113 protein-coding genes, 1 tRNA gene, 1 pseudogene, 1 riboswitch and 1 other annotated feature (2 of these 117 running past the window's edge) are annotated in these 115,343 nt (G+C 50.6%); of the genes and pseudogenes, 40 read left to right on the forward strand and 75 right to left on the reverse strand.

The genetic code is table 11. The features are described from left to right. From mtfA to OOJ59_RS05305, 5 genes are all read left to right on the forward strand, one after another. A protein-coding gene (gene mtfA / locus OOJ59_RS05285) for a DgsA anti-repressor MtfA (RefSeq protein WP_038641617.1) crosses the window boundary here: on the forward strand, positions 1-778 show its 3' portion. It extends 20 nt beyond the left edge of the window; the window shows 778 of its 798 coding nt (coding positions 21-798); its start codon lies beyond the left edge, outside the window; its stop codon occupies positions 776-778. Positions 779-877: 99 nt separating this feature from the next. Then, positions 878-953 (forward strand) — tRNA-Asn (locus OOJ59_RS05290). A 262-nt stretch (positions 954-1,215) separates the two neighbouring features. Next, complete coding sequence (locus OOJ59_RS05295; RefSeq protein WP_038641620.1) at positions 1,216-2,253, forward strand: extracellular solute-binding protein; 1,038 nt, start codon at positions 1,216-1,218, stop codon at positions 2,251-2,253. Beyond that, positions 2,237-3,925: an ABC transporter permease gene (locus OOJ59_RS05300; RefSeq protein ID WP_137347773.1), complete on the forward strand. Its 1,689-nt coding sequence runs from the start codon at positions 2,237-2,239 to the stop codon at positions 3,923-3,925. Before OOJ59_RS05295 ends, OOJ59_RS05300 begins: the two co-directional genes overlap by 17 nt. Positions 3,926-3,935: 10 nt before the next feature. Beyond that, entirely contained in the window at positions 3,936-4,619 is a 684-nt protein-coding gene (locus OOJ59_RS05305) for an ABC transporter ATP-binding protein (protein ID WP_038641624.1), read from the forward strand. 24 nt (positions 4,620-4,643) lie between these two features. Here OOJ59_RS05305 and ldtA read toward each other — a convergent pair whose 3' ends face one another. The 23 genes from ldtA to pduF form a co-directional block, all read right to left on the reverse strand. Continuing rightward, on the reverse strand, positions 4,644-5,573 hold the full coding sequence (gene ldtA / locus OOJ59_RS05310; protein WP_160955441.1) for a L,D-transpeptidase: 930 nt from the start codon (positions 5,571-5,573) through the stop codon (positions 4,644-4,646). Positions 5,574-5,699: 126 nt separating this feature from the next. After that, complete coding sequence (gene cobT / locus OOJ59_RS05315; protein ID WP_160955440.1) at positions 5,700-6,764, reverse strand: nicotinate-nucleotide--dimethylbenzimidazole phosphoribosyltransferase; 1,065 nt, start codon at positions 6,762-6,764, stop codon at positions 5,700-5,702. Positions 6,765-6,788: 24 nt separating this feature from the next. Further along, the gene (cobS, locus tag OOJ59_RS05320; RefSeq protein WP_038641631.1) at positions 6,789-7,532 is read right to left on the reverse strand and encodes an adenosylcobinamide-GDP ribazoletransferase; all 744 of its coding nucleotides are present in this window, start codon (positions 7,530-7,532) and stop codon (positions 6,789-6,791) included. Further along, positions 7,529-8,074 (reverse strand): bifunctional adenosylcobinamide kinase/adenosylcobinamide-phosphate guanylyltransferase, encoded by a 546-nt coding sequence (gene cobU / locus OOJ59_RS05325; RefSeq protein WP_087856003.1) that lies wholly within the window; start codon positions 8,072-8,074, stop codon positions 7,529-7,531. The genes cobS and cobU overlap by 4 nt, the downstream gene beginning before the upstream one ends. Further along, positions 8,071-9,591, reverse strand: coding sequence for a cobyric acid synthase (locus tag OOJ59_RS05330; protein WP_160955439.1), 1,521 nt, complete (start codon positions 9,589-9,591; stop codon positions 8,071-8,073). The genes cobU and OOJ59_RS05330 overlap by 4 nt, the downstream gene beginning before the upstream one ends. After that, positions 9,588-10,403, reverse strand: a complete 816-nt coding sequence (locus tag OOJ59_RS05335) for an energy-coupling factor ABC transporter ATP-binding protein (RefSeq protein WP_038641638.1) — start codon at positions 10,401-10,403, stop codon at positions 9,588-9,590. The genes OOJ59_RS05330 and OOJ59_RS05335 overlap by 4 nt, the downstream gene beginning before the upstream one ends. Positions 10,404-10,411: 8 nt before the next feature. Next, positions 10,412-11,089: an energy-coupling factor ABC transporter transmembrane protein gene (locus tag OOJ59_RS05340; RefSeq protein WP_016156861.1), complete on the reverse strand. Its 678-nt coding sequence runs from the start codon at positions 11,087-11,089 to the stop codon at positions 10,412-10,414. Beyond that, positions 11,076-11,357, reverse strand: coding sequence for an energy-coupling factor ABC transporter substrate-binding protein (locus tag OOJ59_RS05345; protein ID WP_038641640.1), 282 nt, complete (start codon positions 11,355-11,357; stop codon positions 11,076-11,078). Before OOJ59_RS05345 ends, OOJ59_RS05340 begins: the two co-directional genes overlap by 14 nt. Before the next feature lie 2 nt (positions 11,358-11,359). Then, positions 11,360-12,097: a cobalt ECF transporter S component CbiM gene (gene cbiM / locus OOJ59_RS05350; RefSeq protein ID WP_038641642.1), complete on the reverse strand. Its 738-nt coding sequence runs from the start codon at positions 12,095-12,097 to the stop codon at positions 11,360-11,362. Then, positions 12,094-12,807: a cobalt-factor II C(20)-methyltransferase gene (locus OOJ59_RS05355; RefSeq protein WP_160955438.1), complete on the reverse strand. Its 714-nt coding sequence runs from the start codon at positions 12,805-12,807 to the stop codon at positions 12,094-12,096. Before OOJ59_RS05355 ends, cbiM begins: the two co-directional genes overlap by 4 nt. Continuing rightward, positions 12,804-13,598 carry a sirohydrochlorin cobaltochelatase gene (gene cbiK, locus OOJ59_RS05360; RefSeq protein WP_160955437.1) on the reverse strand — a complete coding sequence of 265 codons (795 nt, stop codon included), beginning with the start codon at positions 13,596-13,598 and terminating at the stop codon, positions 12,804-12,806. The genes OOJ59_RS05355 and cbiK overlap by 4 nt, the downstream gene beginning before the upstream one ends. Before the next feature lie 10 nt (positions 13,599-13,608). Continuing rightward, a complete protein-coding gene (locus tag OOJ59_RS05365) occupies positions 13,609-14,394 on the reverse strand; it encodes a cobalt-precorrin-6A reductase (RefSeq protein ID WP_038641647.1) in 786 nt (261 codons plus the stop codon). Further along, entirely contained in the window at positions 14,391-15,116 is a 726-nt protein-coding gene (locus OOJ59_RS05370; protein WP_003030278.1) for a precorrin-3B C(17)-methyltransferase, read from the reverse strand. Before OOJ59_RS05370 ends, OOJ59_RS05365 begins: the two co-directional genes overlap by 4 nt. Then, positions 15,116-16,171 (reverse strand): cobalt-precorrin 5A hydrolase, encoded by a 1,056-nt coding sequence (cbiG, locus tag OOJ59_RS05375; protein ID WP_038641649.1) that lies wholly within the window; start codon positions 16,169-16,171, stop codon positions 15,116-15,118. The genes OOJ59_RS05370 and cbiG overlap by 1 nt, the downstream gene beginning before the upstream one ends. Beyond that, positions 16,152-16,925 carry a cobalt-precorrin-4 methyltransferase gene (locus tag OOJ59_RS05380; protein ID WP_085047979.1) on the reverse strand — a complete coding sequence of 258 codons (774 nt, stop codon included), beginning with the start codon at positions 16,923-16,925 and terminating at the stop codon, positions 16,152-16,154. Before OOJ59_RS05380 ends, cbiG begins: the two co-directional genes overlap by 20 nt. After that, complete coding sequence (locus OOJ59_RS05385) at positions 16,918-17,487, reverse strand: decarboxylating cobalt-precorrin-6B (C(15))-methyltransferase (RefSeq protein WP_038641653.1); 570 nt, start codon at positions 17,485-17,487, stop codon at positions 16,918-16,920. The genes OOJ59_RS05380 and OOJ59_RS05385 overlap by 8 nt, the downstream gene beginning before the upstream one ends. Then, positions 17,477-18,082: a cobalt-precorrin-7 (C(5))-methyltransferase gene (locus OOJ59_RS05390; RefSeq protein ID WP_061381971.1), complete on the reverse strand. Its 606-nt coding sequence runs from the start codon at positions 18,080-18,082 to the stop codon at positions 17,477-17,479. The genes OOJ59_RS05385 and OOJ59_RS05390 overlap by 11 nt, the downstream gene beginning before the upstream one ends. After that, entirely contained in the window at positions 18,076-19,212 is a 1,137-nt protein-coding gene (gene cbiD, locus OOJ59_RS05395; RefSeq protein ID WP_038641657.1) for a cobalt-precorrin-5B (C(1))-methyltransferase CbiD, read from the reverse strand. The genes OOJ59_RS05390 and cbiD overlap by 7 nt, the downstream gene beginning before the upstream one ends. Beyond that, positions 19,209-19,841 carry a cobalt-precorrin-8 methylmutase gene (locus OOJ59_RS05400; protein WP_008785140.1) on the reverse strand — a complete coding sequence of 211 codons (633 nt, stop codon included), beginning with the start codon at positions 19,839-19,841 and terminating at the stop codon, positions 19,209-19,211. Before OOJ59_RS05400 ends, cbiD begins: the two co-directional genes overlap by 4 nt. 10 nt (positions 19,842-19,851) lie before the next feature. Further along, positions 19,852-20,811: an adenosylcobinamide-phosphate synthase CbiB gene (gene cbiB, locus OOJ59_RS05405; protein WP_087855995.1), complete on the reverse strand. Its 960-nt coding sequence runs from the start codon at positions 20,809-20,811 to the stop codon at positions 19,852-19,854. Next, positions 20,808-22,187, reverse strand: coding sequence for a cobyrinate a,c-diamide synthase (locus OOJ59_RS05410; RefSeq protein ID WP_160955436.1), 1,380 nt, complete (start codon positions 22,185-22,187; stop codon positions 20,808-20,810). The genes cbiB and OOJ59_RS05410 overlap by 4 nt, the downstream gene beginning before the upstream one ends. Positions 22,188-22,275: 88 nt before the next feature. Beyond that, positions 22,276-22,450, reverse strand: a riboswitch (cobalamin riboswitch). A 329-nt stretch (positions 22,451-22,779) separates the two neighbouring features. Continuing rightward, the gene (gene pocR, locus OOJ59_RS05415; RefSeq protein ID WP_268063355.1) at positions 22,780-23,691 is read right to left on the reverse strand and encodes a transcriptional regulator PocR; all 912 of its coding nucleotides are present in this window, start codon (positions 23,689-23,691) and stop codon (positions 22,780-22,782) included. Between the two features lie 203 nt (positions 23,692-23,894). After that, positions 23,895-24,704, reverse strand: a complete 810-nt coding sequence (pduF, locus tag OOJ59_RS05420) for a propanediol diffusion facilitator PduF (protein ID WP_160955435.1) — start codon at positions 24,702-24,704, stop codon at positions 23,895-23,897. Between the two features lie 524 nt (positions 24,705-25,228). Here pduF and pduA point away from each other — a divergent pair. From pduA to OOJ59_RS05525, 21 genes are all read left to right on the forward strand, one after another. Next, entirely contained in the window at positions 25,229-25,510 is a 282-nt protein-coding gene (gene pduA, locus OOJ59_RS05425) for a propanediol utilization microcompartment protein PduA (protein WP_003030255.1), read from the forward strand. Beyond that, positions 25,510-26,322: a propanediol utilization microcompartment protein PduB gene (gene pduB / locus OOJ59_RS05430; RefSeq protein ID WP_003030252.1), complete on the forward strand. Its 813-nt coding sequence runs from the start codon at positions 25,510-25,512 to the stop codon at positions 26,320-26,322. The genes pduA and pduB overlap by 1 nt, the downstream gene beginning before the upstream one ends. Positions 26,323-26,340: 18 nt before the next feature. Further along, positions 26,341-28,005: a propanediol dehydratase large subunit PduC gene (gene pduC, locus OOJ59_RS05435; protein ID WP_038641668.1), complete on the forward strand. Its 1,665-nt coding sequence runs from the start codon at positions 26,341-26,343 to the stop codon at positions 28,003-28,005. A gap of 10 nt (positions 28,006-28,015) precedes the next feature. Beyond that, positions 28,016-28,690: a propanediol dehydratase medium subunit PduD gene (gene pduD, locus OOJ59_RS05440; RefSeq protein ID WP_087855992.1), complete on the forward strand. Its 675-nt coding sequence runs from the start codon at positions 28,016-28,018 to the stop codon at positions 28,688-28,690. A 14-nt stretch (positions 28,691-28,704) separates the two neighbouring features. Continuing rightward, positions 28,705-29,223 carry a propanediol dehydratase small subunit PduE gene (gene pduE / locus OOJ59_RS05445; protein WP_016153529.1) on the forward strand — a complete coding sequence of 173 codons (519 nt, stop codon included), beginning with the start codon at positions 28,705-28,707 and terminating at the stop codon, positions 29,221-29,223. Between the two features lie 15 nt (positions 29,224-29,238). Further along, the gene (locus OOJ59_RS05450) at positions 29,239-31,071 is read left to right on the forward strand and encodes a diol dehydratase reactivase subunit alpha (RefSeq protein WP_160955434.1); all 1,833 of its coding nucleotides are present in this window, start codon (positions 29,239-29,241) and stop codon (positions 31,069-31,071) included. Continuing rightward, positions 31,061-31,411 (forward strand): glycerol dehydratase reactivase beta/small subunit family protein, encoded by a 351-nt coding sequence (locus OOJ59_RS05455; protein WP_038641675.1) that lies wholly within the window; start codon positions 31,061-31,063, stop codon positions 31,409-31,411. The genes OOJ59_RS05450 and OOJ59_RS05455 overlap by 11 nt, the downstream gene beginning before the upstream one ends. A 19-nt stretch (positions 31,412-31,430) precedes the next feature. Next, positions 31,431-31,706, forward strand: a complete 276-nt coding sequence (gene pduJ / locus OOJ59_RS05460; protein ID WP_001057752.1) for a propanediol utilization microcompartment protein PduJ — start codon at positions 31,431-31,433, stop codon at positions 31,704-31,706. A gap of 24 nt (positions 31,707-31,730) precedes the next feature. After that, a complete protein-coding gene (locus OOJ59_RS05465; protein ID WP_038641678.1) occupies positions 31,731-32,195 on the forward strand; it encodes a BMC domain-containing protein in 465 nt (154 codons plus the stop codon). After that, positions 32,195-32,827, forward strand: coding sequence for a phosphate propanoyltransferase (locus OOJ59_RS05470; protein ID WP_038641680.1), 633 nt, complete (start codon positions 32,195-32,197; stop codon positions 32,825-32,827). The genes OOJ59_RS05465 and OOJ59_RS05470 overlap by 1 nt, the downstream gene beginning before the upstream one ends. Further along, a complete protein-coding gene (pduM, locus tag OOJ59_RS05475) occupies positions 32,824-33,315 on the forward strand; it encodes a microcompartment protein PduM (protein ID WP_160955433.1) in 492 nt (163 codons plus the stop codon). Before OOJ59_RS05470 ends, pduM begins: the two co-directional genes overlap by 4 nt. A gap of 3 nt (positions 33,316-33,318) precedes the next feature. Next, a complete protein-coding gene (locus OOJ59_RS05480) occupies positions 33,319-33,594 on the forward strand; it encodes a EutN/CcmL family microcompartment protein (RefSeq protein WP_042307565.1) in 276 nt (91 codons plus the stop codon). Between the two features lie 8 nt (positions 33,595-33,602). Continuing rightward, on the forward strand, positions 33,603-34,610 hold the full coding sequence (pduO, locus tag OOJ59_RS05485; RefSeq protein WP_137349970.1) for a two-domain cob(I)yrinic acid a,c-diamide adenosyltransferase PduO: 1,008 nt from the start codon (positions 33,603-33,605) through the stop codon (positions 34,608-34,610). Next, entirely contained in the window at positions 34,607-35,992 is a 1,386-nt protein-coding gene (gene pduP, locus OOJ59_RS05490; protein ID WP_121529220.1) for a CoA-acylating propionaldehyde dehydrogenase PduP, read from the forward strand. The genes pduO and pduP overlap by 4 nt, the downstream gene beginning before the upstream one ends. 10 nt (positions 35,993-36,002) lie before the next feature. Then, a complete protein-coding gene (locus OOJ59_RS05495) occupies positions 36,003-37,115 on the forward strand; it encodes a 1-propanol dehydrogenase PduQ (protein ID WP_069323533.1) in 1,113 nt (370 codons plus the stop codon). Further along, the gene (gene pduS, locus OOJ59_RS05500) at positions 37,112-38,467 is read left to right on the forward strand and encodes a cobalamin reductase PduS (protein ID WP_160955432.1); all 1,356 of its coding nucleotides are present in this window, start codon (positions 37,112-37,114) and stop codon (positions 38,465-38,467) included. The genes OOJ59_RS05495 and pduS overlap by 4 nt, the downstream gene beginning before the upstream one ends. Before the next feature lie 2 nt (positions 38,468-38,469). Next, complete coding sequence (pduT, locus tag OOJ59_RS05505; RefSeq protein ID WP_003030201.1) at positions 38,470-39,024, forward strand: propanediol utilization microcompartment protein PduT; 555 nt, start codon at positions 38,470-38,472, stop codon at positions 39,022-39,024. Next, the gene (pduU, locus tag OOJ59_RS05510; RefSeq protein ID WP_032939586.1) at positions 39,024-39,374 is read left to right on the forward strand and encodes a propanediol utilization microcompartment protein PduU; all 351 of its coding nucleotides are present in this window, start codon (positions 39,024-39,026) and stop codon (positions 39,372-39,374) included. The genes pduT and pduU overlap by 1 nt, the downstream gene beginning before the upstream one ends. A gap of 4 nt (positions 39,375-39,378) precedes the next feature. Then, positions 39,379-39,831, forward strand: a complete 453-nt coding sequence (gene pduV, locus OOJ59_RS05515) for a propanediol utilization protein PduV (RefSeq protein ID WP_160955431.1) — start codon at positions 39,379-39,381, stop codon at positions 39,829-39,831. Next, positions 39,816-41,030: an acetate/propionate family kinase gene (locus tag OOJ59_RS05520; RefSeq protein WP_085047967.1), complete on the forward strand. Its 1,215-nt coding sequence runs from the start codon at positions 39,816-39,818 to the stop codon at positions 41,028-41,030. The genes pduV and OOJ59_RS05520 overlap by 16 nt, the downstream gene beginning before the upstream one ends. 92 nt (positions 41,031-41,122) lie before the next feature. Beyond that, positions 41,123-41,989 carry an L-threonine kinase gene (locus OOJ59_RS05525; RefSeq protein ID WP_160955430.1) on the forward strand — a complete coding sequence of 289 codons (867 nt, stop codon included), beginning with the start codon at positions 41,123-41,125 and terminating at the stop codon, positions 41,987-41,989. 39 nt (positions 41,990-42,028) lie between these two features. Here the strand turns inward: OOJ59_RS05525 and OOJ59_RS05530 are convergent, their stop codons facing one another. From OOJ59_RS05530 to phsA, 7 genes are all read right to left on the reverse strand, one after another. Continuing rightward, entirely contained in the window at positions 42,029-42,364 is a 336-nt protein-coding gene (locus tag OOJ59_RS05530) for a DUF496 family protein (RefSeq protein WP_032939582.1), read from the reverse strand. A 238-nt stretch (positions 42,365-42,602) separates the two neighbouring features. Further along, positions 42,603-43,661, reverse strand: a complete 1,059-nt coding sequence (locus OOJ59_RS05535) for an FUSC family protein (RefSeq protein WP_038641701.1) — start codon at positions 43,659-43,661, stop codon at positions 42,603-42,605. Between the two features lie 86 nt (positions 43,662-43,747). Then, positions 43,748-44,215, reverse strand: coding sequence for a DNA gyrase inhibitor SbmC (gene sbmC / locus OOJ59_RS05540; RefSeq protein WP_159120934.1), 468 nt, complete (start codon positions 44,213-44,215; stop codon positions 43,748-43,750). 124 nt (positions 44,216-44,339) lie between these two features. Then, positions 44,340-45,512, reverse strand: a complete 1,173-nt coding sequence (gene dacD, locus OOJ59_RS05545; protein WP_069323527.1) for a serine-type D-Ala-D-Ala carboxypeptidase DacD — start codon at positions 45,510-45,512, stop codon at positions 44,340-44,342. Positions 45,513-45,651: 139 nt separating this feature from the next. Continuing rightward, the gene (gene phsC, locus OOJ59_RS05550) at positions 45,652-46,419 is read right to left on the reverse strand and encodes a thiosulfate reductase cytochrome B subunit (RefSeq protein WP_085047964.1); all 768 of its coding nucleotides are present in this window, start codon (positions 46,417-46,419) and stop codon (positions 45,652-45,654) included. Then, the gene (gene phsB / locus OOJ59_RS05555) at positions 46,416-46,994 is read right to left on the reverse strand and encodes a thiosulfate reductase electron transport protein PhsB (RefSeq protein ID WP_069323525.1); all 579 of its coding nucleotides are present in this window, start codon (positions 46,992-46,994) and stop codon (positions 46,416-46,418) included. The genes phsC and phsB overlap by 4 nt, the downstream gene beginning before the upstream one ends. 14 nt (positions 46,995-47,008) lie before the next feature. Then, entirely contained in the window at positions 47,009-49,282 is a 2,274-nt protein-coding gene (gene phsA / locus OOJ59_RS05560) for a thiosulfate reductase PhsA (RefSeq protein ID WP_159120935.1), read from the reverse strand. Positions 49,283-49,674: 392 nt separating this feature from the next. On the opposite strand from phsA, the gene sbcB reads away from it, so the two are divergent. Next, positions 49,675-51,099 (forward strand): exodeoxyribonuclease I, encoded by a 1,425-nt coding sequence (gene sbcB / locus OOJ59_RS05565; RefSeq protein WP_160956361.1) that lies wholly within the window; start codon positions 49,675-49,677, stop codon positions 51,097-51,099. A 59-nt stretch (positions 51,100-51,158) separates the two neighbouring features. On the opposite strand, the gene plaP is transcribed toward sbcB, so the two are convergent. From plaP to OOJ59_RS05580, 4 genes and pseudogenes are all read right to left on the reverse strand, one after another. After that, positions 51,159-52,520 (reverse strand): putrescine/proton symporter PlaP, encoded by a 1,362-nt coding sequence (gene plaP / locus OOJ59_RS05570; protein WP_003030167.1) that lies wholly within the window; start codon positions 52,518-52,520, stop codon positions 51,159-51,161. After that, positions 52,510-52,572, reverse strand: a complete 63-nt coding sequence (gene yoeI / locus OOJ59_RS28170) for a membrane protein YoeI (protein ID WP_110498811.1) — start codon at positions 52,570-52,572, stop codon at positions 52,510-52,512. Before yoeI ends, plaP begins: the two co-directional genes overlap by 11 nt. Positions 52,573-52,734: 162 nt before the next feature. Next, positions 52,735-53,719: pseudogene (locus OOJ59_RS05575) on the reverse strand (LysR substrate-binding domain-containing protein). 41 nt (positions 53,720-53,760) lie between these two features. Then, positions 53,761-54,585, reverse strand: a complete 825-nt coding sequence (locus OOJ59_RS05580) for an SDR family oxidoreductase (RefSeq protein WP_038641716.1) — start codon at positions 54,583-54,585, stop codon at positions 53,761-53,763. 174 nt (positions 54,586-54,759) lie between these two features. Between OOJ59_RS05580 and hisL the strand changes: the two genes are divergently transcribed. The 9 genes from hisL (at position 54,760) to hisIE (ending at position 61,990) form a co-directional block, all read left to right on the forward strand. After that, a complete protein-coding gene (gene hisL, locus OOJ59_RS05585) occupies positions 54,760-54,807 on the forward strand; it encodes a his operon leader peptide (protein WP_100250077.1) in 48 nt (15 codons plus the stop codon). Beyond that, positions 54,783-54,905 (forward strand) — a sequence feature (His leader region). Its footprint overlaps the gene before it by 25 nt. A gap of 45 nt (positions 54,906-54,950) precedes the next feature. Beyond that, positions 54,951-55,850: an ATP phosphoribosyltransferase gene (gene hisG, locus OOJ59_RS05590; RefSeq protein WP_038641718.1), complete on the forward strand. Its 900-nt coding sequence runs from the start codon at positions 54,951-54,953 to the stop codon at positions 55,848-55,850. Between the two features lie 5 nt (positions 55,851-55,855). After that, the gene (hisD, locus tag OOJ59_RS05595; RefSeq protein WP_160956362.1) at positions 55,856-57,160 is read left to right on the forward strand and encodes a histidinol dehydrogenase; all 1,305 of its coding nucleotides are present in this window, start codon (positions 55,856-55,858) and stop codon (positions 57,158-57,160) included. Beyond that, complete coding sequence (hisC, locus tag OOJ59_RS05600; protein ID WP_110497533.1) at positions 57,157-58,236, forward strand: histidinol-phosphate transaminase; 1,080 nt, start codon at positions 57,157-57,159, stop codon at positions 58,234-58,236. The genes hisD and hisC overlap by 4 nt, the downstream gene beginning before the upstream one ends. Then, positions 58,233-59,300, forward strand: a complete 1,068-nt coding sequence (gene hisB, locus OOJ59_RS05605) for a bifunctional histidinol-phosphatase/imidazoleglycerol-phosphate dehydratase HisB (RefSeq protein WP_069323520.1) — start codon at positions 58,233-58,235, stop codon at positions 59,298-59,300. Before hisC ends, hisB begins: the two co-directional genes overlap by 4 nt. Beyond that, complete coding sequence (gene hisH, locus OOJ59_RS05610; RefSeq protein ID WP_038641727.1) at positions 59,300-59,890, forward strand: imidazole glycerol phosphate synthase subunit HisH; 591 nt, start codon at positions 59,300-59,302, stop codon at positions 59,888-59,890. Before hisB ends, hisH begins: the two co-directional genes overlap by 1 nt. After that, positions 59,890-60,627, forward strand: coding sequence for a 1-(5-phosphoribosyl)-5-[(5-phosphoribosylamino)methylideneamino]imidazole-4-carboxamide isomerase (gene hisA / locus OOJ59_RS05615; protein ID WP_085047955.1), 738 nt, complete (start codon positions 59,890-59,892; stop codon positions 60,625-60,627). Before hisH ends, hisA begins: the two co-directional genes overlap by 1 nt. Then, positions 60,609-61,385: an imidazole glycerol phosphate synthase subunit HisF gene (gene hisF / locus OOJ59_RS05620; protein ID WP_038641731.1), complete on the forward strand. Its 777-nt coding sequence runs from the start codon at positions 60,609-60,611 to the stop codon at positions 61,383-61,385. The genes hisA and hisF overlap by 19 nt, the downstream gene beginning before the upstream one ends. Continuing rightward, positions 61,379-61,990, forward strand: a complete 612-nt coding sequence (gene hisIE / locus OOJ59_RS05625; RefSeq protein ID WP_069323517.1) for a bifunctional phosphoribosyl-AMP cyclohydrolase/phosphoribosyl-ATP diphosphatase HisIE — start codon at positions 61,379-61,381, stop codon at positions 61,988-61,990. The genes hisF and hisIE overlap by 7 nt, the downstream gene beginning before the upstream one ends. Before the next feature lie 76 nt (positions 61,991-62,066). Here the strand turns inward: hisIE and wzzB are convergent, their stop codons facing one another. Beyond that, positions 62,067-63,047 (reverse strand): LPS O-antigen chain length determinant protein WzzB, encoded by a 981-nt coding sequence (gene wzzB, locus OOJ59_RS05630; protein ID WP_160956363.1) that lies wholly within the window; start codon positions 63,045-63,047, stop codon positions 62,067-62,069. 401 nt (positions 63,048-63,448) lie between these two features. Between wzzB and OOJ59_RS05635 the strand changes: the two genes are divergently transcribed. Further along, on the forward strand, positions 63,449-64,453 hold the full coding sequence (locus OOJ59_RS05635; RefSeq protein WP_160956364.1) for an NAD-dependent epimerase: 1,005 nt from the start codon (positions 63,449-63,451) through the stop codon (positions 64,451-64,453). A gap of 59 nt (positions 64,454-64,512) precedes the next feature. Here the strand turns inward: OOJ59_RS05635 and ugd are convergent, their stop codons facing one another. The 36 genes from ugd to OOJ59_RS05810 form a co-directional block, all read right to left on the reverse strand. Continuing rightward, positions 64,513-65,679 carry a UDP-glucose 6-dehydrogenase gene (ugd, locus tag OOJ59_RS05640; RefSeq protein WP_121529235.1) on the reverse strand — a complete coding sequence of 389 codons (1,167 nt, stop codon included), beginning with the start codon at positions 65,677-65,679 and terminating at the stop codon, positions 64,513-64,515. 197 nt (positions 65,680-65,876) lie between these two features. Next, entirely contained in the window at positions 65,877-67,283 is a 1,407-nt protein-coding gene (gene gndA, locus OOJ59_RS05645) for an NADP-dependent phosphogluconate dehydrogenase (protein WP_110497522.1), read from the reverse strand. 107 nt (positions 67,284-67,390) lie between these two features. Beyond that, a complete protein-coding gene (locus OOJ59_RS05650) occupies positions 67,391-69,307 on the reverse strand; it encodes a polysaccharide biosynthesis protein (RefSeq protein ID WP_193157079.1) in 1,917 nt (638 codons plus the stop codon). An 85-nt stretch (positions 69,308-69,392) separates the two neighbouring features. After that, complete coding sequence (locus tag OOJ59_RS05655; RefSeq protein ID WP_159120943.1) at positions 69,393-70,568, reverse strand: DegT/DnrJ/EryC1/StrS family aminotransferase; 1,176 nt, start codon at positions 70,566-70,568, stop codon at positions 69,393-69,395. Beyond that, complete coding sequence (locus tag OOJ59_RS05660) at positions 70,562-71,233, reverse strand: HAD family hydrolase (RefSeq protein ID WP_159120944.1); 672 nt, start codon at positions 71,231-71,233, stop codon at positions 70,562-70,564. The genes OOJ59_RS05655 and OOJ59_RS05660 overlap by 7 nt, the downstream gene beginning before the upstream one ends. Further along, complete coding sequence (locus tag OOJ59_RS05665) at positions 71,214-72,182, reverse strand: ATP-grasp domain-containing protein (protein WP_199963948.1); 969 nt, start codon at positions 72,180-72,182, stop codon at positions 71,214-71,216. Before OOJ59_RS05665 ends, OOJ59_RS05660 begins: the two co-directional genes overlap by 20 nt. Beyond that, positions 72,175-72,777 (reverse strand): sugar transferase, encoded by a 603-nt coding sequence (locus tag OOJ59_RS05670; RefSeq protein WP_193157080.1) that lies wholly within the window; start codon positions 72,775-72,777, stop codon positions 72,175-72,177. The genes OOJ59_RS05665 and OOJ59_RS05670 overlap by 8 nt, the downstream gene beginning before the upstream one ends. Before the next feature lies 1 nt (position 72,778). Further along, positions 72,779-73,975: a glycosyltransferase family 4 protein gene (locus OOJ59_RS05675; RefSeq protein WP_199963947.1), complete on the reverse strand. Its 1,197-nt coding sequence runs from the start codon at positions 73,973-73,975 to the stop codon at positions 72,779-72,781. Between the two features lie 66 nt (positions 73,976-74,041). Further along, positions 74,042-75,172, reverse strand: coding sequence for a non-hydrolyzing UDP-N-acetylglucosamine 2-epimerase (gene wecB, locus OOJ59_RS05680; RefSeq protein WP_159120946.1), 1,131 nt, complete (start codon positions 75,170-75,172; stop codon positions 74,042-74,044). A gap of 3 nt (positions 75,173-75,175) precedes the next feature. Beyond that, positions 75,176-76,288 (reverse strand): UDP-2-acetamido-2,6-beta-L-arabino-hexul-4-ose reductase, encoded by a 1,113-nt coding sequence (gene wbjC, locus OOJ59_RS05685; RefSeq protein WP_159120947.1) that lies wholly within the window; start codon positions 76,286-76,288, stop codon positions 75,176-75,178. A 1-nt stretch (position 76,289) separates the two neighbouring features. Then, the gene (gene fnlA / locus OOJ59_RS05690; protein ID WP_159120948.1) at positions 76,290-77,324 is read right to left on the reverse strand and encodes a UDP-N-acetylglucosamine 4,6-dehydratase/5-epimerase; all 1,035 of its coding nucleotides are present in this window, start codon (positions 77,322-77,324) and stop codon (positions 76,290-76,292) included. Positions 77,325-77,430: 106 nt separating this feature from the next. Further along, the gene (locus OOJ59_RS05695; protein ID WP_226809228.1) at positions 77,431-78,705 is read right to left on the reverse strand and encodes an O-antigen translocase; all 1,275 of its coding nucleotides are present in this window, start codon (positions 78,703-78,705) and stop codon (positions 77,431-77,433) included. Positions 78,706-78,758: 53 nt separating this feature from the next. Beyond that, positions 78,759-79,982 (reverse strand): glycosyltransferase, encoded by a 1,224-nt coding sequence (locus OOJ59_RS05700; RefSeq protein WP_193157082.1) that lies wholly within the window; start codon positions 79,980-79,982, stop codon positions 78,759-78,761. Positions 79,983-79,996: 14 nt separating this feature from the next. Then, on the reverse strand, positions 79,997-80,974 hold the full coding sequence (locus OOJ59_RS28175) for an EpsG family protein (RefSeq protein ID WP_159120950.1): 978 nt from the start codon (positions 80,972-80,974) through the stop codon (positions 79,997-79,999). Next, a complete protein-coding gene (locus OOJ59_RS05705; protein ID WP_159120951.1) occupies positions 80,971-81,969 on the reverse strand; it encodes a glycosyltransferase family 2 protein in 999 nt (332 codons plus the stop codon). The genes OOJ59_RS28175 and OOJ59_RS05705 overlap by 4 nt, the downstream gene beginning before the upstream one ends. 363 nt (positions 81,970-82,332) lie before the next feature. Next, a complete protein-coding gene (gene galF / locus OOJ59_RS05710) occupies positions 82,333-83,226 on the reverse strand; it encodes a UTP--glucose-1-phosphate uridylyltransferase GalF (protein ID WP_087855963.1) in 894 nt (297 codons plus the stop codon). A 165-nt stretch (positions 83,227-83,391) separates the two neighbouring features. After that, positions 83,392-84,786, reverse strand: a complete 1,395-nt coding sequence (gene wcaM, locus OOJ59_RS05715; RefSeq protein ID WP_193157083.1) for a colanic acid biosynthesis protein WcaM — start codon at positions 84,784-84,786, stop codon at positions 83,392-83,394. An 11-nt stretch (positions 84,787-84,797) separates the two neighbouring features. Beyond that, positions 84,798-86,018 carry a colanic acid biosynthesis glycosyltransferase WcaL gene (gene wcaL / locus OOJ59_RS05720; RefSeq protein WP_193157084.1) on the reverse strand — a complete coding sequence of 407 codons (1,221 nt, stop codon included), beginning with the start codon at positions 86,016-86,018 and terminating at the stop codon, positions 84,798-84,800. Then, positions 86,015-87,295, reverse strand: a complete 1,281-nt coding sequence (wcaK, locus tag OOJ59_RS05725) for a colanic acid biosynthesis pyruvyl transferase WcaK (protein ID WP_069323499.1) — start codon at positions 87,293-87,295, stop codon at positions 86,015-86,017. Before wcaK ends, wcaL begins: the two co-directional genes overlap by 4 nt. Before the next feature lie 23 nt (positions 87,296-87,318). Then, positions 87,319-88,797: an MOP flippase family protein gene (locus OOJ59_RS05730; protein ID WP_160956066.1), complete on the reverse strand. Its 1,479-nt coding sequence runs from the start codon at positions 88,795-88,797 to the stop codon at positions 87,319-87,321. Position 88,798: 1 nt separating this feature from the next. Beyond that, complete coding sequence (wcaJ, locus tag OOJ59_RS05735) at positions 88,799-90,193, reverse strand: undecaprenyl-phosphate glucose phosphotransferase (protein WP_038641768.1); 1,395 nt, start codon at positions 90,191-90,193, stop codon at positions 88,799-88,801. A 54-nt stretch (positions 90,194-90,247) separates the two neighbouring features. Beyond that, on the reverse strand, positions 90,248-91,618 hold the full coding sequence (gene cpsG / locus OOJ59_RS05740) for a colanic acid biosynthesis phosphomannomutase CpsG (RefSeq protein WP_160956065.1): 1,371 nt from the start codon (positions 91,616-91,618) through the stop codon (positions 90,248-90,250). A gap of 130 nt (positions 91,619-91,748) precedes the next feature. Further along, on the reverse strand, positions 91,749-93,185 hold the full coding sequence (gene cpsB, locus OOJ59_RS05745) for a mannose-1-phosphate guanyltransferase (protein ID WP_038641772.1): 1,437 nt from the start codon (positions 93,183-93,185) through the stop codon (positions 91,749-91,751). Further along, positions 93,185-94,411: a colanic acid biosynthesis fucosyltransferase WcaI gene (gene wcaI, locus OOJ59_RS05750; RefSeq protein WP_087855958.1), complete on the reverse strand. Its 1,227-nt coding sequence runs from the start codon at positions 94,409-94,411 to the stop codon at positions 93,185-93,187. The genes cpsB and wcaI overlap by 1 nt, the downstream gene beginning before the upstream one ends. Then, positions 94,408-94,887 carry a GDP-mannose mannosyl hydrolase gene (locus OOJ59_RS05755; RefSeq protein WP_038641775.1) on the reverse strand — a complete coding sequence of 160 codons (480 nt, stop codon included), beginning with the start codon at positions 94,885-94,887 and terminating at the stop codon, positions 94,408-94,410. The genes wcaI and OOJ59_RS05755 overlap by 4 nt, the downstream gene beginning before the upstream one ends. A gap of 2 nt (positions 94,888-94,889) precedes the next feature. Continuing rightward, positions 94,890-95,855, reverse strand: coding sequence for a GDP-L-fucose synthase (gene fcl / locus OOJ59_RS05760; protein ID WP_038641777.1), 966 nt, complete (start codon positions 95,853-95,855; stop codon positions 94,890-94,892). A gap of 2 nt (positions 95,856-95,857) precedes the next feature. Then, complete coding sequence (gmd, locus tag OOJ59_RS05765) at positions 95,858-96,979, reverse strand: GDP-mannose 4,6-dehydratase (RefSeq protein WP_038641779.1); 1,122 nt, start codon at positions 96,977-96,979, stop codon at positions 95,858-95,860. A gap of 24 nt (positions 96,980-97,003) precedes the next feature. After that, positions 97,004-97,558, reverse strand: coding sequence for a colanic acid biosynthesis acetyltransferase WcaF (wcaF, locus tag OOJ59_RS05770; protein ID WP_160956064.1), 555 nt, complete (start codon positions 97,556-97,558; stop codon positions 97,004-97,006). Positions 97,559-97,567: 9 nt separating this feature from the next. Next, positions 97,568-98,314 carry a colanic acid biosynthesis glycosyltransferase WcaE gene (gene wcaE, locus OOJ59_RS05775; protein ID WP_268063357.1) on the reverse strand — a complete coding sequence of 249 codons (747 nt, stop codon included), beginning with the start codon at positions 98,312-98,314 and terminating at the stop codon, positions 97,568-97,570. Between the two features lie 5 nt (positions 98,315-98,319). Further along, complete coding sequence (wcaD, locus tag OOJ59_RS05780; protein ID WP_038641784.1) at positions 98,320-99,537, reverse strand: colanic acid polymerase WcaD; 1,218 nt, start codon at positions 99,535-99,537, stop codon at positions 98,320-98,322. Beyond that, positions 99,512-100,729 (reverse strand): colanic acid biosynthesis glycosyltransferase WcaC, encoded by a 1,218-nt coding sequence (gene wcaC, locus OOJ59_RS05785; RefSeq protein WP_160956063.1) that lies wholly within the window; start codon positions 100,727-100,729, stop codon positions 99,512-99,514. Before wcaC ends, wcaD begins: the two co-directional genes overlap by 26 nt. After that, positions 100,726-101,214, reverse strand: coding sequence for a colanic acid biosynthesis acetyltransferase WcaB (gene wcaB, locus OOJ59_RS05790; protein ID WP_038641791.1), 489 nt, complete (start codon positions 101,212-101,214; stop codon positions 100,726-100,728). The genes wcaC and wcaB overlap by 4 nt, the downstream gene beginning before the upstream one ends. Before the next feature lie 2 nt (positions 101,215-101,216). Next, on the reverse strand, positions 101,217-102,059 hold the full coding sequence (gene wcaA, locus OOJ59_RS05795; RefSeq protein ID WP_069323489.1) for a colanic acid biosynthesis glycosyltransferase WcaA: 843 nt from the start codon (positions 102,057-102,059) through the stop codon (positions 101,217-101,219). A gap of 77 nt (positions 102,060-102,136) precedes the next feature. Then, complete coding sequence (gene wzc / locus OOJ59_RS05800) at positions 102,137-104,299, reverse strand: tyrosine-protein kinase Wzc (protein WP_160956062.1); 2,163 nt, start codon at positions 104,297-104,299, stop codon at positions 102,137-102,139. Then, the gene (gene wzb, locus OOJ59_RS05805; RefSeq protein ID WP_038641798.1) at positions 104,296-104,745 is read right to left on the reverse strand and encodes a low molecular weight protein-tyrosine-phosphatase Wzb; all 450 of its coding nucleotides are present in this window, start codon (positions 104,743-104,745) and stop codon (positions 104,296-104,298) included. The genes wzc and wzb overlap by 4 nt, the downstream gene beginning before the upstream one ends. Before the next feature lie 5 nt (positions 104,746-104,750). Continuing rightward, a complete protein-coding gene (locus OOJ59_RS05810; RefSeq protein WP_038641800.1) occupies positions 104,751-105,890 on the reverse strand; it encodes a polysaccharide export protein in 1,140 nt (379 codons plus the stop codon). 655 nt (positions 105,891-106,545) lie between these two features. On the opposite strand from OOJ59_RS05810, the gene OOJ59_RS05815 reads away from it, so the two are divergent. Continuing rightward, complete coding sequence (locus OOJ59_RS05815; RefSeq protein WP_069323487.1) at positions 106,546-108,129, forward strand: TerC family protein; 1,584 nt, start codon at positions 106,546-106,548, stop codon at positions 108,127-108,129. 44 nt (positions 108,130-108,173) lie between these two features. Here the strand turns inward: OOJ59_RS05815 and asmA are convergent, their stop codons facing one another. The 3 genes from asmA to udk all read right to left on the reverse strand — a co-directional run bounded on the left by asmA (position 108,174) and on the right by udk (position 111,367). Further along, entirely contained in the window at positions 108,174-110,027 is a 1,854-nt protein-coding gene (gene asmA / locus OOJ59_RS05820; RefSeq protein WP_137347113.1) for an outer membrane assembly protein AsmA, read from the reverse strand. A 25-nt stretch (positions 110,028-110,052) separates the two neighbouring features. Continuing rightward, the gene (gene dcd / locus OOJ59_RS05825) at positions 110,053-110,634 is read right to left on the reverse strand and encodes a dCTP deaminase (protein ID WP_003834269.1); all 582 of its coding nucleotides are present in this window, start codon (positions 110,632-110,634) and stop codon (positions 110,053-110,055) included. A gap of 91 nt (positions 110,635-110,725) precedes the next feature. Further along, entirely contained in the window at positions 110,726-111,367 is a 642-nt protein-coding gene (udk, locus tag OOJ59_RS05830) for a uridine kinase (RefSeq protein ID WP_003036776.1), read from the reverse strand. Between udk and OOJ59_RS05835 the strand changes: the two genes are divergently transcribed. After that, the gene (locus tag OOJ59_RS05835; RefSeq protein ID WP_038641809.1) at positions 111,350-111,544 is read left to right on the forward strand and encodes a hypothetical protein; all 195 of its coding nucleotides are present in this window, start codon (positions 111,350-111,352) and stop codon (positions 111,542-111,544) included. The two genes, udk and OOJ59_RS05835, sit on opposite strands and share 18 nt — an antisense overlap. A 139-nt stretch (positions 111,545-111,683) precedes the next feature. Beyond that, positions 111,684-115,013, forward strand: a complete 3,330-nt coding sequence (locus OOJ59_RS05840) for a diguanylate cyclase (RefSeq protein ID WP_137347114.1) — start codon at positions 111,684-111,686, stop codon at positions 115,011-115,013. Here the strand turns inward: OOJ59_RS05840 and alkA are convergent. After that, positions 114,981-115,343 carry the final stretch of a DNA-3-methyladenine glycosylase 2 gene (gene alkA / locus OOJ59_RS05845; protein WP_137347136.1) on the reverse strand. 507 nt of this gene lie beyond the right edge of the window, so 363 of the gene's 870 nt are visible here — the last part of the coding sequence; the start codon falls outside the window, past its right edge — the gene reads right to left on this strand; it ends in the stop codon at positions 114,981-114,983. The two genes, OOJ59_RS05840 and alkA, sit on opposite strands and share 33 nt — an antisense overlap.

Raw genomic sequence — 115,343 nt, forward strand, 5'->3', positions numbered from 1 at the left:
AGAGCAAGAAACAGCCCGAAATGACGACTGGCCCTGGGATAACGCCCTGGCTATTCCGCTTCTGGTGAATCTCACCGAGCAAGAACAAGCCAGACTAATCGCCCTGGCCGAGCGTTTTTTACAGCAAAAAAGATTGGTAGCACTTCAGGGGTTTGAGCTGGACCCGCTAAAAAGTGCGCGCATTGCTCTGCTCTTCTGTTTACCTGTTCTGGAATTGGGGATCGAGTGGCTCGATGGGTTTCATGAAGTTCTCATCTACCCTGCCCCATTTGTTGTCGACGACGAATGGGAAGACGAAATTGGTCTGGTACACAATCAACGTGTCGTTCAGTCCGGGCAGAGCTGGCAGCAAGGTCCGATAATTCTCAACTGGCTTGATATTCAGGATTCCTTTGATGCCTCAGGCTTTAATCTGATCATTCATGAAGTCGCGCATAAGCTGGATATGCGTAATGGCGATCGCGCCAGCGGAATTCCGGCGATTCCTCTGCGAGACATTGCCGGCTGGGAGCACGACCTGCATGCCGCAATGAACAATATTCAGGATGAAATCGATCTGGTAGGGGAAACCGCATGCAGTATAGATGCCTACGCTGCAACCGATCCGGCCGAATGCTTTGCCGTATTATCCGAGTATTTTTTCAGCGCACCTGAATTATTTGCTCCACGGTTCCCGGCTTTATGGCAGCGTTTCATCCTGTTTTACCGCCAAAACCCAATGCAACGGTTACGTGATAACCCCGAAGATGACCATTATCGCTCATCAAATGTGCATTAACACTGAATTTGAAGATTAATTAACCAATTGAAATGACGTGCTAATTTTACTGTTGACACCTCAGGGTGAGGTCAGTAATATGCGCCTCGTTCACACGATTCCTCTGTAGTTCAGTCGGTAGAACGGCGGACTGTTAATCCGTATGTCACTGGTTCGAGTCCAGTCAGAGGAGCCAAATTTAAGAAGCCTGCTTAAGGAAACTTGAGCGGGCTTTTTGCTTTTCAGGCTTACATAAAAGCATCCTGCATAAGCGTTCTGCCTGTTGTACCGCCCCTATTCCATGTCGCATCACACCATTGATTAAAGTTATGTAAATGTAAATCGTTTAAACTTTGCAATTATTGTAACTGCTAGTGATTATCATTTATTGTACGCGAGCCAAAAGAACGAGCCCTGCTCGGTTCACTGTACGTTCCAATTACTCTGGGATATAAACGATGAATGCTCTGCCTCGCACCGGACTGCGCCGTATCACGCTTGCCTCTGCCCTGGTCTTCGCTGTTAGCCTGCCGGCTTTCGCCCAGGAAACATTAACGCTTTACACCACCCGTGAACCAGGTCTGATTCAGCCGTTACTTGATAGCTGGACAAAAACCAGCGGCATCAAAGTCAGTACGGTTTATATCAAGGATGGCATGCTTGAGCGCGTTAAAGCGGAAGGCAAAAACTCCCCTGCCGACCTGCTGATGACCGTTGATGCAGGCAATCTCCTCGATCTCGTGGAAGCCGGAGTGACCCAACCGGTAGAGTCAGAAGCGTTGAAAACCGCGATTCCAGCCAACCTGCGCGGTGCGGATAATCAGTGGTTTGCACTTTCTATGCGCGCTCGTGTGCTGTATGCCGAAAAATCAATGCCCATTGATAACTGGCATTACGAACAACTCGCCAGCCCGGAGTATAAAGGTAAAGTCTGTATCCGCTCCGGGCAGCATCCGTATAACACGGCGCTGATCGCTGCGATGATTGCCCATCACGGTGAAGCTAAAACCGAAGACTGGCTGCGCGGCGTGAAGGCTAACCTGGCCCGTAAAGCCACCGGCGGCGACCGCGACGTTGCCCGCGATATCCTCGGTGGAATTTGTGATATCGGTCTGGCTAACTCCTATTACGTCGGCCATATGAAAAATGCCAAAGAAGGCAGCGATGCTCGCCAATGGGGCGATGCCATCAAAGTCGTAAAACCAACCTTTGAGAATGGCGGTACGCACGTCAATATCAGCGGCGCTGCCGTTGCCCGCTATGCGCCAAATAAAGCCGATGCCGTTAAGCTGATGGAGTATCTGGTTTCCGCGCCTGCCCAGCAGCAGTATGCGAAAGCGAACTTTGAATATCCGGTATTGAAAGGCGTAACGCTTGATCCGGTTATCAGCGCCACCATCGGTGAAATTGATGTCGATAAGACACCGTTAACTGAAATCGTGAAGTATCGTAAACAAGCTAGCCTGCTGGTAGATAAAGTTGGATTCGATCAATAAACCTTTGCAGTTTCCAGCGTTACGCGGCCTGGTTTCCGGGCCGCAGTCATTATTAACGCCGTTGCATCTTGGCGCGCTGTGCGTGGCGCTTGGCGTCCTGACCCCCGTCATTGCGCTGATCTGGCAGGCTACCCAGGCCGATTTATCTCACTGGGATAATCTCCTGACGTGGGTGTTGCCTGCCGCGTTAAAAAATACCGTACTGTTGTTAGCGGGTGTCGCCGTGATGGTCGGCGTCATTGGCGTAGGTAGCGCATGGGCGGTGACGGCATGGGATTTTCCTGGACGCAAAATTCTCAGTTGGGCGCTACTGTTGCCGCTGGCGATGCCGACCTACATCGTCGCCTTTGCCTGGCTCGATCTGCTGCATCCGATTGGTCCCCTGCAAACCTTTATTCGTTTCTTACTGGGCTTTGACAGCCCACGACAGTTCCGCCTACCAGATTTACGCTCTCTTTCCGGTGCAATAATTCTGCTCGGCTTAGTACTTTATCCTTACGTGTACCTGACCACCCGCGCCATGTTTATCAGCCAGCCGGCTCATTTACTGGAAGCCGCACGTACGCTGGGATGCAGCGCGACCGGAACTTTTTTTCGCGTTGCCCTCCCCATGGCACGTCCGGCCCTGGCCGTTGGCATCAGTCTGGCATTGCTGGAAACGCTTAACGACATCGGCGCGTCAGAATTCCTTGGGGTGCAGACGTTAACTGTTACCGTGTACACCACGTGGATCTCGCGCTCCGATTTATCTTCAGCGGCGCAAATCGCCTGCATGATGCTGATGTTTATCTTCTTTATTCTGACGCTGGAATTTTATGGCCGCAGAAAACAGGGGTTCAGCAGCCGCAGTCTGCGGGAAATTCAACCCACGCGCGTGCAGGGTTGGCGCGGCTGGCTGCTTGGTGCCGTTATTTCGCTGCCGGTTGTGCTGGGTTTTCTGGCCCCGGTGCTGTTTTTAATGTGGGAAAGCGCCAAACGTATCGGCGATGGCAATCTTCTCTCCCCCTCGTTACTGTCAGCATTACAAAATACGCTCTTGCTCGCGGCGGGAACCACGCTGGTGGTGGTTTGCGTCAGTATGTTGGTAGCCTGGAGCGCACGCCATAGCGCTGCAGACAACGCGATGCCGGGGTTTCGCCGTGGCGTGATGCGTCTGGCCTCTTTAGGCTACGCGGTTCCCGGCACAATCCTGGCGATTGGTTTTTTAACGCCGGCCATGGCGGTTGACCGTTGGCTGGCTGACTTGCTGGATGTGCGTGGCCTGCCGCTGATGTCAGCCGGGATCCTGCTGGTCATTTGTTGCGCCATGCGTTTCCAGGCGATTGCTATCGGCGCGCTGGATTCCGGTCTGGGACGCATTCCACCTTCGCTGGAGCAGGCTTCCCGGCTGTTGGGCGAGAATGGCGCGGGCACGTTTGCACGGGTTCATTTCCCTCTACTGCGCCCGGCGCTGGTAAGCAGCGCCCTGCTGGTTTTTGCCGACGCGATGAAAGAGCTACCCACAACATTACTTTTGCGTCCGGTTAACTTCGAAACGCTGGCAACATTACTGTATGCGGAAGCCGCTCGTGGAACTTATGAAGAAGGTGCAATCGCCGCGCTAATGATTGTTTTAGCTGGCACGCTACCGGTTATTTTATTGGTGCGTCACCAAATGACTCGCCGGGGTTAAGAGAGTAACAATGTCAGAAATTGCATTACGCCTCCAGGATGTGCACGTTGCCTATGGCAACAGCCAGCAATCGGTACTGAATGGATTTTCAATGTCGGTACGCAAAGGGGAAATCGCCTGTCTGTTAGGGGCTTCAGGCTGCGGGAAAACCACGGTTCTACGCGCCGTTGCGGGGTTTGAACGACTGCGAAGCGGAGAGATCTATGTGTCTCAGCATCGTGTTGCCGCTCCCGGTGTTCATCTCCCGCCTGAAAAGCGTCATGTCGGCATGGTTTTTCAGGAATATGCGTTATTTCCGCATCTGACCGCGCACCAAAATGTCGCCTTTGGATTACGCCGTATGCCGCGTGAAGAACAGCAGGCCCGGGTGGCGGAGCTGTTAAAAATGGTGGAATTACATAGCCATGCCAACCGCTATCCCCATGAACTTTCCGGCGGTCAACAGCAGCGCATCGCGCTCGCGCGTGCGCTGGCACCGCATCCGGAAATTCTGTTGCTGGATGAACCCTTTTCCAGCCTTGATAAGCGCACGCGCGAGCGTCTTGGCAACGAGGTACGGGATATTTTGCGCGCTGCCGGGCAAACGGCACTGCTGGTTACCCACAGCGAACACGAAGCGCAGCTAATGGCAGACCATATCGGCGTGGTAAAAATGGGGCAGTATCAAATTAAAAAAGCGCCCCACCTTATCTGACGATAAACCTGGGCCGCTTTAATATTAAAAATGCTGCTGAACCTGGCTGATGTTCACCGGCATACCGGAGCGTCTTTCCAGGGCCTGATTCCCGCGGCTCACATCCACGCCACTCCCGCTGATAAATGTGCGCAAAGCGGGAGTGATCGGCAAGGGAACCTTTCTGTCAGACTCGTACTCAGAACGATTTCGTGACAGCGGCTCATGCACTTCTACCCAGCGGCTGCCGTCTGGTTCCTCGCTGTATTTCACCGGGCGGTCAATCAGTTGCACACGCGTCCCAACCGGCACCGTGTCAAACAAGTACTTAATATCGTCATTACGCAAACGGATGCAGCCCTGGCTCACCCGCAGACCAATACCGAAGTTAGCATTAGTGCCGTGAATGGCATAAAGCCTGCCGATATAAATCGCATACAGGCCCATCGGGTTATCTGGTCCGGCAGGCACAAACGCGGGCAAGGTTTCCCCACGTGCGGCATATTCCCGTCGGGTATTCGGCGTCGGCGTCCAGCTCGGCGCTTCCTGCTTACGCTCGACCGCCGTCACCCAGTTACGCGGCGTTTCTCTCCCCGCCTGTCCAATGCCAATCGGCAAAACTTCAACCGTGTTTGTGCCCGGAGGATAGTAATAAAGACGCATTTCGGCGACGTTGATAACAATGCCTTCACGCACGGTATCCGGCAAGATCAGTTGCTGCGGTACGACCAGCGTTGAGCCAGACTTAGGCAGAAAAACGTCTACGCCGGGATTGGCCTCGAGCATATTGCTCAACCCCTGCCCGTACTGCGCGGCAAATGCCTCCAGCGGCTGGGTGTTTCCGGGCGGGACCGTAATCGTCAGCGGGCTACCTACCAGACGACTACCTTCTGGCGGTAGCGGATAACTCACCGCTTGAGCTACCTGACTCGCAAGCAGCATGATGAGTGAACAAAGCAGTTTTACACGACGCATCTTTTTCCTTTCCGTTGCCGCAGCAGATATCCGGTAATTATAGCTTTTATTATCTGTTTTAGTGGGTTACGAATTCAATGCGCAAAAATAAACCTCGCCATACGGCGAGGTTCTGGGGGCACGTAACTATGCTTCTTTACCATCCGGTAGCACAATGTTGCTGGCCGCTAACTGCCCCATGTTGTGGTACATCGCGCAGGCTGCCTCAATAATTGGCATCGCCAGCGCGGCCCCGCTGCCTTCACCTAAACGCATCCCCATATTCAGATACGGATCCAGCTCCAGATGCGCCAACGCAGTGCGGGCCCCCTTCTCAGCAGAGAAATGTGACGGGATCAGATAGGGTTTAATCTGCGGTGCGATCTGGCAGGCCGCCAGCGCAGCAGAGTATGAAAGAAAACCATCCAGCACGACCGGCAGCCCACAAGAGGCCGCGCCCAGAATCACACCCGCCATGCCAACCAGATCAAATCCGCCCACTTTTGCCAGTACATCGATACCGTCATTGCGATCCGGTTGATTGACGGCAATGGCTCGCCGCACAACCTCTACTTTATTACCTACTCTGGAAAGCGGCAGGTTAGCGCCGATGCCCACCACATCTTCGGCATCGCTGCCGGTCAGCACGCTGACGATAGCCGCCGCGGGCGTGGTATTTGCCATACCGAGTTCACCCACGCCAAACAGCGTTACGCCCTCTTTCGCCAGTTCATGGGTATAGCGGATAACTTCCAGCAGCAGTTCCTCTGCCTGCGAACGGCTCATTGCCGGGCCCTGGGCAATATTGCCGCAGCCGCGCGCGACGCGCATATTCACCACGCCGGGGATAAGCTCCGCGTCAATTCCCACGTCAATGACATGCACCTTTGCCCCAGCCTGAGCGGCCAGAACGCAAACGCCGGTCGTCCCACGCGTCATATTGGCGGCCTGAATAGCCGTGACCACTTTAGGCGAAACGGCAACCCCTTCATCCCAGACGCCATGATCGGCGCACATCACCAGCATCGCTTTGTCCTTCACATGCGGCACACCTTTCAGGCCAGGCATACCAGCCAGTTGCACAGCAAGAGATTCGAGCCGACCCAGACTTCCCGGCGGCTTTAATAAGCCATCAATATGCTGCTGAGCACGCAGCATCGCGGCACTGTCAGGTGAAGGGATCGCGTGGAGTAAAGAGGTTAAAGTCTGCATAAGGGTTCCAGTATGTTGGCTGACTCAAAGCAGAGCCAGCAAGAATATCAACTCGCCAAGTTCAATGGCTGCGCCCAACGTATCGCCGGTTTGCCCACCCAACGTACGTTTTAATAACTGCCCAAGAATGAAAATCGCCACCATCGTGACAGCCATCGCTGCTACGCCGCGCATGCCCGGAAGCAGCACGGCGGCCAGGATTGCCGCCAACCCCAGTGTGACGCAGGTTTGACGCCCGGTAACTTTGCCGATAAAGACATTGCCCAGCCCTTCTTCGCGGGCGTAGCGATGTCGATACATCAGCAAAACAGCGCTACCCCGCCCGGCGACACATGCCGCAGCCAGCGCCGCCAGCATTGGCGTGCCACGTAAAGCCAGTTCGCTCACTACCAGCACTTTGGCCAGCAAAACGAAAATTAACGCCAGTCCGCCATGGGTTCCCAGGCGACTGTCGCGCATGATTTCCAGCATCCGTTCGCGTCGACGGGCAGAAAAAATACCGTCACAGGTATCCGCCAGACCGTCCAGATGAAAACCGCCGGTCAACAACGCCAGCGTCAATACGGCAAATAAGGCTGCCAGTGGAGTACCACACCAGGGCTGCAGCGCCATAAAGACCAGCCCCGTCAGCCCGCCCAGCACCACGCCTATCAGGGGAAACATCACGATACCGCGCGAATAGTGCTCGAAATCCAGTCCTTGCGACCAGCGAGCAGGAACGGGCAAGCGGCTGATAAAAGAAAGCATTGCCCAGAACAACTTACTCATTTAATTTTGACTCCAATTCCTGATACCACCAGCCACACCTCATCAGCTGCCGTCGCCAGTCTCTGGTTCACACGTCCGGCAATATCGCGAAAATGCCGGGCCAGACGGTTCTCCGGAACAATCCCCATTCCGACTTCGTTAGTCACCAGGACCACCGTTGCCGGGCAACGGTGACAGGCAGCAATCAGCAAACGGATCTCATCCTCGATGGACCGCTCCATCGCCGCGTAATCCCAGCTATCCGGGTCGCTGTCACCGCCCAGAGCGAACAGCAGATTGGTCACCATGGTGGTGATGCACTCCAGCAAAATGGCTTCCTGAGGATCGTTTGTTGCCGTAATCAGTTCATCGAGATGTTGCCAGCGCTCGGCAGTACGCCAGTGCGCAGGGCGTCCATCGCGATGGTGCTGAATGCGCGCCGCCATCTCCTCATCAAAAATCTGCGAAGTCGCGATATACAGAACGTTCGGGGAATCAGCGATTAGCGCTTCCGCATGTCGACTCTTGCCGCTTCGTGCGCCGCCCGTAACCAGAATCATCATACGGGCTCCCGGTGTTGCTTCATGATGGTATAAATTTTCTCAATATCGATGTGTTGCCGCATCGCATCCGCCAGCAGATCAAACTGCTGCGATTTATATTGCGCGTAATGGAAGGTGGAATCCAGCGGTGCTAATCCTTTGCGTACGCGCAGGCCATTCACCAATGCACGAGTAAATTCATCGCTGTCGAACAGACCGTGAAGATAGGTGCCGAACGCCAGGCCATCCGGTGTTACCGCGCCGTCAGCCACATGTCTGCCTTCTTTGCGCAGCGTCATCACCGAATGGCATGCTTCGGATAATGCCGTTTCGCCCATATGGATTTCATAACCGCGAACGGATAAGTCTGCCGCGCCCGCCAGCCAGTCGGGCAGCGAAGAAGACATTTTCCCCTCAACCAGGGTCGTGGTTTTATGCTGGGCAAAATGGGTCACCGTATTAAGCAAGCCCAGACCCGGCAGCGTACCGAGCCCTGATTCCACCTCATCAATGATGGTATCGCCGAGCATTTGGTAGCCACCGCAAATTCCCACCACCGGAACGTTATTACGATGCAATTGCACGACGCCATGCGCCATTCCGCTTTCACGCAGCCACACCAGATCGCCCAGCGTGTTTTTGCTGCCTGGCAGAATCACCAGATCGGCCCCTGCCAGTTCTTCAGGCTGGCGAACATAGCGCACGCGCACATCCGGTTGTGCCGCAAGCGCATTGAAATCAGTAAAATTAGAAATGTGCGGAAGTTGAACAACGGCAATGTCGATGTCGCGTTTGTCAGTACGCAGATACTTGCCCTTTTGCAGCGCCACACCGTCTTCATCTTCCAGATCAACATCCAGCCATGGCATGACGCCCAGCACCGGAACGCCGGTCAGCGCTTCAATTTGCTCGATACCGGAGTACAGCAACGCCACATCACCGCGAAACTTATTGATGATCACCCCTTTTACCCTGGCGCGTTCATGGTCATGCAGTAGCGCCAGCGTGCCGTAAATAGAGGCAAACACGCCGCCGCGATCGATATCAGCCACCAGAACGACCGGGCATTGCGCCATCTCAGCCATGCCCATATTGACGATATCGCGATCGCGCAGGTTAATCTCAGCGGGGCTTCCCGCGCCTTCCAGCACCAGCACATCGAACTCCTGCGCCAGACTGTTATACACTGACAGGATCTGCTCCCGCAGGCGCGGCTTATACTCGTGGTAACTCACCGCATCCATATCGGTCGCCACTTTGCCCATCAGCACAACCTGCGCTTTACGATCGCTGGTCGGCTTAAGCAGCACCGGATTCATACGCACATCCGGCGTAATGCCGGCCGCCTCAGCCTGAAAAATTTGCGCGCGGCCCATCTCTTTCCCCTCTGGCGTAATGCCCGAGTTCAGCGCCATATTCTGCGATTTGAACGGCGCGGTACGCAGTCCGTCCTGGTAAAAAATTCGACACAGCCCGGCGACCAACACGCTTTTACCCACATCAGATGCCGTTCCCTGCAACATTATTGCCTGCGTCATGACGCCTCCTTCAGTGCGTTCTCTCGCATACGACTAAAAAATTCAGCCTCTGTTTTACACAGCGGGAAACCCAGCTCAGTATGCAGCTTCACCAGCCAGGGCTGGGTCAATCCAGCTTGTTCAATAAGATCCGTCCGGGCGAAAACCTCACCCGGCGTGCCGTGCGTCAGCACTTCGCCCCGGCGTAAAACGTAAACTGCATCGCTGACCTCATAGATAAGATCGATATCATGGCTGGAGATAACCACGTGGTTTCCTTGCGCTACGATGCGTTTGATTATCTCAATCATCTGCGTGCGGCCTGATGGGTCAAGGCCTGCAGTAGGTTCATCCAGTAGCAGATATTGCGCCTGCAACACCAGCGCACCGGCAATCGCCACGCGTTTTTTTTGCCCGTGGCTTAAACACTGAATAGGCTGATGGCGAAAATGCTGGGCATCAACCAGCGTGAGCGCATCTTCCACCCGACGTGAGATTTCAGCTTCATCCACCCCGAGGTTGCGCAGACTGAACGCAATATCGCTGTCGATATCGGTATAAAAGATTTGCTGATCGGGATCCTGAAATACGGTTGCCACCTGCTGGCGCAGCGCCAGCAGGCCGCGCTTGCTGTAATCCAGCGGTTTGCCCTGCCACATCACCGCGCCTTGCTGCGGTCGCAATAACCCGCTCAGATTCATAAACAGCGTGGATTTCCCGCAGCCATTGGCCCCTACCAGACCGGTGACGGCATGCGTAGAAAAGTCCAGCGTTAGCCCTTTGAGGATCGGGTCATCCTGATAGCGAAACCAAAGCGCTGAAGTGGCAAGCATACTTTTCCTTACAGGTGAAAATCACCTTGATACAGTTTGATATCCAGTGTGGTGGTCATTTGCTGGTAGCGGATCAACACCCGGGTAAATAACAATCCCACCAGCATCGCCAGCGAGCGGTAGCCCAACGGCAAGCTACGATAACCAAAACGCAGCGTTTGCGCGCGATGAATAGCCAGCGCCTCGTCTAACAGGATAAAAATAAACCGCCAGGTCAGCAGGATCTGTTCAGTCAGCAGGCGAGGAACGTGTGCGCGTTTGAGTAAAATAATCAACTGCGGAAACGGCAGATTCAGCACTAACCAGAAGGTTGCCGCCAGCGCCGCAAGGCTGCGCCAGAAGGTTTCATTGGCAGTGACCAGGCCTGGCGCGCTCACGCCTAACCAATAGCTTCCTACGGGGATACTGGCCAGCAGGGTTTGCGGATCGCGGCTAAAACTAAACAGGATGGTCACAACACCAACCGTCAGAAAACCAAACGGCAATGCCATCCAGCGGCACCAGCGCCAGAAGGAAATGCGCAGCAGCCAGCAGCTCAGCGCGGCAATCAGTAACAGCTCGATACCCTGCCCCAACGGGGGCAGGGTAAACGCCAGAATCATCATCATCAGCCAAAGCAGAAATTTCCGCACCGGCGAGACATGAAACCAGCGGCTTTGATAGCTAAGCCTGTCAAGCCCGGTCATCACGGCGTTGTCTGCCCTTGGTGTAACCCAGAATGTAGAAAATTACGGCTGCGCCCAGCGACCCCTGGAGCGTAAACAGCAGGCTTTCAATTTCGCCACTTGCCGGTTCGTACAACGGCTGGAACCACGGCTCATAATGCGGAGCGATAGCCTGAATCTGGCTTTCCGCCTCACCGTCTGAACCGCCGTACTCTCCACCGTGGTTGATAAAGAACGGCAGGATCACCAGCGCCACCACCATGCATAACAAAATCAGCGTCTTTTTCATCGTTAATGTCCTTGTGCGGTTATCAACTGGCGTTTGGTTAGCTGGTCATAAATCATTACGGTGAGCAGACCTTCCGCAATCGCGATGGGGATCTGCGTCAGGCAGAAAATGCCCATGAATTTCACAATCGACCCCATTGCGCCTGCGGACGGATCCGGGAACGCAACGCCCAGTTGCACCGAGGTAACAAAATAGGTGACGAGATCCGCCAGCATGGCGCACAGGAAGACGCAGACATCCCGGCGTAGCCCCGCGCGGCAGGCCATTTTCCACACCATGTAACCTACTACCGGGCCAATCACCGCCATCGACATACCGTTGGCGCCGAGCGTCGTTAAACCACCGTGCGCCAGCAGCAAGGCCTGGAACAGCAGGACGATTGCACCGAGAATAGCGACCACACCCGGTCCGAACAGGATAACCGCCAGCCCGACACCAGTCGGATGCGAGCAGCTTCCGGTAACGGAAGGAATTTTCAGCGCCGACAGCACAAAAATAAACGCGCCGCAGAGGGCCAGTAACACTTTTTGGTGGCTGTCTTCCTGGACGATTTGACGCAAGCGCACTAATCCGTACCACAGGCAAGGTAAAAACAGCAGCCACCAGGCCAGCGCCCACATTGGCGGCAAGAAGCCTTCCATAATGTGCATGGCGAACGCTTGCTCAGGGACAATCATCAGTAATAGCGCCGCAGCCAACCCGCTGAAAGACAGCTGTTTAAGCTGTTGTTCAAGCTTCATTGTGCATACTCCCACTGTTTATTAACCAGAATGGTCGAGAAATAAGGCAGCGGCTGGTCGTCGCTGACTTCGTTGAGATGACGCCAGCACTGCTCACCCGGCAGCGTGGCTTCAGACATCATCAATGCGCAATTCAACAAGCCCTCTTGTTGCAGCAACGCTTTGATGCGCGCAAAACGACCGTACACTTTCATCAGCACCAGGCTGTCATGCTGCTTTAACGCCTGCTGGATTTCCGCTTCCGGCGCGGTACATGAGACCACCGCCAGCGACTGTTGCTCCATGGCGAGCGGCGTTTTCGAACGCGCGGCAATCGCGGCAAAAGAGGTTACACCCGGAACGATTTCCAACCAGTCAGGACAGCCAATACGCTGGAGTAAAAAGACCCATGTACTGAACAGCATGGCGTCGCCGAGAGTGATAAAACCTACCTGCTTGCCCGCTTCGACTTCCTGCACCACCGCGGCGGCAACCTCATCCCAGACAGCCTCTTTTTCAGCGCTGTCGGCACTCATAGGAAAATGGCAGCAGCGGACTTCGGTCTGCTTGCCGATATACTCCCGCACGATCGACAGCGCCAGGCTGTCGCCGCCTTTACGCCCGGCAGGCGCATAGAGAATATCGAGCTGACCCAGCGTGCGTGCGGCGCGTACGGTGATGAGATCGGAAGCGCCTGGCCCGGTGCTTAACGCGTACAGTTTTCCGCTCATGCCGCTTCCTCCAGCGCCACATTCAGCGCCTGCTGCAAATGCGCCACAAACATGGCGCGCACCGACGGATTCTCACCCAACCCACTGAGCCACGGCGTAGCCCGTATCCCGGCCGCATTAAACAATGTCTTCCACGAATCGTCTTCGTCGGAGGCCATATCATTGATGGCATGGTCGCCAGCAACTAACATCAGCGGCATCAGATGCACCGCCGTCACCCCTTCCTGAGACAGACTATCAATTAACACATCCACTTCCGGGTAGCTTTCCACCGCCCCGACCCGCGCCGGGTAGCGCTGCGCCGTCATCATATGATCGAGACAGGCATAAGCGGCAAAGGCATGATGGCTGGCTCCGTGCCCCATAAAGACCACTTTTTCCTTTTCGCCAAGCGGCGGCATCTGCTGTTGCAGCGCCAGCATCAGCTGCGCGTAATCTTCATGGCTGCTCAGCAGCGGTACGCCGAGCGTCAGGCGAGAAAACAGCTGACGCATACTTTGTACTTCGCGGACAATTTTTTCGTATTCGTCGCCGTTGATGATGTGCAGCGACTGAATAGCCACATCCTGATACCCCTGCTCTGCCAGCTTTTGCAGCGCCTGCAACGGCGTGTCGATATCAATGCCGTCACGCTGCTTGAGCTTGCGGATAATCATCCCGGAGGTAAACGCACGGAACAGGTCACGATCCGGGCAACTGGCCGCGAGATCGCGCTCGCAGGCCACAATATTTTTCTCACAGGTGTCGTGATAGCTGGTGCCAAAGCTGACCACCAGAAGCGCCTTTTTCATCTCTAACTCCTTAAGCAGCGGCCAGCCAGCGCGTTAAACGCGCCCCAAATGCGGCCTGACTTTCCAGTAACTCTTCTCCCGTCACCAACGGTGCAGGACGTGTAATCACGATGCAGGGGATACCGGCATCCAGACAGGGTTGAACTTTTTCCTGATAACCACCTTCCGCACCAGATGCTTTGGTGATCACCACATCAGCCTGACACTGACGGTAAAACGCGGCGTTGAACTCGGCGCTAAACGGCCCGCACAACGCAAAAATCTCACCGACGCCAAAGCCCAGATCCGCGCATTGCTGAATGACCTCAGGTACAGGCAGAACACGCGCCAGCAGCGTTTTTTCCGCTAATCTTTCACGCCAGATGGCTAAATCTTTACTGCCGGTGGTGAGCAACACGCGTTTACCGAAGCGTCGCGCCACCTCGCAGGCTTGCTGAATACTCTGTACGGTAAACAGATGCGGGTGGGTTAAACCACTCAACTGCTCAGGACGTTGGTAGCGGCTCAGCAGCACGCCCGCCGCTTCGCAAGCGCTCACGATATTGCGGCTCACCACCTCGGCATACGGATGCGAGGCATCAATCACCCAGCGCGTCCGATTTTCCTGCAGCCAGGCAATCATTTGCTCACGCTCCAGACGTCCGCAACGCACCTGGCCTTTGATGTCTCCCGCCAGCTGCTTCCCCGTTGGGGTCGCCACTGACAGGGTGTAGGCCACGTTTGCCGCATCCAGTTGCTGGCACAGCATGCGCGCATCGCTGGTACCGCCCATGACCAACACGTCACCGTAATTCACAGCACATAACCTCGTGGCGTGATCATCAGGCCGTCCTGCACGTAGGTTGTTTTGTTGCCAACGATCACCAGACTGGTCATATCAACCGGCTCAAAGTCCATTTCACCGAGAGTGGTCAGCCATTTTTCCTGCTTTTTACGTCCGGCTGATTTCACAATACCCACCGGCGTTTGCGCGCTCTTGCTGGCGGAAAGCAGCTCAAATGCGCGCGCCAGATGTCCTTCGCGACCCCGGCTGCGCGGGTTGTAGAAACAGATAACAAAGTCGGCTTCGCCAGCGGCAACGATGCGTTTTTCGATAACCGGCCATGGCGTCAGCAGATCGCTTAAGCTGATGTGGCAGAAGTCGTGCATCAACGGCGCGCCCAGTAAGGAGGCGGCGGCGATGCTGGCAGTCATGCCTGGGATCAGTCTGACCTCAACATCCAGCTTTTGCTTACTGACCAGCTCCAGCACCAGCCCGGCCATCCCGTAAATCCCCGCATCACCGCTACTGATGAGTGCCACATTGTGACCCGCCTGCGCCAGTTCGATCGCCGCCTGACAGCGTTCAATCTCCTTGCACATCCCGGTTTTGATCACCTGTTTGTCGCCAGTAAAGGCCTTTACCAGATGGGTGTAGGTTTTATAGCCAACGATGATTTCCGCTGCCTGCAGTGCTTCAACAGCTTCCATGGTCATCATTGCCTGCGAGCCAGGGCCAATTCCAATTACGCTTAACATCAGTGTGAAACTCCCAAAGTGATAGTGACGCCCTGTTCTCGCAGGGTCTCGCCTAACAGTTGTCCGTGGCTCAGCAGCCAGGCTGCAGGACCAGAAACGCTTCCTGTACCCACCGTTTTACGAACAAACGATGAGGCCGGAAAACGGTGTTCATGCTCACGCAGCGCGTCAGCGGAAAAGGTTTCGAAAGGCACGCGGCAGCACGAAGCCAACTGGATGAGCCCCTGTTCATCTTTTTTCAGCGTGATACTGCCAATGGCTTTGAGCGCCAGCGGGTCGAGTTGCTGGGCTTCAAGTTGACGGGCAAGCAGCGCGGCCAGCAGTGGAAACGGTGTGTCGCGGCGACAACCAATTCCGGCCACGACCCGCTGCGGCACCAGCTTCCAGTGCGGAACAGGCAGTTCGGGTAAGTTGGTGCGTAAGGTGATACACACCAGCGCATCCAGTTCGGGAAGCTGATTGAGATCGGTTACCGTAATAAAACCGCGCCGATCGCAATGGCTGATATCCTGGGTCAGTTCGTCATCCCACCACAGGCCAACCCGCTTGTTGCTGACCAGCATTTGATTCACGATCTTCACCGCCGAACGGAAATCGCTCATCCGAGCATTCAACTGGAATGCCAGCGTATCCAGGGCCGCCATATCGTTGACATCCGTCGCCGTGGTGATAACCGGGTCGGCGCCCAACATGCCTGCAAGATAACGCGCCAGCGCATTCGCCCCCCCTGCGTGGCCGGAGAGCAGGCTGATGACATGCTGGGCACGTTCATCAATGACCACCACCGCCGGATCGCAAAATTTATCGTTGACCAGCGGGGCCAGTACGCGCACCGCAATGCCGGTCGCCCCGATAAAAATCAGCGCCGAATAATTCATAAACGCTTCGCGGGCGGTATTGGCAAAGCCGTTTTCAAAGGGAATAAACCCCTCCTCCAGCAGCTTTTCACTGGTAAAACAGGTGACCGGCAGCATAGCCGCCAGACGTTTCGCCAGCACAACGCCGCCTGGCGTCAGGCAAAAAAGCGCAATTGACTCAGGCTTTACGGTATTCATGGCTAAAGTCCGCCGCATAGAGTTTGGAGTAGTGATACTCCGAGCCCAGGAAATCACCGACCAGAATCAGGGCCGTTTTGCGGATGCCCGCATCGCGAACCTTGTCGCCAATATCCGCCAGAGTACCGCGCACGGTCTGGCTTTCTGGCCAGGTTGCCTTGTAGATCACCGCCACTGGCGTGGTCGCCGGATAACCGCCTTCAATCAAACGCTCGGCCACCCGATGAATACGCTGGACGGAAAGATAAATCGCCATAGATGTCTGGTGACTGGCAAACGACTCCAGTTGTTCGCGCTCGGGGACCGGCGTGCGTCCTTCCAGACGGGTAATGATCAGGCTTTGGGAGACTTCAGGCACGGTATACTCCACGCCGAGTTCCGCCGCCGCACCGAGGAATGCGCTGACGCCGGGCACCACCTGCCAGTCGATCCCGCGTTTGGTCAGTTCCTCGCCCTGCTCGCGGACGGAACCGTACAGTGAGACATCGCCAGTTTGCAGACGCACCACGGTCTTGCCAGCCTTCACGCCAGCTTCCATCAGATCGAGGATCTGTTCCAGATGCAGTTCAGCGCTGTCGTGGCATTCAGCACCGGCGGGGCAATATTCCAGCAGTTCGGTGTTAATCAGCGATCCAGCGTAGATAACCACCTGCGCCTGCTGTAGCAAACGGTAACCTTTGAGGGTAATCAGCTCGCGATCGCCAGGACCTGCGCCAACGAACCACACGCTACGGGGATCAAAAATCTCAGACATGGTTTCCTTCCTTCTGACAGGCGATAACAAATACGGGGTTATTCGGTTTGAAATAATGACCACTGCCAAGCGTGGTAAGCGAGGAAACCTGTAGCTGCAGGCAATCCACTCCCTGTACGCCAAGATGGTCCAGATGAGCCAGCGCGGTATTGAGGTTTTCCTGGAGGATAAACGTCATTACCAGCCGCCCGGCGGGATGCAGTTGACGCATCGACCAGTCAATGAGATCGGTCAGATGCCCACCGCTGCCGCCCATAAAAATGGCATCGGCTTTTTCGGCGATGGTCATTGGCGCAACGCCGGGAAAAATGTCGATATTTGCGCAGGCAAAATGCTGGCGATTTTCATCCAGCAACCTGAGCGCCGCCGGGTTACGTTCGATTGCCGTCACGCGCAATCCAGGATATTGCAGCGCCGCTTCTATCGACACGCTGCCTGTTCCCGCACCAATATCAATCAGGTGACTGGCGCGGTGTAATTCAAGTTTTGAGAGGGCAAGTGCGCGTACCGCTTCTTTGGTCATCGGCACCTTCTCTCCACGCAGAAACAGCTCATCTTTCATCAAGGATCACCACTGCATTCATGTCATAGTCGGCATTAATTTCACTCACAGGCAGGACATGGATCCGCTCGTTTTCCATCGCCAGGTTTTCGCCAATAACCATCCAGCGATGTCCCTTGCCTCGAGTGATTAGCTGCTGCGCGATTTCACGTGGGCCGCACAACGCATCTGTAACCATCCCAACCTTGTTATGTCGGGCCAGTTCATCGAAACAGACGCTGCGCCCGTGGCTACTGGTCAGCCACATATCGTTCATATCGATACCGGACTGCGCGCACAGATACTGCACCGCGCTAATACCGGGAATAATGCGTACCTGCCCGATGCCAAAATGCGCCACCATGCGCGTCCCAATGCCGTAGAACAGCGGATCGCCAGACGCCAGCACCACGACATGCTTATCCTTGTGCGCAGTTACCCAGTTCAGGAGCTCCGCGATATTGGCGCCAAGAGCAAACCGTTCACCGGTGAAATCCGGGAATTGCTGCAAATGCCGTTTTCCGCCGACCAGCACGTCAGCCGTTGCGACCGCTTCACGCGCCGCAGGCGTCATCAAATGCAAACCCGCGGGTCCCATTCCCACAACGGTTAACATTGCATCTCCTCAGCAATTTCTGCGATCGGGCGATTACTGCCAAGCACCTGATTGTCAAACGAGAACATGATGGCGTCGCAGGTCGGGGGATTTTTGGTAAAGCGCAACGTTTGCAGAACGCGCATACAGATACGCTCCGCCAGATGGTTATAAATATGCTGAAAGCCGTACGCGTCGATGTGTTCCATCGCCGCTTCGGTAGTATCGCAGTCGCTGACCAGCCTCAGCAGTTCCAGAGGCGCGCCAAGCAACGCGAGATGGGCCACCAGCGTTTCCATACGCGCATCGGCAATATGGCTGTGGGTATGGAAGATCCCCGCCGCGATTTTGATAAGTTTACCGGGATGTCCCACCAGCACGATTTGCCGAAATCCCAGACGGACGGCTTCTTCAATCATGTAGCCGACAAAGTTGCTCATGGTGACCACAACCTGGGTGTCGATGCCCATCTGTTCGCGCACAAAACGTTCACCGTGGTTTCCCGGCACCAGAACCACGCGATCCAGACCCGCCGCGCGTTTAATTTCCAGCTCCAGCGACAGCGAACGCTTCCAGCTCTCTTCCGACATTGGCGTGACGATACCCGTGGTGCCAATAATCGAAATACCGCCCAGAATGCCAAGCCGCGAGTTGTAAGTTTTTTGCGCCCGCTCTTCGCCTTCCGGCGCGAAGATTTCAATCTGCGCCCCACGATTTGGACCAATCGCTTCACGTACCGCCGACTCAATGGTCTGGCGAGGTGTGCGGTTAATCGCCGAACTCCCCACCGGTAGACCGATCCCTTTGCGGGTAACCGTACCGACCCCTTCACCGCCCTGTAAGGCGATCACGCCACTATCATCTAACGTCACGCGGGCAAAAATCAGCATGCCATGCGTGGCATCGACATCATCGCCACCGTCTTTACGGATCGCGGCTATCGCCTGCTGCCCTTCGATATGCGGCGATTCGACGTTCAGGCACAGCGTCACCCCGGAAGGCGTCACGATGGAAACCTGATGGATCAGGTGCTGGCGCAATACCATCAGCGCCGCCACTTTTGCAGCCGCCGTCGCGCACGATCCCGTGGTATATCCTTTACGCAGCGCTTTGCCGTTGTGCCACACCGGCGTATCGAAGGCCTCGCTCATCGCGCCCCCTGCATGTGATAAAGCATGGCATTGACGATAGCAGCGGCGACGTTACTCCCCCCTTTACGTCCTAACGCAGCAATGGCCGGCAGATTGCTTTGGGTCAGGGCATCTTTCGACTCTTCAGCACCAACGAACCCGACCGGTACACCAACCACACCGCTAACCGCAACATCATGCTCAAGCAGGCGGAACAGCGCTGTCGGCGCGTTGCCAAAAACAAACAGCTTTTCCCCCTCTTCTTTCACCGCAATATCGACAGCCGCCATTGAGCGGGTGATCCCCTGCTCTTTTGCCGTACGTACGACTCGTGGATCGCTGATATAGCAGCGGCACTCGCCGCCAAATTTTGCCAGCAGCGTTTTATTGATCCCGGAAAGGGCCATGGTGGTATCGGTATAAATCACGCTCGAACGGCTAAGCGCCGCGCAGAACTGCTCCAGCACATCACTGGAAAACCACAGAATGTCCAGCCAGTCGAAATCCGCCGTGGTGTGAATGACCCGCTTGATAATGGCTTCATGCAACGGACTGGCAAACTGATAGTCCGGACGGGTTTCACGGATAATCTCGCCAATAATGTCGAAACTTTTGGCCTCAATAGCCTGGGGTTGCTGGATATATTGCATAGTGTTGTCCTCAGGCTACACCGACCAGCAGCCACCGCAGCGCGATAAACAGCGCCAGTGCCAGCGTCGATGCCACCCACATCAATCGAATCGTATGGGAAATGTCGTCTACCGAAATGTCGCGTTGCGCATCACCAATCCACGGTTTTTCAACGCGCTCGCCAAAGTAGTCATTAGGGCCACCCAGACGAATACCTAATGCCCCGGCAACGGAGGCCTCCGACCACGCGCAGTTTGGGCTACTGTGGTTGTAGCGATCGCGCCAGCCGATCTGCAAAGCACGCGAGCCGTCCTGACGGCATAAAAATGCAGCCACGCCCAGCAGCAGCCAGCTCAGTCTCGCAGGAATATAATTTGCGACATCATCCAGGCGCGCGCTGACCATACCGATAGCGCGGTATTTTTCATGTTTGTAACCCACCATGGAGTCAAGGGTATTTACCGCTTTGTAGGCCATCGCCAAAGGCGCGCCGCCGAGAAGAAGGAAAAACAGCGGCGCGATGATGCCATCAACGGTGTTTTCGGCCACGGTTTCCACCACGGCACGATTGATCTGCTGAGGTTGTAATTGCGAGGTATCGCGGCCTACGATCCAAGATAACTTTTCCCGACTTGCGGCAAGGTTACCGGCACGCAACGGACGTTCAACATCCTGCGCGGCGTTCGCCAGACAGCGCCCCGCCAGCACGGTAAAGATCATCCAAACCTCTACCACCCAACCAAGCCAGGGATGAATAGAGTGCGCCAGCGCCAGTACGCCCCAGGACACAGCCCAGGTCAGGCCAACCACCACTACCCACATCGCCGCGCCACCAATGCGCAACGCACGATCGCTATGGCAGTAGCGCCGCACGACTCGCTGCATGGCAGAAATCAGATTGCCAATCCAGCGCACCGGATGCGGCCAGTTCTGCGGATCGCCGATAATAAAATCAAGCAGCCAGGCAACACACCACGCAAGGATCGTCATAGCGCGCTCCTCGCGGCTGCCAACCAATGGTTAAGCATCTGCGGACGTTGAGCAAAATGAACGTGTAGATAGCTGGCGAAAGTGTTACCCACCTGCCAGCCGCCGGACCAGGTCTGCAACGTTTTGCCATCGCGCACTTTGCGACAGTGCATCACCGCGGGAGTTTCAGGAATAAAATCTGAGTAGTGAAATTCATGCCCGCGCAGCACTTCGCCTTCTGCAGCTAACAAGGTTTGCTGCGCTGCCTGCGCCTCGCAGTAGCCAAATCGGGTCAGACGTTTCCCCATTTTACTGTGACCGGGAATGATATCCGCCATCAACCAGCTATCACCGTGGCTGTCCTCCAGCGAACTGCCGAGATACATCAGCCCACCGCACTCGGCGTAAATCGCCACGCCGCGGTGATGTGCGGCTCGCAATTGCTTAAGCATCGGGACATTGCGGGCCAGAGCCGCAGCATGTAACTCAGGGTATCCGCCACCCAGCCAGATCATCTGACAATCAGGTAAACAGGTGTCGTGCAACGGGCTAAAACGAACAATCTTCAGCCCCGTGCGTTCAAGCAAAGTAATATTGTCCGGGTAATAAAAGTTGAACGCTTCGTCATCAGCGATAGCAAGCGTTAGCCCCTCTCCGGCATCAGTATCGGGAAGCGTAGGCCATTCACCCGCAGGGAGGGTGTTTAGCTGGCTTAATTTCAGTAGAGCATCGATATCCAGCGTCTGCTCCAGCGTCGCGGCAAAGGCCTGCCACGGCTGCTGATTGATAACAGATTCACGCGCGGTAACCAGCCCCAGATGACGCTCCGGAAGCGCAACGCCTTCCATACGGGGAACGTAGCCTAATACAGGAACGGAACAGTAACGCTCAATCGCCACCTTCAGCAGCTGATAATGCGTTTCGCTGTTGACCCGATTAACGATCACCCCGGCGATGTTCAGCGTGGGATCAAAATGCTGAAAACCCATTACCGTTGCGGCTATCGAGGTAGAAACAGCTTTACCATCAACCAGTAAGATGACCGGGCAACCTAACTGTTTGGCCATCGCGGCGGTACTGCAGTACTTCGGGTCGGTACCATAACCGTCATACAACCCCATCACGCCTTCAATCACGGCGATATCGGCATGTTGCATCTGCTCGCGGAATAAAGCATTGAGAGTGGAAGCGGGAAGCATGAAGCTATCAAGATTGCGGGAAGCGGTACCGCATACCGCTGTATGCCAGCCGGTATCAAGGTAATCAGGCCCCACTTTGCAAGGCTGGACGCGTAAACCGCGTTTTTTCAACAAGCTCAACAAGCCCAGCGTCACCGTGGTTTTACCACAGCCGCTTCCGGTACCTGCAAGAACAAATGCGTGAAAATTGGCCGCCATACCCTGATCCTGTTCAGGGTGGTAGGGGTGTAGAGATACCCAGTCTCTCGACTGTATGCATCTGAACCACCCACTTCCCACCGAAGTTGTTGGTAGTCACTGACAGGCAGGTCTTCTGGCTTAGCGTCATCCTCACCCGTCCTTCCCAATCTTGCGATCAGTGGTCCATACGGGGTCGTCAGCATCACAGCAGCGGGGGCTGCGGGGGATTCTCACCCCCTTCCCTACCACAAATGTGGCAAACCTGTCAGTTCAGGAGCCGTAATTAAGCTCCCTGTTATGAGGTAAATTCACGACCTCATGACAATAATTCAATTTAATATCTTTCCGGGTTCATTCAGCCAATTATCTGGCATAAACCCACTTATTCACATGTTCACATTTTGAATGAAAGTGTCAGCAAAGAATAAAGAAAGTCAGGCATACAGACACTGTATCTCATCACAAAAATAAAAACTGGTGCAGTTTATCCCTCTAATACTATTATTTTGTTGCGCTATGACAATTTATTGACTGCTGTTGTTACTTTTCATTTTATAATTACTGACATAGCGCCCGATATCAAAAATCGGCAATAGCAAAATATTGCTATTTAAGCGGACTCACCGCGTGAAATGACATTTATTTGCTGGCGAAATGCCTGCGGCGTAACCTGATACGTCTGGCGGAATACTTTGCAGAAATAGCTGGTTTGTGAAAAGCCTAAATTACGCGCAATGCTGGCTATGCTCCAGTCACTATGACAGAGCAACTCTTTGGCACTCGCCATTCGCTGTTGATTTACCCAGGCGTTAAACCCGATACCCTGATATTTTTTGAACAATTTACTGAAATAGTAAGGGCTAAGGTAAACATGAGACGCAACATCTTCCAGGCGTAACTCATCTGACAAATGCGCATCAATATAGCGCAGCGCTTTTTTCATTTTGCTGTCGTGAGGATTCGGCGTTCGGTTGGCGCGTACTGGCTCTGCCTGCTGCGGGTTGTCTTTGATAACCACAAAATTTAGTTGTTTTTTAAGGCAATTTTCCACGATGAGCTTTAGCAGATCCGCCGAGGCGATAACGCGCGAATAGTCCATCTCCGGCACATTACGAAATTCACTGAGCAGTTCGGGATCGGCTTGCCAGCGGTCATCGACGTTCAGGATATCCACCAGGCCGACATCGTTACTTAAACGCACCTGACCACACAATACGAACCCAACCAGGTGACCCGCAATTACCAGCGGAATTGAAAAGTCGGTAAGCCCCGCGTGGCAGCGATAGATGCAGGGTTGATCGGATTTTGAAGCTTCCAGCCCGCCACAGCGATCGCTCATACGACAACGGGTACTGTGCTGAGGATGCTGGCGCATCAACTGACAAAAAGGGGTGAAATTAAAAAGCTCAGAAATTTCATCACCGTGAATATTGACAACCACAACAGCCAGACTGGTGGCCTGCGCAAAATCCTGTGCGATTTTATTAATGAGTTCTGAGTTCAGGGCACTCGCCAAAATCATGATAAAACCTCTCAGTTAATTTATTGTTATAAATAAAACATACTATTTACACATCCAGTTTCATCTCGCTTTCCTGGGCGCTGATGAAAGTCATCATCGAACATAACAAAAGTCTCCCATTGTGGGGAGACTTTTTCAGCGGTTCAGGAAACCGGATCACGAAAACAGTTTTTACGCTTTAAAAATAAACATCTTCCGTGAAGCTAGCTCTCATTTTCCTCCAGTTTACACGTATTACACGGTAAATTTTTGCCAATAAAATAACGATAAATTGCTGCGCCCGCGCACGCACCGATGATGGGGGCCACAATCGGTACGATGAAATAAGGGATATCACGCCCGCCAGTCATCGCCACATCTCCCCACCCGACCATCCATGCAAATAATTTTGGACCGAAATCACGTGCCGGGTTCATCGCAAATCCGGTGAGCGGCCCGGTAGATGCACCGAGAACAGCCACCAGAATGCCAATCAATAAAGGCGCCAATGGCCCTCTGGGGACGCCATTACCGTCATCGGTAAGTGCCATGATCATGCCCATCAGAATGGAAGTGATCACTACTTCAACCAGCGCAGCCTGCCAGACGCTGAGCGCCGCCGCTGGATAAGTACTAAAAATACTGGCCAGTTGCAGGCTTTCAAGGCTGCCACGCACCATTTGATGAGCAGACTCATACTCGGTAAATAGACTTCCGTACAGCAGATAGGCTAGCAACGCGCCGCCAAAGGCACCCGCAACCTGCGCTACGGTGTATGGCACAACTTTGCGCCCCGGAAAACAGGCAAATAACCACAGGGCGATGGTGATTGCAGGATTGAGATGCGCGCCAGAAATCCCCGCTGTCAGGTAAACGGCAAGCGAGATCCCCAACCCCCATATGATGCAGATCTCCCATAATCCCAAACTGGCGCCCGCGACTTTAAGTGCGCTCAGGCATCCGATGCCAAAAAACAAAAACAGCCCGGTACCCAAAAACTCAGCAATGCATTGCGCTTTTAGTGAATCGTTCATTGTGACACCTTCTAAGCAGAGTTCGTGTCTTTACCAGCGGACTCCTTGCTGGTACGTAGAATACTTCAAGGCTTACTATAAAAAGCCGTATCGGCAAAATGTTGGCAATCTGAAGGCGGCATGCCCCTCAAAATCGTGCTGAGATAGCAAATTCTTGCTATCACTTTTATTAAAACAGGCGAGAACACAGGAAAATCCACTATTAGTGGTACATTTGTGAAACGATAAAATATTGCTATTGGCAGAATTATGTTTTCAGACAATCATCACATTTTCATTTTTCCGCATAGCAAATGCTATTTTTAATGTCACTAACAAAAGTGTAAATATGGAATTAACATAACCAAATATTCATATTATAAAAACAAAAAATAGCCATTAAAAACAAAAAGATAAAATAAAATACAGCAATTTTATATCACCATAACCTCACTATTTTTTCATTCATACTTTCAACTCAGCCATTCTTTTTCCTCGCTTCTTTTTATAGTCATGAATATCGGGACAACCCAGGCGAGGTCTTTATGCAACAAGAAGCGTTAGGAATGGTAGAAACCAAAGGCTTAACTGCAGCCATAGAGGCCGCAGATGCAATGGTGAAGTCAGCCAATGTAATGCTGGTCGGCTACGAAAAAATTGGTTCGGGGCTGGTAACCGTTATTGTCCGCGGCGATGTCGGCGCAGTCAAAGCAGCAACAGATGCCGGCGCCGCCGCAGCCCGTAATGTGGGAGAAGTGAAAGCCGTACACGTTATCCCGCGCCCTCACACCGATGTAGAAAAAATCTTACCGAAGGGAATTAGCTAATGAGCAGCAATGAGCTGGTTGAACAGATCATGGCGCAGGTGATTGCTCGCGTGGCAACCCCAGAACAGCAGGCTATCCCTGAAAATAATCACCCAACACGAGAAACGGCTATGGCAGAGAAAAGCTGCAGTTTAACGGAGTTTGTCGGTACCGCGATTGGCGACACCGTCGGTCTGGTAATCGCCAACGTAGACAGCGCCTTACTGGACGCGATGAAACTTGAAAAACGTTATCGCTCCATTGGCATCCTTGGCGCCCGTACTGGCGCGGGTCCGCACATTATGGCCGCCGATGAAGCGGTAAAAGCAACAAATACGGAAGTCGTCAGTATTGAATTACCACGAGATACCAAAGGCGGCGCGGGCCACGGCTCGCTGATTATCCTCGGCGGCAACGATGTTTCCGACGTGAAACGCGGAATTGAGGTTGCGCTGAAAGAGCTGGATCGCACCTTTGGCGATGTTTATGCCAACGAAGCCGGTCACATCGAGATGCAATACACCGCCCGCGCCAGCTACGCGCTGGAAAAAGCCTTTGGCGCGCCGATTGGCCGTGCCTGTGGCGTGATTGTCGGCGCACCAGCCTCCGTGGGTGTCCTGATGGCTGATACTGCGCTGAAATCCGCCAATGTAGAAGTTGTAGCCTACAGCTCCCCGGCCCATGGCACCAGCTTCAGCAACGAAGCCATTCTGGTCATCTCTGGTGATTCCGGCGCAGTTCGTCAGGCTGTTATCTCCGCCCGTGAAATCGGTAAAACCGTACTCGGGACCCTCGGCTCAGAGCCGAAAAACGATCGTCCGTCCTATATCTGATATCAGTGAGGCTGATTCATGAGATCGAAAAGATTTGAAGCACTGGCGAAACGCCCTGTGAATCAGGATGGTTTCGTTAAGGAGTGGATCGAAGAAGGCTTCATTGCGATGGAAAGCCCGAACGACCCTAAACCATCGATTAAAATCGTCAACGGTACTGTGACTGAACTGGACGGCAAATCCGCCAGTGAATTTGACTTAATTGACCATTTCATTGCCCGCTACGGCATTAACCTGGCGCGCGCTGAAGAAGTCATGGCAATGGACTCGGTCAAACTGGCCAATATGCTTTGCGACCCTAACGTGAAGCGCAAAGATATCGTGCCGCTGACCACCGCCATGACACCAGCAAAAATTGTCGAAGTGGTGTCCCATATGAACGTCGTCGAGATGATGATGGCCATGCAGAAAATGCGTGCTCGTCGAACTCCGTCTCAACAGGCGCACGTCACTAACGTCAAAGATAACCCGGTACAGATTGCCGCTGACGCCGCAGAAGGCGCATGGCGCGGATTTGACGAACAGGAAACGACCGTTGCCGTCGCACGCTACGCGCCATTTAACGCCATTGCCTTGTTAGTCGGTTCACAGGTTGGACGCCCTGGCGTGTTAACTCAGTGCTCTCTGGAAGAAGCAACCGAACTTAAGCTCGGCATGCTGGGCCACACATGCTACGCGGAAACTATCTCCGTCTATGGTACAGAACCCGTCTTTACCGACGGCGACGACACACCATGGTCGAAAGGCTTCCTCGCCTCTTCCTACGCCTCTCGCGGCCTGAAAATGCGCTTTACTTCCGGCTCTGGCTCTGAAGTACAGATGGGTTATGCCGAAGGTAAATCGATGCTTTATCTGGAAGCCCGCTGCATTTACATCACCAAAGCCGCTGGCGTGCAGGGTTTGCAAAACGGCTCAGTAAGCTGCATCGGCGTACCTTCTGCCGTGCCGTCCGGTATTCGTGCGGTTCTGGCCGAAAACCTGATCTGTTCTTCTCTGGATCTGGAATGCGCCTCCAGCAACGATCAGACCTTTACCCACTCGGATATGCGTCGTACCGCGCGTCTGCTGATGCAGTTCCTGCCAGGTACTGACTTCATCTCTTCCGGTTATTCCGCGGTGCCGAACTACGACAACATGTTCGCCGGTTCCAACGAAGATGCTGAAGACTTTGACGACTACAACGTTATCCAGCGCGACCTGAAAGTGGACGGCGGCCTGCGTCCGGTTCGAGAAGAAGATGTTATCGCCATTCGTAACAAAGCGGCCCGCGCGCTGCAGGCTGTGTTTGCCGGGATGGGATTACCGCCAATCACTGATGAAGAAGTGGAAGCTGCGACTTACGCTCACGGATCGAAAGATATGCCAGAGCGCAACATCGTTGAAGACATCAAATTTGCACAAGAGATCATCAGTAAAAATCGCAACGGTCTTGAAGTGGTAAAAGCGCTTGCTCAGGGCGGGTTTACCGATGTTGCGCAGGACATGCTCAACATCCAGAAAGCCAAGTTAACCGGGGATTATCTGCATACCTCCGCCATTATCGTTGGCGACGGACAGGTGCTATCCGCAGTAAATGACGTCAATGACTATGCCGGTCCGGCAACAGGTTATCGCCTGCAAGGCGAACGCTGGGAAGAGATCAAAAACATCCCTGGCGCACTTGATCCCAACGAACTTGGCTAAGGGGTGAAAAATGGAAATTAATGAAAAGCTGCTGCGCCAGATAATTGAAGACGTGCTGTCTGAAATGCAGACCAGCGACAAACCCGTCTCATTCCACGCATCGACAGCGGCAAGCGCGCCGCAGGCCGCAGCGATACAGGGCGAAAGTTTTCTGACTGAGATTGGCGAAGCTAAACAAGGTCAGCAGCAAGACGAAGTGATTATTGCCGTAGGTCCAGCGTTCGGGCTCTCACAAACCGTCAATATCGTCGGGCTCCCGCATAAGAATATCTTGCGCGAAGTGATTGCCGGGATTGAAGAGGAAGGCATTAAAGCACGCGTTATCCGCTGCTTTAAATCCTCTGATGTCGCGTTTGTCGCCGTGGAAGGCAACCGTCTGAGCGGTTCCGGGATCTCTATCGGCATCCAGTCAAAAGGCACCACGGTTATCCACCAGCAGGGGTTACCGCCGCTTTCTAATCTGGAACTGTTCCCTCAGGCGCCGCTTCTGACGCTGGAAACCTATCGTCAGATCGGTAAAAACGCCGCGCGTTATGCCAAGCGTGAATCTCCGCAACCGGTCCCTACTCTGAATGACCAGATGGCCCGACCTAAGTACCAGGCGAAATCGGCCATTCTGCACATTAAAGAGACCAAATATGTCGTGACGGGCAAAAACCCGCAGGAACTGCGCGTGGCGCTTTGATAAAGGATAACTCCATGAATACCGACGCAATTGAATCGATGGTTCGGGATGTGCTGAGCCGGATGAACAGCCTGCAAGGCGAGTCCGCAACTCCGGTTGCGGCAAGTTCATCAGCACATACCGCGAAAGTCACGGATTACCCTCTTGCGAATAAACATCCTGAGTGGGTAAAAACCGCGACCAACAAAACCCTGGATGACTTCACACTCGAAAATGTTCTGAGCAACAAGGTGACGGCACAGGACATGCGCATCACCCCCGAAACGCTGCGCCTGCAGGCGGAAATCGCCAAAGATGCCGGGCGTGACAGGCTGGCGATGAACTTTGAGCGCGCCGCAGAGCTAACCGCTGTACCTGACGATCGCATCCTGGAGATCTACAACGCGCTACGCCCGTATCGCTCGACTAAAGATGAGCTGATGGCTATCGCTGACGATCTCGAAAATCGTTATCAGGCAAAGATCTGTGCGGCTTTCGTTCGTGAAGCGGCTGCGCTGTATGTTGAGCGTAAAAAGCTCAAAGGCGACGACTAACTCAGGGACAGGATCATGCGATATATAGCTGGCATTGACATAGGTAACTCATCAACGGAAGTCGCTCTGGCTACCCTGGATGAGTCTGGCGTGCTGTGTATTACCAACAGCGCCCTGGCAGAAACCACCGGGATAAAAGGCACATTGCGTAATGTGTTTGGCATTCAGGAGGCACTTACGCTGGCAGCAAAAAACGCCGGCATCAATGTCAGCAATATTTCGCTCATCCGTATTAACGAAGCCACTCCGGTCATTGGCGACGTGGCGATGGAAACAATCACCGAAACCATCATCACTGAATCCACCATGATCGGCCATAACCCTAAAACGCCGGGCGGTGTCGGGCTGGGTGTTGGCATTACTATTACGCCGGAAGAGCTGCTCAGCCGTCCGGCGGATACACCTTATATTCTGGTGGTGTCATCAGCATTTGATTTCGCCGATGTCGCCACGATGATTAATGCCTCGGTACGCGCCGGATACCAGTTAACTGGCGTAATTTTGCAGCAAGACGATGGCGTGTTGGTCAGCAATCGTCTGACTCACCCCCTGCCCATCGTGGATGAAGTGCTTCATATCGACCGTATCCCATTGGGTATGTTAGCTGCTATTGAGGTCGCGGTTCCCGGAAAGGTCATTGAAACGCTTTCTAACCCCTACGGGATTGCAACTGTCTTTGGTCTCAATGCCGACGAGACTAAAAACATTGTCCCGATGGCGCGCGCGCTGATCGGCAACCGCTCTGCCGTGGTGGTGAAAACGCCGTCAGGCGATGTGAAAGCACGAGCCATTCCCGCCGGGAATCTGGAGCTACAGTCACAAGGGCGTACCGTACGCGTCGACGTTGCAGCAGGCGCTGACGCGATTATGAAAGCCGTTGGCGAGTGCCCGAAACTGGATAACGTTACCGGCGAAGCGGGGACCAATATTGGCGGCATGCTGGAACATGTACGCCAGACAATGGCTGAATTAACTAACAAACCCAGTCAGGAAATCTTTATTCAGGATCTACTGGCGGTTGATACCTCGGTTCCCGTCAGCGTGACCGGTGGACTTGCCGGTGAGTTTTCGCTGGAACAGGCTGTCGGTATTGCCTCAATGGTGAAATCAGATCGCCTGCAAATGGCAATGATTGCCCAGGAGATCACGCAAAAGCTCAACATTGATGTCCAGGTTGGCGGGGCTGAAGCCGAAGCGGCCATTCTCGGGGCCTTAACCACTCCGGGTACGACGCGACCACTGGCTATTCTGGATCTCGGTGCGGGATCGACAGACGCCTCCATCATCAACCCGAAAGGCGAAATTATTGCCACACACCTGGCGGGTGCGGGCGATATGGTCACGATGATTATTGCCCGTGAACTGGGGCTGGATGACCGTTATCTGGCCGAAGAGATCAAAAAGTACCCGCTGGCGAAAGTTGAGAGCTTGTTCCATCTTCGCCACGAAGATGGCAGCGTTCAGTTCTTCCCTGAGCCTCTTCCGCCAACGGTTTTTGCCCGCGTGTGCGTAGTAAAACCTGATGAGCTGGTGCCCCTGCCAGGCGAACTGGCGCTGGAGAAAGTACGGGCCATTCGCCGCAGCGCCAAGGAGCGCGTTTTTGTCACCAACGCGCTCAGAGCGTTACGTCAGGTGAGTCCGACCGGGAACATTCGGGATATTCCCTTTGTGGTGCTGGTTGGTGGCTCGTCCCTGGATTTCGAAGTACCGCAACTGGTAACCGATGCGCTGGCGCATTATCGCCTGGTTGCCGGGCGCGGCAACATTCGTGGCACCGAGGGTCCGCGCAATGCGGTCGCGACCGGGCTGATTCTCTCCTGGCACAAGGCGTTCGCTCATGGAAAGTAATCTCAACACGCCCGCTATCGTTATCTTCACCACCGGTGACTGTGCTGACACCTGGAACGACGTGCTGCTGGGTATTGAAGAAGAAGGGATCCCGTTTGTGATTCAGGAGAACCATTCAGCCGACGTTATCCACAACGCATGGCTCGCGGCATGCCAGTCGCCGCTGCTGGTTGGCATTGGCTGCAGTCGCGAAAAACTGGTCGTGCACTACAAAAATCTACCCGCGTCAGCGCCGCTTTTTACGCTGATGTATCAACAAGATAACCACGCTCGTCGCAGCATCGGTAATAACGCTGCGCGGCTGGTTAAAGGCATTCCATTCCGGGAATGCCACTCATAACCCACAGGAGACAAGCAGTATGAATAACGCACTGGGACTGGTTGAAACAAAAGGGCTTGTCGGCGCTATTGAAGCCGCTGATGCCATGGTGAAATCCGCAAACGTGCAGTTGGTCGGTTACGAAAAAATCGGCTCAGGCCTGATCACCGTTATGGTTCGCGGCGATGTCGGCGCGGTGAAAGCCGCAGTAGATGCAGGAAGCGCAGCTGCAAGCGCCGTTGGCGAGGTGAAATCCTGCCACGTTATCCCGCGTCCGCACAGCGACGTTGAAGCCATTTTACCTAAATCCGCATAAGTCGTTGCAACCAAGGAGCACAGCGTGAAGCAATCACTGGGATTACTCGAAGTTAGTGGTCTGGCATTAGCCATCAGTTGCGCGGACGTCATGGCGAAAGCCGCCTCCATCACGCTGGTGGGCCTCGAAAAAACCAACGGTTCAGGCTGGACGGTGATCAAGATAATCGGGGATGTGGCCTCCGTGCAGGCGGCCATTTCTACCGGTGTCAGTTTCGCGGACCAACGCGATGGGCTGGTGGCTCACAAAGTCATTTCCAGACCAGGGGACGGAATCCTGTCACATAGCGTTACACCGGAACCCGAGCCAACACCCGCCCCCATCCAGGTCGAGCCGCAAGAAGAGATGTTGGTGGACAGCACAGCGTCCGAAGCGCCGCAAAATGCGGAGTTGATTAGCTGCAATCTGTGCCTTGACCCAGCCTGTACCCGCCAGAAAGGTGAGCCCCGCTCTCTTTGTCTGCACTCTGGCAAACGAGGTAAAGCGTGATGGATAAACAGCAACTCAAGTCAACGGTCGCCAAAGTTCTGGATGAAATGCGCGAGCGCCCTATTCCGCTGGGGATCTCTAATCGTCATATCCATCTTTGTACTGAAGATTACGTCCGTTTGTTTCCCAATCAGCCTATCAGCAAGAAAAAAGGGCTATTGCAGCCCGGACAATACGCTGCAGAGCAGACCGTCACGCTGGTTGGACCTAAAGGACAGTTAAAAAATGTGCGTTTACTCGGCCCGCTACGTAGCGCCAGTCAGGTTGAAATTTCACGCACCGATGCCCGTACGCTAGGTATTGCTGCCCCGCTGCGTATGTCGGGCAATATTCAGGGCACGCCGGGTATTCGCCTTGTCAGTCCATTTGCTGAACTGGACTTAACATCCGGCGTCATCGTTGCTCAACGGCATATCCATATGTCGCCGCTCGATGCCCTGATTCTGCGGGTTTCCCATGGTGATAAAGTCTCGGTCGCCATTAATGGCGATGAACGCCGGCTGATTTTCGATAACGTCGCCGTACGCGTTTCGCCGGATATGCGCCTTGAGATGCATATTGATACCGACGAAGCCAATGCCGCAGGGGCGGATAATCCGCAGGCATTCGCCACACTGGTGACTTCACAATGAACAACGAACTGCTGCAACGCATTATCGAGGAGGTTGTTTCCCGACTAAAAAAACGCGCGGCAAGCACGATCTCCCTCAGCGTCGCGCAGTTACGGGAAGTAGACCCACGGATATTATGCTGCCAATACTCGTCACTGCACATTTTGCAGGCTGACCTGCTCCTGCTGGAGCAAATTGTCGAAAGCAGCCCTGCCAATATGTCGGTAGTCACGATCCACGAAGCGCTGGCATGCGGAGTCCGCGTGAAAATTTCACTACATCACCAATTGTTATCCGCAGTACCCGTGAAAAAACTCGCGCGTCTGCCGCTGGAGTTTGGTGACGAACTGGGGCGAGCCATCGTTCTGCATCCTGACAAACTTCTCAGTTACGCCGACGTCGCCCAATTGCACGATGCGGTTCTAGTGCTACGCCGTCGATGTGTCGTCACTGCGCTGGCTCAGGAAACTGTCAGTACGCGAAATGTCCAATTAATTAAGCAGGAGTGAGCTATGCATCTGGCACGGGTTACAGGCGTTGTTGTCTCTACGCAAAAGTCCCCCTCCCTGGTCGGGAAAAAGCTGTTGCTGGTACGTCGGGTGAGTGCTGACGGAGAGCTGCCAGCCTCCCCGACGACCGGGGACGAAGTCGCCGTTGATTCTGTCGGCGCGGGAACCGGCGAACTGGTTTTACTCAGCAGCGGCTCCAGTGCCCGGCACGTTTTCTCCGGCCCAAATGAGGCCATCGATCTGGCTATTGTCGGCATTGTCGACACGCTTTCTCGTTAGGAGGAACTATGGCGATTTATACCCGCACTGGCGATGCCGGCACAACGGCCCTCTTTACCGGGCAACGCGTAAGCAAAACGCATCCGCGCGTCGAGGCTTACGGGACGCTGGACGAACTCAATGCGGCGCTTAGCCTGTGTATTTGTGCGGCGAAAAGCCCACAGCACCGCCAGTTACTTGAAAACATTCAACTGCAGCTTTTTTGGTTCAGCGCCGAACTCGCCAGCGAGAGCGAACAACCAAACCCAGAGCAGCGCTACATCAGTTCAGAAGAAATTGCAGCGCTGGAAACCGCCATCGATACCGCGATGGGGAGAGTACCGCCGCTGCGCAGCTTTATTTTACCGGGCCGCAGCGAAGCGGCCAGCCGTCTGCATTTTGCCCGTACGCTGGCTCGCCGCGCAGAGAGGCGACTGGTCGAGCTTTCTGCCGATATTGCTGTCAGACATGTGCTGATGCGTTACATCAATCGTCTGTCCGACTGCTTATATGCGCTCGCACGGGCAGAAGATCATGACGCCCATCAAAACGACATTATTCAGAAAGTGGCTGAGCGTTATCTCGCCGCCATCCGTACATCAGCCATAAAGGAGCCGACTATGTCTCTGTCTTTTCAGGAGCTCCATCAACTGACTCGCGCTGCGGTGACGAGAGCAGAAGAACTTCAGGTTCCGGTCGTCATCAGCATTGTTGATGCGAACGGGACCCAAACGGTGACCTGGCGTATGCCTGACGCATTGCTCGTCAGTAGCGAACTGGCACCCAAAAAAGCCTGGACCGCCGTGGCGATGAAAACCGCCACGCATGAATTAACGTCAGCGGTGCAACCAGGCGCGGCGCTTTACGGTCTGGAAAGCCATATGCAGGGAAAAGTCGTCACTTTTGGTGGCGGATACGCATTATGGCGAGAGGGTCTACTCCTTGGGGGTCTTGGCATCAGCGGGGGAAGCGTTGACCAGGATATGGACATTGCAGAAACGGCCATTGCGGCGATTAACGTGAGAACACATCAATGAATACTTCAGAACTTGAAACCCTCATCCGTAACATTTTGAGTGAACAACTCGCCCCGGCAAAAACAGAAACCAAAGGAAACGGAATTTTTCCGTCCGTGGGTGAAGCTATCGAAGCCGCGCATCAGGCTTTTTTACGTTACCAGCAATCGCCATTAAAAACCCGCAGTGCCATCATTCACGCCCTGCGAGAAGAACTGACCCCTCATCTTGCTTCCCTGGCCGCTGAGAGCGCAGCTGAAACAGGAATGGGCAACAAAGAGGATAAATTCCTCAAGAATAAAGCTGCGCTGGACAATACTCCAGGGATCGAAGATCTCACCACCACAGCACTGACCGGTGATGGCGGCATGGTGTTATTCGAGTATTCACCGTTTGGCGTGATTGGCTCCGTCGCCCCCAGCACCAACCCGACGGAAACCATAATTAACAACAGCATCAGTATGCTGGCTGCGGGGAACAGCGTTTATTTTAGCCCGCATCCGGGCGCTAAAGTGGTCTCACTGAAACTGATTGCCATGATTGAGGATATTGTTTTCCGCTGCTGCGGGATCCGGAATCTTGTCGTCACGGTCACAGAACCCACCTTTGAGGCTACCCAGCAGATGATGGCACACCCTAAAATCGCAGTTCTGGCGATTACCGGTGGCCCAGGCATTGTTGCTATGGGTATGAAAAGCGGGAAAAAAGTCATTGGCGCAGGCGCAGGCAACCCTCCCTGTATTGTCGATGAAACAGCCGACCTGGTTAAGGCGGCGGAAGATATCATCAACGGCGCATCTTTTGATTACAACCTCCCCTGCATTGCTGAGAAGAGCCTGATTGTTGTTAGTGCCGTTGCCGAACGCCTGGTTCAACAAATGCAGTCTTTTGGCGCACTGCTTCTCACGAGCGAAGAGGTAGACAAACTGCGGGCAGTCTGTTTGCCCGAAGGCATGGCCAATAAAAAGCTGGTAGGAAAAAGCCCGGCCACCTTACTTGAAGCCGCAGGAATACCTGTTCCGGCAAAAGCGCCTCGATTACTGATAGGTATCGTCAAGGCTGACGACCCGTGGGTTACCAGCGAGCAGCTAATGCCAATGCTCCCCATCGTCACGGTGAGCGATTTTGACAGTGCGTTAACGTTGGCTCTGAAAGTTGAAGAGGGATTGCATCACACCGCCATTATGCATTCACAGAATGTGTCGCGTTTGAATCTTGCCGCACGCACGCTTCAGACCTCCATTTTTGTGAAAAATGGCCCCTCTTACGCCGGGATTGGCGTGGGTGGTGAAGGCTTTACCACTTTCACAATTGCGACGCCGACCGGTGAAGGAACAACATCGGCACGTACTTTCGCACGTTCTCGTCGTTGCGTGCTGACAAACGGTTTTTCTATTCGCTAATGGGGCCGTTATGAAAAGCTTTTCACTGCAAACTCGATTATTCAGCGGTCAGGGAAGCCTGGATGTGCTCAAGCGTTTCACGAATAAGCATATCTGGATTATCTGCGATGGTTTTCTGGCGCGTTCTCCTGTGATTGAAAAGCTGCGCAACACGCTTCCTGCGGATAATCGCATCAGCATTTTCAGCGATATTACCCCCGACCCAACCATTAGCACGGTGGTGCAAGGGATTGCGCAAATGCAGTCCCTGCGACCGGATGTTGTCATTGGTTTTGGCGGGGGCTCAGCGCTGGATGCCGCGAAAGCCATCGTTTGGTTCAGCCGACAGTTCGGTATTGAAATCGAAACCTGTGTTGCTATTCCCACCACCAGCGGCACAGGCTCGGAAGTGACCAGCGCCTGCGTGATTAGCGATCCGGATAAAGGCATTAAATATCCCTTGTTTGATAATGCGCTTTACCCGGATATGGCCATCCTCGATCCAACGCTGGTTGTCAGCGTACCTCCTGCCATCACCGCGAATACCGGCATGGACGTCCTGACGCATGCGTTGGAGGCTTACGTGTCCACGAAGGCCAGCGACTTTACCGACGCGCTGGCGGAAAAAGCGGCACAAATCGTCTTCCAGTACCTTCCCGTCGCCGTCAGCAAAGGCGAGTGTCTGGCAACCAGGGGGAAAATGCACAACGCGTCAACGCTCGCAGGAATGGCATTTAGCCAGGCGGGGTTGGGTATAAACCATGCGATTGCCCATCAGTTGGGCGGCCAGTTTCATCTGCCCCACGGACTTGCCAATGCACTGCTGCTGACCCCTGTTATTCATTTTAATGCCCGCGACCCCAGGGCCGCGAAGCGCTATGCCCGTTTCGCTAAAGCCTGCCATTTATGCCCGGATAACGCGAACGATACGGCTGCGCTGAATGCGCTCATTCATCACATTGAGCTTCTCAAAAAACAGTGTGCGTTACCTTCTTTCGTTGACGCACTCAAAGACGGAAAGCAAAACTGGTCACAGCGTATACCGTCGATGGTTCAGGCAGCGCTGGCTGATGTCACGCTGCAAACCAATCCTCGTGTTGCCGACGCCAGTGCCATGCAGGAACTGCTTGAGGAATTATTATGAATACAGCCATGACGGCAGAGTCCACGCTTTATGATGCGCAGACGATACGCGAACGCGTTCGGGCTGCTGGCGTTGTTGGAGCCGGCGGTGCTGGCTTTCCTGCGCACGTAAAATTACAGGCGCAGGTCGATACATTTCTGGTGAATGCCGCCGAATGTGAACCGATGTTAAAAGTTGACCAGCAATTGATGAGCGCCCAGGCAGGTCGACTTATTCGCGGCGTTAAATATGCCATGACGGCTACCGGAGCCAGTGCCGGTATTATTGCGCTCAAAGAAAAATACCTGAAGGCTATCAATGCGTTAGCTCCTCTGCTACCTGCCGATATCCGGTTACACATTTTACCTGATGTCTACCCGGCCGGTGACGAGGTGCTGACCATCTGGATGGCAACAGGCCGGAGGGTCCCACCTGCCGCACTGCCGGTCAGCGTCAGCGTGGTGGTTAATAACGTCCAGACCGTGCTCAACATCGCCAGAGCGGTTGAACAGCAATATCCCGTTACCCGTCGTACGTTGACCGTCAACGGCGCAGTAGCCAACCCCATCACACTCACTGTCCCTATCGGGATGTCACTTCGCGAGGTGCTGGCGCTGGCGGGAGGCGCAACCGTTGACGATCCAGGATTTATTAATGGCGGCCCGATGATGGGCGGTCTGATTACCTCCCTGGATACCCCCGTCAGCAAGACCACCGGTGGGTTGCTGGTTTTACCAAAATCTCATGCGCTGATTCAGCGGCGAATGCAGGATGAACGCACCGTGCTTTCCGTCGCAAAAACCGTATGCGAGCAGTGCCGTTTGTGTACGGATTTGTGCCCAAGGCACTTAATCGGCCATGAATTATCACCACATCTGCTGGTTCGCGCGGTTAATTATCAGCAGGCGGCCACACCACAGCTGCTGCTCACGGCCCTGACCTGTTCAGAATGCAATGTCTGTGAAAGCGTTGCCTGTCCGGTTGGAATATCGCCGATGCGAATCAACCGTATGCTTAAACGCGAACTACGGGCGCTCAACCATCGTTATGAAGGGCCGCTAAATCCTGAGGATGAAATGGCGAAGTACCGGTTGATCCCGGTTAAGCGCCTTATTACCAAACTGGGTCTTAGCGACTGGTATCACGATGCGCCACTGGCTGAGACTGATTTTTCCACCGATGAAACGACGCTGTTGCTACGCCAGCATATTGGCGCCAGCGCCATCCCATGTGTGCAGCAAGGCGATCGCGTTGTTCGCGGTCAATGCGTTGCCGATGTGCCGACAGGCGCATTAGGTGCGCCTGTCCACGCCAGTATTGACGGTATTGTCAGCGAAATCACTGAGCAATCCATCACGGTAATAAGAGGTTAATCATGTCTCAGGCTATAGGGATCTTAGAACTCACCAGCATTGCCAAAGGAATGGAAGCTGGCGATGCCATGTTAAAAAGCGCGAATGTGAATTTACTGGTCAGCAAGACCATCTGCCCGGGAAAATTCCTGCTCATGCTCGGTGGTGACGTAGGCGCAGTACAACAGGCGATAGCCACTGGTACATCTCTTGCTGGCGATATGCTCGTCGACAGTCTGGTACTGCCTAATATTCATGCCAGCGTACTCCCGGCAATCAGCGGGTTAAATAGCGTGGATAAGCGTCAGGCCGTCGGAATTGTTGAAACATGGAGCGTGGCGGCTTGTATCTGTGCTGCGGATCGCGCTGTTAAAGCTTCCAACGTCACACTGGTACGCGTGCACATGGCATTTGGTATTGGCGGCAAGTGCTACATGGTTGTCGCTGGCGATGTATCCGATGTGAATAACGCAGTAACGGTTGCCAGTGAAAGCGCGGGTGAAAAAGGCCTGTTGGTTTATCGCTCCGTTATACCTCGCCCGCATGAAAGCATGTGGCGGCAGATGGTGGAGGGATAATGGAAAGACAGCCCACCACGGATCGTATGATCCAGGAATATGTTCCTGGCAAGCAGGTCACGCTGGCGCATCTTATCGCCAATCCCGGAAAAGATTTGTTCAAGAAGCTGGGGTTACAGGATTCAGTATCCGCAATCGGGATTTTGACGATTACCCCCAGCGAAGCCTCAATTATCGCCTGCGATATCGCCACGAAATCCGGGGCGGTAGAGATTGGTTTTCTCGACCGATTTACCGGCGCAGTGGTACTGACGGGCGATGTCTCCGCCGTTGAGTACGCGCTAAAACAGGTAACCCGAACGCTGGGCGAAATGATGCGTTTTACCGCTTGCCCCATCACCCGGACGTAATCTCATGAAACGCATCATGCTAATCGGACCCAGCCAGTGCGGAAAAACGTCGCTCACACAATGCATGCGGGGAGAAGCGCTTCACTATCAGAAGACCCAGGCCATAGTCTGGTCGCCCACAGCGATAGATACACCGGGCGAATATCTTGAAAACCGCTGTCTGTATAGTGCGCTGCTGGCCAGCACCTGTGAAGCAGACATCATCGCGCTGGTCCTCAATGCTGACGCGCCGTGGTCGCCATTTTCTCCCGGTTTCACCGGCCCAATGAACCGACCCGTCATTGGCCTCGTCACTAAAGCCGATTTAGCCAATCCGCAGCGCATTTCCCTCGTTGAGAGCTGGTTAGTCGAGGCTGGCGCGCAAAAAGTGTTTGTCACCAGTGCGCTGGAGAATACAGGTGTCGATGAGATGTTCATTTTTCTGAATGCAAAGGAACTTTCATGTCTCACAAAATAATGGCCATTAATGCGGGGAGTTCCTCGCTCAAGTTTCAGCTTCTGGCGATGCCACAAGGTGAAATGATTTGTCAGGGGTTGATCGAGCGTATCGGTATGTCTGATGCGCAGGTCACCCTTAAAACGCCTGCGCAAAAATGGCAGGAAATATTGCCCGTAGCCGATCATCGTGAAGCAGTGACGCTGCTCCTGGAAAAACTGCTCAACCACAATATTATCAGCAGTCTGCAGGAGATCGACGGCGTGGGGCATCGCGTCGCACACGGCGGGGAATCTTTTAAAGATTCCGCACTGGTAACCGATGAAACGCTGGCGGAAATTGATCGCCTTGCGGAACTGGCCCCGCTACATAACCCGGTAAATGCGTTGGGAATTGCAGTATTTCGCCAGCTATTACCCGAAACGCCGGCCGTGGCGGTTTTTGACACCGCTTTTCATCAGACGCTTGACGAGCCTTCTTTCATTTATCCCCTGCCCTGGCGTTACTATTCAGAGCTGGGTATTCGTCGTTACGGATTTCATGGCACCAGCCACAAATATGTCAGCGCCCAGCTTGCTGAAAAGTTAGGGGTACCCCTCAGCGCCCTGCGCGTCGTTTGTTGTCATCTTGGCAACGGCAGCAGCATCTGCGCCATCAAAGGTGGTCAATCAGTTAATACCTCTATGGGATTTACGCCGCAGTCTGGCGTGATGATGGGCACGCGAAGTGGCGATATTGATCCGTCTATTTTGCCGTGGATTGCCCTGCGCGAAGGCAAAACACCGCAGCAGCTCAACCAATTGCTCAACAATGAATCCGGCTTACTCGGCGTTTCTGGGATCTCACCTGACTATCGCGACGTTGAACATGCCGCAGATACGGGCAATCATCAGGCTGCGCTGGCGTTGACGCTTTTTGCCGAGCGAATTCGCGCCACCATTGGTAGCTATATTATGCAGATGGGCGGTCTGGATGCGCTGGTGTTTACCGGAGGCATAGGCGAAAACTCAGCGCGGGCGCGCGGCGCAATTTGTCACAATCTGAATTTCCTGGGACTGGCCGTCGATGAAGAAAAAAATCAGCGAAACGCCACCTTTATTCAGACAGAAAATTCGCTGGTCAAAGTGGCGGTGATCAATACCAACGAAGAGCTGATGATAGCGCAGGACGTTATGCGTTTAGCGATAGCGGAAACTGTGACGTTGGGCATTCCAGCTTAATCCTGCCGCACTGCAAATTGCGGCAAATCATGGTAATAGCGCGATCGCCATGACACTATGCGCCGAGGATTGCTGATCACAAAGGTGAATACGTGGCTATTGCGCAATGTCCCGCATCATGCGGAGAACTTATCCAGGGCTGGATTCTGGGCAGTGAGAAATTAGTCTCCTGCCCGGTCGAATGGTATAGCACCGTTGAGGTCACTTCAGGCTCACCGCTGGCAGAGGAACGTCCACTTTCACGGGCGATGGTTAATCGGCTATTGCAGCACTGGCAATACCCGCCGCAGATGAGTCAGGATATCCGAATTGATGTCCAGTCAACTATTCCTATCGCTAAAGGAATGGCCAGCAGCACTGCAGATATTGCCGCAACTGCTGTCGCCACGGCACATCACCTGGGACATCACCTGGATGAATCTACGCTGGCGCAACTTTGCGTTTCGCTGGAGCCTACCGACAGCACCGTTTTTCGTAAGCTTACCCTTTTCGATCATAACGACGCCTCCACGCAAATTGCCTGCGAAGCCCAGCCTCAACTCGATCTGCTGGTTCTCGAAAGCCCGGAAACATTGCACACTGCTGATTATCACCGTATTCCGCGTCATTCCGGGTTACAGGCAGGTGCTCCGGCCCTCAAACGAGCATGGGAAAAGGTACAGGAAGCCTGTATCAGCCAAAATCCTTACCGGATGGGCGAAGCTGCCACGCTAAGCGCAACCGCCAGCCAGTTGCTGTTACCGAAACCAGATTTTGATTCACTATTAGCGCTGGTAGAGGAATGTGATTTATACGGCGTTAACGTTGCGCACAGCGGCAGCGTTGTCGGCCTGATGCTGGACAGAACGCGTCATGATGTGGATTACATAAAATGGATGCTGACACAGAAAAAACTGACGGTTCACTGGCCAGAACAGCATTTATTGCGGATGGTCACAGGCGGAGTTGAACTGCAATAAGGGTCGCCGCACAGCAGCGACCCGGACAAGCATAAATCGTTACTCAGCTTTGGCTTCGCCGTTTTTCAGTTCACCCATGGCTTTCAGCTTCTTAGAAATATCGCGGCGCTCTTTTGAGATCTCAGCATTTTTGATGATGTAATCATCAACGCGATCTTCGTAATCGCTTTTCATGCTAGCGATAATGCCCTGAATCGCTTCCACGCTCATGCCTGGCTTGATGTAATCGCTCAGGTTGTCCAACAGCAGGACACGTTTCTGGTTGTCACGGATCTTTTTCTCAACGTCCTGGATTTCACGTTGCAGTTTGTTTTTACGACGGAACAGACGAACAAATTCCAGCACGTCCTGGAAAGAAGGCTTGGTAGTTTCCATTTTTACACCCCTGATAATGTGAGATTCGGATTCGTTTAAACAACGGCTAAAGTGGGTCAACATTACTTTCATGCCCGCCATACTTCAAGTTGCATCTGCATCGACAATGCATGGTTGAAACCTGAATTATCGAGGGTAAAGCCATTGCAGTTACCAATGGTTTTAGCCTTTTTCAGTATCATACCTCTAATCGTTGCTGAATCGAAGCAGCAGTAGAACCAATCCCCTCATCTGCTCTTTATTTGCGCAGCGCGCGACAGATTAAATGAGAAAGTAACTCCAGCTGTCGCGCCATCTCCATATTCAACCAAACGTAGCCGTGAATAGGCGTTTCTGCGACATTATCGCCCTTATGCTCAGCGATAAGCTGACGCAGCTCCACCACGGTATCATTGAGCTTCTCCGTATTGGCAAGTACTGGCTGCGGATTACCTTCATATAATGCATGCGTTATCGTCAGTAGCGCCTGCTGCGTCCTGAGCTGGGTTTCACGCAAAGTATGCGCATTCAACATAACAAAGTGACTGGTACGGCTGGCCCAGAGCGCATTGATTTGCAACTCGAGCATGCAGACGAGGTTACGATTAACCGTCTGAATAGCTTCAAAAATAGATTTTTGAATGTGGGTTTCTTTACTGGCAGGGACGATGAGCCCGCGCATTTTGACAACCTCGCTCAACAGCTGTTGTAAATGCTTCTCCAGTCGCGGTTGTTCAAGCAGATTGGGGGAGAGCGCCGCCTGGTACACCCGATTGTACCCCGTGACGCAATGCGCCAGTTGAATACGCCAGTGTATAAATGCCCGTTGTGGCCACACGCCGGTAAACAGCATTGCCAGCAACGATCCAAGAATAACGTCGCCGCCACGCCATAACGCCGTATTCATATCCCCAGCGGGAGCGCCCACTACAACGGCAAGCGTAATACCAATCAACAGCGCCTGATACGGTTTTTTGCCCAATGCCAGCCAACCGCAGAGAAACATCGCCACCGCGCACCATATCAGCATCAGCGGAAGCGAAAAAAGCTCCAGACGCAGGGCCACCAGCCCAAGCACCGATCCCAGGATCGTGCCGCCAATACGTTCAAAAGCTCTGGGAACAACGTTCCCCCAAAAAGAAATAGGCCCCATGATCACCACCAGCGTGATCAGAGGCCATGTACCTTCAGGAATGTTTAACAGGCGTACCAACAGAAAAGTGAGAATAAACGCAAGCGCAATGCGAATACCGTGCACTACACGATAATGACGATACAAACGAATTTCAAAAGGGCTCAGTGACTTATTGGCACGCACTCATGCACTCCGTCAGCGAATAGCAAATAACAGAATTGTACTCGTTTTTTGCCTGAAAATATCATCCTGATTTGCATCAAAAACAGTTACTTCGACTGCACCGGTATGTACATTTCAATGTCCCAGTAGCCATCCTCGATGCCATTGTTCATGTACACTTCAAAGCAGGGTTTAGTAGCTATTTCGAAAGTCGTATCTTGCATCAGGCAGTCAAAAAACTGGTACCACGGCGTCGCAAAGTCATGATTTTCTACACGCGCAACGGCAACAGCATAGTCGCCACCCGCCACTTCGGTCAGGATCACCCCTTCGCTGTTTTCCGGGATCGCAAAATCTTCAGGCACAGATACCACGGTATCGCAACGCAGTTTCTCCGCCGGGACAACGTCAGGATTGTCGTAATAAACGGCTATCCATTCCAGCGGAACAATTTGCTTCCCGTCGACCCACTTCATTAACTGCTCAAAACCTTGCTTTACCGTTTGTTCCCACGGACCAACCATGTGAAAACCGGCAATCCTGCGTTTATCGACCTGTTTAATCTCGTACTCCATATAACCTCCGCGATTATACTGTATGTATATACAGTGTAATTTTTAGGTATTACGGCCACAAGTAAATAGTGATTATTATGTGAGCAGATTCGCACTCTTGCCAGTCAGGTATTCCAGGAAATAACTACGCCTTGTGGTGGAAATAATCGCTCAGACGCGAGAAAACGCCACCTTCGCTGACGGACTCCAGCGTAACCAGAGGCCAGTGCGCCACCAGCTTATCCCGATCGTAGAGTTCAATTTCACCCACACGCTGATGTGCCGCGATTGGTGCAACCAGTTCTTTCTTATCAAGGACATATTTTGCTTTAATGTTAGCGACTTCCGCTTTAGGCAGGGCCATCCAGAAATCCTGCTCGGTGCCCAGGCTGATTTTTTCTTTGTCGCCATACCAGATCCGTTCAGTACCGACCTGCTTACCGCTGCGCAAAACCTGCACCGTATCGAAGTTTTGTTGTCCCCATTGCAGCAGCTTACGCGCCTGGTCTTCGCGCCCTTTCGCACTCTCCGCCCCCATCACAACCGCAATCAGTCGACGTTGCCCATCAACGGCGGAAGCGATCAGATTGAACCCGGCACCGGACGTATGCCCTGTCTTCAGACCATCAACGTTCATGGTTTTATCCCACAACAGGCCATTACGGTTTTGCTGCGTGATTCCGTTCCAGGTAAGGCTTTTCTCACTGTACATATGGTAGAAATCCGGTTCACCATGGATGATAGCTCGCGACAATACGGCCAGATCGTAAGCAGAGCTATGCTGGCCTGGCGCATCCAGACCATGGACCGTTTCAAAATGGGTATCCTGCAGGTTTAGCTTTTGCGCATAGTTGTTCATCATCGCCACAAACTGCGGTTGTCCCCCGGCGATGTAATCAGCCAGCGCCACGCAGGCATCATTCCCGGAATCAACAATTAGCCCGCGGCTGAGGTCGCGCACCGAAACGCGATCGCCTTGTTTCAAGAACATCAAGGATGAACCGACGAATACCGGATTGTCTTTCGCCCAGGCATCACGCCCAACGGTGACAATATCGGTTGGACTAATGCGCTTACTGTCGATTGCGCGGTCAACAACATAGCCGGTCATCAGCTTGGTCAGACTGGCGGGGTTACGTTGCTGGTGTTCATTACCGGCTGTCAGAATTTGGCCCGTGGTGTAATCCATTAATACCCACGCCCCGGCATTTATCGCAGGCGGCTGTGGGGCGAAGCTGGCGGCATCGGTCGCCCAGGCGGACGTAAAACTCATCGTGAATAGTGAAGCGGCAATAAACAAACGGCGTTTCAACAGCATGTCCTCAGAAAAGGGATAAATAGCCGTTCTTTTTACGGAAGTTCTGTCGAACAAACTTGAATAAATTGCAAGAAAATGTGACATAAGACACATTTTCTTGCTGTCATACAAGGCTGTCAGAGACAAACCGCGCGCGAAATTATCCTTTGCGTGGCGCAGTCTCTGCGTGATGGCTGCGATGGCGATGGTAGCCGTCGATCATACTGCGGAAAATTTGCCCTGGCGTGTCGCCCAGCGTGCACAGGTAAATATGTGCGCAGATGAACAGTAAGCCGACAATCGCTAGCGCCATATGCAGCACCAGCATTATCGGCCCCGCCCCTGACACCTGCGGGTAGAGGCATAACAACCCGGTGATGATCAACAGCGGAACCAGCGCGTACATAATGGCCAGGTAGGCCAGTTGTTGCAGTGGGTTAAATTTATCCTTTGCCGTTGCGGCAAACGGGTGCGGCTCGCCTTTCATGATGCCATACAGATAAAAACGCGTTTGCAGCAGGCAGCGTGATATCAACCCGTTTAACTTCACGCGATAATGGCAGCCGTTGCCGCTGGTTGCGTTTATTAACACAAAGCCAATCCAGAAGGCCAGCAATGCGAAGCCGCACCAGGTATGTACCTGCACCATCAACGCTACCGGTCCGACAGAGAAGTGGCCAAACAGGCCGCTCAGCAAAAGCAGAATAAAGAGCAGCGCATTTCCCCAGTGCCAACGGCGAACAGCCAGCGAATAGAGGTACTCCCGGTGCTCCTCTCCGGTTACCGTTTTTGGCGCCAGCATCCGACGTAACAGCGCGTGCGTGACCAGGCCCGCAATCATTAGCACAACAATAACGCCCGCATAAATGAGCCACAGCGGCCAGTAGTCCGGCGCATAGTTAAGTTCCGCTCCCCAGATAGAATTCATACTTTACCCTCCTGATGGATCTCTTTACGCCGATAAACACTCACCGGGCCACTACGCGTATCCTGCTGGCGATAAACCTCTTTTTGATTGATCCAGTGCTGGATTTCCGGGTCATCGCGACGACCAAACTTCAACGCATCCGTCGGACAAACGGAAACGCAGGCGGGGGACTGTTCAACATCCAGACGGGTATCCGCGCAGAAATTACATTTGTCTGCGATTCCCGTTTGCGGATTGAGGTAGCGCACATGGAACGGACAAGCAGCGACGCAGTAGTCACAGCCAATACAGCGGGACTTATCCACCTGCACAATGCCGTTTTCATCGCGGAATGACGCACCGGTTGGACAAACGCTGACGCACGGCGCATCTTCACAATGCTGGCAAGAAACACGAACAAACTGGAAATGGGAAAGCGCCTCGGGTTCATGTTCCGGTGAACGGATCTGCACCTGTAAGCGGCTAAAACCTTCAGGCACGTCATTCAGTACCTTGCAGGCAACCGTACACGCCTGACAACCAATGCAGCGTTTTTCGTCATGCAGCATGACATAAGGGTTTGTGGATTGATTCATGATGTACTCCTTTCTCATGCCCGACGAAGCGTAACGCCAGCGGTGTGGACCACCGTACCTGACACCGGACTGGTGACATGCGGAAGCAAATTACCGCAATGAATACCGTGCGTCGTCGCGGCTGTTTTGGCTCCTGCCTTGGCGCCAAATCCCATATAGACGAATAGCGTATCGGGTCGAATACCAGCGGTGACCAGCGCTTTGCCTTTTTCCTTACCGGTTGCATTTTCCAGCCAGATGTCATCGCCGCTTTTGATGCCTTTTTCACGGGCCGTTTGCGGGTGGATCCACACCGCGTTGTCCCACATCAGCTCACTCAGCAGTGGCACATATTGCGTTGCGCCATTGGTATGAACCGCCACTTTCCCCTGAATAAAATAGAGTTCATTGTCGCCTTTGAGCGCAAAATTGCGGGCGCGAGGAACACCGTAGCCTGGCAGGAGTGTTTCCAGCTCGGCAGAGTAGAGTTCGATTTTTCCTGACGGGGATTTAAAACGCAGCTGCTCACCATAAGTGCCGTCGCTATCAACCGCTACCGCGCCCGGATAGCGTGCCACAAACTGACGCACCGCTTCGGGTTCGCGCAGCAATAGCGGAACGCCCCACTCGCGATACCCTTTCTGACGCAGCTCAGCAGATAACGCATGATCGCCATTAAGCTGGTACAGCTGGCGCGTTTGCATATCCTGCCATGGGTAGAATTGCCCAAGGCCTAACTGAACAGCCAGTTCTTTCCAGATTTGCCAGCTCGGACGCGCGTCACCGATAGGCTCAACCACCTGCTGACGCAAGGCATAGGCTGGATTCAGGCCCGACATATCAGAAACTTCTTCATCGCGCTCAAGGTAAGTACATTCAGGCAAAAGATAATCGGCATACGCCGCGCTTTCGCTTAAATAGACATCGCAACTGACCACCAGGTCGAGCTGTTCAACCGTCTTGACCAGGTCTGGTCGACAGGTCACGGTCTGGAAAGGGTTGTGTCGGGACATGATCCATCCCTTCACCGGATACGGCGTTTGCTTTAAGACGGCATCAATAATGCTTTGCACTACGCCGCCGCCGGCCGCGATGTACTTGAACTGCGGGGCGACCAGATCGATACGCTGCGCCGTTGGCTTGGGTAATTTGGCATCGGGTTTTGCCAGCACAGGAGCGACTTTCTCTCCGGCCAGCTTATTGTACGTTGCCGCCGCTTTTTTCTGATACAACCCACCCTCACGCTCAATATTTCCAAGTAACACATTGAGGGTGAAAATCATGCGCCGCATATCAATTTCTTCTTGCGAAAACGTCGCACGATGACCCGGACTGACAATGGCGTGAGGGGCGCAGGCGGCCATTTCGCGGGTGACCCGGATAATCACATCGGCAGGCACATCAGCGAGCTTTTGCGCCCATTCCGGCGTGGTCTCCTGGACCGCCTCAGCCAGTTGGTCAAACCCTGTGGTGTAGCGTGTAACAAAGTCTGCGTCATACAGATTTTCTTTGATCATGACGTGACACATGGCCATCAGCACCGGTAAGTCGCCGCCAGGCTTAAGCGAATGCCATTCATCCGCTTTGCTGGAGAAGACGGATAAACGGGGATCAAAGCTGACCATTTTCGCGCCCTTTTCCTGCGCGGTCATCAGTTCATGGGTGTCGGCGACTTCAATACCTTCATAGAGGTTATGGCCAAAAGAGACCATATAACGGGTATTGACGATATCCATGGCTAAATCGCCACCCATCATAACTTTAGCGGCAATCGCTTTTCCGGCGGGGCATGTCGAGGCGTGAGTAAACGTGTTCGGCGATCCAAAAGCCGTCGCGAGGTGAAATAAATGGCCGGAAAGCGAACCGGACTTGGAAGAGAATACGACCCCCTCAGGACCATGCTGCGCTTTTATTGCCATCATTTTTTCGGCAATTTCTTTATATGCCTGCTGCCAGCTAATTACCTGCCACTCACCGCTCCCGCGAGGTCCTGTGCGTTTCATCGGTTTAACAATACGATGCGGGTCGTTGACCAGGCTAACACCGCTGCCTCCGCGCGCGCAGACACGCGTCCCCTGCTGAGGCGCATTAGGGTTTCCTTGAATAAAAACCGTCTTATTATTAATTACCTGAGCCTGAATTGGGCAGCGAAAAGAACACATTTCGCACAAACTTGGCGTCAGGGATGTTTTCCCTTTTATGTGCTCGGGAGAATTCCGCGCCAGTGCGCCTGGTGGAAAACTGCCTATCGCACAGGCTGAGCAACCTATACCCACCCCTCGTAAAAAATTACGCCGACTTATGCTCATATAACCTCCTGTTATTAGATATATCCAATTATTATATGGAGTTTATATTATTAATTTTTAACCTCACTCACACTTTATTACAATGCATACAAGCGCATTAATAGAAATATAAGGCCGTTGTTTTTAAAAGAATTTTAAAAAATCCAGAAAACAGAAAATGAAATAACAATAATGGTTATCAATTAACTTATTTCCCAGAGTGTGATTTTAAGAAAGTTTATTCCAGTAATTTCCTTTAACGGTAAGAAAATAATTAATCATTCGTTCAAAGCCGTGTTCAGCGCAAATTTCTTGCGTAAGCCATTCCGCATCGATAATCCTCTTGCTGATTACCTCGCTATTTTTTGGTATTCTTGGATAAGCGCTAAATTGATCCCGGACATAACTGAACAATGAATGACGGCAAGCAGCAACCTGGTTTTCTCTTCCACGATTACGAGACTTTTGGTACCCATCCGGCGCTGGACAGACCCGCGCAATTTGCGGCTATCCGCACAGATAATGATTTCAACATTATCGGTGAACCTGAAGTCTTTTATTGCAAACCCGCAGATGATTATCTGCCACAACCCGAGGCGGTGCTGATTACTGGCATCACCCCGCAAGAAGCACGTGAAAAGGGAGAAAATGAAGCTGCTTTTGCTGCGCGTATTCACGCCCTGTTTACCGTACCGAAAACCTGTATTCTGGGCTATAACAACGTGCGCTTCGATGATGAAGTGACGCGAAATATCCTGTATCGCAATTTCTATGATCCCTATGCCTGGAGCTGGCAGAACGATAATTCGCGCTGGGATCTGCTGGATGTAATGCGTGCCTGCTATGCCCTGCGTCCTGAAGGTATTAACTGGCCGGAAAACGACGATGGCTTGCCCAGCTTCCGCCTGGAACATTTGACCAAAGCGAATGGGATTGAGCATGCCAATGCCCACGATGCAATGGCCGATGTGTATGCCACGATTGCGATGGCGCAATTAGTCAAGTCACGCCAGCCTCGTCTGTTTGAGTATCTCTATAGCCATCGTAATAAGCACAAACTGGCGGCGCTAATTGATGTGCCGCAGATGAAGCCGCTGGTCCATGTCTCGGGCATGTTCGGCGCATGGCGCGGTAACACCAGTTGGGTGGCGCCAATGGCCTGGCATCCGGAAAATCGCAACGCGGTTATCATGGTCGATCTGGCCGGTGATATTTCACCGCTGCTCGAACTGGACAGCGACGCGCTGCGTGAGCGGCTCTATACCGCTAAGGCAGATCTGGGAGATAACCCCGCAGTGCCGGTTAAACTGGTGCACATCAACAAATGTCCGGTACTGGCACAGGCGAACACCCTGCGCCCGGAAGATGCCAATCGTCTCGGTATTAACCGCCAGCATTGTCTGGATAATCTCAAAATTCTGCGCGAAAACCCACAGGTACGCGACAAGGTCGTGGCTATCTTTGCCGAGGCGGAACCCTTTGCGCCATCGGATAACGTAGACGCCCAGCTGTACAACGGCTTTTTCAGCGATGCCGACCGCGCTGCGATGAAAATCGTTCTGGAAACCGAACCGCGCAATTTACCGGCGCTGGATATCACCTTTGTCGATAAACGCATTGAAAAGCTGCTGTTTAACTACCGCGCGCGTAACTTCCCCGGAACGCTGGATGAAGCCGAACAACAGCGCTGGCTGGACCATCGTCGTCAGGTATTCACACCGGAGTTTTTGCAAAATTACGCCAATGAATTACAGATGCTGAGTCAGCATTATGCGGATAACAAAGAGAAGCTGACGCTGCTGAAAGCACTCTGGCAATATGCGCAAGAGATTGTCTAAATCCCACGTATAAAAAAACGGAGAACATGTCTCCGTTTTTTTTCAGCTAAATGCAGTTATTACGCGATATCTTCGTCGTACTGCGGTACCGGGTTGCGGAAGCTTTTGGTCACGCACGCCAGGTAGATCAGACCGATACCCGCCCAGATCAGGCCCAGAACCATTGAGCTTTCTTCCAGGTTCACCCACAGCGCGCCAACGGTCAGCGCACCGCACATTGGCAGGAACAGGTACTGGAAGTGATCTTTCAGCGTCTTGTTACGCTTCTCACGGATCCAGAACTGGGAGATTACCGACAGGTTAACGAAGGTAAACGCCACCAGCGCACCAAAGTTAATCAGCGCCGTCGCCATCACCAGGTCGAAGTTGATTGCCAGCAAAGCAATCGCCCCAACCAGAATGATGTTCATGGACGGAGTACGCCATTTCGGGTGTACATAACCGAAGAAACTTTTCGGGAATACGCCGTCACGACCCATCACGTACATCAGACGCGCAACGCCTGCATGCGCCGCCATACCGGACGCCAGTACGGTAATGGTAGAGAAAATCAGCGCGCCGACCTGGAAGAACTTACCAGCAACATACAGCATGATTTCCGGCTGCGAAGCATCCGGATCCTTAAAGCGCGAGATATCCGGGAAGTACAACTGCAACAGATAAGTGGAGACGATAAAGATCAGGCCACCAATCAGCGCGGTCAGGAAAATCGCACGCGGGATCACGCGTTCAGCGTCTTTGGTTTCTTCTGACAGGTTGCTGATACCGTCAAAACCGGTGAACGAGAAGCACAGGATGGTAGCCCCGGTGATCATCGGGATCACGTGCGCATCACCCGACCAGAACGGACGGCTGCTCGCCAGCGTACCGGCGCCTTCTCCTTCGAACACGCCATAAACGACCATGCCGAGGATCACTGCAATCAGCACCACCTGCAACAACACGATCACGGTGTTGAAATTAGCGACGGACTTGAGGCTACGCAGGTTGAAGGCGGTCATAAAGGCCACCAGCGCCACCACGAACATCCACGATGGAATCGAAGGCACCAGTGCTTCAAAATAAATTTTCGCCAACAGAATGTTGATCATCGGCGCGAACAGGTAGTCCAGCAGCGATGACCAGCCAACCATAAAACCAACGGTCGGGCTAATGGATTTCTGAGCGTAAGTGTAGGCAGAGCCTGCGGACGGATAACGGCGTACCAGTTTACCGTAGCTTAGTGCGGTAAAGAGGATGGCGATCAGTGCGAAGGCGTAAGCTGTCGGGACGTGACCATCGGTCATTCCTGAGACGATACCGAATGTATCGAACAGCGTCATCGGCTGCATATAGGCAAGGCCCATCATGACAACCGGAACCAGCGTAAGCGTTTTACGTAATTCCACGCGAGAGGTGTTTGGAGTAGCGTTATGCGACATGGTTATCCTCCATTACGGCGAAAACCGTCGCGTAAGCAAAAAATTGCCCCATTTTTTGTTAATCCTCAGCGACAACAACTGTCGATTTTTAAGTAAGTATCTATCCGGTACGAAGCCCGGCCTCTTTTATGAATGATTGGTTTGATGCAAAAAAATAACCGACGCGTATTAAAACGTCGGTTAATGTCATTTTTTGCAAGCGGCGTATTTTGCACTAATTTGGGGAGAAATAACAAGAGATTGAAGCAACTGTAAAAAAATATTTTTTCTCAACTGATTGATTTATCAGCATCCGTTTTAACGTACACCCCGGCAATAGCACTATTTGCTAAAATCTCGTCCCGCCACCAGGCGCTGGCAAGCCCGGCGGTCTGTTCATTCCACCCTATCCACACGGGTTCAAACAGAATTTGTCCGACCACTTTCTTCTCAATCAGCGCGCCGCTGTCCAAAAATCGCTGCGCCAGATAACGGGGAATATATCCGCATCCCAGACCACTGATTTGCAGCTCCAGCTTGGTTTTGAAGTCAAAAACGGTAATCGCTTCCTGATCGTCCAACACCTGAACGCCGGAGATGTTCGCTTGATGCACATTCTCTCCCACCGCGATGGCGCGAAATCGTCGAATAGTACGCCGATGTAACGGTTCCTGTTCCTGCGCCAGCGGATGATGCGGAGCAACCACAAACACCTGTTCCAGCGCGCCAAGCCGCGCAAAACCAAATTCGCTCCCCGCCGGCGGTTCGTGCATAGCGCCGACAATAATATCCGCCCGCCCCTGAGTAAGTGCATCCCAGGAACCACCCAGCACGCCGTTAATAAACTTCAGGCGCGTCACACTGTGATGTTGATAGAAGGATTCGATAAGGGGGGCCAGCAGTGAAAAGGGAAACGTATCATCGACGCCGATGACCAGTTCATTCTCCCAGCCTTCATGAAGTTTAATGGCTTGCTTTTCGAGTTCGCGGACGGAGTGCAATACCTCTCGCCCCTTTTCCAGCAGCATTTGACCGGTGCGGGTAAACTTAGCCCGGTGCCCACTGCGATCTAATAACTGAATATTAAGATCGCTTTCCAGTTTATGGACGGTGTAGCTAAGCGCAGACGGCGTCTTATACAATTTTGCCGACGCCGCCGCGAAACTGCCCTCTTTTTCTAACGCATCGAGGATGATAAGAACGTCCAGCAGTGGTTTCATACTCGCCCCCTGGCGGTATACAGCGACACTCTGCTGGCCTGTCACTCCATCGGCATCACCAGCGGATCGGGATACTGGTACTCAAATCCAAGCTCATTACAAATACGGCTGCCATCAATGACTTTACCTTTACCGTTATCCGCACCGCCGCGAAATTCCGGCGGTTCCATCCCCAACTGGCGGGCCATCTGCGGATAGAACACGTTACGCGCCGGATGCATAGGCGCACATATATTATAGATGTGTCCCCCTTTGGGCGCTTGCAGCAGCAACGTGATGGCAGAAACGACATCATCCAGGTGCACCAGATTGACGCCATGGTTTCCATCTGGCGCCGTCTTGCCAGCGAAAAAGCGGCCGGGATGTCTTCCCGGGCCAACCAGTCCGGCCAGACGCAGAATATCTACCGAGGTGCCAGGCAGGTTATGCAACCAGTCTTCAAGATCTTTCAGAACACGCCCGCTGGCGGTGACCGGGTTACGCGGCGTCCCCTCTTTCACGATACCCTGGACATCGCCATAGACCGACGTCGAGCTGGTAAAAATAATCCGCGGGATCCGGTACGCCAGCGCACTGTCAACCAGTTCCTGCATGGCCTGCAGGTAAAATGTCTCCCCCGGCCCGCTACGGCGCGCAGGTAGCGTTATAACCAGTGCATCAGCGTCCATGAGCGCGTCGAGATCGTCAGCCTCACAGACCAGTTCAGGCTCCAGGCGCAGCGAGTAACTCTCGATACCGCTCATACGGGCCGCTTCTACCCCATCCAGTGTGGTTTTGCTGCCGGTAACCTGCCAGCCTCTCGCCGCCAGCGACATGGCTAACGGCATGCCTAACCAACCTAACCCGACAATTGCGACCTTTTTCATGCCTTCTCTCCTGACTTTTGGCCTATAACGCAAGGCTACGCCAGCCCACGGTGGCTGACAATTCATAGTATCAATATGAAATGAATTAATGATCAAAAAAAGCCCTTGCTTTCCGTAGCTAAAGTGGTTTAGGTTAAAAGACATCAAATGAATAAACATTCATCGAGAAAATTTATGACACGCGCTCAATTTAAACACCATCATCACCATCATCCTGACTAGTCTTTCAGGCGATGTGTGCTGGGAGACATTTAAATCTTCCAGCGGTGCATGAGCGTATGAGAAAGCCCCCGGAAGATTTCTTCCGGGGGCTTTTTTTTGTGCGTGACCCAAACTGATTCAGACAGGATAACGAGGAACAAACAATGTTAGACAACACCCGTTTACGCATAGCTATGCAGAAATCAGGCCGTTTAAGCGACGATTCACGCGAATTACTGGCCCGTTGCGGCATTAAAATTAATCTTCACACCCAGCGCTTAATTGCGATGGCAGAAAATATGCCGATTGATATCCTGCGCGTGCGTGATGACGATATCCCGGGTCTGGTGATGGACGGCGTCGTTGATCTGGGCATTATTGGGGAAAACGTTCTGGAAGAAGAGCTGCTCAACCGTCGGGCACAGGGTGAAGATCCTCGCTATTTTACCCTGCGTCGTCTGGACTTCGGCGGCTGCCGTCTTTCGCTGGCGACGCCGGTTGATGAAGCCTGGGATGGCCCGGCAGAACTGAACGGGAAGCGTATCGCCACCTCTTACCCGCACCTGCTCAAGCGTTACCTCGATCAAAAAGGAGTGTCATTTAAATCCTGTCTGTTAAACGGTTCTGTCGAAGTCGCGCCCCGCGCGGGCCTGGCCGATGCAATCTGCGATCTGGTGTCAACCGGCGCGACGCTTGAAGCTAATGGTCTGCGTGAAGTGGAAGTGATTTACCGCTCTAAAGCGTGTCTGATTCAGCGCGATGGCGAAATGGCCGCAGCCAAACAGCAACTGATCGACAAACTACTGACCCGCATCCAGGGGGTTATTCAGGCTCGCGAATCCAAATACATCATGATGCACGCACCGAGCGAGCGTCTGGACGAAGTTATCGCCCTGCTGCCTGGCGCTGAGCGCCCAACCATTCTGCCACTGGCGGGTGATCAGCAGCGCGTGGCCATGCACATGGTCAGCAGCGAAACCCTGTTCTGGGAAACAATGGAAAAACTGAAAGCGCTCGGCGCCAGCTCTATTCTGGTGCTGCCGATTGAGAAGATGATGGAGTAACGACCATGAGCTTCAATACCCTGATTGACTGGAATAGCTGTAGCCCTGGGCAGCAGCGCGAATTACTGATGCGCCCGGCGATTTCAGCCTCTGAAAGCATTAGCCGCACGGTGGCCGAGATCCTTGAAAATGTCAAAAACAACGGCGACCAGGCATTGCGCGAATACAGCGCGAAGTTTGATAAAACCGAGGTCGGCGCGCTGCGCGTCACTGAGGAAGAAATTCAGCAGGCCGGGAATCGTCTGAGCGACGAGCTGAAACAAGCCATGCAGGCGGCAGTACGTAATATTGATACTTTCCACAGCGCGCAGATCCTGCCGCCGGTGGATATCGAAACCCAGCCGGGCGTGCGCTGCCAGCAGGTTACCCGCCCCATCGCTTCCGTGGGCCTGTATATTCCAGGGGGATCGGCACCGCTGTTCTCTACTGTATTAATGCTGGCGACCCCGGCGCGTATCGCGGGCTGTAAAAAAGTGGTGCTGTGCTCGCCGCCGCCGATTGCCGATGAAATCCTCTACGCCGCGCAACTCTGTGGCGTGAAAGAAGTGTTTAACGTGGGCGGCGCACAGGCCATTGCCGCGCTGGCACTGGGCACGGAGTCTATTCCAAAAGTCGATAAAATCTTTGGGCCGGGCAACGCCTATGTGACCGAAGCCAAGCGCCAGGTCAGCCAGCGTCTTGACGGCGCGGCAATCGATATGCCCGCCGGACCGTCCGAAGTATTGGTTATCGCCGACAGCGGCGCAACGCCGGATTTTGTCGCCTCCGACCTGCTCTCTCAGGCCGAGCACGGCCCGGACTCGCAGGTGATCCTGCTGACGCCGGACGCTAAGCTTGCCGAAGGCGTGGCCGAAGCCGTTGAACGCCAGCTCGCCGAGCTGTCCCGCGCCGACACCGCGCGTCAGGCGCTCTCCGCCAGCCGTTTAATCGTGGCGAAAGATCTGGCACAGTGCGTTGAAATCTCCAACGCCTACGGTCCGGAGCACCTGATCATTCAGACCCGCAACGCACGTGAGCTGGTGGAAGGCATAACAAGCGCCGGTTCGGTGTTCCTTGGTGACTGGTCGCCGGAATCCGCAGGCGACTATGCTTCCGGCACTAACCACGTGCTGCCAACTTACGGCTATACCACAACCTGTTCCAGTCTGGGGCTGGCTGATTTCCAGAAACGGATGACCATACAGGAATTAACACCACAAGGTTTCTCTGCGCTGGCCGCCACCATTGAAACCCTGGCCGCGGCTGAGCTGCTGACCGCCCACAAAAATGCCGTCACCCTGCGCGTTAACGCCCTGAAGGAGCAAGCATGAGCACTGACAACTTTCTCAGCGTCACTGATTTAGCCCGTAAGAATGTCCGCGAGTTAACGCCTTATCAGTCTGCCCGCCGTCTTGGCGGTAACGGCGACGTCTGGCTCAATGCGAATGAATATCCCACCGCCGTTGAGTTTCAGCTAAGTCAGCAAACGCTGAACCGCTACCCGGAGTGCCAGCCGAAAGCCGTGATTGAGAATTACGCGCAGTATGCAGGCGTCAAGCCGGAGCAGGTGCTGGTCAGTCGTGGCGCAGATGAAGGGATCGAGCTGCTGGTGCGCGCTTTTTGCGAGCCGGGTAAAGATGCGATTCTGTACTGTCCGCCGACTTACGGCATGTACAGCGTCAGCGCTGAAACGATTGGCGTTGAATGCTGTACCGTCCCGACACTTGACGACTGGCAACTGGATTTACAAGGTATCGCGGACAAGCTTGATGGTGTGAAGGTGGTCTACGTATGCAGCCCTAATAACCCAACGGGCCAGTTGATTAAGCCACAGGATCTGCGTTCGCTGCTCGATATGACGCAGGGTAAAGCTATCGTGGTTGCCGATGAAGCGTATATCGAGTTTTGCCCGCAGGCCACGCTGGCGGGCTGGCTGTCTGAATATCCGCACCTGGTAATTTTACGCACACTGTCCAAAGCGTTTGCTCTCGCCGGTTTACGCTGCGGGTTTACGCTGGCAAATGAAGAAATTATCAATCTGCTGTTAAAGGTGATCGCCCCTTACCCGCTCTCTACACCGGTGGCGGATATCGCCGCCCAGGCGCTGACGCCGCAAGGCGTTGCCGCCATGCGCCAACGCGTCCAGCAGATCCTGCAAGAGCGTCAGTTCCTGGTGGAGAACCTGAAAACAATTCGCTGTGTAGAACAGGTTTTCGATTCTGAAACCAACTATGTTCTGGCGCGCTTCACCGCATCCAGCAGCGTATTTAAATCTTTGTGGGATCAGGGCATTATCTTACGAGACCAGAACAAACAACCTTCGTTAAGCGGCTGCCTGCGTATTACTGTCGGAACCCGTGAAGAGAGCCAGCGCGTCATTGACGCCTTACGTGCGGAGCAAGTATGAGCCAGAAGTATCTTTTTATTGACCGTGATGGAACCCTGATTTCCGAACCGCCAAGTGACTTTCAGGTCGATCGCTTTGACAAACTGGCTTTTGAGCCGGAAGTCGTTCCCGTTTTACTGAAGCTGCAAAAAGCGGGTTTTAAGCTGGTGATGATCACCAACCAGGATGGACTGGGAACCCAGAGCTTTCCACAGGCTGATTTTGACGGCCCGCATAATCTGATGATGCAAATATTCACCTCTCAGGGCGTGAGGTTTGATGACGTGCTGATTTGCCCACACTTGCCGGCCGATGAGTGTGCTTGCCGTAAGCCAAAAGTGAAGCTGGTTGAGCAGTATCTGGTTGAACAGGCTATGGACACCGAGAACAGCTACGTCATTGGCGATCGTGCTACAGATATTCAACTGGCTGAAAACATGGGGATTAGCGGATTACGCTATCACCGGGACACCCTGAACTGGGCGATGATCGGCGAGCAGTTGACCAAACGTGACCGCTACGCGCACGTTGAGCGCAATACCAAAGAAACGCAGATTGACGTCAAAGTCTGGCTGGACCGCGAAGGCCAAAGCAAAATCAATACTGGCGTTGGCTTCTTTGACCACATGTTGGATCAAATCGCCACCCACGGCGGTTTCCGTATGGAGATAGCCGTCAAAGGCGATCTGTATATTGACGATCACCACACCGTAGAAGATACCGGTCTGGCGCTGGGTGAGGCCTTAAAGCTGGCATTAGGTGATAAACGTGGTATCAACCGTTTTGGTTTTGTCCTGCCGATGGACGAATGTCTGGCACGTTGCGCGCTGGATATCTCCGGACGTCCGCACCTGGAATACCGCGCTGAGTTTACCTACCAGCGCGTTGGCGATCTGAGCACAGAGATGATTGAACACTTCTTCCGCTCACTCTCCTACACCATGGGCGTCACCCTGCACCTGAAAACCAAAGGAAAAAATGACCACCACCGTGTGGAAAGCCTGTTTAAAGCCTTTGGCCGCACGCTGCGTCAGGCGATTCGCGTAGAAGGCGATACGCTACCCTCCTCAAAAGGAGTGCTGTAATGAACGTAGTGATCCTGGATACCGGCTGCGCCAACCTGAATTCGGTGAAATCCGCCGTTGCGCGCCATGGATACGACCCGGTTGTCAGCCGCGATGCGGATGTGGTGCTCCGGGCCGATAAGCTGTTTCTACCCGGCGTTGGTACTGCGCAGGCGGCCATGGACCAGTTGCACGAGCGTGAACTTATTGAACTGATTAAAGCCTGTACGCAACCGGTGCTGGGGATCTGCTTAGGCATGCAACTGCTTGGTCGCCGCAGCGAAGAGAGTAACGGTGTCTCCCTGCTGGGCATTATTGAACAAGACGTCCCCAAAATGACCGATTTTGGCCTGCCGCTGCCGCATATGGGCTGGAACCGTGTGTATCCACAAGCAGGCAATCGTCTGTTCCAGGGTATTGACGATGGTGCGTATTTCTACTTTGTCCACAGCTACGCGATGCCAGTGAACCCATGGACCATCGCCCAGTGTCATTACGGTGAACCGTTTACCGCGGCAGTCCAAAAGGACAATTTCTTTGGCGTGCAGTTCCACCCGGAACGTTCGGGTGCGGCTGGGGCGCAGTTGCTGAAAAACTTTCTGGAGATGTAATGATTATTCCGGCATTAGATTTAATCGACGGCACGGTGGTGCGTCTTCATCAAGGTGATTACGCACAGCAACGTGATTACGGCAACGATCCACTGCCCCGCCTGCAGGAGTACGCGGCACAAGGCGCACAGGTACTGCACCTGGTCGATCTGACCGGGGCAAAAGATCCGCAGAAACGACAAATACCGCTGATTAAAACGCTGGTCGCGGGCGTCAATGTTCCGGTGCAGGTTGGCGGCGGTGTGCGTACTGAAGCGGACGTTGCGGCACTGCTTGACGCCGGCGTGGCGCGCGTGGTGGTCGGTTCGACGGCGGTAAAATCCCCTGAGGAAGTTAAGAGCTGGTTTACCCGTTTTGGCGCCGACGCGCTGGTGCTGGCGCTGGACGTACGCATTGACGAACACGGTAATAAACAGGTTGCGGTCAGCGGCTGGCAGGAAGATTCCGGGGTTTCGCTGGAAGAGCTGGTGGAAACCTATTTACCCGTTGGTCTGAAGCATGTGCTGTGCACTGATATCTCCCGCGACGGTACGCTGGCGGGTTCAAACGTCGCGCTTTATGAAGAAGTGTGCGCTAAATATCCGCAGGTGGCGTTTCAGTCATCTGGCGGTATAGGTGGAATTGAGGACGTAGCAGCCCTGCGCGGGACTGGGGTTGGCGGCGTGATCGTCGGACGAGCCCTGTTGGAAGGTAAGTTCACCGTTGAGGAGGCCATCCAATGCTGGCAAAACGCATAATTCCTTGTCTGGACGTTCGCGATGGACAGGTGGTAAAAGGCGTCCAGTTTCGCAATCACGAGATTATTGGCGACATCGTTCCGCTGGCAAAACGCTATGCCGATGAAGGCGCAGATGAACTGGTCTTCTACGATATCACCGCCTCCAGCGATGGCCGTGTAGTCGATAAAAGCTGGGTATCGCGCGTGGCGGAAGTGATCGACATTCCGTTCTGCGTTGCCGGTGGGATTAAGTCCATTGATGATGCGGCGCGTATTCTCTCCTTCGGGGCGGATAAAATCTCCATCAACTCCCCGGCGCTGGCTGACCCGGAGCTTATCACGCGTCTGGCGGACCGCTTTGGCGTACAGTGCATTGTGGTGGGTATCGATACCTGGTATGACGCCGCAACCGGTAAATATCACGTTAACCAGTATACCGGTGATGAGAGTCGTACCCGCATCACGCAGTGGGAAACGCTGGATTGGGTGCAGGAAGTGCAGAAACGTGGCGCAGGCGAAATCGTGCTGAACATGATGAATCAGGACGGTGTGCGTAACGGCTACGACCTGGAGCAGCTGAGAAAAGTGCGCGACGTTTGCCACGTACCGCTGATTGCCTCCGGTGGCGCAGGCACCATGGAACACTTTCTCGAAGCCTTCCGTGATGCTGACGTTGACGGCGCGCTTGCCGCTTCCGTTTTCCACAAACAAATTATCAATATTGGCGAGTTAAAAACGTACCTGGCAACACAGGGCGTGGAGATCAGGATATGTTAACGAAGCAACAATGTCGCGAGCTGGACTGGGAAAAAACCGACGGATTAATGCCGGTCGTGGTGCAGCATGCGGTATCCGGCGAAGTATTGATGCTGGGTTATATGAACCCTGAGGCGCTGGATAAAACGCTTGAAAGCGGTAAGGTAACCTTTTTCTCGCGGACCAAACAACGGCTGTGGACCAAAGGTGAAACCTCTGGCAACTTTCTTAATGTGGTTAACATCGCGCCTGACTGCGACAACGACACCCTGCTGGTGCTGGTTAACCCGATTGGGCCAACTTGCCACAAAGGCACCTCAAGCTGCTTTGCTAACACCAGTCATCAGTGGCTGTTCCTGTATCAACTGGAACAACTTCTGGCTGAGCGTAAAACCGCCGATCCGGCAAGCTCTTACACGGCCAAGCTGTATGCCAGTGGCACCAAACGCATTGCGCAGAAAGTGGGGGAAGAAGGCGTGGAAACCGCACTGGCCGCCACCGTGCACGATCGTTTTGAACTGACGAATGAAGCTTCTGACCTGATGTACCACCTGCTGGTTCTGCTACAGGATCAGGAGCTTGATCTGACCACCGTGATTGAGAACTTACGTAAGCGTCATCAGTAATCGGCAGACGTAAAAAAACCGGGCGCTGTGAACTGCCCGGTTTTTTTGTGCTCAGAATAAAACTGCCTTCGACCTGCTACGCTCTGGCTTTGTAACCACGCAGCGCATTTCGCCCCAGCACGATACCTGCACCAATCATTCCCCCCAGCAGAACGGCCAGTACCAGGGTAATGGCTTTTTTCGGACTGTCACGACGAATCGGTAAGATTGGTTTCATCACATAACGATAGGTATGTACACTTTCAGGTGCTACTTTTAACGCCTGTACCGCCAACAAGTTCTGAAGTGTCTGATAGTATTGGTCGGAGAAACTTAACGGACGAGTTGCCTCATTTTTAACCATGGACGAAAGCGCCTGGCTTCCGAGCATAAACATAGTATCCTGAGAGACCTGATCTGCCTGCTGGACCTGCGGCAACTTAATATTAGACTGCTCCGCAACCTTAAGTGCCTGATTTATCTGCGCAATTCGCAATGCTTTTTGCTCTTTAGCCACAGTTTCTTGTGCTTCAAGCGACTTTTGCAAATCAGTAATTCGATTAGCTATGCTCATGGACAGGTCAGAATTCAGTTCTTTTGCAACACTATCATCAACCTGTTGAATATACTGCGCCAAAATCTTTTGGGCATCCTCTGCAGATCCGCTCGAGTAGGTTATCTTTAAGGGTAATGTTTGACCTTTAATCGCGGCTTCTATACTTACAAAGTCTGGTTTAGATTGTTTGGCTAAAGTTTCCGCTAATGCGGAAAATGCAGAGCTAAAACGCCCAACAAAGCTAGCCTGAACATCAGTTACTCTTGGTGCATTATTGCCAAATAATACGTCCATGGCATTATTGTAACTGGCAAGCTGACCAGCATCTGGCTGTGTAACAATCGCAGTAGAGGTCCATTTCTCCTTCGCAACCACCAGATAGCCCATAGCCAGCGCTATAGCAATAACGATCGCAATAACGATGGTTACTTTCCCACGCCACAGCTGTATCAATAAATCAATCAGATCAATCTGTTCCGGATCGTTACCGCGCCCGGACATGTTGTTATCACTTACAGACATAGATACCCTAATTAAGGAAGGAAGGACTTAAACTCGAATTAGTTTAGCTAAAAATTGAAGCAATTCCATAGGATTAATGATAAAAAAATCAAATTGATTGAGAGATTTTGATTGGTATTTTAGTCCCTTGAGAAAAAAGGAAGGAATTTAAAAAAAGTGTCAATACTGAAAGGCCACTCTTTGCAGGAAAAGCGTCAAACAGCGGGTTAAATGTCATCAAGCGTAAATGCCAGACATTCTCGTTAATTAAATTCACGGCATGAATATTTATTAACTTACCACTAAAAATGGCATGCGTAAAAAGGATAACCATTAGCTTTTTTGCCATCTGACGGTATTATTTCACTTTTCGTCGCACCAGATAGTGCCTGGCTGCTTTTTAGCCGAAAAGAGGAACGAACATGAAATACCTGGTTACGGGGGCTGCTGGTTTCATCGGCTTCCATGTTAGCAAACGCCTCCTTGAGGCTGACCATCAAGTCGTCGGTATCGATAATCTGAACGATTACTACGACGTGAGTCTAAAGCAGGCCCGTCTGGATCTGCTGGTACACCCCGGCTTCCAGTTTCATAAGATTGATTTAGCCGACCGGGAAAGCATGTCAGCACTCTTCGCATCCGGGCATTTTGATCGTGTGATCCATCTCGCTGCACAGGCTGGCGTACGCTATTCACTCGAAAATCCCCATGCTTACGCAGACTCCAATCTCACAGGTTTTCTGAACATACTGGAAGGTTGTCGGCATAATAAAATTCAGCATTTACTTTATGCCTCTTCCAGCTCGGTATACGGCATGAATCGCAAAATGCCTTTCTCAACGGATGATTCCGTCGATCACCCCGTATCCCTGTATGCTGCAACCAAAAAAGCCAACGAACTGATGGCCCATACGTATTCTCATCTGTACGGATTGCCCACAACCGGCCTGCGTTTCTTTACCGTATACGGTCCATGGGGTCGCCCGGATATGGCGCTGTTCAAATTCACCAAAGCGATGCTGGAAGGGAAAAGTATTGACGTCTATAACTACGGCAAAATGAAGCGTGACTTTACCTATATTGGTGATATCGCAGAAGCAATTATTCTCTTGCAGGATGTCATTCCTGCGCCCAACGGGGAGTGGACTGTTGAAAGCGGTTCCCCGGCAACCAGCTCCGCGCCGTATTGCGTCTACAATATCGGCAATAGTTCACCGGTTGAACTGATGGATTATATCAAGGCTCTGGAAGAAGTTCTTGGCATCGACGCGACAAAAAATATGCTCCCGCTACAACCCGGTGATGTGCTGGAAACCAGCGCGGACACCAAAGCACTGTATGACGTTATTGGTTTTAAACCTACAACAACGGTTAAAGATGGGGTTAAGAACTTTGTTGACTGGTACCGTGATTTCTACAACGTTTAATTAGTAACCTGCTTAAAATAAAAAGGCCTTTAATAAGGCCTTTTTTGTCGAGATGATGATTAATCACTACCGAACAAATCGCGGGTATATACTTTTTCTGCAACATCTGCTAATTCAGACGTCATTCGATTAGAAATAATAACATCCGCTTCATTTTTAAACGCGTTTAGATCGCGAACTACCCGAGAGTGGAAAAATTCATCCTCTTCCATGACCGGTTCATAAATAATAACGGGTACGCCCTTGGCTTTAATACGCTTCATGATCCCCTGAATAGAGGATGCGCGGAAGTTATCAGAGCCACTTTTCATGATCAATCGGTACACGCCAACCACTTTAGGCTTACGCGCCAGGATGGAATCTGCAATAAAGTCTTTACGCGTACGGTTAGCATCGACGATCGCGCCGATAATGTTATTCGGCACAGACGCGTAGTTCGCCAACAGCTGCTTAGTATCTTTCGGTAAGCAGTAGCCACCGTAGCCAAAGGACGGATTGTTGTAATGATTACCAATACGCGGATCCAGACATACGCCTTCAATAATTTGCCGGGTGTTCAGACCAAGACTTTCGGCATAGCTATCAAGCTCGTTAAAATAGGCCACGCGTAACGCCAGATAGGTATTAGCGAACAGCTTGATGGCTTCGGCTTCAGTAGAATCGGTAAACAGCGTCGGAATATCTTTCTTCACCGCACCTTCCTGCAGCAGCGCGGCAAAGCGTTCTGCACGTTCGGAGCGTTCACCTATGACGATACGCGACGGATGCAAATTGTCGTATAGCGCACGACCTTCACGCAGGAACTCAGGCGAGAAGAAAATATTATCAATGCCAAACTGTTCTTTAATTGAATTGGTAAAACCAACCGGAATGGTGGATTTGATGACCATCACCGCTTTTGGGTTAATTGCAACCACATCGCGGATAACGGACTCGACGCTGGAGGTGTTGAAGTAGTTGGTCTTCGGATCGTAATCAGTCGGTGTCGCGATGATCACATAATCCGCATCACGATATGCATCATACTTATCAGTCGTTGCACGAAAATTCAGCTGCTTTGTCGCCAGGTACTCTTCGATCTCTTTGTCAACAATCGGCGATTTTTTCTGATTCAGCATCTCGACCTTCGCCGGGACGATATCCAGAGCAACCACTTCATGGTGCTGGGCGATCAGAATACCGTTGGATAAGCCGACATAACCTGTTCCTGAGATAGTTATCTTCATTCGCTCTGTAACTTCTTCCAGTTAAACATTGAGGTTGAGCACACCACCAGCATTGTGGCGGATCGGCTCAGCATTGAATGAGTATATCGTGATTTGCTATAGCACCGCCTATCAGACCTGACCGAATCCCATTTTTTGACAATAAAAAAGCCCGGAGGAACGCTCCGGGCCTGGCTTTAGCAGTTGGCTATTTCAGATTAATCCAGCCATTCGGTGTGGAACACGCCTTCTTTATCGATGCGTTTATAAGTGTGCGCACCGAAGTAATCACGCTGGGCCTGAATCAGGTTCGCCGGCAGTACCGCAGCACGGTAGCTGTCGTAGTAGGCAACTGCAGCAGAGAAAGTCGGTACCGGAATACCATTTTGCACAGCGTAAGCCACGACGTCACGCAGCGCCTGCTGGTACTCATCAGCAATGTTTTTGAAGTACGGAGCCAGCAACAGGTTAGCGATACCCGCATTCTCCGCATAAGCATCGGTGATTTTCTGCAGGAACTGCGCACGAATGATGCAGCCCGCGCGGAAAATCTTCGCGATCTCGCCGTAGTTCAGATCCCAGTTGTACTCGTCAGACGCAGCACGCAACTGAGAGAAGCCTTGCGCGTAGGAGACGATTTTGCCCAGATACAGCGCGCGACGCACTTTCTCAACAAACTCAGCTTTATCGCCAGCCAGTTTGGCCTGCGGGCCGGACAGCACCTTAGATGCCGCCACGCGCTGCTCTTTCAGAGAAGAGATGTAACGCGCGAATACGGACTCGGTGATCAGCGACAGGGGTTCGCCCAGATCCAGAGAGCTCTGGCTGGTCCATTTACCGGTACCTTTGTTCGCTGCTTCGTCCAGGATCACGTCAACCAGGTATTTACCCTCTTCATCTTTTTTGGTGAAGATGTCTTTGGTGATGTCGATCAGGTAGCTGCTCAGCTCACCTTCATTCCACTCGGTGAAGGTGGTTGCCAGTTCTTCATTAGACAGGTTCAGGCCACCTTTCAGCAGTGAATAGGCTTCAGCAATCAGCTGCATGTCGCCGTATTCGATACCGTTGTGAACCATCTTCACGTAATGACCCGCGCCGTCAGCGCCGATGTAGGTCACGCACGGCTCACCATCTTCCGCCACAGCAGCAATTTTGGTCAGGATCGGCGCAACCAGTTCGTAGGCTTCTTTCTGTCCACCAGGCATGATTGACGGGCCTTTCAGTGCGCCCTCTTCACCGCCGGATACGCCGGTACCGATGAAGTTAAAGCCTTCTGCGGACAGTTCACGGTTACGACGGATAGTGTCCTGGAAGAAAGTGTTACCACCATCAATGATGATGTCGCCTTTATCCAGATACGGCTTCAGGGAGTCGATGGCAGCATCTGTGCCTGCGCCCGCTTTCACCATTAACAGGATACGACGTGGGGTTTCAAGAGACTCGACGAACTCTTTCACCGTGTAATAAGGAACCAGTTTCTTACCCGGATTCTCGGCAACAACTTCTTCAGTTTTTTCGCGGGAGCGGTTGAAGATGGAGACGGTATAACCGCGGCTTTCGATGTTGAGCGCCAGGTTGCGCCCCATCACTGCCATACCGACGACGCCGATCTGTTGCTTGGACATTACATACTCCTGTCAGGTGTGGTCACCGCGCAAGGTATGCGCGGCTTGAATGTGTTCTAGATGTTAACCCAGGATACTTGAAAGTAGATAGCGGTTGATGTGCTAACTCAACATGTCACATTCAAAGTGCATCCCGAGACATTATGCTTTGCATGCCATACCAGGTCACAAATACCATCGGTGGGTTGAAAACCTGTCGGTATTTTCAGTAAGAGATCACGAATGATATCATGCTCAAAATTAGTACATGCCTCATCCATTTGCTTCAGGTAACTTTCAAGTTCTGCCCAACTGAGCATATCTTCATGTGCCGTCATAATTCTCGGGTGAGATGTACCAAGAACTTGCTCGCCAATCAGCAATTCTTCGTAGAGCTTTTCTCCTGGGCGCAACCCAGTGACACTAATTTCTATATCGCCATCCGGATTTGATTCATCTTTAATCTTTAAGCCGCATAGTTTGATCATACGAGTTGCCAGGTCATATATTCGAACAGGATCGCCCATATCAAGCACAAAAACATCTCCACCTTTGGCCATGGCACCAGCCTGAATAACTAACTGAGAAGCCTCTGGTATTGTCATGAAATAGCGGATGATATCTTTATGCGTCAGAGTAACAGGCCCACCTTGCTCGATTTGCTTTTCAAACAATGGGACAACCGACCCTGATGAGCCTAAAACGTTACCAAATCTGACCATACTGAAACAGGTTGTTGACTGCTCTTGCGCTAAAGCCTGTAAAACCAACTCCGCAACACGTTTCGTCGCCCCCATCGTATTAGTCGGTCTAACAGCTTTATCAGTTGAAACCAAGATAAAAGTCTCAACATTAGATGATATCGCTGCTTGAGCACAATACAGTGTCCCAAAAATATTATTTCTAACACCTTCTACTACATTATATTCAACCAGCGGGACATGTTTATATGCTGCAGCGTGATAAACAGTATTAACATTAAAAACACGCATAATAGTTTCTAAACGATGTAGTTTTTGAACTGATCCCATTAGCGGGATTATTACAACATCATTATTATCATTATGCGCGAGCATAGTTAGTTCTTTTTCGATAGAATAAAGTGCGAACTCAGACACTTCAAACAAAATCAGAATCTTGGGGTGTTGTAAAATGATTTGCCGGCATATCTCAGAGCCAATTGAACCACCAGCTCCAGTAACCATGACAACTTTATTACGAATATTTTTCGCTAATAATTCTGCATCAGGTGAAACAGGTTCCCTTCCGAGGAGATCATCAATTGACACTTTTTTGAGAGCCATAATTTGAGCCTTTCCCTCAACAAGATCTACCATACCAGGTATGGATAAAACTTCACATGGAAAGTCCTCTAAATATGTAATAACTTCTTTTCGTTTTTCAATTGAAATAGAAGGCATCGCTAATAGTATTTTTTTAATGCCATAGCGGTGAACTAATTTTTCAATATTTTTTCGAGAATAAACAGTTACACCATGAATAACGACTTTATTCAATAGAGGATTGTCATCAATAAATGCAACCGGGAAATATTCATCTACCTGCCTTAAGGCGGTTAAAAGTTGTCTACCGGAAGCTCCTGCTCCATAAATAATAACTGGCGTTCGTCCGCGCACAGCATAAGTAAGCAACATCCTAAATAATAGTCTTGAACCGCAAATTAATAATAATGAGAAAGCAAAATAAATTATTGGTATTGTTCTGGGAAGAAATATATCGAAGAAATAAGATAATGTTATAAGCAGTACTGTTGATACGCAAAGGCCTAGCAGGACAGTAATAAATATCTTAGCTGTCACATATCTTAGGACTGTACGATATAACCCCATCCTTGCAAAGATCCATACAGTAACAACAATAAGACAAGCCAATAACTTCCAGTGCTCGTAGCTAGTATAAGGTGCAGAAACATCCATCCGGACCCAAAAAGCTCCCCAGAAAGCGATAAGCAATAAAACAAAATCTATTGCTACCATGATTATGCGTTTTATATAACGAGGCAAACTGAGTAGTTGCGTTAACATTCTATACCACATTTAAAAAAGGAGGAGGTAGCACGATATGCTACCTCAAGTAAGGTTAGTCGATACTCATAACTGACAATTATTGTCAAATTAAGGCATTAATCAGGACCTTACGCGCCACTTCACATGTTAACTCAATTTCTGAGGATGTTAACGTTGGATGAACCAAGAACATCAGACTAGTATTACCCAGCTCCACTGCATTAGGAAGAGGGGCCGCTGGTCGCCATGGTGTATTATCAAATGCTTTTTCTAGATAAATTTCAGAGCAACTACCCTGATAGCAAGGTACCCCTGCATTATTAATTTCATTAATAATACGATCTCTGGTCCACCCTTCCTTTAAAGCTGATGGCTTTATAAACACATAATGTTTGTATTCTGCGTGCTCAATATAATCCGGGACATTCACTAACCTCACTCCGCGCAGGTCTGCTAACGCAGCATCAATCGCTTTACCATTTTCCTGGCGACGCTGGGTCCATTCACTCATTTTTCTTAATTGAATTCGTCCAATAACAGCCTGCATTTCGAGCATGCGCCAGTTGGTACCAAAAGACTCGTGCAACCATCTAAAACCTGGTTTGTGTTCACGATTGTAAACAGCATCATAACTCTTGCCGTGATCCTTATAACTCCACATTGCGGACCACAACGCTTTATCATTCGTTGTGACCATACCGCCTTCGCCACCCGTTGTCATGATTTTATCCTGACAAAACGACCAGGCTGCAATGTGACCAATGCAACCAACTCGCTTGCCTTTGTATCGCGCGCCATGTGCCTGTGCACAATCTTCAATAACATAAAGGCCATGCTTTTCAGCTAGTTCCATGATAGGATCCATTTCAGCTGGCATCCCAGCCAGATGTACAACAATTATTGCTTTCGTTTTCGATGTTAAAACAGCCGAAATTGTTTCAGCTGTAATACACTGACTGTTGAGATCGACATCAGCGAAAACAGGATTAGCCCCGGCAGTTACAATGCATGATGCTGATGCTAAAAAAGTGCGAGACGTTACGATAACATCATCACCATCTCCAATATTTAATGCCTTGAGAGCAACATCCAACGCCAATGTACCATTGCTCAAAGCTACGGCATATTTAGTTCCAACCCATTGCGAAAATTCTTCTTCAAACAGGCGACACTCATTGCCTGTCCAATAATTGACCTTATTTGACAATAGCACAGAGGAAACAGCATCCGCTTCTTCTTGCGTAAATGAAGGCCATGGAGAAAATTTTGTATTTAGCATGATATAATTCCTTTAAGCTCTAAAATCGATCGCAGCCAAATATTTGGGCGAGACTGCTCTGAGATAATTTTATTTTGGGAGTGGATATTACGTCCATCATCCATGATCCCAATTGTTCTCCACCCAAGATTATTAGGGGTAATAAAATCTTTATTTACATTATCCCCAACGTAAATATATTCACAATCTCCATGGAGACGTTGGATAAATTCAAATCTAAGTGGGTCTGGTTTTTCAGCGTTATCAAATTCTTCAGATATATAAGCGGTAAACTCTTGCAAGCAAAGAGCCTTTATTTTGTTTCTTTGTGTTATGGTGCGTCCATCAGTGAGAATAGAAACACCACGAGTGTTATCCTTTAGATATCGAAGCATAGTAAGAACTTCGTTATCAATAGCAATGATGGGTTGATGATTTCTATACATCCAAATAAATTGTTCTTTAGATGTTTGAGGAAGGCCGAGAAAATTTATTATATCTGTAAAAAGATCTTTTGAGTGACCACAATAATAATTATTCAATAAGTCAACAATGTCTCGTTGATATAATCTTATGAGCTCCTGTCGAATATGTTCAAAACCAGAATCTCTGAAATCAACTTCTTTATATAAGGTATCATCAAGGTCAAACACCCAAAAGCTATTATCAGATATCTGGATATTCATGAGATAACACCTTAGCGTCATAACGTAACATTAAAAGATCAGCTTCCCAGTCATCAATAAAATCGATACATTCATCACTGATATATTCTTTTAATAAATACAAAGGATAATTTGCTCCTGCTGCGTAAGAAAGAGGATACCCACCACCAAAACGAGGATTAATTTCCAGTCCTTTAATATCGCCTGTATCTTTATTATAGAACACCTGTACAGTTACACAGCCGACAACGCCAGGTATTTTTTTCAAACGCTCAAGAAGATATTTATAAACCCTACCTTTCCTGGTTACCCCTTTACTAACCTCACCACTTCGTATTTCTATTCTTTCACGAGGGACAAGACACTTAAGTTCATTCTGCTTCGAATAATAGCAATCAACTGTAACCTCCACATACTCCTTCCCGATAAGCTCCATATACATATTATTCTTATTATTTAGGATATCATCAGAAAGATCACTTTCATTATTTAATACAAAAGCACCAATACTGCTACTTCCATTGTAAGGCTTACAGAAGCATGGAAATACTATTGAATTAATGTTATAAATTTCAGGTGATGCTATATTTAACCGTTGAAATAAATCAGCGGTCTTTCGCTTATCACGACATGCTGATACAAATGTTGGTTCAGGCACTGATATATGACAACCAATTGTTCTGAAACTATCTTTAGCTCTACTTAATTTTTCTAAATCTGTATCAATAGTAGGAATAACTAATTTAATTGAATTACTTTGACAAATAGCTATCAGATCGTCAATATATGCTTCATCTGTAGCACGAGGAACTTTAAAAAAACCATCCGCAACCTGACATGCTGAAGACAACTCTGGGGACATATCAGTGCACATGACCTTACCACGTATATTGAGACTAAGCATTGCTTCGCGGAATGCTTCAACGAGTTCAACACGTCTTCCGGCCGATAATATAAGGATATTATTCATCAGTATTTTTCCCTTTAAAAATAGGCATCGTTGCATGTCCCTCAGAGGAGATTCCTTCCTTAATGAACACTTTTTTTACCGTGAGCAATAATATTTTAATATCAAGCCATAATGAATGGTTATCAACATACCAGACATCCAGTTTAAACTTTTCCTCCCAACTAAGCGCATTACGTCCGTTCACTTGTGCCCAGCCGGTGACGCCAGGCCTAACATCATGGCGGCGTTTTTGTTCATCATCATAAAGTTCCAGGTAGCTCGTCAACAAAGGTCTTGGTCCGACAAGACTCATATCCCCTTTAAGAACATTCCATAATTCAGGAAGCTCATCTAAGCTCAATGCTCTAATCTTTATGCCAAAGGTGGTTAAGCGCTCTTCATCAGATAATTGATTTCCTTGTTCATCAACAGCATCTTTCATGCTACGGAATTTAACCATTTTAAAGGGAATGCCATTTTTTCCCGGGCGAAGTTGTTTGAAAAAAGCGGGCTTACCTAACTTTTTCCTTACAAGAAAGAAAGTAACAGCAATTACAGGAGATAAGCATATCAACAATATTACTGATGCAATGATATCAAATGCTCGCTTTAACATATTACTTTGCAACCTGATTAAATATATCTATGAATTTTTTAACACCTACGCGCAGGCATAATTTTTCATTATAATAAGTCGAGCCATTGCAGCCTAAGGCGATAAGCTCCTGACCAGCTAGCGAGGTAAGATGCTTAATTCCTGCCGCAATCGATTCAGGGTTATCCGGCTCACATATCACTCCTGCATTAGCCTTACTAACTAACGCGGCAGCATCTCCATCAACAGCCATGACAATAGGTTTTCCACATGCAAGGTATGCTTGTGTCCGTGAAGGTATCGTAATAGAGAATAACTCGTCATTAATTAAATGAACAAGTAGGGCATCAGACTGTTGAAGAATATCGCCAATTTCAGATGGCGGGACGCGCGGGATAAAAATAACATTGCCTATTTTTTGCTCGACAACCATTCTCTCAGCATCGGACTTGGCTAGACCCGAACCTACTAAAATGATATTAGCATTTACCCCATCTTCTTGTAGTAACTTTGCAGCAGCAACAATAGATGGTAATCCTTGGGCAAGTCCAAGGTTTCCAGCGAATACAACATTAAACTTTCCGTCCGGTAAAACAACACTGCTTTTTTGGAAACATCTTAGGTTTTCTTCATCACTCCAATTATAGATAATTTCAATTTTATCAGCAGGAACTCCTCTAGATATTAATCGTTGCTTGAATCCTGGCGAGAGTACAACTATTTTAGTCGCTCGTCGATAGACAAAATTGCAGACTCCGTTAACAATTTTAAGTATTTTTTTATTTGTAAGCATCCCTGTCGATGCCAATGTATCGGGCCATAGGTCTTGTATGTCAACAACAAATGGCGTCCTGCGAAATAATGAAATAATTGAAGCTGAAAGAGCTGTTGTTAATGGAGGATGGTATGCATAAATAACATCTACCTTTTGCTTACGGAGTATTCCGTAGATCATGCTAGATAAAAAGAATGATATATAGTTAAAAACTCTTTTTAGAGCAGAACGCCCATGATGTGGATAAAGTGGAACACGGTTAATTATTATATCTTCGCATTCTTCCCGTTGGAAAAACTTTATTTTGTAGCCATCATATATTTTCCCCCCTGGATAATTAGGAAAACCAGTAATCACTTCGACTTCAACATTTTGCTTTCTTAATTCTTTAGCAAAAGCAAGACCTTTGAAAGTAGGTTCGGGATCAAACCATTGTGTTAACAATAGGACTTTCACTGTTATCTACACGCCATAAAAGGTCACTCTGGGTTTACCAGAGTGACGATGGTACTAGTAATTACGCCAAACAACCCGCTTAACATAATCTGTATATGAAAGGATAATTCGTGCAACCTTGTCAGAAACATTTGGCATAGAATAATCGTTTACCCTGCGTAGGAGTCTATCTTCATTGCGAGGTTGATTTTTTATCATATCGAGAGCCTGAAGAATACGCTCAGGATCAACGCCAGTCATCATTACCGTGCCTTCTTCCATTCCTTCTGGACGCTCATGAGCCTCTCGAATGTTAATGGCAGGGAAATTGAGAATTGAAGACTCTTCAGTAATTGTTCCACTATCAGACAGCACAGCCCGGGCTTCTTTTTGTAATTTCACATAGTCTTTAAAACCTAATGGCTTTAATAATCTCACATGCGAATTAAAAATGACGCCTTTTGCATCAATTCTTTTCTGAGTTCTTGGGTGTGTAGAAATAATTACTGGTAGCTGATAAGTTTCAGCTACTTTGTTTAATGATTCGACAAGATTCATTAAATTTTTATCTGAGTCAATATTTTCTTCACGGTGAGCGCTTACTACAAAATATTCTCCGGATTTCAAATTGAGACGTTCAAGTACATTTGAAGCTTCGATTCCATCAGAATAATGAGCAAGAACTTCAAACATCGGACTGCCAGTCTTAATGATTCGATCGGCTGGCAGCCCCTCTGCAAGAAGATACTCTCGTGCAATATCACTATAGGTAAGATTAATATCAGCCGTATGATCAACGATACGACGATTTATCTCTTCAGGAACTCGCATGTCAAAGCAGCGGTTCCCGGCTTCCATATGGAAAATAGGAATCTTACGTCGTTTAGCTGGAATGGCCGCCAGGCAACTATTAGTGTCACCCAGAACCAATAGCGCATCAGGCTTTGTTGATTCTAGAACCTCATCAACTTTGATTATAATTTGACCAATAGTTTCAGCTGCATTTTTACCAGCTGCATTTAAGAAGTGATCCGGCTTGCGAACCCCAAGATCGTCAAAAAAAATCTGGTTTAGTTCGTAGTCATAATTTTGGCCGGTATGCACGATTGTATGTTCAAAAAAATCATCAAGTTTTGCCAAAACGCGTGACAGTCGGATGATTTCAGGCCGTGTACCAACAACGGTCATGACATGCATTTTTTTCATTGTTTACTCTTCATAAATTTTATAGTTAACCGTGTCTGGATTCTCAGGGTCAAAGATTTCATTCGCCCATAGCATAACTATCATCTCATCGTCACCAATATTTGTGATGTCATGCGACCATCCGGGAACAGTTTCGACTATTTTTGATTCATCACCATTAACGAAAATTTCATAATAGTCATTCGAATCAATATGTCTAAATGCAAACTTTGCTTTGCCCTTAATGACCAAGAATTTCTCATTTTTAGTATGATGATAATGCCCACCTCTCGTGATACCTGGATGTGCAGTAAAAAATGAAAACTGACCAGACTCTTTTGTTTTAAGCATTTCAACAAACGTCCCGCGTGGATCGCTATGACGTTTGACAGAATAAGCAAATTCTGACGGTGAATAATAACTCAGATAAGTTGCATACAGAGCTCTGGTTAAACCGGTACCAACGTGATCGATTAGCAGACCATGCTGCTTATCCTTAAATGACCTGATGGTATCAACAACGTTACCGACACTCGTACTATAAACAGGTGTGACTTCTGCGCTTTTCTCATCAACTTTGCCTTTTAAGCAATCAACGAATGACTTGCAGACATCATCAATATAAACCAGTTTTAGAGGGGCATCCGGATTATTTATGGTCACTTCTAACCCGTTGAGAATATTATAGCAAAAAGTTGCAACAGCAGAATTGTAGTTAGGTTTACACCATTTACCAAATACATTGGGTAAACGATAAATATACGTTTTTGCGCCAGTATTTTCGGCATATTTATTTACAGAAAACTCTGCTGCCGCCTTACTTTTTCCGTAGTGATTATCCAGTTCAGCCTGAATGGATGAAGTAATGAGTAAAGGCGTTTTATTACCAAACTCAGCTAACTTATTAACAATGTAATCAGTTAAGTTAGCATTGCCCTCATAAAACTCTGAATCACTTGTTGGGCGGTTAATTCCAGCAAGATGGAAAACAAATTTCGCGGATTGCAGCGCTTCATCAAGCTGTTCAAGAGAGTGATCTCTATCGATACAAATTATATCGTCATACCCGTTTTCACGTAAATGGACACGCAGATTTTTCCCGATGAATCCATTAGAACCAGTAATGACAAGCTTCATATTATTCATCCAGTTGATATTCTTTTTTATCGCAAATGGCTCTAATAAAAGCCAGTTTTAGCAATAATTTTTTCATACCTTCTACATCAAGACGATCTGTATTGTGTGAATTATAATCTTCAATTTGAGAAATTCGCTGATCGCCTTGTTCTACGTATTTCCCATAATTGAGGTCTCGAAGATCAGGTGGAACACGGTAATATTCACCCATATCTTCGGCAGCGACCATTTCTTCACGGCTCAGTAATGCTTCATACAATTTTTCACCGTGGCGGGTACCAATAATATGTACAGGATGTTCTGGAATCTCCATCAGTTCTTTGAGTGCAATAGCCAATGTCTCAATTGTTGCGGCTGGTGCTTTTTGAACAAAAATATCACCATTATTGCCATGTTCAAAAGCGTATAATACGAGATCAACCGCATCATCCAACGTCATCATGAAACGTGTCATATTCGGGTCAGTAATCGTCAGAGGTTTGCCCTCTTTAATTAAGTCCACAAATAATGGGATAACTGAACCGCGTGAAGCCATAACGTTGCCATAACGAGTGCCACAAATGACGGTTTTAGTCTTATCAACATTACGTGATTTGGCAACGATGACTTTCTCCATCATAGCTTTGGAAATCCCCATCGCATTGATAGGATAAACTGCCTTATCTGTACTCAGGCAGACAACGCGTTTTACGCCATTTGCAATTGCAGCCTCGAGTACATTTTCGGTACCTAATACGTTCGTTTTTACTGCTTCCATGGGATGGAATTCACAAGATGGTACTTGCTTCAAGGCCGCTGCATGGTACAGGAAATCTACGCCACGAGTTGCATTTAAGATTGATTGATAGTCACGGACATCGCCAATATAAAACTTTAACTTCGAATTATTATATTTTTTCCGCATATCATCTTGTTTTTTCTCATCTCGGCTAAAAATCCGAATTTCTGCGATATCCGTATCCAGGAAGCGGCGAAGCACTGCATTCCCAAATGAACCAGTCCCGCCGGTAATAAGGAGTGTTTTATTCTTAAACATAGAAAACCTTTGATTAATTTAATGGTATATTTCAAAAAACCACTTTGTAAAACTAAAAAATACTGATTTCAAAACTTAAGCTATCAAGCTTTTAAGATGCGTGAAATCAAATACTGTTCACCATAAAATTCCTCCCATCTAAAAAATATTTTATAACAACAAACAAAATCACACAAAAGTATATGATATTATTAATTAAATACGCATATGATAAGCCAATAAATCCATAGTTATCAAGAAAATAAATAGATAACATAGTTAGGCTTATTGCAGAGAATATTTCCGTATAAATAAATATTTTAGTCATAGCTTTTGCCAGCATAAGATAACTTAGCAAACATGCAGTTATTTTAACGACATCACCAATCAGTTGATACTTTAAAAGTATCAGCATACTGTCAAAGTCTTTACTAAATAATAGTAATACAATCCAGTCTTTTAGTAAAAAGATCAAGCCTGCACCTAACATTGTTAAAGGTACAAGTACTATAGAGTTTTTCGTTATTTCATTAATTAATGATTTTTTATCAAAAATACTAGACAGGCGTGGGAGATAGTAAACCGATAGCACAGTTGTTATAACCAAGAGGTACATTGTCGAGATATAATTTATTGCCTGCCAGTATCCAGCATAATCCCATGAGAGATGGGAACCAATATAGTTTCTGATAACCAAAGATGAAACAGGTAAGCATACAACAGAGACAATAGTCATCATAGAGAATTTTAGAAGTTTAAATCCATAATCAACATTATAGCGTTCTTTAAAATACTCTATTTTTATATCACTATCATTTCTTAGCAACCATAGTAGTATAAAAAACACTATGGACTGATTTGTCACCATTGCAATTAGAGCACCATCGAGATTTAAAAAATAAATCAATAATGCGGTAAAAACTAAACTATAAACGCTTTGTATGATATTTATTACTATATAAAAGCGCATTCTTTTTAAGCCACTAATTATTGCAAGTAACAATTGATTAATAGAAAAAAAGAAAATAGTAAACCCAAATAAAATAAATATATAATAATAGCTACTAGTATTCAGAAAATATTCAGACAAATAATATGAAAATAGCACCAGACAAATTGCGGAAAGCGCAGACAAAGTCATTGTTATTTTTAAAGCACTACTCCATAGACTATTTTTGGATGAGTTTTCTGCTGTATATTTTACTACACCATTGGTCAACCCACCACTAGCTACTGTTTGAATAATCCCTGATATGTTTTGAAATTGCCCAATAATAGCTAAACCACTTGGCCCAATGTATAAAGATATGAACTTATTGATTATTACTCCGGATAAAACCTTCACTACCGTAGATATAGTGGTCAGAAAAATAGCTTTTATTATTCCCAAAATAGTGCTCATTTGTAATTGGACATGAGTTTTAAACTTTCCATGACGAATAATGATATATCATATCATTTATTGCCGAGCATTAATGAAACCAACTTGCTTACCTGTCTGACCGGTTCTCCCTGCTCAGCAATAAACGCCTTAGCTTTTTTCCCCATCAATTCCAGCTCAGCGCGATTCATCCCGGCAATTTCATTTAATTTTTTAGACAATTCATTTTTTGAAACTATGTGAAAGTAAAAATCATTGTAGGACTCAGGAATTCCGTCTAATTTGTACATTAAAATTGGAACACCAGAATTCATATATTCAATAACTTTTGAAGGGAATGAATATTTTGTAAACTCGCCCTCATTGCTTCGTGGATTAATTAGCAACTCAGCATTAGTTTGCAGAATCTTGGCTTTATGATGTTCCAATTGTCCCATGTATTTAATATTTGCATACTGAAAAGACATATTTTCAACATATTCACGATCATCACCATCGCCAGCTACAACCAAAGTACTATCTTTAATAGATGCATTTATATATGAGTCAATCAGATCCCTAATGCCATATCTTTTATCTAATGTACCTGTATAGAGAAAATATTTTTTCTTTGCTAAGTACTCCGGCCACCAATCATTCTGAACGCTTTCCGATTGGCTGGTGTGCGGTGAAATACCTTCTATAACAACGTGCTGAAGCTCTGGCGAAAAACGTTTGGCCATTTGAGAAGTAATAAACACAGCCCCATTAGACTTATTAACAATCTGATATGAAATTTTATTGATAATATTGTGAAATATTTTACTTAAACCAACTCTTGCGCTCATATATTCTGGCAAGTCAGGAACTATGACATAATACTTATTTTTTTTATTTAAAAGTCGATTTATATAGCAAGAAAGAAGAAATGGCAAGTGCATTGAGTAACATACGATAATGCACTCATTTTTATCTTTATGTATCTCCCTAATCCCTTTTAAGGAGATACAAAATCTTGCTAAGTTTTTTATACCCTTTATATTATTGAATGAATAGTTATGAACATTGCAGATGTTATATATTTTTTCTTTTCTTACTACAATTTTAAATTTGTTATCTCTAAAATGCTGTGGGTAACTACCAACATATGGTAAATTAACGATATCCAAATTTTTTATAGCTGTTGTTTTTGACAGCCCTAAAATATAATTTTTCTGTAATACATCAGCAGCATTCTGCATAGGTCCAATCGAGTTATCCCTTATATAGCGCGCTAACGAATCAGTATGAATTCCACCAAGAAAAATAATGTTCAACATATCACCTAACAACGTCAATTAAAAATTGTATTCTCTTTTAACAAAGGGTATAGCGAATACTCTAAAGTTGGGTAGATATAATAATAAATAAGATATATAGAGTATACTGGTACATAAACTAGACTATAAATAGTTGTTTTTTTATTTATAAACATACCTTGAACTAAATAAATAATATTTATAAAGACCAACAACCTAAATATCCTAACAAATATATCCGCTTGGAAATAAAAGCAAAAAAGTAATAAAGACACAACATTTAGATTGCGTATGAAGGCATCGTATGTATTAACAGGTCCTTTCCGATTAAAGTTTTTAACAATTAGATAAATAGAAAATGAATGATAAACAATACTACTTAAAATTGTTTTCCAGGTGGTTTGATAATATGAAAAATGCTCGACGATCTTCGCTGCAAAAAAATTATAATTTGATAATGCAAGTGATATAATTGTCAACAGTATAGAATAGATTATATAGTTATAAGTGTTTTTTAATTTAGAGCCATCATTTGCAAGTAGAAAGACCATGAACAGTAAAGCTGATTGGTGTATCAGCGTAGCAACAAAAATCAAAATTACATAATGAAACCGTTTTCCTTGCGATAGTGCAATAAACGCGTTTAAGACAATAGCATAGGATAAGCTAGTCCTCATGAGCACATAATCAAGCGGAAACATTAATATAAAATAAAATAAGAAAGAAACACCCAGAAATACAGACGTTTTCTTTAAATAAATACTAGTTATAGTAAGGGTTAGAAATGAAATAAAAACTTGGAATTTCTGGAATGATATCCCGGAATTGTAAAAAAAAATATTTATGTAACCATAAAGTATTTCTACACCCCATGGAGAAATACCATCTCTTGCATAATATAATTCGTATGCTTCCCGATCACCATTCCAAACATTACCACCATATAAAACCCAGGAAAATATAAAAAACACAAAGAATATATAAACATCAAAATAAGAAGAGTTTTTATTCATTTTTTAGTAATCGCACTTTTTATACTTATAGTTTTATTCAATCGAAATACATTCCGTATTAGTCTGCTTAGCCTGGATTTAAATGTATAAAAGGTGGGGTCTATAATTATATCGGTTAAAGCACTTTCAATATTTTCATCGATTGCTACATGTTTGGGGTGAGTTAGTGGAAAATTTAATTCTTTCGTTTTTCGTTCACAAAACCGCTCAACCATAACATTACTTAGAGACGTCCCACCATGTGTGGAATTATTATCCACACCGATATTTTTAATTTGATTATATTTTGGAATGATAGAATAGACATCATGGACACGTAACGAGAATGACATTTGATAGTCCCAAGAGTAAAATCGCCCATGCAGTTTCTTAAAATCTAATTCATATTCGATATTATACATATCCTGACGATATAATTTTTTATTAATATATCGTCCTTTTAGCATTCTCTTTGCTTCATTACTGTATAATGATAACTCACCATCGTAGAAAGAGTTGAATTTATCTCGCCATGAAGCCCATCCGCATGGTAGCATATTTTTACTAAAAATATAGTCAGCATTATTCTCTGGACTACATTCCTCAAGATAATTACTTCCACACACCCATAATATACGTGGGTCATCATTATATTTATTTAATAATTCTTCACAGAATGGAAAAAATGTTTTCTCAGGAAGATTATCGTCCTCTAAAAATATTGCTTTCTCCTCACGTTCGAAAACCCATTTAGCACCACCTGCGATATTTTCGTATACACCTACATTTTCAGCTTGATATCGTTTTATAACATCACAATCCCATGAAATCGCACGCTCGATATTATTACGCACTTCAGAAACCAATTTCTTTTCTATTTCATCCCTTCCATTATCAGAGATTAAATATATTTTTTTAGGTTTTATAGTTTTTAGAATTTTTAATATCCTGATTACAGTTTCTTCTCTTTTGAAAATAAAGAGGGCAACTGGGATATCAAATCCAATGTCCTGCATACAATATGTCCTATCAACTTGTACTTAAAATTATGTCAGGCTTTAAATAGTAAAGCACGGCGATACTCAATTTTGCACGCTACCGCCCCTGGCTTTACAGCAACCAGAGCACTAACTCGATCCCAAAGATGATGATAACTGCCGATCCAGGCAGAGACGCAAACGCTAATTGTCTTACCAAATGCTTACAGAAACAAGAAAAAATCCAACAAAAAACAGATTAAACTTAGTAGGTTAACTCGTTGTAATTCTTTATTTTTAATATGAAAAACGACAGTAACACTCCGCTGCATAAATCATAGGCGTTGGGGTGTTAGCTGCCGGTATTTTTTCTGGCTTACCGTCACAAAGTCCTGTGAAACTCTACTCGTTAAGTAGCTTTTCGATGCTCTTGCGGAACTTAGCCCCTTCCTTCAGATTACGCAAACCATACTTAACGAACGCCTGCATATAACCCATTTTTTTACCGCAGTCGTAACTGTCGCCCGTCATTAACATGGCATCGACAGACTGTTTTTTCGCCAGTTCTGCAATCGCATCTGTTAACTGAATACGTCCCCACGCGCCAGGTTGTGTATGCTCTAATTCAGCCCAAATATCAGCAGACAGTACATAGCGCCCTACCGCCATCAGATCGGAATCCAGCGTTTGCGGCTGATCTGGTTTCTCAATGAATTCAATGATACGGCTGACTTTACCTTCGTTGTCCAAAGGCTCTTTGGTCTGAATAACGGAATACTCGGACAGATCGCCATCCATACGCTTAGCCAGCACCTGACTGCGCCCGGTTTCATTAAAACGAGCAACCATGGCAGCAAGATTGTAGCGCAGAGGGTCCGCACTTGCGGTATCCAGAACGACGTCCGGTAATACAACGACGAACGGGTTGTCCCCGATAATTGGGCGAGCACAAAGAATTGAATGACCAAGACCGAGTAATTGCGCCTGGCGAACGTTCATGATAGTCACGCCTGGAGGACAGATGGACTGCACTTCAGCCAGCAACTGGCGCTTGACGCGCTGCTCAAGCAACGATTCGAGTTCATAAGATGTATCGAAGTGGTTTTCTACTGCATTCTTTGACGCATGCGTTACCAGAACGATTTCTTTAATGCCAGCAGCTACAATCTCGTCGACAATGTATTGAATCATCGGCTTGTCTACGATCGGCAGCATCTCTTTAGGGATTGCCTTCGTGGCAGGCAACATGTGCATCCCGAGGCCCGCTACCGGAATAACTGCTTTCAAATTAGTCATTAAGTCATTCACCTATTCAATTGTTGCTGAATTATAGCTTTTTAGCTTGTTTTAGCCAGTATGAATTACATTTCACCGATACAGCGCATGTTACGCCGCTTATCTGCGGAATGCAGTAATCTTAAGCTCAAGTAGGTTCAATTCGAGCCAGGAATGGTCGCAAAGTTACCTCCCCTGTCCCGGTAGTCGGAAATTCACCGCTTCAACATTAACCACCTGATGGTTTATACGGTCAATGTCAACAGAACTTTGCCCGGTTTCGTTTACCGCATGGATATTCGCCAGTGATAGCAAGGTATCCTGTTTAGCCATAAATTTTCCGCGTACATCCTGGCGCAGATCAAAATGCATCTTTAGCGCGGGTCCCGTCGTGGATTGCTGCATAACCTTGATGTTACGTAAGAAAAGGTGTTGCGGTTGGTTGTGCAACTCCAGCGTGGCGCGCTTCATCGCCACATTAGTGATGGCCACAAATGACGTGGCATTGCCCGAGGATATCTGAATGCCGCGTAATTTGTATTCCAGTTTTGAGTTATCCAGATGAATATTATTTAATTTAAAGTTTTGCGGAATGGATAAATATCGTCCTTTGATGACGCCATAGCCAATGAGCATACCGGCGCTATTCTCCATATTGATATTATCAATAACGAAATTATCACACCCATAAATCGCGACCGTTGCATTATCAATGCCCGCTTTCTTACTGAAATCCGGAGTGATATTTCGCGCAGTAATATTACGAATGACAAAATGTTTGCCGTTCTCCACATGGACTAACTGTCGACAGTCGGAACCGGTGATGTTCGCCACCACAAAGTTTTTTACCGCCAGTTCCTCGGGATAGCTATTGTCATAAGTACTCCCCGCCAGCCCGATACCGATGCCCCAGTTCACATTGCCGTTGGTACAGTTGATACGTTCGATAACATGGTCAGAAATGAGGATATTGCTGTCGTTAATCGCCACATTCCACTCGATAGCGTCACCCTGTAAATCGCTAAAACGGCTGTTCGCGATCTTTACGCCGTCCATGCGGTTATGAAAGCCCTGACGCAGGATCCCATAGTTAGCGCGCGTGACGGTAATATCATCGATCGTCAGATTGCGCATCAGCCTTGAGGTTTTGCCGCCAATGTAGATTTGCGTCACCGGAGCAAAACCACTCATGGCAATCCCTTTTATCACGCAGTCCGAACCCCGCACATCGAGAGTAACGTTCCTCAGGCTACCGCCCTGCTCGCCCATGACCTTGCATCCATCCTGCAGAACAAAGCGCCCACGCCCGTTGCCGCTTATGCGGCCTTGCACCGATAGCGTTTTGCCTGGCGGAATAACAATCGCAGTATTGATATTCTTACATTCCAGCCCTTCGGGTACGACTACCGTTTGCCCTTCCGTGAATGCCTGCCTGAAAGATGCGACCCAATCCTTTGGGTTGTAATCCTGAATATTGACGCTGCCAGATGATTCAAGCGCCCGGCTAATGGGAGAGTGCAGCACGACAAGCGCAGAGCCTGCCGCCAGAAAACTACGACGTGAGAGTTTTTTCTCTGACATACAACCTCGATTTACATCGTTTGCAGCAGGCTGGCTAACTGTTTATTGATCGCTAACTGATTAAATTCAGCTTCAATTTTTTCTCGCGCGCATTGCACAATCGGCTGCACCTGTTCACTGTCGAGCAGGCTGAATGCAGCTAACCGTTCAGCCAACGCCTGGGCATCGTTTTCCGGTGCCAGCCAGCCAGATTTACCCGACTCCACCAGCTCAGGGATCCCGCTGTGAACCGTCGAAATGACCGGGATCCCCACCGCCATCGCCTCCATCAGCGCTACCGGGATCCCCTCCATATCGCCATCCCTGCCGGTAATCGAAGGCAGCAGAAATACATCTGCTTGCTCAAGCATCTCCTTCACCTGATGACTGGGTTTAAAGCCGGGCATCTCAATCACATCATCGAGTTGGTATTGTTCGATCAGCGTCCGCAGACGACGTTCCCAGGGACCAATGCCAAGAATGCGATAGCGAAATAAGATGCCCTGCTCTTTCAACTGCCGACAGGCTTCGATGGCGACGTGCAGCCCTTTTTTCTCGGTTAAGCGCGCGACAGAAATAATCTCCAACGGCGCGGCTGGCGATTTCAGTTGGCGCGGGGTAAAGCGCGTCATATCGATTCCCATACGCGAGACGGCAATTTTCTGCGGCGGACATCCCATGTTTTTCAAACGTCCGGCCCAGAGATTGCTGATGGGCAGCATCAAGTCACCGCGCTGAAACAGCTGCTGATATTCGGAGGTATAGCGGGCCAATACATCCCGGTGCGAAACATCAACACCATGAAATACCGTGGCGATTTTCCCGCGGATCATTCCAAGCTCACGCAGTTTGGCAGCCGTCACGCCTGCCGGGCCAAAGTGCGCAATAAAGACATCCGCCTGAAATGCCTGCGGATTCCCACCGCAAATAGCCGCCAAAATCAAATTGCGCGCCTCGTCGCCATAGCGAGAGATATTCAGTGCTTTCCAGGTGGCTGCGCGGGTGATGCCCTGCAATGCAGCAGCCGCCCTGAATTTGAGCTTTGCCAGTTTGCCGTCCGGTTCATTCAGCAACCAACGCGTTTTGTCGCCCAATTGGTAGGTATTAAATGAGGCATGCGTATTTTCAAGATCGCCCTTATGCATCGCGACAATCTCCACCTCATAGCCCATATCGATGAACGCAGTGATCTGATTTAATACGAAGGTCTCTGAGGAGAGTGGAAATTTAAGCAGGAAAAAACCAATCTTCATTTTTCCCCCTCAATGCGCGTTAATACCGACTGCACCATACGCACCCCACGTTCGCGTTCACGCATAACCGCGTCCCCTACCCGTATGTTCAGGTCAGGAAGCTGTCCGAGAATATCGGCGACTTTGCCCTCGAGGCTGCCATCCAGCAAATGGCGTATATCGACGGCCATCTCCGGTAGCCCCAGTTGCTGCATGATCCCTGCCGATTTATGCTCATAGTTAATGGCGATGGCGGGCGTCATAAAATTCATCGAAATGATAGCTGAGTGCAGGCGAGTGCCCACCGTCAGGTCGCATGCCCCGAGAATTTTTCCCATCTCAAGGTCGTTGAGTTCATCCATTACCACATGATAACGGGCCGGGTCGTTAACATGCTGACGCAGGTTCAACGCCACCATACGGTCATCTTTGTTGTAACTATCGATACCGGTACAGGTTGACAACGCTATCACCTGGTACCCTTCATCGAGAATGCGGTTCACTACCCCGGCAAAGGCTTGTTCATAAGCCTGTTGCGTCGTCCCCAGACGCTTATCAAAGGGCGCCAGCTCACGCAAAGTAATGGCCACAGTCTTCTGCTTTGCCACCATTTGCAACCAGTGCTGTACGGCATAGCCTGGCTCAAAATCCTCATGATGATTGTCGACCAGCCAGGCGGTATCCACGCCTGCCTCAACCTTTTCCGTGGTTATTGCGCTGCGTTTCATTAGTTCCAGACTGACGGATTCGCGCAAAATCAGCGCGTTACAGTGGCCAAAAACGTAGTTTGCCAGTTGATTAAACTGCTCATCCTGGAATGGCCCCACGCTGTGCCCAATCATGTACAGCGGTTTTTTCGCCATAAATGAACACAGGGCATGTTCGAACTGCGGCACGCCATACAAATCAACAAAAAACGATCCGCCGACCTGGATAATGGCGTCATAGCGCGACAACAGACGGACAAAATCGGTAAATCCTTGGGCGATAGCGATGTTGCGCAGATTACCAGAGTCGGTGACGCGCGAGAGCAGCACCTGGTGCTGATAGCGACGGCGCAAGACCTTCTTCACTCGACCCATCACGCCCGCGGCGTTGTTGTGTTGCTTCATCTGCGAATATAATGGATCGCCCATCACCGGACGATTGAGTAACCATGAGGAGCTTACCGGGTAGCGGCTCATAACATCGACTTCAGTCTCGGGACGCTGCGCGTTAATGGCATCCAGCAAACCGCGCAGAATAGCGCTATCCCCTCGGTTCCCGCAGGTATGGTTGCCCAAAATTAATAGTTTCATTATGACCTCTTAAAGCGTTGTTCTTATCCTGCACGGAGCAAGGTTTTCATTTTTTCACTGCGACAGAGCTGGCGTTTTATTTCCACCACCAGTGGGTGGCGCGACAGCACAATCATCACCGTAAACGCCAGCGTTCCCGCCGCGATTTGCAACCCCAGCACCGCGCTTAACGGCAGTTGGTTGCGCAGGGTAAAACCCAGCACATAGCTCACAACAACGGTTGGCAAGGAGAGATACAACGGTAGCCACAGACTGAGCATGTACTGACGGTAGCTGGAACCCAGAACAGGTTTGATCATCACGAAATAACTGAGGATGGTGTTAATCACCTGAACCAGCAAAAAGCCCAGCGTCACGCCTGTCGCCCCCGCCAGATGTCCACCGATGAAAATGGCCGGAATAAACAGAAAGGTTTTGAACACATTGAATTTGAAGCTGATATCAACCCGCGCCTTCGCCATCAGCAGTGAACCGATCGGGTTCCCGACAGAGCGCAATAGCCCGACAATACACAACAGTTGCAGGACGGGGACGATACCGTTCCACTTCTCGCCAAATACCAGCGGCACCAGATTGTTCGCTACCACCATAAATCCCAGCAGCGCCGGAAAATTGATGATCCCGACCACCGACAGTAGTTTGTAAAAATTCACCCGCAGTTTTTCGCTGTCGTCCTGAATTTTGGCAAACGCCGGAAACAGAACGCGGGTAATGATCGGGTTCAGTTTGATTGGCGGTACAACCGCCACGTTCCAGGCAAGATTGAATCCCCCCGCGACGCTTGCCCCCAACGTTCTGGCCAGCACCAGCGTAGAAAGATTGGTATTGATATAATTAATAATGCTATCCGCCGTCAGCCATGCGCCGAAACGTAGGTTTGACGAAACAGAAGCCAGCGAGAAATGCAGCCCCGGACGGTAAATCTGGCGACCAAAATAGCCGAACAACAGCGTACGTAGCGTACTGTTCACCAGATACCCAAGAATAGCCGTCAGCGCGAGCGGCCAGAAATGGGCGCTCACCACGGTAAAGGTAAAGCCGGCCAGCACCGAACTGGTCTCAATCATGCCGATTTTGTTAAAGGCCAGTTCTTTTTGCATCAGCGCGCGAAACTGCTGGCCGTGCGGTATCACCACAAACGCCAGTGATAACGTTTTGATGAGCGGAGCCAGTTCGGGGTTATTGAGTACGCTGGCAATTGTCTCGCTAAGCAGAAACATCGTCACGCATACCACAATACCGAGTCCGACATTGAGCCAGTACAAGGTGGTCAGTTCAAGGTAGCCAATCTCTTTGCGCTGAATAATGGAGTTGGCAATGCCAAAGTCAGACAACGTGTCGGCCAGGGCAATGATCACCAGCGCCACGGTTAACAACCCGAACTGGTGATTATCAATAATCCGCGCCAGGACGGTCATCTGGATAAGTCCGAGGCCAATAATGATCACCGTGGCAATTGCCGACCACTTCGCGCCATTCAGCGTTTTTTCTCGTAAACTCATGTTAATACGCCGCTTTGTTCACAAAGCCTTTAAATATCGTCAGAAAAACAATTTTGATATCGAACCATAAGCTCCACTCGCGAATATATTCGAGGTCAAATTCCACACGTTTTTCCATTTTTTCCAGCGTATCGGTTTCCCCCCGCCAGCCGTTGATTTGCGCCCAACCGGTAATGCCCGGCTTCACCTTATGACGTAACATGTAACCCTCAATCAGTTGGCGGTACTGTTCGTTATGCGCCACCGCGTGCGGACGTGGCCCGACGATAGACATCCCTCCCGTCAGCACGTTAATAAACTGCGGTAACTCATCCAGCGACGTCCGGCGCAGAAAATTCCCCACCGGCGTCACGCGTGGGTCGTTTTGCGTCGCCTGCGTCACCACCGCGTCGTTTTCCATCACTTTCATTGAACGAAACTTCCAGACTTTGATCGGCTTCCCATCCATGCCGTAACGGGTCTGGCGGAAAATTACCGGTCCTTTTGAGGTCAGTTTCACCAGTAACGCAATGCCACACAGCACCGGGGAAATCAGCAGCAGGATCAGCGAGGCCAGCACGATATCTTCCGCACGCTTCAACAGACGGTTAATGCCCGAGAGCGGCGTGTCATACAGCGGCACCACCGGAACACCGTTCATCTCTTCAATCCGTGAATGCAGGATGTTGAAGGTAAAGACATCGGGGATGAGGATCACTGAGCAGGTCGTGTCGGCCAGATCGCGCACCAGTTTTTTCACACTGGCACCATCGTTCATCGACATGGCGATATAGACGTTATGAATGCGTGAAGCTTTAGCGTCATCCACCAGTTGTTGCAGATTCCCGGCCCAGTCGCGGGAGTTTTTCCCTGGAACAGGATCGTGATAGACACCGGCTACTTCAAACCCCAGCCACGGTTCATGGCGAAAGCTGTCCAGTAGCATTTGCCCTGCGGGCAGGTTGCCTGCCACCGCTACCCGGCGGGTGTTGTAACCGCGATTACGCAGCCATCCCGCACCGTAGCGAATAAACGAACGGCTCAACACCAGACCCACGCTTGACAGCAGATACCACGCCAGCCAGACCGCAAGACGGTTATCGAAATCGTTATTAAAGGCAATTAAACCTGCGCTAAAAATCAGGCTCAACGTCCAGTTTTGCAGCAACAGCACCAGCTCAGTGGATATTTTGACGCCGCGCCATGAGCGATAAAAATCCGTTATCCCGCCGAGCATCTGAAAAACCACCAGCGTGATCAACGCCACCAGCAGGTGCATGTACAGGAAAGGCAAACCGCTTAATTCGCAGATTACCCATAGCCCGCCAAACATGATGGTGATATCCGAAAAACGTTGCACCATCGAAATTAACGACGCATTGGTTTTGGCGCGTTCGCGCTTCTTTAGATGTGTCATCGTGGTTCCTGTTAGTCGCCTTTGGCCCATAACCGGGCAAAGGAAGCACCGGCATTACTGATTCAGCAACGCCAGAAGAGTGCGCGTTCGCGCTTCCATCAACGGGATATCTCCGCGCGATTCCACGTTCAGGCGCACCACCGGTTCGGTATTGGAAGAGCGTAAATTGAAACGCCAGTCGACAAACGACATGCTGATGCCATCCGTTCTGTCCACCGTCAGCGCTTCCCGGGAAAAGTGCTGCTCCACCCGCGCTATCGCTGCCGTTGGCTCCGCCAGCGTGCTGTTTATTTCTCCACTCGCCGGATATGCCGCCATCCGGTCACGGACCAGTTCACCCAGCGACTGTCCTTTCAGACACAGCAGCTCCGCCACCAGCAGCCACGGGATCATCCCGCTGTCACAGTACGCAAAATCGCGGAAATAGTGATGCGCGCTCATCTCGCCGCCGTAAATGGCATCTTCATGGCGCATCCGCTCTTTAATAAACGCGTGTCCGGTTTTTGACATCACCGGTTTACCGCCTGCCGCCGTCACCACATCCACGGTGTTCCAGGACAGGCGCGGGTCGTGGATAATTTTCGCCCCCGGATTCTTCTCCAGAAACGCTTCCGCCAGCAGACCGACAATGTAGTACCCTTCTATAAACTGGCCTTTTTCATCAAACAGGAAGCAGCGGTCAAAATCCCCGTCAAAGGCAATCCCCATATCCGCACCGTGTGCAATCACCGCGTTACGCGTGTCTGCCCGGCACTCCGGCAGCAGAGGATTGGGAATACCGTTGGGGAAATTGCCATCCGGCGTGTTGTGAATTTTGATGAACTCGACCGGCACACCCAGCGTCTTAAAACGGGCTTCAATGGCGTCCACCACCGGGCCTGCCGCGCCGTTACCGGAATTGAGCACCAGCTTCATCGGTTTCAGGTTGCCGGGATTGATATAACCCAGCAGGTGGTCGATGTAGGCATCGCGAGGATTGATCCGCTGGTAGCGGCCTCGTCTGCTCTCATCAACCGCCGGGAAGTCATTCGCTTCCGCCAGACGCTGCACGTCGCGCAGACCGGTATCGCCGCTGATGGGCCGCGCCCCTTCCCGCACCAGCTTCATGCCGTTGTAATCCAGCGGATTATGGCTGGCGGTCACTTCAATGCCGCCATCAACGCCAAGATGGAAAGTGGCGAAATAAATCTCTTCGGTGCCCGACATGCCAATATCCAGCACATCCACCCCTGCATCCTGCAGGCCTTTCGCCAGTGCCAGCTTCAGCGCCTCGCTGGTCAGGCGAACATCGCCGCCGAGGACGATGGTTTTCGGCTGCAGAAACTCGCCGTAAGCGCGGCCAATACGCCACGCAATCTCTTCATTTAACTCTTCGCCCAGTCGGCCGCGGATGTCATACGCTTTAAAACAGGTCAGTTTTGTCATGATTTACCCTTTTTCAGGCAACAGGAGGCCCTGACTCTTAATGAGCCTTTTTAATAAGTGTTAATGCATTGCCCGGTGCGCTTCCCTTACCGAGCCTACGCTGTTGCAGGCCGGATAAGCGCATCCGGCATCAGGCGCGCCCGTATCTGTCCGCAAACCGCACCACATCATCCTCATCGAGGTAAGATCCGGAACGCACTTCAATCAGATCGAGCGGGATTTTTCCGGGGTTCTCCAGACAGTGGGTCGCTCCCAGCGGAATATAGACAGACTCGTTTTCAGCGAGCAGTTTGATATCATCATTAATTGTCACTTTCGCGGTGCCTGCAACCACAACCCAGTGCTCAGCCCGATGATGATGCATCTGCACGGACAATCCCTCGCCAGGCTTGACGGTAATTCGCTTGACCTGGTAACGGTCTCCGGCATCAATGGAGTCATATTTGCCCCACGGACGATAAACTTCGCGGTGAATGTGGTGCTCATGGCGCCCGTCAGCTTTAATTTTCTCCACCACTTTTTTGACATCCTGTACCGCGTTGCGATCGGCAATCAGTACCGCGTCTTTGGTCTGCACCACCACCAGATCTTTCACCCCGACGGTCGTCACCAACCCGGATTCGGCATAGACGTAGCTGTTTTCCGTTTTGTGACTAATGACATCGCCGTGATGCACATTACCTTCGGCAGTATGGGCGCTGATTTCCCACAATGATGACCAGGAGCCGACATCGCTCCAGCCTGCATTCATAGGCATCACCACCGCATCGGCCGTACGTTCCATTACCGCATAGTCCACAGACTCTTCCGGGCAGGCGAGAAACGCCTGTTCATCAACGCGAATAAAATCGAGATCGGGGTCGACGGTGCTCATGGCGTTTTCGCAGGCCTCAAGAATATCGGGACGATACTTTTTCAATTCTTCCAGGTAACGGCCTGCCCGGAACAGGAACATCCCGCTGTTCCAGTAGTAGTCGCCGCTTGCCACATACGCCTGTGCGGTTTCCAGATTGGGTTTTTCAACAAACTGCGCCACCTCAAAAGCCACCGCGTCAGTATTCGACGGTGAAACCTCGCCTCGACGGATATAGCCGTAGCCAGTCTCCGGTTGATCCGGGACGATACCAAACGTCACCAGCTTACCCGCACTGGCATACGGCATCGCATTGCGAACCGCTTCGCGAAATGCCTCTTCGTCGGCAATCATGTGATCGGCCGCCAGCACAAGTAGCAGCGGATCGTCACCCGGACACTGACGTTTTGCCGCCAGCGCAGCCAGCGCTATGGCTGGCGCAGTGTTGCGTCCGGCTGGTTCGAGAATAATGTTCTCGGTCAGTTTGTGCAGTTGCCGTAACTGTTCCGCAACGATAAAACGGTGTTGTTCATTACAGATAACTACCGGGCTTTCGCACTCCACACCGTTCAGACGGCAAATCGTCGTCTGCAACATGGTGAGATCGCCTTTCAGACACAGGAACTGCTTTGGATACAGTACGCGGGACAGCGGCCATAAACGGCTACCCGAGCCACCGGCCATGACTACCGGAAAGAGTTTGTTTTGACTCATCATGTACCCCGAATATCAGCAATAAATTGATTCAGCACGTTTTCTTTATCCAACGAGCGTTCGGCATACTCACGTGCCACCGTGTTAACTTTTGGCATGGTTAGCGCCTGTTGAATCCCGCCAACCAGCGCATTGACTGATTCCGGCTCGACACACACCGCGATGCCAGGATGAGCGTCACACAACTGACCCAATTCGGTCTCAGGCTCAGCGGTAATCACCGCGTTACCGCCAACGGCGAGGATATTAGTCAGTTTGGACGGCAGTACCGCATCCGCCGCGCCACGCTTTTGTACGACCAGATGACAGTCCGCGAGCTTGAGCAGCGCAGGCAGCGCTTCATAAGATTGCAGCGGAAAGAACATTACGTTGCGCAGGTCGCGTTCGCTGACCATGGTCTCCAGTCGCGCTTTGCCCCCGCCCTGCCCGACGATCGCAAACAGCCAGGGTTGCTCACTCAATTGGGCCGCCGCGTCGATGACGCTCTCAAGCCCCTGCTTTTCACCGATATTGCCCGAGTAGAGAATGATTTTTTGATCCGCGGGCAATCCCAGTTTCTGGCGCAACGCCAAAGCATCGGCGTCGGTCACGTCACGAAAGCGCGCCACTTCCGACCAGTTAGGAAAGAAAATAACCTTGCGTGGCGCAACGCCTTTTTCCATGGCTTTGCGCATCATGGAACGGGAAATCGTCGAAATATTGTCCACGTTGTGCAAACCACTGCGTTCAAACACGCTGGCCAGTTTCGCCACCATACCGCGCTTGCCTTTGCCTGCCATGCCAAGTCCCAACATGGCATCGACTTCATAATCCTGAATGTGCAGCAGCGTGCGCGCGCCGCTGAGTTTTGCCAGCAAGCGCATCCCCGGCGTACAAAACAGCGTCGGCACCACGCCGATGATGCGATCCGGTTTCCAGCGACGTTGCGCCAGCAGCGGGAAGAAACTGCTCAGGGCGAAACTGCCCAAATGCAGCAGACGCTTGAGCGTTGAGGGTTGCTCAGGCACATACAGCGGACAACGCCAGACGGTAGCATCCCCCTCCTCGCGACGATAGCGCCAGGATGAATAGCGACCATTAACTTTCCATTGCGGATAATAAGGTGGTGCGGTGATCACCCGCACGTCATGACCTTGTTGCGCCATCCACTCCACCATTTCACCGGTGTACTTGCCGATACCGGTCAGCTCCGGCGAGTAGTTAATGCCATACACCAGGATCCTCATAGCCCTGGTACTCCGCTCTGGCTTGCCTGGCAGAAGTAAGCCCGGCTGTTGGCGTGTACGCTGTCACTGGCCTGAATCTCTGTCGCCGCCAGCCAGCGGTAGGCATCATGTTGTGCATCAGGCAGTTGCAGGTCGTTTTCTGATACGCGCAGACGAAATCCCAGCACGATGTAATGCGTTGAGAAATCATCCCCGGAAAAGTTGTCGTCATAGAAGTGCTGCCAGACACCATAAAACTCAGCGGCGGACAGCGGTAGACGCAACCCCAACTCAGCTTCAGTCAGCCGTTCAAAAGCCGCATGTAGCGATTCATCTTTTTGCACACGACCGCCGGGAACAAACCAGTAGCCCTGCGCCGGACGATTGAGACGCTTACCGAGCAGAAACTCTCCCTCGGCGTTTTCCACGATCAAGTCGATAGAAATCAGCGGGGTTGAACGTACGACGGTGGCAAAATCCTCATGACGTAAAAACATGCTTACCCCCGATAACGCTGCTGGTTTTCAAGGAACCACTGCCAGGTGCTGGCAAGCCCTGCCTCAAGTGATATCTCGTGATACCAGCCCAACTGATGCAAACGCGTAACGTCGAGTAATTTGCGCGGCGTCCCGTCCGGTTTGCTGGCGTCAAACACCACGCGCCCCTTGTAACCCACTACCTTGGCAATGGTCTGGGCCAGTTCACGGATGGTGCAGTCCACGCCGGTACCCACATTGATATGCGACAGCATCGGCTGGGTATATTCCTGCCAGACTTCATGAGCCAGCTCCATTACGTGGATGCTGGCCGCCGCCATATCATCCACATGCAGAAACTCGCGCATCGGCGTGCCGCTTCCCCACACCACCACATCCGGCGCATTTTGCTCGCAGGCTTCGTGAAAGCGGCGCAGCAGCGCCGGGATCACATGCGAATTGCTTGGATGAAAGTTGTCATGCGGCCCGTACAAATTCGTCGGCATCACCGAGCGATAATCACGGCCATATTGACGGTTATACGATTCACACAGCTTGATGCCGGCTATTTTGGCAATCGCATACGGCTCGTTGGTCGGCTCCAGTTGCCCCTGCAAGAGTTCGCTTTCGGCTATTGGCTGGCTAGCATGTTTGGGATAAATACAGGATGATCCGAGAAACAGCAGTTTATTCACGTTATGCAGATGCGCCGCATGAATAATGTTGCTCTCAATCATCATATTTTCGTAAATAAAATCAGCGGGATACGTGTTATTGGCCACGATCCCACCCACTTTTGCCGCCGCCAGGTACACCTGGTCAATACGTTCAGCGGCGAAGAAGTGACGCACCGCGTCTCCATCCAGCAGGTTAAGCTCATCTCGGGTACGCAGCACCAGTTCGACATTATCTCGTTGGGCCAGCTGTCTTACGATGGCGGCCCCCACCATCCCGCGATGGCCCGCCACAAAAATACGTTGTTTCTTCATCCTCAGTACTCCAGCGCGATGGCAACCTCGTAACCGTGCGACTTCAGCAGGGAATGTTTCTTCGCTGCTTCAAGGTCGTTAGCAACCATTTCAGAGATCATCTGGCGCAGCGTAATTTCCGGTTTCCAGCCGAGTTTTTCATGTGCTCTGGCCGGGTCGCCCAATAGCGTTTCTACTTCTGCCGGACGGAAATAGCGCGGATCGACGGCGATTATCACGTCCCCAGGTTTCACACCTGGCGCATCGTGTCCGGTCACGGAAACCACAATGCCTTTTTCATTCACGCCTTCACCTTCAAAACGCAGTTTGATACCCAGTTGCGCCGCCGCCATTTCTACAAACTGACGCACGGAATATTGCACGCCGGTGGCAATGACGAAATCTTCCGGCTGATCCTGCTGCAGCATCATCCACTGCATCCTGACGTAATCTTTGGCATGCCCCCAGTCACGCAGCGAATCCATGTTGCCCAGGTACAGGCACGACTCCAGGCCCTGAGCGATGTTGGCAATGGCGCGGGTGATTTTACGGGTGACGAAAGTTTCACCACGGCGTGGAGATTCGTGGTTAAACAGGATGCCGTTACAGGCATACATACCGTAAGATTCGCGGTAGTTAACGGTAATCCAGTAGGCGTAGAGCTTAGCCACCGCATAGGGCGAACGCGGGTAAAACGGCGTGGTCTCTTTCTGCGGAATTTCCTGTACCAGGCCGTAGAGTTCTGAGGTGGAGGCCTGATAGAAACGGGTCTTCTTTTCCAGACCAAGGAAGCGGATAGCCTCCAGCAAACGCAACGTACCTATTGCATCGACGTCCGCGGTGTATTCCGGTGAGTCAAACGACACCGCGACATGACTCATGGCGCCCAGGTTATAGACCTCATCCGGTTGGACCTCTTTTAAAATACGGGTCAGGTTGGATGAATCCGTTAAATCGCCATAGTGCAGATGGAATTTGGGGTTGCTTGAATGTGGATCCTGGTAGATATGGTCCACACGTTCGGTGTTGAATGATGAAGCGCGACGCTTAATGCCGTGCACTTCATACCCTTTTTCCAGCAGGAATTCTGCCAGGTAAGAACCATCCTGCCCGGTTACGCCAGTGATGAGAGCGACTTTTGACATGTTATTACCTCTTAAATGATCCCCTCAGGGAGTAACTTTCTCGACGCGTTCGCGCGTGACTACTGCGGGGTTTCCCCGACAAACGACATTTGCTGGCAGCGATTTAAATACGCTGCTGCGTGCTCCAACGACGGTGCCATCGCCAATCGTCACGCCAGGCGCGACAAAGACATCTGTCGCCAGCCAGCATTTATCGCCAACCACAATCGGTGTGGCGTTAATATCAAAATGTTGGCTGGCGTAATCATGACTTCCGGTACATAAATAACTTTTTTGCGAAATAACCGCGTGTGCGCCAATCGTAATATTACCCAATGTATATAAAACCGCGTCATCACCCACCCAGGCATAATCTCCCAGGGTTAATTTCCACGGATAAGTAATTTTTACTGAAGGTCGAATAACTACGTTTTTTCCTATTTTCGCACCAAACATGCGTAATAAAAACGCACGCCAGCGATACATTACCTGGGGTGACCAGCGAAACAGTGTCACCTGTACCGCCCACCATAATTGCACTTTAATGACACCGCTACCGCGAAAACCTTTCGGCACGCTGAAGCCGCTTAAATCCTGCATAATGTGCCCTTACGTTTTGCCATATAAAGTTTTTGTTTTACCGGTTGTACGCAGCCGTAAATATTCAGAAACCCCAGTCAAAAAACCTGGCATATGTAATATCTGCCGCTGAACTTTTTTTGCATCGCGGCATAATTCCAGATTATTCGTCGTTGACACTCCGCCCATCGAAAACTCCGACACCAGCCCGTCCAGTTTTTTGAAAGCGTAACCAGATTTATATAGTCTGGCAGCCAGCGCGTAATCGGACGATATTTTATATTGCAAATCATAACGCCAGACATTCAGTCCAGAGAGCGGAAAAAAGATGGCCTGATGGCTGGCAGGCAGGCTGTGATAAATATACCAACCCGGCTTTGCCCGGCGCTTAATTTTGTTGCCATTGCCAAAATCCAGCAACGCGTCGCCGATAACCATGGCTTTATCACTCTGCGTTTTTAACTGGCGGATAAACTGAGCCGCATCGGCATGCAGAATATCCCCGGAATTGAGGAACAGCGCAAAGCGCCCGCGCGCCATCGCAATGCCTTTGTTCATCGCATCATAAATGCCGTTATCCGGTTCGCTGACAAACCGTAACCGGTGCTCTCCACCGAGACCTTCAAGAAACGCCGACGTACCGTCAGAGGAGCCGCCATCAACAACAATCCACTCAAAACTGATATCGCCTGCCTGCGCCAGGTGTGCCAGCGAGGCGTGAGTTTTGACGATCCCTTCCAGATTGAGAAAGGCGACGGTAATAATACTAAGCAGCATGTGATTTACCTCGCGATATTCAGCGCCTTGCGCAAAATAAACGGACACACAATTAAAAACGCGTATTCCGGACTAAATACTGACCCTGTAAAAAACAGCGACAGCGGCGTAAAAAGATATAGCTGCACCCGATAATTCTGATTATCACCAAAAGCAGTGATCATCATCTTCATAACTTTCCCCATGTACCACAGGGTTAATATCACGGCGAACCACGAAAAATAAATAATCAGCAGATACAAACCATTGTCTATCGTTTTACCCACATCCGCACCGTTAAAAATTCCGAATGACGCGACATATTCATAAAGCGAACCGAATCTTACGACGCCATCAACATGCATTAACGAATAACCGACCATCACTAGCGGTCCCACGATTCGATAATACGATGACGACCCCTCGGTGCCTAAATCCCCAAGGCGCGTTGCGATGTACGGAAACGCAAATATCACACCGACTAAAAACACGCTTAATGAGATTATCGCCAGCGGCAACTTCTTTTTTATCGCATCCTTATTCAGGTACTGGAACGCCCACTCCAGGAGATAAAACAAAATAAACGTCATCACCCCGGAAAACGACCCTGATAATATTATCCCTGCCAGAATCATAGCATCGGACTTAGGCGTTTTGATACCAAACTGTTTGATACTGAGCCAAATTGAGATTAACGCCAGAGCGAAGAATGCCGGTTCGAAATAAAGCGCAGTGGTGCGTTTTCCGCCAAACTTAATAAAGTTCAGAACATAGCTGTTACTGTAAATAAGATATTTCGAAATAACTTCCATTAAACTGCTGCCGCCGCTGAGAATGATCTGCGCCATTTCAACTGCCGCTAACCCTACCACCAGCCCGACAACCAGCCAGAAAAAGCGCAGGATCTTAATATAGTTATGCGGCGAAATGGTTTTGAAGCGAATACTCCACACCATGCCAATAATCACCACGGTATAGACAAACAGCATCGCGGACGTGACGTACTTACTGGCATTCAGCGATTGACCGAACAGGTAGTTAAACGCCGTCAACCCTCCCCCCACGCCCAGCGCAATCATTAATTTTTTAATATTGATGCGCTCGACAAACAGCAACAGCAGAACGGGCAAGAATGTGACAATCGTTATCGGGAAGCTCTCGCCAAGTTGGGCAAGTTTGACGTTAACCAGCAGATAAAGCAGCGGTAGCAGCAGATAGCTACAGATTCTGATAGAACGAGACATATTCCTCCAGCATCTGTTGTCCACTGTATGCCACCCGGGTGCGCTGGCTGAACGCGGCAAGCGATGTGTCGAATACCGCCTGCGCAATGTCTGATTTTTTCAGTTGTACCAGCCGCAATACATCCGCTTCACTGAACGTTTTGCCGCCCGCTTTCGCCAGTACCTCTTGTGCCGCCTCGCTGTGCGTAGCAATCACCGGTACCCCGATGGAAAGCGCTTCGCACAGAATCAGCGGGTAATTATCAACGCGGGAGCTGAACACCAGTCCATCCATCTCGTTAAGCGCACTCATCAACGTTCGCTTATCGCTTTCGAAGCCATGATTGATGACGTTATCGCCAGCAAAGGGAGAAAATTTGCCGAAGGTATGCAGCTCAATTTTTACTCCGAGCGCCATCATCTCCTGCACCAGGCGCTGATTGGTTTTACCGTCATAGCGCAGGTCATGAGCCACCACCGCGATTTTCGGTCTGCCGTGTGGTTCATGTCTGGCGGGCAGTTCGGCAAGAATGGCTTCGGTTGCCACATCAATACCGTTGTTAATAATGCGGCAGCGCCCCATGCCATACAGACTGTTGAACGCGTCGGCCACATGCTGGCTGGGAGAGATAAACTGGCAGCCAAGCGCTAACATGTCGCGAAACCTCTGCCGCTTAGCGGGCACCTGCTGATGGGCTTTGTCGATTTTTACCGGCGGATAATTGCTTAACGTCGGGCATTTCTGGCAGCCGGTTTTCCAGCTTTCACACCCGTCTGTGAAAGCGCAACGCCCGGTCACGCTCCAGTGATCGTGCAGCGTCCAGACAAAGGTGATGTCCGGTTTATGCGCCTTCACCTTTTCACAAAAGGTCACGACCTCTTCCAGGTTCAACCAGTAACTGTGCAGCACATGAAAATGCAGTACCAGCGGGCCGGATGTGCGGGTCACCGTACGATATAAACTGTTAAGATTGCCAAACAGGTCGCGGTTAGCGAAACGAAATAGTGCAATATTCGCCGCCGACGTCAGGCGCGGCGTATGTTTGATAACATGCGGATAATTACCGTGACTGGCGCTTTTCATGCCCCCTTTGCCATAGCCGTACACAAAGCGTGACGTCAACCCTTTCGCCAGCGCGCGCAGATGCAGATCTAACGCCACACCTGCCGCTCCACCTTCTGCGAGTCGCACATTAAATTGTAAGATATTCATTTTGTTACCTTCACTCGTGCTTTCTCGCCCACCACCAGCGTATTGTCAGGGATGCTATCCACTACCACGCTCCCGGCGCCAATGGTCACGTTATCGCCAATAGCGACATCGCCGAGCACAGTGACGTTGGCCCCCAGTTCGACACCGTTACCGATGACCGGACAGGACAAATCTTTGCCGCCAGGATTGCCAATGGTGACACCGTGGCGCAGGGTTAAATCGTCCCCTGCCACCACGTGTTTATTGATCACTACGCCATAACCATGATGGATAGTGAAACGACGACCGATAGATGCAGCGGCCTGAATTTCATAACCAAACAGGCATTCAGTGATCAGGCGATACAACACCAGCACCGGCGCAGCCCACAGGTTGTTCAAGATATTTTTTTTACGCCAGACGGAGCAAAAATGGGCAATCCGATAGGCCACTACCATGCAGCAGGGGCGCAGACTCCAGCCGTTCGCACGTAAATCTTCCAGCATACTTAGCGTCCTCGCAGTCCGTCGGCCAGACGCTTACTGTTGCGAATGGAAAGCAACGTCAGCAGCGTGCGCCAGTTCATTCGTTTATTGCGGATCTGATAGAGCGTAAACAGCTGATATTTCTTACTCGCCCGGTCAAATTTACCTTTGTGCTTACGATAGAACTGAAAGTAGCCGGAGAATTTATGCGGTGACGAGGTAATGCGCATCTCACCGTGGTTCACATGCAGGATCTGCGTCGCCTCTTTGACCTTCCACGGTTTGCCGTACGCCACCACCATCCTGAGAAAAATGTCGTAATCCTGCGCGGCTTTCAGTGTGGTATCGAACAGGCATGCTTTAAAACGCCATGCCCACGTAAACACCTGATTACCAATAATATTGCGCTTGTAAAACTTGCGTCGGGAGTAAACTGACTTCGGATAGAGCGGCAGACTGGCCGGTTGCGAATACACTTCGCCTTCACAAACATAATCATTGGCATACAGAAACGCGTGCGTAACCAGTTGATGACGATGCTGCAGAAACACGCTCAGGCGATTCGGCGTCCATTCATCATCATCATCAATACCCGTAATATATTGCCCATTAGCCTGCATGATGGCCTGATTGCGTACCGCGCAGGCCCCGGAGTTCGTCGCGTTATGCGTATAGCACACGCGTGGGTCGTTCAGTTCCTCAACGAACTGCTGTAGTTGCTCATACGAGGAAGAACAGTCATCCACGATGATCATCTCCCAGTGAGGATAATCCTGGCGCAACACCGATTTAATCGCCCGAATGGCCAGCTGTTGGCGATTCCAGGTTGGCATATAAATTGAAATGAGTGGGTTTTCTGTCGTCATTTTCGTTTCCCAAATAAAGTTGCCTGATGGCGCTACGCTTATCAGGCCTACATTCGATATGCGTTGCTGTTCGTTATCTATTTCGAATCCGACGTGTATTCGTATTCGTAGTAACCGTAATCCTGATAGCCACTGGCACGGCGGAAGATCGAGTTCAGGATCACCCCTTTAACCTGAATGCCGTTTTGCTCAAATCGACTCAGGCTGGTTTCCACCTCTTTCAGCGTATTGACCGCATAACGCGCCACCATCAGCGTGGTGCCGACATGGCGGCCAACAATTGCCGCATCGGTCACCGCCAGTATTGGCGGGGTATCTATCAGGACCAGGTCATAGTGCTCGCTGGCCCACGTAATCAGTTCGCCAAAGCGTTCACTCATCAGAAGCTCAGATGGATTAGGGGGGATTTGTCCGCGAGGGATCAGATCAAAATTCGCAATGGAGGTCGGTTTCGCGCTGGAGGAGATATCCCCCTTACCGACGAGGATCTCAGATAGACCGTCGACGTTACTGGTACCCAGCAGTTCGTGGGTATAGCCTTTGCGCATGTCACAGTCGATCAACAGCACGCGCTTGTGGGTCTGGCTAATGACCGCCGCCAGGTTAGCGCAGACAAATGTTTTACCTATCGACGGGCTGACGCCGGTCAGCATCAACACGTTGTTGCGCGCCTGCATCATGGCGAAGTGCAGACTGGTACGCAGGCTACGGACCGCTTCTATGGCGAGATCCGTTGGATTCCCCACCGCCAGTAACTGGGTTTGTTTGTAACGCTTCACACCTTTAATCGTCTGAACGTTATCGCGCGCTTTTTGCCATTCTGAAAGCGGGATGCTGGCATAGACGCTGATGCCATGCTCTTCCAGCGCCTGTGGGCTTTCAATGCCGCGATTAAACAGGGAACGCAGCAATACGCCCACCACCGAAAGCATCAAACCAAGAATAATGCTACCGAGAATAATCAACGCCTTTTTCGGCTTCAGCACGCCTGGCTGGGCAATCGCGGGATCGACGATGCGTACATCTCCGACCGTACTCGCCTCGGTGATCTTCAGTTCCTGTTGCTTATTTAACAGCTGCATATAGACCTGCTGACCGGACTCCACATCGCGGGTCAGCCGGACAATTTCCTGCTGCGTTTTCGGCATTGCCGTAACGCGCCCGTTCAGCTTGCTTTTCTCATCTTCCAGCGCCTGGCGTTTTTCCAGCAATGTGCGATACGCCGGGTGCGCTTTGGTGAATAACTTGGAGATTTCCGCTTCTTTAAAGGTCAGTTCGTTGAGCTGCGCATCGATATTTACCATGGAGTCCAGCACCGCTTTAGCTTCCAGCGGTAAATCCACGGAGTCTTTATCCTGACGGAAGGCATTCAGCTTGTTTTCGGCAACGTCCAGCCGGTTACGCACCTCAGGCAACTGTTTTGCCAGAAACGCCAGACTTTTAGCGGCCTCTTCTGACTTACGCTCTACGTTTTGTTGCAGATAGTTGCGGGTAATACTGTCGAGGATCTGGCGGATTTGTTCGCGGTCTTCGCCGGTAAAAGTCAGGCTCAATACGCCAGTATCTTTGCCGGTTTCTGTCACCATCAGGTTATTTTGCAGGGTGTTAATCATGCCCAATGTGGAAAATTTGCTGACGGTAAATTGGCTCTCAGGGCTGGCATGAATCGCCTCAACCAGCATCGTCACGCCATCGTGATTCAACAATTGCCCAACCTGACCGCGGGCGCTAAATCCCCCATCACTGACTAATTGATAACTTTTATCGTTCAACACGCTTAGCGTAAAAGTCTGTTCCTTCATCGCCTTTGGCAGCGTAAAGGTGGTGACATTAACGGTTTCATTCTGGCGCCCCATCAACCGATCCCAGCCTGCGCCAAAAATCGGAAATGTATCTTTCGTCACCGCGATATCCAGATTGAGATCGTCTACCGTTTTTCCCAGTACCAGCCGTGACTGAATGAGCTGAATTTCCGCTTCCGAAGCCGGCGGTTTATTCGACAACGCCGAGCCAATATCTTGCACCAGGGAATTCCCGGTATTTTGCTCAATTTGCACCAGCGCATCCGCACTGTAGATCGGCGTGGCAAACAGCGTGTAGACCGCCGCACATAACGCAAACGTCGCCGTAATACCAAGCACCCACCAGCGAGCTTCCACCACCGTTCCTACCAGACGACCAATATCGATTTCATCATTGCCCGTAACCGGCGCGGCAGACTGTTTTACTTTTTCTGTCATTGTTTTCCCTGCTCCGCGTTCAATGCCTGAGCCCACTGGCGGGCAGACCGTTCAAGTAATGCGTACACCGCGTCAAACGCATCCCGACTTTTACGGTATGGGTCGGGAATTTCACGTTCGCTGTCCCAGTGACCAAAAAGCATCACTTTGCCGCGCATCTCCGGCACCATTTCGCACAGGGCTGAAATATGGCGTTTTTCCATGGTCAGGATCAGGTCATACTCCCGGCACATGCGTCCTGAGATCTGGCGGGCACAATGATTTTCCAGTGACAGGTTGTGCGCCTGCGCGACGCTAATAGCACAGGGATCCGCACCTTTACCCACCAGCGCCCCGAGACCTGCAGAAGAGACCGTCAACGCCGGATGAAACTTCCTTAACAAGCGTTCTGCCGTCGGGGAACGGCAAATGTTCCCCACACAGACAACCAATATTTTGTTAAACATGACGATTACCAGTTGTGAAGGTCGCTGGCCGTGTCCGTCATATAGCGAACACCGCTAATGGTCGGCAGCAACTGATTGATCAAACGGTTCCAGCGGGCAACCGGCGCGGTCGTGACATACACCACATCGTAAGGCTGGAGTCGGAATGACGTCGCCATCACCAGCGAAGTCGCATCGGACATATCAAGCTGATAGATATTGGCGATCTTGCCGTTGTGCCCGCTTTCGCCTTTCAACGGACGAATAACGAAAATGCCGCTGGCGTTGGAGGTGGTCAGATCGATACCTTCCGCATTGCCAAGCGCTTCGGTGAGCGTCATACCGCTGAAGTCCATTTTGAGGGTGCTCTGCTTCTTCACTTCCCCCATCACGAAGACTTTCAAATCGTCATTACGCGGAACAAACAGAATGTCGCCAGGATAGAGCAGACGGTTCTGGCTCAGGTCGCCATTTTGCATCAGCGCTTGCAGTGAAATTCGTTGCTCCTGCCCTTTGTGAGTCAGTACAACATTGCGCCAGTCAGCCGCCTCGGTGAGACCACCTGCGGCGTTAATGGCATCAAGAATGGTAAGCGGTACGTTGGTGATGGCCTGCTGGCCAGATTTATTCACCTGCCCGGAGACATAAGCCTTCTGCGAGCGGAAAGCGGCGATATTAACGTCCACCTGCGGGTCAGCAATGTACTTCGCTAAGCGCCCGGTAATATCACTACGAATTTCTGCCAGCGTTTTTCCCACCACGCTGACTTTGCCAATGTAGGGGTAAAACATGGTGCCATCAGGCTGCACCCAGTTGCCGGTATCGCTTGAGCTACGATACTGCCCGGCCGGGGTTGTTAGTTCAGGATGATCCCAGACGGTCACATTCAGGACATCGCCTGGACCGACCCGATACTGATATCCTGCAATCTCCTGCTCCAGCGACATGTTAGGCTGTGCAACATTCGGACGAGGACGTAATTGCTCGACCAGTCGCGGGGTCAGTGGATAAACATTCACCATCCGATTGATATCAAAATCAGCGTCCTGCTGTTTAATCACATCTTTGCCCATCGTAGACATATTGCTGCCCGGAAGCACGGTACAACCGTTTATCAAGATTACCGATACCAGGACTGGTATCAATTTAAGTTTGGAGTTCATCATTGATTATTTATCACTTTGGCAGAGTAATTATCACGTGCGTTCTAAATAGTGGCTTCGCCTGTACACATTTACCTTGCCGTTAATTGAAAAGGAATTTAACTGGCATCAGTCCTAAAAATAATGGATTCATCTGCGGTCTCTTGACAGAATAATTTAGGCTTGTTTTCAGGTGACCAGACACGCTACCGCCCCTGGCTTCATTAGCTACCAATGCACTGATTAATTTAAATTTTTATCTTCTCCTTTATTTTCATCATATTCAGAACAGCAACGCATCGGGAATAACGTCACCGGTTAATGAGGAAATATTATCTTTTGATTATTACCGCAAGAATTGTTGCAGCTAAGTGAATAGCAGGCAAGATAACAAGCCTCCGTTCACTTGCTTTTAAGATTAATATTAAGCGTGGAATTTATATGTTTTTAGGATTTTATCGATATTGACAGCATGACTAAAAAAATACGCCACCTGCGATATTTCCTAAATATAGTTGGCTAAAGAAATTTATTTCCTGTAGTTACATTACGGCTATTATCCCGCAGGCATCCTGATATAACCGCCAGAGAAATCCCTTTCCGGCATTGCATTTTCCGCCAGTTTTACCCATGATCGAATTGTGACAATTGTCATACAACTATGGGTATAGCATTTACTATGGAATGGATTGCCGATCCGTCAATCTGGGCCGGACTCGTCACGCTAATCGTGATCGAACTTGTTCTTGGCATTGATAATCTTGTTTTTATTGCCATCCTCGCGGAGAAACTCCCTCCTGCCCAGCGGGATAAGGCGCGTATTACCGGGCTCCTGCTGGCGATGGTCATGCGACTGCTGCTACTGGCATCAATATCCTGGCTGGTGACGCTGACAACGCCACTGTTCAGCATTCGCGGCCTCAGTTTCAGTGCGCGCGATCTGATTATGCTGTTTGGCGGTTTCTTCCTGTTGTTTAAAGCCACAATGGAGCTAAACGAACGGCTGGAAGGCAAAGACAGCGACAATCCCACCCAGCGTAAAGGCGCTAAGTTCTGGGGAGTGGTCGCGCAAATTGTGGTGCTTGACGCCATCTTCTCTCTGGATTCCGTCATTACCGCCGTCGGGATGGTCGATCACCTGGCGGTGATGATGGCGGCGGTGATTATCGCCATCAGCCTGATGATGCTCGCCAGTAAGTCGTTGACTCGCTTTGTCAACAGCCACCCAACCATCGTCATTCTGTGCCTAAGCTTCCTGCTGATGATTGGTTTCAGCCTGGTCGCCGAAGGGTTCGGTTTCCATATCCCGAAAGGTTACCTGTACGCCGCTATCGGCTTCTCGGTTATGATCGAAGCCTTGAACCAGTTGGCAATCTTTAACCGTCGTCGCTTCCTGTCAGCCAACCATACCTTGCGCCAGCGCACTGCCGAGGCGGTGATGAGGCTGCTGAGCGGTCAAAAAGAAGATGCCGAACTGGATGCCGAAACCGCTGCTATGCTGGCGGATCACCAGGAGGGTCAGATTTTTGCGCCCCAGGAACGGCGGATGATTGAGCGCGTACTGAATCTTAATCAGCGTACCGTCAGCAGCATCATGACCTCACGCCACGATATTGAACACGTCGATCTCAACGCACCCGAAGCAGAAATTCGCGCTTTACTGGAAAAAAATCAGCATACGCGCCTGGTTGTTACCGGGGAAGACGAGGAGGAAGAGCTGCTGGGCGTAGTACATGTCATCGATCTGCTGCAGCAGTCCCTGCGCGGCGAGGCGCTCGACTTACGCGTCCTGATTCGTCAGCCGCTGGTGTTCCCGGAAACCCTGCCGCTGCTTCCGGCGCTGGAGCAGTTCCGTAATGCCCGCACGCACTTCGCTTTTATTGCAGATGAATTTGGTTCTGTCGAAGGGATCGTAACGCTCAGTGACGTAATGGAAACCATCGCCGGTAATCTGCCAAATGAGGTAGAGGAGATTGATGCCCGCCATGATATCCAGAAAAATGCCGATGGTTCGTGGACAGCTAACGGTCACATGCCGCTGGAAGATCTGGTGCAGTATGTCCCTATTCCGTTAGATGAAAAACGTGAATATCACACCATTGCCGGGCTTTTGATGGAATATTTACAGCGTATTCCAAAAACCGGAGAGGAAGTTCAGGTTGGCGACTACCGACTAAAAACTCTGCAGGTAGAAAACCATCGCGTGCAAAAAGTCCAGTTGATACCGCTACACGGTGAAGAAGAGATGGATTACGAGGTGTAAATCACCCGCCGGATGGCGCATTAGCTGCCATCCGGCAATGTGAATCAGAGTTTATCCAGCAACTTTTTAACATCTTTACCGTTGCGGGAGTCTTTATTGCGATCGGCCCAATCGTTCAGACGACGTTTCGCTTCATCCTGCAGATGCTTACGCAGCAACTGATCGACCTGCAAGTTATAGTTCAGCGCCTGCCACTGGCCATAAACCCTGAGAGGAACCGGCGTGGCTTTCAGGAACTTAATCAGCTTGCTTTCGCCATCCCAACCGCCCAGCACGCGAATGTTAAACAGCGTGTCGCAATTCTGCTTCACCAGGTCTAACGTCCCCTTGCCAGTCAGCGCAAGCATCGCCGACTCACCGGCCATGTTATCCAGCGTAACCTCGCCGTTATCCAGCGTCATATCGGTGACAAAGCGATCCAGACGGGTGACGTTATCCAGATTTTGCTGTGATTTCACATCACCGCCGCTGCGTTCTACGGCTTGTTGTATCATCTGTTGGAAGTTCATTCCTTCCATTCGCGTATCACTCATTTCGACATGAGCCTGGCCTTGCCAACTATGGCGAAACGCCTGGGCGTCAATATCCGAGCCGGAAAAATCTCCCGCCAGTGACAGCTTGCCGGTCAGCGCGATGGGGTAATTGAAGGCTTTGAGGATAGCGCCTATTTCTACGCCTTCCAGCCGCGGATGAAAGACTGCTCGCGGCGCATCTTTTCTGGCGTCCAACGTACCGGGAAGCGAAACACGTCCACCGTTACTTTTGCCTTCCAGCTGTGCGATATTCATTAAGCCGAACTGGTTATTTATTTTTGCCGAGACATTCTCAAACGCCATTTTACGCCACAATACTTTGTCAGCCTGTAACGTGATGTCTGCCGAAAATCCCTTGAGTCCCTGGTAAGAGACGGCATCAACCTGCGAAGCAATGACGGGGCGCGCCAGCGTCGACTGACTCTGCCCTTGCTGAACCTCACCGTTTGTCGCCGCCACGGCATCGCGTTGCACAATCAGATTGTCCAGATTGAGCTGACCAAATTTCAGATCGACGAGCCATTCTGGTTTATCTAACAACGACACCTGGGCTTGCCCGGCGAGAGAGCTGTCGTTAGCGGTTAAATGAATCTGGCTAAACGCGAGCTGTTTTTTCTCTTCCAGCCACTGCGCCTGAAGCTGTCCCTCACCTTTAATGCCCTGCGACGGAAGATCGGCCCCCTGTAGCTGCCAGCTTAACTGCTCAATATTAGCGGACAAATTATGCGGGTAGTCGGAAGCATCGACGGTGCCGTTAAACGATAGCGCAAGGTCACGCTGATCGCGGTTCACACGCCCGGAGAAATCAAACGTACCGCGATGCTGGCTATCCTGTTCCATCTCCAGACGAATATCGCGAACCGTTACCTGCTCATCGTCTTCATGCTGGAATACCAGAACGCTGTCGGCGACGCGCAGACGGGCGATATCAAACGACCATCCTTTGTCTTCCGCCAGATCGGGCAACGTATTGTCTTTGGGGGCAACGGGCGCATCTTGTCCACGCACAGCCTCAGTTTGCGGGGTCAGTTGAATCACAGCCCCCTTGAGCATCACCTGCTTCACACTGAGCTGATGACTCAACAACGGCCACAACGCGACGTCGAGGCGCATATTGTCAGCACGAATCAGGGGTTCGCTGGCACCTTCAGCCGTCAACGCCATGCGCCCCGAGAGGATGCTCAACTGAGGCCATACGTGCCAACGCAGAGGACCATCCAACTGCAGTTGATATCCGCTACGCACAGCAACCTGCTTGACCATATACGCGCGGAAATCATTCGGATTCACCAACAGTACTAACGCAGAAAAACCGGCCACCAGCACGACCAGAAGGATCATCAGCGTTGTCAGAAATCGTCTCATGCTATCCCCAATGGACTGAAAACATTCAGTCTTTATCGATCCGGCTGGCAACGGCGCCCTGCTGATCGCGATACTTTGCATCCTGACGACGATTGTAAGGTCGCGCAGCCGGACCGGAAAGCGGTTCGAAACTCAACGCGCCAATTGGCATGCCAGGGCGCAGGGCCAGCGGTAATTTTCCGGAGTTGTAAAATTCCAGTACGATGCACCCTGACCAGCCCGGATCGATACGGTGTGCGGTAACGTGTACCATCAGTCCCAGACGCGCTAATGAAGAACGACCATCTAACCAACCGACGAGATCGGAAGGCAACGTCACGGATTCGAACGTCACCGCCAGCGCAAGCTCCCCCGGATGCAGGAAAAATGCCTCGCCGTCCTTAAGGACGATTTCATCGCTCATCACGCGATCCAGCGCAGCGCTGACTTCATCTTTCGGTCCACTCAAATCGATATACGCCGCCGTATGACCGCGGAACGTACGGAATTTGTTACCAAGACGCACATCTACCGTGGCGCCATTGATTCGCTCGACAGGAGGGCGTGGAGTGATCGACAGGCGACCTTCATCCAACCAGGCTTCAATATCTCGGTCACATAAACGCATGGCACTTTCTCCTTTCGTGCTTCAACCCCTTAATGCCAGGCGCGTTAAGGGTGAGCCAGGTTATCACTGAACGGTACACAATTCGCTGAACTTATTCAAAGAACTGACTGATTTTAGCCTTCAGAATATCGATGGCGATGCGGTTTTTACCCCCGCGCGGCACGATGATGTCGGCGTATTGTTTTGAAGGCTCAATAAATTGCAGGAACATTGGACGTACGGTTTTTTGGTATTGCGCCATCACCGAATCCATGGAACGGCCACGCTCGTTCACGTCCCGTTTAATACGGCGCATCAGGCATATATCCAGCGGCGTATCAACAAAAATAGAGAAGTTCATCTCGTCACGCAAACGCGCGTCTGTCAGCAGCAGAATGCCTTCCAGGATGATCACTTTCTTGGGTTCGATATGAATAGTGTCTTGCGTGCGTGTATGCTCAACATAACTGTAAACGGGTAGTTCAATGGCACTTCCGCGTTTAAGCGTCTGCAGATGTTGAAACAGCAGGCTGTGATCCATCGCGTTCGGATGGTCGTAGTTGGTTTTTACACGTTCTTCCATCGACAGATGGCTTTGATCTTTGTAATAGCTGTCTTCGGGAATAACGCCAATATGTTCGTCACCGACTTGTTCACGTAATTCGCGGTAAAGCGTGCTGGCAATAAGACTCTTGCCGGAAGCCGATGCGCCGGCGATGCCGATAATGACGCACTGATGGGACTGATCAGTCATAAATTTAGCGACCTGATTAACCTGGATGTTAAGGAAGGGCGGCGTCGAAACGCCAAACGCGGCAATTATAGGGATTTCAGCGGCGCGATGCCAGTCCAGCCTGCGCCAATGCTTTCCTTGTCGCAAATTAAAATGATCAGTTTTAAAGCAGGTGCTAAATTTATCTATCAGCCTTAGGAATTAATAGCTTGAGAGTGTTAATTTATGCGCAGCTGGCGTATAAATTGTAAATTATTTGTACTAGCATAATCGCAGATTAAACAAGATGTATCCGGCATATCTCCCGGACAACATCGGCTATTTGGGTAGAGTGGTAATGAGTAAACAATCCCAACATGTTTTAGTTACCTTACCTCATCCTCTACTGCGCATGGCCAGTTTAGGTCTGGTGGCTTTCATTTTTACGCTATTCTCACTGGAACTGTCACGTTTCGGCGCGCAGCTGGCGCCGCTTTGGTTCCCAACGTCAATCATGATGGTGGCTTTTTACCGTCATGCGGGAAAGATGTGGCCGGGAATTGCGCTGGCTTGTTCATTTGGTAATATCGGCGCGTCCTTACTCTTCTTCCCCGGTGAATCGCTTAGCTTCACCTATACGGCTATCAACATTATTGAGGCTGTCGTTGGCGCAATGCTATTGCGTAAACTGCTGCCCTGGTACAACCCCTTACAAAATCTCAACGACTGGGCGCGCCTGGCTTTTGGCAGCGCCGTGGTTCCTCCCGTGTTGGGCGGCTTGCTACTGTGGTTATTGCTGCCAAAGGAAACCTCGTTAAATACCTTTCTTATCTGGGTGCTGTCAGAGTCCATAGGCGCGCTGGCGCTGGTGCCGTTAGGTTTGCTGTTTAAGCCCCATTATCTGCTCCGCCACCGCGACCCACGGTTACTGCTTGAAACCGTCATCACACTTCTGGTGACCTTGACGCTCAGTTGGCTGTCCATGATGTATCTTCCATGGCCTTTTACCTGCGTTATCGTCCTGTTGATGTGGAGCGCTGTTCGTCTGCCGCGAATGGAGGCATTTTTAATTTTCCTCAGCACCGTAATGATGGTCTCGATGATGTTGGCCGCCGCCCCTTCGCTGCTCTACATCCCAAAACCCAACTTGACGACCAGCCTGCCTTGGCTGCCGTTTTTGATGATCCTGCTGCCGGCCAATATGATGACGATGGTGATGTACGCGTTTCGGGCCGAACGCAAACATATCTCTGAAAGCGAATCGCGCTTTCGCAATGCCATGGAATATTCCGCGATTGGTATGGCGCTGGTGGGGACCGAGGGGCAATGGCTCCAGGCGAATAAAGCGTTGTGCCAGTTTCTGGGCTACAGCCAGGATGAGCTACGTTCGCTAACCTTCCAGCAATTAACCTGGCCGGAAGATCTGAATAATGATCTCGAGCAGTTAGATATGCTGGCGCGCGGGGAAATCAACAGCTACTCCATGGAAAAACGCTATTACACGCGCTCCGGTGATGTCGTCTGGGCCTTGCTGGCCGTTTCATTGGTGCGTAATAGCGACAATACCCCACTCTACTTTATTGCGCAGGTTGAGGATATTAACGATCTGAAGCATACCGAGTGGATTAATAAACGGTTGATGGAGCGCATTACCCTCGCCAATGAAGCCGGGGGAATTGGCATCTGGGAATGGGAGCTGCAGCCTGACGTAATCAGTTGGGATAAGCGCATGTTTGATCTCTATGAAGTCCCTGCGCATATCAAACCCAGTTGGCAAGTCTGGTATGACTGCGTTGTGCCCGAAGATCGTGAACATGCTAAAAATGTCATTCGTGATTCGCTGGCCGCACGGGCCCCCTTTAAGCTCGAGTTTCGTATTGCGGTCAAAGATGGCGTGCGGCACATCCGCTCACTGGCAAACCGGGTACTGAATAAAGATGGTGAAGTTGAACGCTTCCTTGGCATCAATATGGATATGACCGAGGTGAAGCAGCTTAACGAAGCGTTGTATCAGGAAAAAGAACGTCTGCACATTACGCTGGATTCGATTGGCGAAGCAGTGATTTGTATTGATGTCGATATGAACGTGACCTTTATGAATCCGGTCGCAGAGAAGATGAGCGGCTGGCAGCAGGAAAGCGCCATCGGTATTCCACTGCTGACGGTACTCCGTATTACTTTCGGCGACAACGGACCGCTGATGGAGAATATCTACAGCGCTGACATGTCGCGTACGGCCATCGAGCAGGAAGTCGTTCTGCATTGTCGCAACGGCAACAGTTATGACATTCAGTACAGCATCACCCCCCTCAGCACACTCGATGGCGGCAGCATTGGCTCGGTGCTGGTGATTCAGGATGTCACCGAGTCACGTAAAATGCTGCGCCAGCTTAGCTACAGCGCCTCGCATGACGATCTGACGCAGTTGGCAAACCGGGTCAGCTTCGAAAATCATCTAAAACAGTTACTGCATACGGTTCACGACACGCACCAACGTCATGCATTGGTTTTTATCGATCTCGATCGTTTTAAAGCCGTAAACGATAGTGCCGGTCACGCCGCAGGCGATGCCCTGCTACGCGAACTCTCTTCACTGATGCTCAGCATGCTGCGTTCCAGCGATATGCTGGCGCGCCTTGGCGGTGACGAGTTTGGTCTGTTGCTGCCGGATTGTAATATCGAAAGCGCCCGCTTTATCTCAGGTCGCATCATCAGCGCCATCAACGATTACCACTTCATGTGGGATGGACGCTTGCACCGTATTGGCGCCAGTGCGGGAATTACGCTAATTGATGAAAAAAACCATGTCGCGAGCGACGTCATGTCCCAGGCGGATATAGCCTGTTATGCGGCGAAGAACAGTGGACGTGGGCGAGTCTGCGTTTATGAACCCCAGCAAAGCGAGGCCCATGCGGCGCGAAGCCAACTGTCATTGGATGAACAAAGACACACCATTACGCACAATCCAATGTTAATCATCGCCAGGGGCGTGGCCTCCCCGCGGATACCAGAGACGTTTAGCTTCTGGCTGCTCTCACTACGCTTAGGGACAGCTGAAGGGGAAATTATTGAAGAGCACGCTTTCCGTGCCGGGCTGGTCGATTCTACATTGAATCAGGCGCTTGACCGCCGGGTATTTACCGAGTTCTTCCAGAGCGCAGCCCCGGCCGTCGCCAGTAAGGGACTCAGCATTGCCCTGCCCCTTTCCGCCGCCGGATTGCTGAATACAGAACTTGTTGACGAACTGCTGGGGCAACTGCAAAGAAGTCCGTTACCACCACGACTGCTGCACCTGACCGTTCCGTCTAACGTGATAAAAACAAACCCAACGCAGGCTATATCCACACTACATCGACTGCGACAGTGCGGATGCCGAATTATTTTAAGTCATGTCGGTCGCGATTTAGATCTTTTTGACAACCTGAAGTATCACATGGTTGATTACCTTCTACTCGACAGCGAGCTAAGCGCCAGTGTCCACGGTAACTTGATTGACGAAATGTGGGTGTCCATTATCCAGGGCCATGCTCAGCGTCTGGACATTAAAACCATCGCTGGTCCGGTGCAGTTGCCGCTAATAATGGATGCGCTTTCTGGCATCGGGATTGATATGATTTATGGCGATATCATTGCCGACGCCCAACCGCTGGATCTGCTACTGAATACCAGTCATTTCGCCATCAACTGACGGCTGCCAGCCATCCGTATACCAGATATGTAATAACGCATAGGAGCGCCAGGGCTTCCAGCGCTCTGCATACCGCCGAATCTGGGCGGGCGTCATGCCGGCAAAACGTTGTTTAATCAGATAGTCATCCGGCAGAAAAACATCTTTCGCCTGCCAGCCGCGCAGCGCAAAGTAGTTGGCGGTCCAGCGCCCTATTCCGGGGAACGTTTGCAGATGTTTGACGCCTTGCTCGATATCGGCAGGCGCTTGTGTCGCAAGCGTTCCATCCAGCGTCGCGCGAGCCAGATAAATTAACGCTTCAGCGCGTTTGAGCGGCATCCCTAACGCTTT

It is taken from the genome of Citrobacter sp. W9, from assembly GCF_026719375.1.
GTDB lineage: Bacteria > Pseudomonadota > Gammaproteobacteria > Enterobacterales > Enterobacteriaceae > Citrobacter > Citrobacter werkmanii.

What these genes read in the sequence shown, in the direction of transcription:
- wecB (WP_159120946.1), bottom strand. Translation starts at nt 75,172, where the DNA reads ATGAAAAAAATGCATGTCATGACCGTTGTTGGTACACGGCCTGAAATC.
- OOJ59_RS05305 (WP_038641624.1), top strand. Translation starts at nt 3,936, where the DNA reads ATGTCAGAAATTGCATTACGCCTCCAGGATGTGCACGTTGCCTATGGC.
- OOJ59_RS05380 (WP_085047979.1), bottom strand. Translation starts at nt 16,925, where the DNA reads ATGTCTGAGATTTTTGATCCCCGTAGCGTGTGGTTCGTTGGCGCAGGT.
- wcaJ (WP_038641768.1), bottom strand. Translation starts at nt 90,193, where the DNA reads ATGACACATCTAAAGAAGCGCGAACGCGCCAAAACCAATGCGTCGTTA.
- OOJ59_RS05660 (WP_159120944.1), bottom strand. Translation starts at nt 71,233, where the DNA reads ATGAATATCCAGATATCTGATAATAGCTTTTGGGTGTTTGACCTTGAT.
- ugd (WP_121529235.1), bottom strand. Translation starts at nt 65,679, where the DNA reads ATGAAGATAACTATCTCAGGAACAGGTTATGTCGGCTTATCCAACGGT.
- cbiD (WP_038641657.1), bottom strand. Translation starts at nt 19,212, where the DNA reads ATGAGCGAGGCCTTCGATACGCCGGTGTGGCACAACGGCAAAGCGCTG.
- OOJ59_RS05810 (WP_038641800.1), bottom strand. Translation starts at nt 105,890, where the DNA reads ATGATGAACTCCAAACTTAAATTGATACCAGTCCTGGTATCGGTAATC.
- OOJ59_RS05345 (WP_038641640.1), bottom strand. Translation starts at nt 11,357, where the DNA reads ATGAAAAAGACGCTGATTTTGTTATGCATGGTGGTGGCGCTGGTGATC.
- gmd (WP_038641779.1), bottom strand. Translation starts at nt 96,979, where the DNA reads ATGTCAAAAGTCGCTCTCATCACTGGCGTAACCGGGCAGGATGGTTCT.
- pduC (WP_038641668.1), top strand. Translation starts at nt 26,341, where the DNA reads ATGAGATCGAAAAGATTTGAAGCACTGGCGAAACGCCCTGTGAATCAG.
- pduB (WP_003030252.1), top strand. Translation starts at nt 25,510, where the DNA reads ATGAGCAGCAATGAGCTGGTTGAACAGATCATGGCGCAGGTGATTGCT.
- wcaL (WP_193157084.1), bottom strand. Translation starts at nt 86,018, where the DNA reads ATGAAGATTGGTTTTTTCCTGCTTAAATTTCCACTCTCCTCAGAGACC.
- hisH (WP_038641727.1), top strand. Translation starts at nt 59,300, where the DNA reads ATGAACGTAGTGATCCTGGATACCGGCTGCGCCAACCTGAATTCGGTG.
- wcaD (WP_038641784.1), bottom strand. Translation starts at nt 99,537, where the DNA reads ATGTCTCGTTCTATCAGAATCTGTAGCTATCTGCTGCTACCGCTGCTT.
- cbiK (WP_160955437.1), bottom strand. Translation starts at nt 13,598, where the DNA reads ATGAAAAAGGCGCTTCTGGTGGTCAGCTTTGGCACCAGCTATCACGAC.
- udk (WP_003036776.1), bottom strand. Translation starts at nt 111,367, where the DNA reads ATGACTGATCAGTCCCATCAGTGCGTCATTATCGGCATCGCCGGCGCA.
- pocR (WP_268063355.1), bottom strand. Translation starts at nt 23,691, where the DNA reads ATGATTTTGGCGAGTGCCCTGAACTCAGAACTCATTAATAAAATCGCA.
- fnlA (WP_159120948.1), bottom strand. Translation starts at nt 77,324, where the DNA reads ATGTTTAAGAATAAAACACTCCTTATTACCGGCGGGACTGGTTCATTT.
- wcaF (WP_160956064.1), bottom strand. Translation starts at nt 97,558, where the DNA reads ATGCAGGATTTAAGCGGCTTCAGCGTGCCGAAAGGTTTTCGCGGTAGC.
- hisF (WP_038641731.1), top strand. Translation starts at nt 60,609, where the DNA reads ATGCTGGCAAAACGCATAATTCCTTGTCTGGACGTTCGCGATGGACAG.
- wbjC (WP_159120947.1), bottom strand. Translation starts at nt 76,288, where the DNA reads ATGAAGCTTGTCATTACTGGTTCTAATGGATTCATCGGGAAAAATCTG.
- fcl (WP_038641777.1), bottom strand. Translation starts at nt 95,855, where the DNA reads ATGAAGAAACAACGTATTTTTGTGGCGGGCCATCGCGGGATGGTGGGG.
- pduD (WP_087855992.1), top strand. Translation starts at nt 28,016, where the DNA reads ATGGAAATTAATGAAAAGCTGCTGCGCCAGATAATTGAAGACGTGCTG.
- sbmC (WP_159120934.1), bottom strand. Translation starts at nt 44,215, where the DNA reads ATGGAGTACGAGATTAAACAGGTCGATAAACGCAGGATTGCCGGTTTT.
- hisC (WP_110497533.1), top strand. Translation starts at nt 57,157, where the DNA reads ATGAGCACTGACAACTTTCTCAGCGTCACTGATTTAGCCCGTAAGAAT.
- cbiM (WP_038641642.1), bottom strand. Translation starts at nt 12,097, where the DNA reads ATGAAGCTTGAACAACAGCTTAAACAGCTGTCTTTCAGCGGGTTGGCT.
- pduA (WP_003030255.1), top strand. Translation starts at nt 25,229, where the DNA reads ATGCAACAAGAAGCGTTAGGAATGGTAGAAACCAAAGGCTTAACTGCA.
- OOJ59_RS05665 (WP_199963948.1), bottom strand. Translation starts at nt 72,182, where the DNA reads ATGAATAATATCCTTATATTATCGGCCGGAAGACGTGTTGAACTCGTT.
- cbiB (WP_087855995.1), bottom strand. Translation starts at nt 20,811, where the DNA reads ATGACGATCCTTGCGTGGTGTGTTGCCTGGCTGCTTGATTTTATTATC.
- OOJ59_RS05580 (WP_038641716.1), bottom strand. Translation starts at nt 54,585, where the DNA reads ATGAAAAAGGTCGCAATTGTCGGGTTAGGTTGGTTAGGCATGCCGTTA.
- OOJ59_RS05390 (WP_061381971.1), bottom strand. Translation starts at nt 18,082, where the DNA reads ATGTTAACCGTTGTGGGAATGGGACCCGCGGGTTTGCATTTGATGACG.
- OOJ59_RS05530 (WP_032939582.1), bottom strand. Translation starts at nt 42,364, where the DNA reads ATGGAAACTACCAAGCCTTCTTTCCAGGACGTGCTGGAATTTGTTCGT.
- wcaC (WP_160956063.1), bottom strand. Translation starts at nt 100,729, where the DNA reads ATGAATATCTTACAATTTAATGTGCGACTCGCAGAAGGTGGAGCGGCA.
- cobS (WP_038641631.1), bottom strand. Translation starts at nt 7,532, where the DNA reads ATGAGTAAGTTGTTCTGGGCAATGCTTTCTTTTATCAGCCGCTTGCCC.
- cobT (WP_160955440.1), bottom strand. Translation starts at nt 6,764, where the DNA reads ATGCAGACTTTAACCTCTTTACTCCACGCGATCCCTTCACCTGACAGT.
- OOJ59_RS05450 (WP_160955434.1), top strand. Translation starts at nt 29,239, where the DNA reads ATGCGATATATAGCTGGCATTGACATAGGTAACTCATCAACGGAAGTC.
- OOJ59_RS05355 (WP_160955438.1), bottom strand. Translation starts at nt 12,807, where the DNA reads ATGAGCGGAAAACTGTACGCGTTAAGCACCGGGCCAGGCGCTTCCGAT.
- hisA (WP_085047955.1), top strand. Translation starts at nt 59,890, where the DNA reads ATGATTATTCCGGCATTAGATTTAATCGACGGCACGGTGGTGCGTCTT.
- OOJ59_RS05730 (WP_160956066.1), bottom strand. Translation starts at nt 88,797, where the DNA reads ATGAGTTTACGAGAAAAAACGCTGAATGGCGCGAAGTGGTCGGCAATT.
- asmA (WP_137347113.1), bottom strand. Translation starts at nt 110,027, where the DNA reads ATGAGACGATTTCTGACAACGCTGATGATCCTTCTGGTCGTGCTGGTG.
- cobU (WP_087856003.1), bottom strand. Translation starts at nt 8,074, where the DNA reads ATGATGATTCTGGTTACGGGCGGCGCACGAAGCGGCAAGAGTCGACAT.
- OOJ59_RS05700 (WP_193157082.1), bottom strand. Translation starts at nt 79,982, where the DNA reads ATGTTGAACATTATTTTTCTTGGTGGAATTCATACTGATTCGTTAGCG.
- wcaA (WP_069323489.1), bottom strand. Translation starts at nt 102,059, where the DNA reads ATGACGACAGAAAACCCACTCATTTCAATTTATATGCCAACCTGGAAT.
- cpsG (WP_160956065.1), bottom strand. Translation starts at nt 91,618, where the DNA reads ATGACAAAACTGACCTGTTTTAAAGCGTATGACATCCGCGGCCGACTG.
- OOJ59_RS05455 (WP_038641675.1), top strand. Translation starts at nt 31,061, where the DNA reads ATGGAAAGTAATCTCAACACGCCCGCTATCGTTATCTTCACCACCGGT.
- wcaM (WP_193157083.1), bottom strand. Translation starts at nt 84,786, where the DNA reads ATGTCAGAGAAAAAACTCTCACGTCGTAGTTTTCTGGCGGCAGGCTCT.
- cbiG (WP_038641649.1), bottom strand. Translation starts at nt 16,171, where the DNA reads ATGAATACCGTAAAGCCTGAGTCAATTGCGCTTTTTTGCCTGACGCCA.
- plaP (WP_003030167.1), bottom strand. Translation starts at nt 52,520, where the DNA reads ATGTCGCATAACGCTACTCCAAACACCTCTCGCGTGGAATTACGTAAA.
- OOJ59_RS05480 (WP_042307565.1), top strand. Translation starts at nt 33,319, where the DNA reads ATGCATCTGGCACGGGTTACAGGCGTTGTTGTCTCTACGCAAAAGTCC.
- OOJ59_RS05340 (WP_016156861.1), bottom strand. Translation starts at nt 11,089, where the DNA reads ATGACCGGGCTTGACAGGCTTAGCTATCAAAGCCGCTGGTTTCATGTC.
- dacD (WP_069323527.1), bottom strand. Translation starts at nt 45,512, where the DNA reads ATGCTGTTGAAACGCCGTTTGTTTATTGCCGCTTCACTATTCACGATG.
- hisIE (WP_069323517.1), top strand. Translation starts at nt 61,379, where the DNA reads ATGTTAACGAAGCAACAATGTCGCGAGCTGGACTGGGAAAAAACCGAC.
- wzb (WP_038641798.1), bottom strand. Translation starts at nt 104,745, where the DNA reads ATGTTTAACAAAATATTGGTTGTCTGTGTGGGGAACATTTGCCGTTCC.
- pduO (WP_137349970.1), top strand. Translation starts at nt 33,603, where the DNA reads ATGGCGATTTATACCCGCACTGGCGATGCCGGCACAACGGCCCTCTTT.
- pduE (WP_016153529.1), top strand. Translation starts at nt 28,705, where the DNA reads ATGAATACCGACGCAATTGAATCGATGGTTCGGGATGTGCTGAGCCGG.
- pduP (WP_121529220.1), top strand. Translation starts at nt 34,607, where the DNA reads ATGAATACTTCAGAACTTGAAACCCTCATCCGTAACATTTTGAGTGAA.
- OOJ59_RS05295 (WP_038641620.1), top strand. Translation starts at nt 1,216, where the DNA reads ATGAATGCTCTGCCTCGCACCGGACTGCGCCGTATCACGCTTGCCTCT.
- OOJ59_RS05695 (WP_226809228.1), bottom strand. Translation starts at nt 78,705, where the DNA reads ATGAGCACTATTTTGGGAATAATAAAAGCTATTTTTCTGACCACTATA.
- OOJ59_RS05410 (WP_160955436.1), bottom strand. Translation starts at nt 22,187, where the DNA reads ATGGCGGCCAATTTTCACGCATTTGTTCTTGCAGGTACCGGAAGCGGC.
- pduF (WP_160955435.1), bottom strand. Translation starts at nt 24,704, where the DNA reads ATGAACGATTCACTAAAAGCGCAATGCATTGCTGAGTTTTTGGGTACC.
- OOJ59_RS05705 (WP_159120951.1), bottom strand. Translation starts at nt 81,969, where the DNA reads ATGCAGGACATTGGATTTGATATCCCAGTTGCCCTCTTTATTTTCAAA.
- phsA (WP_159120935.1), bottom strand. Translation starts at nt 49,282, where the DNA reads ATGAGCATAAGTCGGCGTAATTTTTTACGAGGGGTGGGTATAGGTTGC.
- OOJ59_RS05385 (WP_038641653.1), bottom strand. Translation starts at nt 17,487, where the DNA reads ATGAAAGATGAGCTGTTTCTGCGTGGAGAGAAGGTGCCGATGACCAAA.
- hisB (WP_069323520.1), top strand. Translation starts at nt 58,233, where the DNA reads ATGAGCCAGAAGTATCTTTTTATTGACCGTGATGGAACCCTGATTTCC.
- OOJ59_RS05670 (WP_193157080.1), bottom strand. Translation starts at nt 72,777, where the DNA reads ATGTTAAAGCGAGCATTTGATATCATTGCATCAGTAATATTGTTGATA.
- OOJ59_RS05635 (WP_160956364.1), top strand. Translation starts at nt 63,449, where the DNA reads ATGAAATACCTGGTTACGGGGGCTGCTGGTTTCATCGGCTTCCATGTT.
- pduM (WP_160955433.1), top strand. Translation starts at nt 32,824, where the DNA reads ATGAACAACGAACTGCTGCAACGCATTATCGAGGAGGTTGTTTCCCGA.
- wcaB (WP_038641791.1), bottom strand. Translation starts at nt 101,214, where the DNA reads ATGCTGGAAGATTTACGTGCGAACGGCTGGAGTCTGCGCCCCTGCTGC.
- phsC (WP_085047964.1), bottom strand. Translation starts at nt 46,419, where the DNA reads ATGAATTCTATCTGGGGAGCGGAACTTAACTATGCGCCGGACTACTGG.
- OOJ59_RS05840 (WP_137347114.1), top strand. Translation starts at nt 111,684, where the DNA reads ATGAGTAAACAATCCCAACATGTTTTAGTTACCTTACCTCATCCTCTA.
- pduJ (WP_001057752.1), top strand. Translation starts at nt 31,431, where the DNA reads ATGAATAACGCACTGGGACTGGTTGAAACAAAAGGGCTTGTCGGCGCT.
- OOJ59_RS05755 (WP_038641775.1), bottom strand. Translation starts at nt 94,887, where the DNA reads ATGTTTTTACGTCATGAGGATTTTGCCACCGTCGTACGTTCAACCCCG.
- wcaI (WP_087855958.1), bottom strand. Translation starts at nt 94,411, where the DNA reads ATGAGGATCCTGGTGTATGGCATTAACTACTCGCCGGAGCTGACCGGT.
- wcaE (WP_268063357.1), bottom strand. Translation starts at nt 98,314, where the DNA reads ATGCTGCTTAGTATTATTACCGTCGCCTTTCTCAATCTGGAAGGGATC.
- OOJ59_RS05370 (WP_003030278.1), bottom strand. Translation starts at nt 15,116, where the DNA reads ATGTTAAGCGTAATTGGAATTGGCCCTGGCTCGCAGGCAATGATGACC.
- OOJ59_RS05815 (WP_069323487.1), top strand. Translation starts at nt 106,546, where the DNA reads ATGGAATGGATTGCCGATCCGTCAATCTGGGCCGGACTCGTCACGCTA.
- galF (WP_087855963.1), bottom strand. Translation starts at nt 83,226, where the DNA reads ATGACTAATTTGAAAGCAGTTATTCCGGTAGCGGGCCTCGGGATGCAC.
- wcaK (WP_069323499.1), bottom strand. Translation starts at nt 87,295, where the DNA reads ATGAAACTATTAATTTTGGGCAACCATACCTGCGGGAACCGAGGGGAT.
- sbcB (WP_160956361.1), top strand. Translation starts at nt 49,675, where the DNA reads ATGAATGACGGCAAGCAGCAACCTGGTTTTCTCTTCCACGATTACGAG.
- OOJ59_RS05335 (WP_038641638.1), bottom strand. Translation starts at nt 10,403, where the DNA reads ATGCTTGCCACTTCAGCGCTTTGGTTTCGCTATCAGGATGACCCGATC.
- cpsB (WP_038641772.1), bottom strand. Translation starts at nt 93,185, where the DNA reads ATGAGTCAAAACAAACTCTTTCCGGTAGTCATGGCCGGTGGCTCGGGT.
- wzc (WP_160956062.1), bottom strand. Translation starts at nt 104,299, where the DNA reads ATGACAGAAAAAGTAAAACAGTCTGCCGCGCCGGTTACGGGCAATGAT.
- OOJ59_RS05650 (WP_193157079.1), bottom strand. Translation starts at nt 69,307, where the DNA reads ATGTTAACGCAACTACTCAGTTTGCCTCGTTATATAAAACGCATAATC.
- pduU (WP_032939586.1), top strand. Translation starts at nt 39,024, where the DNA reads ATGGAAAGACAGCCCACCACGGATCGTATGATCCAGGAATATGTTCCT.
- OOJ59_RS05470 (WP_038641680.1), top strand. Translation starts at nt 32,195, where the DNA reads ATGGATAAACAGCAACTCAAGTCAACGGTCGCCAAAGTTCTGGATGAA.
- OOJ59_RS05330 (WP_160955439.1), bottom strand. Translation starts at nt 9,591, where the DNA reads ATGACGCAGGCAATAATGTTGCAGGGAACGGCATCTGATGTGGGTAAA.
- pduT (WP_003030201.1), top strand. Translation starts at nt 38,470, where the DNA reads ATGTCTCAGGCTATAGGGATCTTAGAACTCACCAGCATTGCCAAAGGA.
- phsB (WP_069323525.1), bottom strand. Translation starts at nt 46,994, where the DNA reads ATGAATCAATCCACAAACCCTTATGTCATGCTGCATGACGAAAAACGC.
- ldtA (WP_160955441.1), bottom strand. Translation starts at nt 5,573, where the DNA reads ATGCGTCGTGTAAAACTGCTTTGTTCACTCATCATGCTGCTTGCGAGT.
- hisG (WP_038641718.1), top strand. Translation starts at nt 54,951, where the DNA reads ATGTTAGACAACACCCGTTTACGCATAGCTATGCAGAAATCAGGCCGT.
- OOJ59_RS05495 (WP_069323533.1), top strand. Translation starts at nt 36,003, where the DNA reads ATGAAAAGCTTTTCACTGCAAACTCGATTATTCAGCGGTCAGGGAAGC.
- OOJ59_RS05520 (WP_085047967.1), top strand. Translation starts at nt 39,816, where the DNA reads ATGTCTCACAAAATAATGGCCATTAATGCGGGGAGTTCCTCGCTCAAG.
- OOJ59_RS05835 (WP_038641809.1), top strand. Translation starts at nt 111,350, where the DNA reads ATGGGACTGATCAGTCATAAATTTAGCGACCTGATTAACCTGGATGTT.
- OOJ59_RS05400 (WP_008785140.1), bottom strand. Translation starts at nt 19,841, where the DNA reads ATGCAATATATCCAGCAACCCCAGGCTATTGAGGCCAAAAGTTTCGAC.
- wzzB (WP_160956363.1), bottom strand. Translation starts at nt 63,047, where the DNA reads ATGTCTGTAAGTGATAACAACATGTCCGGGCGCGGTAACGATCCGGAA.
- OOJ59_RS28175 (WP_159120950.1), bottom strand. Translation starts at nt 80,974, where the DNA reads ATGAATAAAAACTCTTCTTATTTTGATGTTTATATATTCTTTGTGTTT.
- hisD (WP_160956362.1), top strand. Translation starts at nt 55,856, where the DNA reads ATGAGCTTCAATACCCTGATTGACTGGAATAGCTGTAGCCCTGGGCAG.
- gndA (WP_110497522.1), bottom strand. Translation starts at nt 67,283, where the DNA reads ATGTCCAAGCAACAGATCGGCGTCGTCGGTATGGCAGTGATGGGGCGC.
- dcd (WP_003834269.1), bottom strand. Translation starts at nt 110,634, where the DNA reads ATGCGTTTATGTGACCGAGATATTGAAGCCTGGTTGGATGAAGGTCGC.
- pduS (WP_160955432.1), top strand. Translation starts at nt 37,112, where the DNA reads ATGAATACAGCCATGACGGCAGAGTCCACGCTTTATGATGCGCAGACG.
- OOJ59_RS05655 (WP_159120943.1), bottom strand. Translation starts at nt 70,568, where the DNA reads ATGCTAAATACAAAATTTTCTCCATGGCCTTCATTTACGCAAGAAGAA.
- pduV (WP_160955431.1), top strand. Translation starts at nt 39,379, where the DNA reads ATGAAACGCATCATGCTAATCGGACCCAGCCAGTGCGGAAAAACGTCG.